General features: G+C 63.8%; 113 protein-coding genes, 1 tRNA gene and 3 pseudogenes (2 of these 117 running past the window's edge). 75 read left to right on the top strand and 42 right to left on the bottom strand.

What is annotated here, in order from left to right:
- Positions 1-465: the beginning of a DUF2865 domain-containing protein gene (locus FJ417_RS06440; RefSeq protein WP_246687403.1), read on the bottom strand. The gene continues 729 nt to the left of window position 1, outside the view; the window shows 465 of its 1,194 coding nt (coding positions 1-465); its start codon is at positions 463-465; its stop codon lies off the left edge, out of view.
- Positions 466-716: 251 nt separating this feature from the next.
- On the opposite strand from FJ417_RS06440, the gene FJ417_RS06435 reads away from it, so the two are divergent.
- On the top strand, positions 717-1,358 hold the full coding sequence (locus FJ417_RS06435; protein WP_226891792.1) for a DUF1287 domain-containing protein: 642 nt from the start codon (positions 717-719) through the stop codon (positions 1,356-1,358).
- A 17-nt stretch (positions 1,359-1,375) separates the two neighbouring features.
- Here FJ417_RS06435 and FJ417_RS06430 read toward each other — a convergent pair whose 3' ends face one another.
- Both FJ417_RS06430 and FJ417_RS06425 read right to left on the bottom strand, forming a co-directional pair.
- Positions 1,376-3,700, bottom strand: a complete 2,325-nt coding sequence (locus FJ417_RS06430) for an NADP-dependent malic enzyme (RefSeq protein ID WP_140648085.1) — start codon at positions 3,698-3,700, stop codon at positions 1,376-1,378.
- Positions 3,701-3,862: 162 nt separating this feature from the next.
- Positions 3,863-4,642 carry an SDR family oxidoreductase gene (locus FJ417_RS06425; protein ID WP_140782880.1) on the bottom strand — a complete coding sequence of 260 codons (780 nt, stop codon included), beginning with the start codon at positions 4,640-4,642 and terminating at the stop codon, positions 3,863-3,865.
- A 121-nt stretch (positions 4,643-4,763) separates the two neighbouring features.
- Between FJ417_RS06425 and FJ417_RS06420 the strand changes: the two genes are divergently transcribed.
- Complete coding sequence (locus FJ417_RS06420) at positions 4,764-5,594, top strand: UDP-2,3-diacylglucosamine diphosphatase (protein WP_140648087.1); 831 nt, start codon at positions 4,764-4,766, stop codon at positions 5,592-5,594.
- Positions 5,595-5,792: 198 nt separating this feature from the next.
- A complete protein-coding gene (locus tag FJ417_RS06415; protein ID WP_140782879.1) occupies positions 5,793-7,007 on the top strand; it encodes an MFS transporter in 1,215 nt (404 codons plus the stop codon).
- Here the strand turns inward: FJ417_RS06415 and dgcA are convergent.
- Complete coding sequence (dgcA, locus tag FJ417_RS06410) at positions 6,978-7,961, bottom strand: N-acetyl-D-Glu racemase DgcA (RefSeq protein ID WP_140782878.1); 984 nt, start codon at positions 7,959-7,961, stop codon at positions 6,978-6,980. The two genes, FJ417_RS06415 and dgcA, sit on opposite strands and share 30 nt — an antisense overlap.
- A gap of 77 nt (positions 7,962-8,038) precedes the next feature.
- On the opposite strand from dgcA, the gene FJ417_RS06405 reads away from it, so the two are divergent.
- The 4 genes from FJ417_RS06405 to FJ417_RS06390 are packed head-to-tail and all read left to right on the top strand — an operon-like array spanning position 8,039 to position 12,116.
- Positions 8,039-9,223: an ABC transporter permease gene (locus FJ417_RS06405; protein ID WP_140648090.1), complete on the top strand. Its 1,185-nt coding sequence runs from the start codon at positions 8,039-8,041 to the stop codon at positions 9,221-9,223.
- A gap of 1 nt (position 9,224) precedes the next feature.
- Positions 9,225-10,037 carry an ABC transporter ATP-binding protein gene (locus FJ417_RS06400; protein ID WP_140782877.1) on the top strand — a complete coding sequence of 271 codons (813 nt, stop codon included), beginning with the start codon at positions 9,225-9,227 and terminating at the stop codon, positions 10,035-10,037.
- 14 nt (positions 10,038-10,051) lie between these two features.
- Positions 10,052-11,425 carry an MlaD family protein gene (locus FJ417_RS06395; protein ID WP_140782876.1) on the top strand — a complete coding sequence of 458 codons (1,374 nt, stop codon included), beginning with the start codon at positions 10,052-10,054 and terminating at the stop codon, positions 11,423-11,425.
- Positions 11,406-12,116: an ABC-type transport auxiliary lipoprotein family protein gene (locus tag FJ417_RS06390; protein WP_140782875.1), complete on the top strand. Its 711-nt coding sequence runs from the start codon at positions 11,406-11,408 to the stop codon at positions 12,114-12,116. The genes FJ417_RS06395 and FJ417_RS06390 overlap by 20 nt, the downstream gene beginning before the upstream one ends.
- Before the next feature lie 78 nt (positions 12,117-12,194).
- On the opposite strand, the gene FJ417_RS06385 is transcribed toward FJ417_RS06390, so the two are convergent.
- Positions 12,195-18,497, bottom strand: coding sequence for a kinesin (locus tag FJ417_RS06385; RefSeq protein WP_140782874.1), 6,303 nt, complete (start codon positions 18,495-18,497; stop codon positions 12,195-12,197).
- Positions 18,498-18,798: 301 nt separating this feature from the next.
- Here FJ417_RS06385 and FJ417_RS06380 point away from each other — a divergent pair, with 301 nt between their 5' ends.
- From FJ417_RS06380 to FJ417_RS06370, 3 genes are all read left to right on the top strand, one after another.
- Complete coding sequence (locus tag FJ417_RS06380; protein ID WP_140708649.1) at positions 18,799-19,167, top strand: Hpt domain-containing protein; 369 nt, start codon at positions 18,799-18,801, stop codon at positions 19,165-19,167.
- A gap of 213 nt (positions 19,168-19,380) precedes the next feature.
- Positions 19,381-19,701, top strand: coding sequence for a 2Fe-2S iron-sulfur cluster-binding protein (locus tag FJ417_RS06375; protein ID WP_140642970.1), 321 nt, complete (start codon positions 19,381-19,383; stop codon positions 19,699-19,701).
- 89 nt (positions 19,702-19,790) lie between these two features.
- Positions 19,791-20,822, top strand: a complete 1,032-nt coding sequence (locus tag FJ417_RS06370; protein ID WP_140782873.1) for an NAD(P)/FAD-dependent oxidoreductase — start codon at positions 19,791-19,793, stop codon at positions 20,820-20,822.
- A 59-nt stretch (positions 20,823-20,881) separates the two neighbouring features.
- On the opposite strand, the gene FJ417_RS06365 is transcribed toward FJ417_RS06370, so the two are convergent.
- Positions 20,882-22,366 (bottom strand): MDR family MFS transporter, encoded by a 1,485-nt coding sequence (locus tag FJ417_RS06365; RefSeq protein WP_181183160.1) that lies wholly within the window; start codon positions 22,364-22,366, stop codon positions 20,882-20,884.
- Positions 22,367-22,591: 225 nt separating this feature from the next.
- Positions 22,592-23,212, bottom strand: coding sequence for a DUF922 domain-containing protein (locus FJ417_RS06360; protein ID WP_140782872.1), 621 nt, complete (start codon positions 23,210-23,212; stop codon positions 22,592-22,594).
- Between the two features lie 84 nt (positions 23,213-23,296).
- Between FJ417_RS06360 and folP the strand changes: the two genes are divergently transcribed.
- Genes folP through folK form a run of 3 tightly spaced genes read left to right on the top strand, consistent with a single transcriptional unit; the run spans position 23,297 to position 25,009 of the window.
- Positions 23,297-24,151, top strand: a complete 855-nt coding sequence (gene folP, locus FJ417_RS06355) for a dihydropteroate synthase (RefSeq protein WP_140782871.1) — start codon at positions 23,297-23,299, stop codon at positions 24,149-24,151.
- A 2-nt stretch (positions 24,152-24,153) separates the two neighbouring features.
- A complete protein-coding gene (gene folB / locus FJ417_RS06350; protein ID WP_140642958.1) occupies positions 24,154-24,513 on the top strand; it encodes a dihydroneopterin aldolase in 360 nt (119 codons plus the stop codon).
- Positions 24,497-25,009 carry a 2-amino-4-hydroxy-6-hydroxymethyldihydropteridine diphosphokinase gene (gene folK, locus FJ417_RS06345; protein ID WP_140782870.1) on the top strand — a complete coding sequence of 171 codons (513 nt, stop codon included), beginning with the start codon at positions 24,497-24,499 and terminating at the stop codon, positions 25,007-25,009. Before folB ends, folK begins: the two co-directional genes overlap by 17 nt.
- A 10-nt stretch (positions 25,010-25,019) precedes the next feature.
- Here folK and FJ417_RS06340 read toward each other — a convergent pair whose 3' ends face one another.
- On the bottom strand, positions 25,020-25,568 hold the full coding sequence (locus FJ417_RS06340; RefSeq protein WP_140782869.1) for a DUF924 family protein: 549 nt from the start codon (positions 25,566-25,568) through the stop codon (positions 25,020-25,022).
- Positions 25,569-25,578: 10 nt separating this feature from the next.
- On the bottom strand, positions 25,579-27,414 hold the full coding sequence (locus FJ417_RS06335; protein ID WP_140782868.1) for a monovalent cation:proton antiporter-2 (CPA2) family protein: 1,836 nt from the start codon (positions 27,412-27,414) through the stop codon (positions 25,579-25,581).
- 367 nt (positions 27,415-27,781) lie between these two features.
- Here FJ417_RS06335 and FJ417_RS06330 point away from each other — a divergent pair, with 367 nt between their 5' ends.
- Positions 27,782-28,048: a hypothetical protein gene (locus FJ417_RS06330; protein WP_140782867.1), complete on the top strand. Its 267-nt coding sequence runs from the start codon at positions 27,782-27,784 to the stop codon at positions 28,046-28,048.
- Positions 28,049-28,124: 76 nt separating this feature from the next.
- Here FJ417_RS06330 and FJ417_RS06325 read toward each other — a convergent pair whose 3' ends face one another.
- From FJ417_RS06325 to FJ417_RS06310, 4 genes are all read right to left on the bottom strand, one after another.
- Entirely contained in the window at positions 28,125-28,679 is a 555-nt protein-coding gene (locus FJ417_RS06325) for a hypothetical protein (RefSeq protein WP_181175520.1), read from the bottom strand.
- Between the two features lie 86 nt (positions 28,680-28,765).
- Positions 28,766-29,860 carry a TIGR01620 family protein gene (locus FJ417_RS06320; protein ID WP_140782866.1) on the bottom strand — a complete coding sequence of 365 codons (1,095 nt, stop codon included), beginning with the start codon at positions 29,858-29,860 and terminating at the stop codon, positions 28,766-28,768.
- The gene (locus tag FJ417_RS06315) at positions 29,857-31,329 is read right to left on the bottom strand and encodes a YcjX family protein (RefSeq protein ID WP_140782865.1); all 1,473 of its coding nucleotides are present in this window, start codon (positions 31,327-31,329) and stop codon (positions 29,857-29,859) included. Before FJ417_RS06315 ends, FJ417_RS06320 begins: the two co-directional genes overlap by 4 nt.
- Positions 31,330-31,392: 63 nt before the next feature.
- Positions 31,393-31,896 carry a histidine phosphatase family protein gene (locus FJ417_RS06310; RefSeq protein ID WP_140652968.1) on the bottom strand — a complete coding sequence of 168 codons (504 nt, stop codon included), beginning with the start codon at positions 31,894-31,896 and terminating at the stop codon, positions 31,393-31,395.
- Positions 31,897-32,144: 248 nt separating this feature from the next.
- Between FJ417_RS06310 and dksA the strand changes: the two genes are divergently transcribed.
- Positions 32,145-32,561: an RNA polymerase-binding protein DksA gene (dksA, locus tag FJ417_RS06305; RefSeq protein WP_095765270.1), complete on the top strand. Its 417-nt coding sequence runs from the start codon at positions 32,145-32,147 to the stop codon at positions 32,559-32,561.
- 120 nt (positions 32,562-32,681) lie between these two features.
- On the opposite strand, the gene FJ417_RS06300 is transcribed toward dksA, so the two are convergent.
- The gene (locus tag FJ417_RS06300) at positions 32,682-33,392 is read right to left on the bottom strand and encodes a flagellar biosynthetic protein FliO (protein ID WP_140782864.1); all 711 of its coding nucleotides are present in this window, start codon (positions 33,390-33,392) and stop codon (positions 32,682-32,684) included.
- A 211-nt stretch (positions 33,393-33,603) separates the two neighbouring features.
- Between FJ417_RS06300 and FJ417_RS06295 the strand changes: the two genes are divergently transcribed.
- Together FJ417_RS06295 and FJ417_RS06290 are read left to right on the top strand one after the other, a co-directional pair.
- Positions 33,604-36,186: an ATP-binding protein gene (locus FJ417_RS06295; protein WP_140782863.1), complete on the top strand. Its 2,583-nt coding sequence runs from the start codon at positions 33,604-33,606 to the stop codon at positions 36,184-36,186.
- Positions 36,187-36,263: 77 nt separating this feature from the next.
- Positions 36,264-36,971, top strand: a complete 708-nt coding sequence (locus tag FJ417_RS06290) for a DeoD-type purine-nucleoside phosphorylase (protein WP_140782862.1) — start codon at positions 36,264-36,266, stop codon at positions 36,969-36,971.
- Here FJ417_RS06290 and FJ417_RS06285 read toward each other — a convergent pair.
- Positions 36,968-37,273, bottom strand: a complete 306-nt coding sequence (locus FJ417_RS06285; RefSeq protein ID WP_140652977.1) for a ribbon-helix-helix domain-containing protein — start codon at positions 37,271-37,273, stop codon at positions 36,968-36,970. The genes FJ417_RS06290 and FJ417_RS06285 overlap by 4 nt on opposite strands.
- A 340-nt stretch (positions 37,274-37,613) precedes the next feature.
- Here FJ417_RS06285 and FJ417_RS06280 point away from each other — a divergent pair, with 340 nt between their 5' ends.
- From FJ417_RS06280 to FJ417_RS06270, 3 genes are all read left to right on the top strand, one after another.
- Entirely contained in the window at positions 37,614-38,009 is a 396-nt protein-coding gene (locus tag FJ417_RS06280; RefSeq protein WP_140642927.1) for a VOC family protein, read from the top strand.
- A 78-nt stretch (positions 38,010-38,087) separates the two neighbouring features.
- Positions 38,088-38,636 (top strand): gluconate 2-dehydrogenase subunit 3 family protein, encoded by a 549-nt coding sequence (locus FJ417_RS06275; protein ID WP_140708673.1) that lies wholly within the window; start codon positions 38,088-38,090, stop codon positions 38,634-38,636.
- A gap of 48 nt (positions 38,637-38,684) precedes the next feature.
- Complete coding sequence (locus FJ417_RS06270; RefSeq protein WP_140642922.1) at positions 38,685-40,256, top strand: GMC family oxidoreductase; 1,572 nt, start codon at positions 38,685-38,687, stop codon at positions 40,254-40,256.
- 58 nt (positions 40,257-40,314) lie between these two features.
- Here FJ417_RS06270 and FJ417_RS06265 read toward each other — a convergent pair whose 3' ends face one another.
- Positions 40,315-40,698 (bottom strand): hypothetical protein, encoded by a 384-nt coding sequence (locus FJ417_RS06265; RefSeq protein WP_140642919.1) that lies wholly within the window; start codon positions 40,696-40,698, stop codon positions 40,315-40,317.
- A gap of 307 nt (positions 40,699-41,005) precedes the next feature.
- On the opposite strand from FJ417_RS06265, the gene urtA reads away from it, so the two are divergent.
- The 6 genes from urtA (at position 41,006) to FJ417_RS06235 (ending at position 47,384) form a co-directional block, all read left to right on the top strand.
- Positions 41,006-42,316, top strand: coding sequence for an urea ABC transporter substrate-binding protein (gene urtA, locus FJ417_RS06260; RefSeq protein WP_140782861.1), 1,311 nt, complete (start codon positions 41,006-41,008; stop codon positions 42,314-42,316).
- Between the two features lie 137 nt (positions 42,317-42,453).
- On the top strand, positions 42,454-44,070 hold the full coding sequence (urtB, locus tag FJ417_RS06255; protein WP_140782860.1) for an urea ABC transporter permease subunit UrtB: 1,617 nt from the start codon (positions 42,454-42,456) through the stop codon (positions 44,068-44,070).
- On the top strand, positions 44,067-45,290 hold the full coding sequence (gene urtC / locus FJ417_RS06250) for an urea ABC transporter permease subunit UrtC (RefSeq protein WP_140782859.1): 1,224 nt from the start codon (positions 44,067-44,069) through the stop codon (positions 45,288-45,290). The genes urtB and urtC overlap by 4 nt, the downstream gene beginning before the upstream one ends.
- Before the next feature lie 7 nt (positions 45,291-45,297).
- A complete protein-coding gene (gene urtD / locus FJ417_RS06245; RefSeq protein ID WP_140642910.1) occupies positions 45,298-46,044 on the top strand; it encodes an urea ABC transporter ATP-binding protein UrtD in 747 nt (248 codons plus the stop codon).
- Between the two features lie 71 nt (positions 46,045-46,115).
- Positions 46,116-46,811, top strand: coding sequence for an urea ABC transporter ATP-binding subunit UrtE (urtE, locus tag FJ417_RS06240; protein ID WP_140642909.1), 696 nt, complete (start codon positions 46,116-46,118; stop codon positions 46,809-46,811).
- A gap of 396 nt (positions 46,812-47,207) precedes the next feature.
- Positions 47,208-47,384: a hypothetical protein gene (locus FJ417_RS06235; protein WP_095765283.1), complete on the top strand. Its 177-nt coding sequence runs from the start codon at positions 47,208-47,210 to the stop codon at positions 47,382-47,384.
- Positions 47,385-47,428: 44 nt separating this feature from the next.
- Here the strand turns inward: FJ417_RS06235 and FJ417_RS06230 are convergent, their stop codons facing one another.
- Positions 47,429-48,466, bottom strand: a complete 1,038-nt coding sequence (locus FJ417_RS06230; RefSeq protein WP_140782858.1) for a DUF1254 domain-containing protein — start codon at positions 48,464-48,466, stop codon at positions 47,429-47,431.
- A 110-nt stretch (positions 48,467-48,576) separates the two neighbouring features.
- Between FJ417_RS06230 and FJ417_RS06225 the strand changes: the two genes are divergently transcribed.
- Positions 48,577-49,476, top strand: coding sequence for a LysR family transcriptional regulator (locus FJ417_RS06225; RefSeq protein WP_140782857.1), 900 nt, complete (start codon positions 48,577-48,579; stop codon positions 49,474-49,476).
- Positions 49,477-49,496: 20 nt separating this feature from the next.
- Here FJ417_RS06225 and FJ417_RS06220 read toward each other — a convergent pair whose 3' ends face one another.
- The 11 genes and pseudogenes from FJ417_RS06220 to FJ417_RS06175 form a co-directional block, all read right to left on the bottom strand.
- On the bottom strand, positions 49,497-50,648 hold the full coding sequence (locus FJ417_RS06220) for a GGDEF domain-containing protein (RefSeq protein WP_140642902.1): 1,152 nt from the start codon (positions 50,646-50,648) through the stop codon (positions 49,497-49,499).
- A gap of 104 nt (positions 50,649-50,752) precedes the next feature.
- A complete protein-coding gene (locus tag FJ417_RS06215; RefSeq protein WP_140642900.1) occupies positions 50,753-51,010 on the bottom strand; it encodes a hypothetical protein in 258 nt (85 codons plus the stop codon).
- A gap of 216 nt (positions 51,011-51,226) precedes the next feature.
- Positions 51,227-52,030 carry a DUF72 domain-containing protein gene (locus FJ417_RS06210; RefSeq protein ID WP_140642898.1) on the bottom strand — a complete coding sequence of 268 codons (804 nt, stop codon included), beginning with the start codon at positions 52,028-52,030 and terminating at the stop codon, positions 51,227-51,229.
- Between the two features lie 26 nt (positions 52,031-52,056).
- On the bottom strand, positions 52,057-52,515 hold the full coding sequence (locus tag FJ417_RS06205) for a GNAT family N-acetyltransferase (RefSeq protein ID WP_140642895.1): 459 nt from the start codon (positions 52,513-52,515) through the stop codon (positions 52,057-52,059).
- On the bottom strand, positions 52,512-52,922 hold the full coding sequence (locus tag FJ417_RS06200) for a DUF302 domain-containing protein (RefSeq protein WP_140642892.1): 411 nt from the start codon (positions 52,920-52,922) through the stop codon (positions 52,512-52,514). Before FJ417_RS06200 ends, FJ417_RS06205 begins: the two co-directional genes overlap by 4 nt.
- Entirely contained in the window at positions 52,922-55,843 is a 2,922-nt protein-coding gene (uvrA, locus tag FJ417_RS06195) for an excinuclease ABC subunit UvrA (RefSeq protein WP_140782856.1), read from the bottom strand. Before uvrA ends, FJ417_RS06200 begins: the two co-directional genes overlap by 1 nt.
- A 794-nt stretch (positions 55,844-56,637) precedes the next feature.
- On the bottom strand, positions 56,638-56,919 hold the full coding sequence (locus FJ417_RS06190) for a hypothetical protein (protein ID WP_140782890.1): 282 nt from the start codon (positions 56,917-56,919) through the stop codon (positions 56,638-56,640).
- A 76-nt stretch (positions 56,920-56,995) separates the two neighbouring features.
- Positions 56,996-57,598: an ATP-dependent Clp protease proteolytic subunit gene (locus FJ417_RS33470; RefSeq protein ID WP_140642887.1), complete on the bottom strand. Its 603-nt coding sequence runs from the start codon at positions 57,596-57,598 to the stop codon at positions 56,996-56,998.
- Positions 57,599-57,721: 123 nt separating this feature from the next.
- Positions 57,722-58,090, bottom strand: a pseudogene (locus FJ417_RS33780) (SRPBCC domain-containing protein); the annotation flags it as partial.
- Positions 58,087-58,401, bottom strand: coding sequence for a metalloregulator ArsR/SmtB family transcription factor (locus FJ417_RS06180; RefSeq protein WP_140782854.1), 315 nt, complete (start codon positions 58,399-58,401; stop codon positions 58,087-58,089). The pseudogene FJ417_RS33780 and the gene FJ417_RS06180, both read right to left, overlap by 4 nt.
- A 44-nt stretch (positions 58,402-58,445) precedes the next feature.
- The gene (locus FJ417_RS06175) at positions 58,446-58,826 is read right to left on the bottom strand and encodes a cupin domain-containing protein (protein ID WP_246677190.1); all 381 of its coding nucleotides are present in this window, start codon (positions 58,824-58,826) and stop codon (positions 58,446-58,448) included.
- A 194-nt stretch (positions 58,827-59,020) separates the two neighbouring features.
- On the opposite strand from FJ417_RS06175, the gene FJ417_RS06170 reads away from it, so the two are divergent.
- Genes FJ417_RS06170 through FJ417_RS06160 form a run of 3 tightly spaced genes read left to right on the top strand, consistent with a single transcriptional unit; the run spans position 59,021 to position 60,434 of the window.
- Positions 59,021-59,539, top strand: coding sequence for a single-stranded DNA-binding protein (locus FJ417_RS06170; RefSeq protein WP_140642880.1), 519 nt, complete (start codon positions 59,021-59,023; stop codon positions 59,537-59,539).
- 34 nt (positions 59,540-59,573) lie between these two features.
- A complete protein-coding gene (locus tag FJ417_RS06165) occupies positions 59,574-59,972 on the top strand; it encodes a DUF2306 domain-containing protein (protein WP_140782853.1) in 399 nt (132 codons plus the stop codon).
- A gap of 30 nt (positions 59,973-60,002) precedes the next feature.
- Positions 60,003-60,434 (top strand): OsmC family protein, encoded by a 432-nt coding sequence (locus FJ417_RS06160; protein WP_140782852.1) that lies wholly within the window; start codon positions 60,003-60,005, stop codon positions 60,432-60,434.
- A 64-nt stretch (positions 60,435-60,498) separates the two neighbouring features.
- Here FJ417_RS06160 and FJ417_RS06155 read toward each other — a convergent pair whose 3' ends face one another.
- From FJ417_RS06155 to FJ417_RS06145, 3 genes are all read right to left on the bottom strand, one after another.
- Positions 60,499-61,128, bottom strand: coding sequence for a MarC family protein (locus FJ417_RS06155; protein ID WP_140642873.1), 630 nt, complete (start codon positions 61,126-61,128; stop codon positions 60,499-60,501).
- 94 nt (positions 61,129-61,222) lie between these two features.
- Complete coding sequence (locus FJ417_RS06150) at positions 61,223-61,600, bottom strand: VOC family protein (RefSeq protein ID WP_140782851.1); 378 nt, start codon at positions 61,598-61,600, stop codon at positions 61,223-61,225.
- Positions 61,601-61,632: 32 nt separating this feature from the next.
- Positions 61,633-62,163 carry a hypothetical protein gene (locus FJ417_RS06145; protein ID WP_140782850.1) on the bottom strand — a complete coding sequence of 177 codons (531 nt, stop codon included), beginning with the start codon at positions 62,161-62,163 and terminating at the stop codon, positions 61,633-61,635.
- 85 nt (positions 62,164-62,248) lie between these two features.
- Here FJ417_RS06145 and FJ417_RS06140 point away from each other — a divergent pair, with 85 nt between their 5' ends.
- Positions 62,249-63,076, top strand: coding sequence for an AraC family transcriptional regulator (locus FJ417_RS06140; RefSeq protein ID WP_140782849.1), 828 nt, complete (start codon positions 62,249-62,251; stop codon positions 63,074-63,076).
- A 28-nt stretch (positions 63,077-63,104) separates the two neighbouring features.
- On the opposite strand, the pseudogene FJ417_RS06135 reads toward FJ417_RS06140, so the two are convergent.
- Positions 63,105-63,293, bottom strand: a pseudogene (locus FJ417_RS06135) (chromosome partitioning protein ParB); the annotation flags it as partial.
- A gap of 325 nt (positions 63,294-63,618) precedes the next feature.
- On the opposite strand from FJ417_RS06135, the gene gyrA reads away from it, so the two are divergent.
- On the top strand, positions 63,619-66,408 hold the full coding sequence (gene gyrA, locus FJ417_RS06130; RefSeq protein WP_140782848.1) for a DNA gyrase subunit A: 2,790 nt from the start codon (positions 63,619-63,621) through the stop codon (positions 66,406-66,408).
- A 51-nt stretch (positions 66,409-66,459) separates the two neighbouring features.
- On the opposite strand, the gene FJ417_RS06125 is transcribed toward gyrA, so the two are convergent.
- Positions 66,460-66,612 carry a hypothetical protein gene (locus FJ417_RS06125; protein WP_095765297.1) on the bottom strand — a complete coding sequence of 51 codons (153 nt, stop codon included), beginning with the start codon at positions 66,610-66,612 and terminating at the stop codon, positions 66,460-66,462.
- Positions 66,613-66,803: 191 nt separating this feature from the next.
- Between FJ417_RS06125 and coaD the strand changes: the two genes are divergently transcribed.
- The 7 genes from coaD (at position 66,804) to tgt (ending at position 71,385) form a co-directional block, all read left to right on the top strand.
- Positions 66,804-67,304 (top strand): pantetheine-phosphate adenylyltransferase, encoded by a 501-nt coding sequence (coaD, locus tag FJ417_RS06120; protein WP_140642862.1) that lies wholly within the window; start codon positions 66,804-66,806, stop codon positions 67,302-67,304.
- Between the two features lie 77 nt (positions 67,305-67,381).
- Positions 67,382-67,912 carry a peptidylprolyl isomerase gene (locus FJ417_RS06115; RefSeq protein ID WP_246687402.1) on the top strand — a complete coding sequence of 177 codons (531 nt, stop codon included), beginning with the start codon at positions 67,382-67,384 and terminating at the stop codon, positions 67,910-67,912.
- A gap of 30 nt (positions 67,913-67,942) precedes the next feature.
- Positions 67,943-68,455: a peptidylprolyl isomerase gene (locus FJ417_RS06110; RefSeq protein WP_140642858.1), complete on the top strand. Its 513-nt coding sequence runs from the start codon at positions 67,943-67,945 to the stop codon at positions 68,453-68,455.
- Positions 68,456-68,465: 10 nt separating this feature from the next.
- Positions 68,466-68,915, top strand: a complete 450-nt coding sequence (locus FJ417_RS06105; RefSeq protein ID WP_140782846.1) for a DMT family transporter — start codon at positions 68,466-68,468, stop codon at positions 68,913-68,915.
- Positions 68,915-70,003 carry a tRNA preQ1(34) S-adenosylmethionine ribosyltransferase-isomerase QueA gene (gene queA, locus FJ417_RS06100; protein ID WP_140782845.1) on the top strand — a complete coding sequence of 363 codons (1,089 nt, stop codon included), beginning with the start codon at positions 68,915-68,917 and terminating at the stop codon, positions 70,001-70,003. The genes FJ417_RS06105 and queA overlap by 1 nt, the downstream gene beginning before the upstream one ends.
- On the top strand, positions 69,993-70,262 hold the full coding sequence (locus tag FJ417_RS06095) for a hypothetical protein (protein ID WP_140782844.1): 270 nt from the start codon (positions 69,993-69,995) through the stop codon (positions 70,260-70,262). Before queA ends, FJ417_RS06095 begins: the two co-directional genes overlap by 11 nt.
- A complete protein-coding gene (tgt, locus tag FJ417_RS06090; RefSeq protein WP_140782843.1) occupies positions 70,255-71,385 on the top strand; it encodes a tRNA guanosine(34) transglycosylase Tgt in 1,131 nt (376 codons plus the stop codon). Before FJ417_RS06095 ends, tgt begins: the two co-directional genes overlap by 8 nt.
- An 84-nt stretch (positions 71,386-71,469) precedes the next feature.
- Here tgt and FJ417_RS06085 read toward each other — a convergent pair whose 3' ends face one another.
- On the bottom strand, positions 71,470-71,889 hold the full coding sequence (locus FJ417_RS06085) for a DUF4864 domain-containing protein (protein ID WP_140642844.1): 420 nt from the start codon (positions 71,887-71,889) through the stop codon (positions 71,470-71,472).
- Between the two features lie 216 nt (positions 71,890-72,105).
- Here FJ417_RS06085 and FJ417_RS06080 point away from each other — a divergent pair, with 216 nt between their 5' ends.
- The 17 genes from FJ417_RS06080 to FJ417_RS33905 all read left to right on the top strand — a co-directional run bounded on the left by FJ417_RS06080 (position 72,106) and on the right by FJ417_RS33905 (position 88,785).
- Entirely contained in the window at positions 72,106-72,342 is a 237-nt protein-coding gene (locus FJ417_RS06080; protein ID WP_040995065.1) for an Lrp/AsnC family transcriptional regulator, read from the top strand.
- Between the two features lie 167 nt (positions 72,343-72,509).
- Positions 72,510-73,922 carry a circularly permuted type 2 ATP-grasp protein gene (locus FJ417_RS06075; protein ID WP_181177361.1) on the top strand — a complete coding sequence of 471 codons (1,413 nt, stop codon included), beginning with the start codon at positions 72,510-72,512 and terminating at the stop codon, positions 73,920-73,922.
- 123 nt (positions 73,923-74,045) lie between these two features.
- A complete protein-coding gene (locus tag FJ417_RS06070; RefSeq protein WP_140782842.1) occupies positions 74,046-74,987 on the top strand; it encodes an alpha-E domain-containing protein in 942 nt (313 codons plus the stop codon).
- Between the two features lie 21 nt (positions 74,988-75,008).
- Positions 75,009-75,803, top strand: coding sequence for a transglutaminase family protein (locus FJ417_RS06065; protein ID WP_140782841.1), 795 nt, complete (start codon positions 75,009-75,011; stop codon positions 75,801-75,803).
- A 32-nt stretch (positions 75,804-75,835) separates the two neighbouring features.
- Entirely contained in the window at positions 75,836-76,567 is a 732-nt protein-coding gene (locus FJ417_RS06060; RefSeq protein WP_140782840.1) for a peptidase, read from the top strand.
- A gap of 99 nt (positions 76,568-76,666) precedes the next feature.
- The gene (locus tag FJ417_RS06055) at positions 76,667-78,079 is read left to right on the top strand and encodes a pyridoxal-dependent decarboxylase (protein WP_140782839.1); all 1,413 of its coding nucleotides are present in this window, start codon (positions 76,667-76,669) and stop codon (positions 78,077-78,079) included.
- Between the two features lie 125 nt (positions 78,080-78,204).
- The gene (locus FJ417_RS06050) at positions 78,205-78,972 is read left to right on the top strand and encodes a DeoR/GlpR family DNA-binding transcription regulator (protein ID WP_140642832.1); all 768 of its coding nucleotides are present in this window, start codon (positions 78,205-78,207) and stop codon (positions 78,970-78,972) included.
- A gap of 126 nt (positions 78,973-79,098) precedes the next feature.
- Complete coding sequence (gene glpD / locus FJ417_RS06045; RefSeq protein WP_140782838.1) at positions 79,099-80,625, top strand: glycerol-3-phosphate dehydrogenase; 1,527 nt, start codon at positions 79,099-79,101, stop codon at positions 80,623-80,625.
- A 39-nt stretch (positions 80,626-80,664) separates the two neighbouring features.
- Positions 80,665-81,744: an ABC transporter ATP-binding protein gene (locus FJ417_RS06040; protein WP_140782837.1), complete on the top strand. Its 1,080-nt coding sequence runs from the start codon at positions 80,665-80,667 to the stop codon at positions 81,742-81,744.
- A gap of 10 nt (positions 81,745-81,754) precedes the next feature.
- Positions 81,755-82,822, top strand: a complete 1,068-nt coding sequence (locus FJ417_RS06035) for an ABC transporter ATP-binding protein (RefSeq protein ID WP_140782836.1) — start codon at positions 81,755-81,757, stop codon at positions 82,820-82,822.
- Complete coding sequence (locus FJ417_RS06030) at positions 82,823-83,689, top strand: sugar ABC transporter permease (RefSeq protein WP_140653038.1); 867 nt, start codon at positions 82,823-82,825, stop codon at positions 83,687-83,689.
- Between the two features lies 1 nt (position 83,690).
- Positions 83,691-84,599: a carbohydrate ABC transporter permease gene (locus tag FJ417_RS06025; protein ID WP_140782835.1), complete on the top strand. Its 909-nt coding sequence runs from the start codon at positions 83,691-83,693 to the stop codon at positions 84,597-84,599.
- 3 nt (positions 84,600-84,602) lie between these two features.
- A complete protein-coding gene (locus FJ417_RS06020) occupies positions 84,603-84,890 on the top strand; it encodes a DUF2160 domain-containing protein (protein ID WP_140782834.1) in 288 nt (95 codons plus the stop codon).
- 76 nt (positions 84,891-84,966) lie between these two features.
- Entirely contained in the window at positions 84,967-86,697 is a 1,731-nt protein-coding gene (locus FJ417_RS06015; RefSeq protein ID WP_140642813.1) for an ABC transporter substrate-binding protein, read from the top strand.
- A gap of 92 nt (positions 86,698-86,789) precedes the next feature.
- Entirely contained in the window at positions 86,790-88,283 is a 1,494-nt protein-coding gene (glpK, locus tag FJ417_RS06010) for a glycerol kinase GlpK (protein WP_140782833.1), read from the top strand.
- Positions 88,244-88,573 carry a DUF6882 domain-containing protein gene (locus FJ417_RS33910; RefSeq protein WP_348639920.1) on the top strand — a complete coding sequence of 110 codons (330 nt, stop codon included), beginning with the start codon at positions 88,244-88,246 and terminating at the stop codon, positions 88,571-88,573. The genes glpK and FJ417_RS33910 overlap by 40 nt, the downstream gene beginning before the upstream one ends.
- Positions 88,489-88,785 (top strand): DUF6882 domain-containing protein, encoded by a 297-nt coding sequence (locus FJ417_RS33905; RefSeq protein ID WP_348639921.1) that lies wholly within the window; start codon positions 88,489-88,491, stop codon positions 88,783-88,785. Before FJ417_RS33910 ends, FJ417_RS33905 begins: the two co-directional genes overlap by 85 nt.
- Positions 88,786-88,892: 107 nt before the next feature.
- Here FJ417_RS33905 and FJ417_RS06000 read toward each other — a convergent pair whose 3' ends face one another.
- A complete protein-coding gene (locus tag FJ417_RS06000) occupies positions 88,893-89,357 on the bottom strand; it encodes a BA14K family protein (RefSeq protein ID WP_140782832.1) in 465 nt (154 codons plus the stop codon).
- 290 nt (positions 89,358-89,647) lie between these two features.
- On the opposite strand from FJ417_RS06000, the gene FJ417_RS05995 reads away from it, so the two are divergent.
- Both FJ417_RS05995 and FJ417_RS05985 read left to right on the top strand, forming a co-directional pair.
- A tRNA-Lys gene (locus FJ417_RS05995) sits at positions 89,648-89,723 on the top strand.
- Positions 89,724-90,124: 401 nt separating this feature from the next.
- Complete coding sequence (locus FJ417_RS05985; protein WP_140782830.1) at positions 90,125-91,270, top strand: hypothetical protein; 1,146 nt, start codon at positions 90,125-90,127, stop codon at positions 91,268-91,270.
- 19 nt (positions 91,271-91,289) lie between these two features.
- Here the strand turns inward: FJ417_RS05985 and dprA are convergent, their stop codons facing one another.
- The 4 genes from dprA to FJ417_RS05965 form a co-directional block, all read right to left on the bottom strand.
- Positions 91,290-92,417, bottom strand: a complete 1,128-nt coding sequence (dprA, locus tag FJ417_RS05980; protein WP_140782829.1) for a DNA-processing protein DprA — start codon at positions 92,415-92,417, stop codon at positions 91,290-91,292.
- Positions 92,414-92,995, bottom strand: a complete 582-nt coding sequence (plsY, locus tag FJ417_RS05975) for a glycerol-3-phosphate 1-O-acyltransferase PlsY (RefSeq protein WP_140782828.1) — start codon at positions 92,993-92,995, stop codon at positions 92,414-92,416. Before plsY ends, dprA begins: the two co-directional genes overlap by 4 nt.
- A 187-nt stretch (positions 92,996-93,182) precedes the next feature.
- On the bottom strand, positions 93,183-94,469 hold the full coding sequence (locus FJ417_RS05970) for a dihydroorotase (protein WP_140782827.1): 1,287 nt from the start codon (positions 94,467-94,469) through the stop codon (positions 93,183-93,185).
- Positions 94,466-95,431, bottom strand: coding sequence for an aspartate carbamoyltransferase catalytic subunit (locus tag FJ417_RS05965; RefSeq protein ID WP_140782826.1), 966 nt, complete (start codon positions 95,429-95,431; stop codon positions 94,466-94,468). Before FJ417_RS05965 ends, FJ417_RS05970 begins: the two co-directional genes overlap by 4 nt.
- 183 nt (positions 95,432-95,614) lie before the next feature.
- Between FJ417_RS05965 and FJ417_RS05960 the strand changes: the two genes are divergently transcribed.
- The 3 genes from FJ417_RS05960 to FJ417_RS05950 all read left to right on the top strand — a co-directional run bounded on the left by FJ417_RS05960 (position 95,615) and on the right by FJ417_RS05950 (position 98,308).
- Positions 95,615-97,243, top strand: a complete 1,629-nt coding sequence (locus tag FJ417_RS05960; RefSeq protein ID WP_140782825.1) for a DNA alkylation response protein — start codon at positions 95,615-95,617, stop codon at positions 97,241-97,243.
- Between the two features lie 166 nt (positions 97,244-97,409).
- Positions 97,410-97,967 (top strand): hypothetical protein, encoded by a 558-nt coding sequence (locus tag FJ417_RS05955; protein ID WP_140642775.1) that lies wholly within the window; start codon positions 97,410-97,412, stop codon positions 97,965-97,967.
- On the top strand, positions 97,967-98,308 hold the full coding sequence (locus FJ417_RS05950) for a DUF6105 family protein (RefSeq protein ID WP_140782824.1): 342 nt from the start codon (positions 97,967-97,969) through the stop codon (positions 98,306-98,308). The genes FJ417_RS05955 and FJ417_RS05950 overlap by 1 nt, the downstream gene beginning before the upstream one ends.
- Here FJ417_RS05950 and ruvX read toward each other — a convergent pair.
- Positions 98,250-98,732 carry a Holliday junction resolvase RuvX gene (gene ruvX, locus FJ417_RS05945; RefSeq protein ID WP_140782823.1) on the bottom strand — a complete coding sequence of 161 codons (483 nt, stop codon included), beginning with the start codon at positions 98,730-98,732 and terminating at the stop codon, positions 98,250-98,252. The genes FJ417_RS05950 and ruvX overlap by 59 nt on opposite strands.
- Positions 98,733-98,849: 117 nt before the next feature.
- Between ruvX and FJ417_RS05940 the strand changes: the two genes are divergently transcribed.
- From FJ417_RS05940 to FJ417_RS05910, 7 genes are all read left to right on the top strand, one after another.
- Positions 98,850-99,557: a metal-dependent hydrolase gene (locus tag FJ417_RS05940; RefSeq protein ID WP_140782822.1), complete on the top strand. Its 708-nt coding sequence runs from the start codon at positions 98,850-98,852 to the stop codon at positions 99,555-99,557.
- 309 nt (positions 99,558-99,866) lie between these two features.
- Positions 99,867-100,052 (top strand): hypothetical protein, encoded by a 186-nt coding sequence (locus tag FJ417_RS33460; RefSeq protein ID WP_246687401.1) that lies wholly within the window; start codon positions 99,867-99,869, stop codon positions 100,050-100,052.
- Positions 100,053-100,100: 48 nt separating this feature from the next.
- Positions 100,101-100,388, top strand: coding sequence for an Asp-tRNA(Asn)/Glu-tRNA(Gln) amidotransferase subunit GatC (gene gatC, locus FJ417_RS05930; RefSeq protein WP_140782821.1), 288 nt, complete (start codon positions 100,101-100,103; stop codon positions 100,386-100,388).
- A 3-nt stretch (positions 100,389-100,391) separates the two neighbouring features.
- Complete coding sequence (locus FJ417_RS05925) at positions 100,392-100,850, top strand: GNAT family N-acetyltransferase (RefSeq protein WP_140782820.1); 459 nt, start codon at positions 100,392-100,394, stop codon at positions 100,848-100,850.
- Positions 100,850-102,415 (top strand): amidase family protein, encoded by a 1,566-nt coding sequence (locus FJ417_RS05920; protein ID WP_140782819.1) that lies wholly within the window; start codon positions 100,850-100,852, stop codon positions 102,413-102,415. The genes FJ417_RS05925 and FJ417_RS05920 overlap by 1 nt, the downstream gene beginning before the upstream one ends.
- Before the next feature lies 1 nt (position 102,416).
- Positions 102,417-102,950, top strand: coding sequence for a hypothetical protein (locus FJ417_RS05915; protein WP_140782818.1), 534 nt, complete (start codon positions 102,417-102,419; stop codon positions 102,948-102,950).
- A gap of 9 nt (positions 102,951-102,959) precedes the next feature.
- A complete protein-coding gene (locus tag FJ417_RS05910; protein ID WP_140782817.1) occupies positions 102,960-103,757 on the top strand; it encodes a YdcF family protein in 798 nt (265 codons plus the stop codon).
- Here FJ417_RS05910 and FJ417_RS05905 read toward each other — a convergent pair.
- Positions 103,730-103,910 (bottom strand): annotated as a pseudogene (locus tag FJ417_RS05905) (DUF599 family protein); the annotation flags it as partial. The gene FJ417_RS05910 and the pseudogene FJ417_RS05905 overlap by 28 nt on opposite strands.
- A gap of 119 nt (positions 103,911-104,029) precedes the next feature.
- On the opposite strand from FJ417_RS05905, the gene FJ417_RS05900 reads away from it, so the two are divergent.
- From FJ417_RS05900 to FJ417_RS05890, 3 genes are all read left to right on the top strand, one after another.
- The gene (locus FJ417_RS05900) at positions 104,030-105,433 is read left to right on the top strand and encodes an L-serine ammonia-lyase (protein WP_140782816.1); all 1,404 of its coding nucleotides are present in this window, start codon (positions 104,030-104,032) and stop codon (positions 105,431-105,433) included.
- 84 nt (positions 105,434-105,517) lie between these two features.
- Positions 105,518-105,955 (top strand): DUF1489 family protein, encoded by a 438-nt coding sequence (locus FJ417_RS05895; RefSeq protein WP_140782815.1) that lies wholly within the window; start codon positions 105,518-105,520, stop codon positions 105,953-105,955.
- A gap of 122 nt (positions 105,956-106,077) precedes the next feature.
- A complete protein-coding gene (locus tag FJ417_RS05890) occupies positions 106,078-106,776 on the top strand; it encodes a molecular chaperone DnaJ (RefSeq protein ID WP_140708778.1) in 699 nt (232 codons plus the stop codon).
- A 42-nt stretch (positions 106,777-106,818) separates the two neighbouring features.
- On the opposite strand, the gene FJ417_RS05885 is transcribed toward FJ417_RS05890, so the two are convergent.
- Positions 106,819-108,246 carry a D-alanyl-D-alanine carboxypeptidase gene (locus tag FJ417_RS05885; RefSeq protein ID WP_140782814.1) on the bottom strand — a complete coding sequence of 476 codons (1,428 nt, stop codon included), beginning with the start codon at positions 108,244-108,246 and terminating at the stop codon, positions 106,819-106,821.
- 288 nt (positions 108,247-108,534) lie between these two features.
- On the opposite strand from FJ417_RS05885, the gene FJ417_RS05880 reads away from it, so the two are divergent.
- The 4 genes from FJ417_RS05880 to FJ417_RS05865 form a co-directional block, all read left to right on the top strand.
- Entirely contained in the window at positions 108,535-108,864 is a 330-nt protein-coding gene (locus tag FJ417_RS05880) for a phasin family protein (RefSeq protein WP_140642744.1), read from the top strand.
- Between the two features lie 278 nt (positions 108,865-109,142).
- Entirely contained in the window at positions 109,143-109,469 is a 327-nt protein-coding gene (clpS, locus tag FJ417_RS05875) for an ATP-dependent Clp protease adapter ClpS (RefSeq protein ID WP_041000825.1), read from the top strand.
- A 6-nt stretch (positions 109,470-109,475) separates the two neighbouring features.
- Complete coding sequence (clpA, locus tag FJ417_RS05870; RefSeq protein ID WP_140653080.1) at positions 109,476-111,941, top strand: ATP-dependent Clp protease ATP-binding subunit ClpA; 2,466 nt, start codon at positions 109,476-109,478, stop codon at positions 111,939-111,941.
- Between the two features lie 67 nt (positions 111,942-112,008).
- Positions 112,009-112,181, top strand: partial view of a chloramphenicol phosphotransferase gene (locus tag FJ417_RS05865; protein ID WP_140782813.1) — the beginning only. 454 nt of this gene lie beyond the right edge of the window; only the first 173 of its 627 coding nucleotides appear in the window; it begins with the start codon at positions 112,009-112,011; its stop codon lies off the right edge, out of view.

The following is a 112,181-nucleotide window of genomic DNA, read 5'->3' as shown; positions in this document are numbered from 1 at the left end:
AAGCTGCTCGAACAGATTGCCGCCGCCATTGTCGCGGGCCGCCTCCCGAAGCGGGGCGCGGCGCGGCGCGATCTCTTCATCGCGGCAGCCATTGGCGTCGAGCGCCGCCAGGATGCGGCTGCGGTCGCGCCGCGTGCCGCCGTCGGCGAGCCGCTCGCGCTTGGCCTGCAATGTGTCGAGGTTGGCGTTCATGCGCTGGATCGAGGCATTGATCGCCGCGCATTGGCTGACATTGCGCGAAAACAGCGTGAAGCCGCAATTGGCGTCGCCCGCCCGACTGCGGGCCTTGGCAAGCTGCTCGCGCTGGCGCTGGATGGCATCATCATATTTGCGCACGATGCCCGGCCCTCCGCCGCCACCGCGTGTCGCGGCGAGTTCGGCTTCGAGCTGCCTGCAAGCGCGCGAGGCCCCCTCGGACTCGGTCACGGCGACGACCGAGCCTGCAAGCGCTGCAAGCAGCGCCATCAGGTGGGTCAGCTTCAACCCCGCGCCTTTCATCCGAAACCCCAAATCGCCTGTTCGACCCGAAGCTACGCTGCCGTGGTTAATCGACTATGCCAGAGTCGGAGCCACCGAGCTCAAGGACAATTCGGCGTGAAACGTTTTCAACCGGAAACACAACCTCCGTTGCCAGCCGCAAAACGCCGAGAGCCTAAAAAAGACGCTTTCGCGCGGGACCAATTGCGCGAATTCGGCTTGCAAGAGAGGGGCGATGCATGATCCCGATTACCCGTCGAAGCGCGCTGCAGCTCGGCCTTCTGTTCCTGGCCGTGCCGTACGCGATGGCCAGAAAAGCCACGCCTGAGGCGATGGCGAAGATCGCCACGCCTGAATGGACCTTCAGGCTGGTCGATGCCGCGCGCAGGCAGATCGGCGTCACCACGCTCTACGATCCGACTTACACCCGCATCCCCTATCCCGGCGGCGATGTCGCGCAGGACCGGGGCGTGTGCACGGATGTCGTGATCCGAGCCTATCGCCACGCCTTCCGGCTCGACCTACAAAAGCTGGTGCATGAGGACATGCTGGCCGATTTCTCCGCCTATCCCAAGGCCTGGGGTTTGAAATCGACCGATCCGAACATTGACCACCGCAGAGTGCCTAATCTCGCCGTGTTCTTCGAACGGCGGGGGGCTTCGCTCGCCGTCAGCGACGATCCTGCCGACTATCAGCCGGGCGATCTCGTCACCCAGATGCTGCCCGGCAACCTGACGCATATCGCCATCGTCTCCACCAACCGCTCGACCGAGGCACCGGAACGGCCACTGGTCATCCACAATATCGGCCGGGGCGCCCGCGAGGAGGACACGCTCTTTGTCTTCAGGCGGACGGGGCATTTCCGCTTCGCGCCTGCCTAGGCAGGCCTCAACACACACTAACCCAGATCGACCACCGCCTGCGCCTTGTGCGCCGCCTCGACCACGGCTAGCGCGGTCATGTTGACGACGCCGCGCGAGGTCACCGACGGCGTCAATATATGCGCGGGCTTGTCCGTGCCGAGCAGGATCGGCCCGACATGCAGCGCGTCCATCATGGCGCGCAGCGCCGTCAGCGTGATGTTGGCCGAATCGAGGTTCGGGAAGACCAGCAGATTGGCTTCGCCCTTCAGCCTGGAATGCGGATAGACGCGCTGGCGCAGATGCTCCGAAAGTGCTGTATCGGCATGCATTTCGCCGTCGCACTGCAAGCCGGGCGCGATGCGGCCGAGGATTTCCGCCGCGCGGCGCATCTTCAGCGCGCTCGGGGAATCGCGCGAGCCGAAATCCGAATGCGACAGAAGCGCTGCCTTCGGCTCGATGCCGAAGCGCTGGATTTCCTCCGCCGCCAGCACCGTCATTTCGGCGATCTCCTCCGCGGTCGGGTCGACCGAGACATGTGTGTCGGTGAGGAAGATGATGCCGCGCTGCGAGATCAGCATCGACAGCGTCGACAGGTCATGATCCTTGATGCCGGCGCGCGGCCCGATGATCAGCGTGACATTGCGCAGATGCCGCTCGAAGCGGCCTTCGAGGCCGCAGACCATGGCGTCCGCGTCGCCGCGCTTCAGCGCTAGGGCCGCGATCACCGTGTTGTCGGTACGCACCATGGTGCGGGCGGCTTCCGTCGTCACGCCGCGCCGGCCGGCCAGCTCGATCAGGAGGTCGACATAGTGGCGATAGCGCGGATCGTCCTCCGGGTTGATCAGCGCGAAATCGACGCCCGGCCGGATGCGCAGACCGTAGCGTTTCAGCCTGACCTCCACCACATGCGGGCGACCGATCAAGGTCGGTTCGGCGATGCCTTCCTCCAGCACCACCTGCGCGGCGCGCAGCACGCGCTCGTCCTCGCCGTCGGCATAGATGACACGCTTGGCGCTTGAAGCCTTGGCGGAGGAGAACACCGGCTTCATCACCAGGCCGGAGCGGAAGACGAAGCGGTTGAGCTTGTCGATATAGGCGGCGAAGTCGGCGATCGGCCGCGTCGCGACGCCGGTGTCGCAGGCAGCCTTGGCCACCGCCGGCGCGATGCGCAGGATGAGGCGCGGATCGAAGGGCGAGGGAATCAGGAAATCGGGGCCGAACATCGGCGTCTCGCCGGAATAGGCGCGCGCCGCGACATCCGATGGCTCCTCGCGCGCAAGGGCGGCGATGGCGCGGACCGCCGCCATCTTCATCTCCTCGTTGATGGCGCTGGCGCCGCAATCGAGCGCGCCGCGGAAGATGTAAGGAAAGCAGAGCACGTTGTTGACTTGATTGGGAAAATCCGAGCGCCCGGTGCAGATCATGGCGTCCGGCCGCGCGGCTCTTGCCGCTTCCGGCATGATCTCGGGATTAGGGTTGGCCAAAGCCAGGATCAGCGGCTTCGGCGCCATATGCTGCAGCAGTTCCGGCTTCAGCACGCCTGCGGCGGAAAGGCCGAGGAAGACGTCGGCACCGGGAATGACGTCGGCCAGCGTGCGCGCCTCGGTATCCTTCACATACGGGTCTTTCCAGCGATCCATCTCCTCGACGCGGCCCTTGTGGGCGACGCCGAAACGGTCGGTGACCCAGATGTTTTCGACCCTGGCGCCGAGCGAGACCAAAAGGTTGAGACAGGCGAGCGCCGCGGCACCCGCTCCGGACGTGACGATCTTGATGTCGGAGATTGCCTTGCCGGCCAATTCCAGCCCGTTGAGCACCGCGGCTGCAACGATGATCGCGGTGCCGTGCTGGTCGTCGTGGAAGACCGGGATGCCCATGCGGGCTTTCAGCCGCTCCTCGACCTCGAAACATTCAGGCGCCTTGATGTCCTCGAGGTTGATGCCGCCGAAGGTCGGTTCGAGCGCCGCGACGGTCTCGACCATGCGGTCGATCTCCGGCGCATCGATCTCGATGTCGAAGACGTCGATGCCGGCGAATTTCTTGAACAGCACCGCCTTGCCTTCCATCACCGGCTTGGAGGCGAGCGGACCGATATTGCCGAGCCCAAGCACGGCGGAGCCATTGGAAACGACGCCGACGAGGTTGGCGCGGGCGGTATAGTCGGCGGCGGTTGCCGGGTCGTCGCGGATTTCGAGGCAGGGCGCGGCGACGCCCGGCGAATAGGCAAGCGCCAGATCCCGCTGGTTGCCGAGCGGCTTCGTCGCCTGGATTTCGAGCTTTCCCGGTGTCGGATGCTTGTGGAAGAAGAGGGCGGCCTCGTCGAGGTCCGACCGGGCCGTTTTCTTGCTCTCGCCGTCCATCCGGCCCTCCCTCTGTTCCTGATTTGGAGCCTTTTAGCATGCGCCGGCGAGTCTTCGCGACGGCAAATCGCGGATCCCGGCCTTCACAATGCCGGAGCGAAAATAATCAACCGATTCCAGACGGTTGGCTCGGAAGCCTCAGGCGTATTGGATTGGCGGCGGTCAAAACGCGCTGACGTAGAGACCGCCGTCGACCGGGATGTTCTGGCCGGTGAGGTAGCCGGCATGGACGGAGCAGAGGAAGGCGCAGATCTGACCGAATTCCTCCGGCGTGCCGAGACGTTTTGCCGGCACGTCGGCGCTGATGCGGGCCTTGCGCGCGGCGGCCGCGGCCGGATCTTCCTCGGTGCCGGCCTCATGCGGGCCGCGCAGCCGGTCGGTATCGAGCTTGCCGGGCAAGAGGCTGTTGATGGTGACGTTGCGGTCGATCACCGTGCGCGCCACGCCGGCGAGGAACGAGGTCAGGCCGGCGCGCGCGCCGGAAGACAGGTCGAGGCCGGGGATCGGCACATAGACTGACAGCGAGGTGATGTTGACGATGCGGCCGAAGCCGCGCTTGGCCATGCCGTCGATCACCGCCTGGACGAGTTCGATCGGCGTGACCATGTTCTGCGTAACGCCCTCGAGGATCTTTGTGCGGTCGAGCTCGCGAAAATCGCGCAGCGGCGGGCCGCCATTGTTGTTGACGAGGATGTCGGGATCGGGGCAGGCGGCGAGTATCGCTTTCTGCACGTCCGGCTTCGACACGTCGCCGGCAACTTCGATGACCTTGACGCCGAACCGGTCGCGGATGTCCTTGGCGGTCTTGGCCACGAGTTCGGCGTTGCGGCCATTGACGACGAGATCGACGCCGGCTTCGGCAAGCGCAATGGCGCAGCCGCGCCCCAGTCCCTTGCTCGAGGCGCAGACGATGGCCTTCTTCCCGCGAATGCCGAGATCCATGACGGTTTTCTCCTGATTGACTTGCGCGCAAGCTAGCGCCTCGGCTGGACCAACCGCAACCGTCATACGGTTGTTGCATGAATCGGGGCATAGGCACGCGAAAGCAAAGGGTAAAATCGTCATGTCAGACCCAGAGCCCCGCACTTTCCGCGCCCTGTTCATTTCCGACGTGCATCTCGGCTCGAAAGCGGCCAAGGCCGATTTCCTGATCGACTTCCTGCGTTATCACGACGCCGAAATCATCTATCTGGTCGGCGATATCGTCGACGGCTGGCGGCTGCGGCGCAGCTGGCACTGGCCGCAGAGCCACAACGACGTGGTGCAGAAGCTGCTGCGCAAGGCGCGCAAGGGCGCCTCGATCACCTATATCGCCGGCAATCACGACGAATTCGCCCGCCAGTTCCAGGGTGTGCATTTCGGCGGAATCGTCGTCGCCGACCGCGCCATCCATGAGACCGCCGACGGCCGGCGCCTGCTGGTTATCCACGGCGACCAGTTCGACACGGTGGTGCACAACCAGCGCTGGCTCGCCTATCTCGGCGACTATGCCTATGACACGGCGATGGTGATCAATCGGGTGGTGACCAAGCTGCGCCACCTGCTCGGCCTGCCTTACTGGTCGTTCTCGTCATGGGCGAAGGTCAAGGTCAAGAAGGCGGTGAACTTCATCGGCTCGTTCCAGACCGTGCTTTCAGAAGAGGCACGGCGCTCGCATGTCGACGGCGTGATCTGCGGCCACATCCATCACGCGGCGATCGAAAGCTATGGCGACGTGCAATACATCAACACCGGCGACTGGGTGGAAAGCTGCACGGCGGTGGTCGAGCATTTCGATGGCCGCATGGAGATCCTGACTTGGGCGCATGTCCTACCTGAGACCACGGCAGGCAGCGACGTGCTGGTGCCGGTCGACATCATCGACCTGAAAGGCAGGGCGGCTCAGGCGGCTTGAATGCAGCTGCCTTTTCCGGTTCCGCCTGCTTTCCTGGTCGCGCTGACATGAGGCGCGAGCCGCGCTCGCTCCCAGGCCCCGTCCGTCGACAGCTTTGCTCTTGATCGATTGATCCAGCCAGTTCCGCCGCGCTTTGCCTCATGTTAGGGATCGAGACACGTTGCATGGGTGTCGTATGCAGCGAAATTGGATCGATTCATGTCGCTGCCGCCGCTATCGCCAGAACAACTTGTCAAGCCAAGCCATTTCGAACTGCGCATGAGCCTGATCTTCGCGACCTTGTTCGTGTCGCAAGGTACCCATCTGCCTTATTTTCCGCTCTGGCTGCAGGCGAAAGGTTTTCATGCCGAGCAGATCGCGGTCATCCTGGCGGCGCCAATGTTCCTGCGTGTCGTGACAACGCCGGTGCTGACCGCGTTCGCCGACCGCGCGAATGACCGAGCCAATGTCTATATCGCATTGGTCGCCGGCTCGATGGTCGTCTCCGCCGGCTATTTCCTGCCGGCCACCTACGCCATAGTGCTCGCCGTCTCGCTTTTGCTGACGATCGTCTGGACGCCGCATTCGCCGATGGCCGATTCGCTGGCGTTGTCAGGCGTGCGGCGCTTCGGCTCGAATTACACGGCGATGCGCAAATGGGGCTCGATCTCGTATCTCGGCGCCAATGTCGTGGGTGGCTTCATCCTGGCGGCCACGGGTCCGCAGGCGGTTCCGGTCATCATCTTCTTTGCGCTCGGCGCGGCCCTGGTCGCGGCGCTGCTGTCGCCACGCATGGGGCGGCCGCGCAAGGCCTCGCCGCTTTCGGCGACCGAGATCCAGCATAAGGCGCCGAGCCTGTTCAGCGCCTATTTCCTCTATTTCACGCTCGGCGTCGGCATCATCACGGCCAGCCACGCCTTCCTCTACGGCTTCGTCTCAATCTATTGGAAATCGATCGGCATCGGCGATTCCGTCGTTGGCCTGCTATGGGCTTGGGGCGTGGTCTCCGAAGTCTGCATGTTCCTGTTTTTCAACCGTATTTTTGCGTCCATCTCGGTCGTCAGGGTGATGGTGATCGCCGGTATCGGTTCGATCGTGCGCTGGATCGCCTTTCCGCTGGTCTGGCCGCTCGGCCTGGGCGTCGCCGGCTTCTTCCTTGTCCAGACGCTGCATTCGGTGTCGGTGGCGATGGTGCTGATCGGCCTGCAGAAGATGATCGGCGAGACGGTCTCCGAAGAGCGGACGGGCGCTGCGCAAGGCATCGCCTATTTCTTCAACGGCTTCTTCATGGCGGCGGTGACGCTCGCTTCCGGCCCCCTTTATGAGCGGCTTGGCGTCGACGGTTTCCTGGCGATGATCCCGATCGCGATCATCGGCATGGTGCTGATAGGCCTCGCTTCCCGCTCAGCCCCAAAGCACCCGCTCAGGGGGTGAAACCAGCGATCCCCGGTAGACAAGGCCGGGCTCGCGATCGCGCGCAAGCAGCAGCGGGCCGTCGAGGTCGACGAAGTCCGCGTCCTGCGCCAGGAGCACTGCCGGCGCCATGGCGAGCGAGGTGCCGACCATGCAACCCACCATGATGCCGAAGCCAAGGTCGCGCGCGCGGTCGCGCAGCTTCAACGCCTCCGTCAGGCCGCCGGATTTGTCGAGTTTGATGTTGACGGCGTCGTAGAGGCCGACCAGCGCATCGAGGTCTTTCGCCGCATGAACGCTTTCGTCGGCGCAAACCGGCACCGGATGCGCGATCCGGCGCAGGATGTCGTCCTTGCCCGCCGGCAGCGGCTGCTCGACCAGCGCTATGCCGTGCTGCGCGGCGAAAGCGAGGTTCGCCTCGACATTTTCGTCGGTCCAACCCTCATTGGCATCCAGGATGATGCGGCTTTCGGGAGCGGCTTCCGTCACCGCACGGATTCTGGCCATATCATTGTCGCCGCCGATCTTGACCTTGAGCAAGGGCCGCGTGGCGTTGGCGCGCGCCTGCGCGGCCATGGCCTCCGGTGTGGCGAGCGACAGGGTGTAGGCGGTTTCCAGCGGCTCGGCAGGAAGGGCCCCGATCGCCGCCGCCACGGACGTGCCGGTCAGCTTGGCTTCCAGGTCCCATAGGGCGCAGTCGATGGCGTTCCGCGCCGCGCCCGCGGGCATGGCCGCAAGCAGGGCGGTCCGGTCGATGCCAGCGACGATCGGATCGTGCATCGCCTCGATGGCCGCGCGCACCCCCTCCATGGTCTCGCCGTAGCGCTTGTAGGGCACGCATTCGCCACGGCCGGAACGTCCCCCGTCAGCGATCGTTACGGTGATGACTTCGGCCTCGGTTTTGGATCCGCGCGAGATGGTGAAGGTGCCGGCGATCGGAAATCGCTCCATTTCGACCGAAATGACACGCGCCATAATTTTCTTCTCCGGCTATGCGACACCAGTCTGCAGGCAAATCGACACGCCAGTCCGGTCACGCTAAACAGGACGCCATGTTGACCATCCGCAAACGCGACGCAAGCGGCGAGGCCAAGGACGCCGAGCATCGGCCACGCGTTGCCGTGGGCGAGGAAGGAGGTGTGCTGGGCTGCGCCTTTTCCGGTGTGTGGACGACGCGCACCGTGGCTCTGGTCGATGCCGACATGCGCAAGATCGAGGGGAAAAGCGGCGCAAAGCAGCTGATGCTCGACCTTTCCCACATCGAAAAGATGGACACAGCCGGCGCCTGGCTTATCGACCGACTGGCGAGCGCCTTCGAGAAGAAAGGCGTCGAGGTCCATTTGCAGGGGCAGAGCGAGATCGCCTCGATCCTGCTCGGCGCTGTCGGCGATGCGGTTCGCCGTGAGCCCGAATCGGGCCCGTCCGGGCCGCCCAACATCATCCTGCGCGCGCTGGAGCTGGTTGGCCGGCGGGTCTATGAGATGCGCGACGATTTCCTCGCTTCGATGAACATCCTCGGCGCCACGATCCGCGGCGCGCAGATGAAGCTTGGCCGCGGCCACGCGGTCAACCTGGCCGCGATCTTCAACCAGATCGATCGCATGGGCGTCGGCGCGATACCGGTGGTGGTGCTGATGTCGGCCATTGTCGGCGCCATCGTCGCCCAGCAGGGCGCCTACCAGCTCAGCTATTTCGGCGCCAACATCTTCGTCGTCGACCTGGTCGGGGTGCTGATCCTGCGCGAGCTCGGCGTGCTGATGACGGCGATCATGCTCGCGGGACGTTCGGGCAGCGCCATCACCGCCGAGATCGGCTCGATGAAGATGCGCGAGGAAGTCGACGCGCTGAAGGTGATCGGCCTCAATCCGATCGGCGTGCTGGTCTTTCCGCGGCTCGTCGCGTTGGTGATCGGGCTGCCGTGCCTCACCATCATCGCCAATTTCGCCGCGCTTGCCGGCGGCATCGTCGCCGCCTGGCTCTATTCCGATATTCCACCGGCCGCGTTCATCGACAGGCTGCGCGTCGCCATCGATCTCAGCACCATCTTTGCCGGCCTGATCAAGGCGCCGTTCATGGCCCTGATCATCGGCATCATTGCCTCGGTCGAGGGCATGAAGGTCGGCGGCAGCGCCGAATCGCTCGGCCTGCACGTGACCGCATCGGTGGTGAAGTCGATCTTCGTCGTCATCATCCTCGACGGGCTTTTCGCCATGTTCTACGCAGCGATCGGGTTCTGAGATGGCGAACGGCAACGGCGCAGCGGCAGCGCAGGATATCAACGACGACGAAATCGTGCTTTCGGTGCGCAACGTCACCGTGGCCATCGACGACAAGCTGATCCTCGACAAGCTCTCGCTCGACATCAAGCGCGGGGAGATCCTTGGCTTTGTCGGCGCTTCGGGCGCCGGCAAATCGGTGCTGTTGCGCACCATATTGGGGCTGATGCCGAAGCAATCGGGGACGATCAGCCTGTTCGGCGTCGATGTCGACAAGGCGAGCGACGCCGACCGCCTGCGCATCGACATGCGGCTCGGCGTCCTTTTCCAGCATGGCGCCCTGTTTTCGGCGCTGACGGTGCTGGAAAACGTCCAGGTGCCGATGCGTGAATATCTCGACCTGCCCAGGGCGCTTATGGATGAGCTCGCCTTGCTCAAGATCGAGCTGGTCGGGTTGCCGGCCGACGCCGCACAGAAGTTTCCGTCCGAGTTGTCCGGCGGCATGATCAAGCGCGCGGCGCTCGCGCGCGCGTTGGCGCTCGACCCTGACATCGTCTTTCTCGACGAGCCGACCTCCGGCCTCGATCCGATCAGCGCGGCCGAATTCGACGAGTTGGTCGTCAAGCTTCGCGACACCATGGACCTGACCGTCTACATGGTCACGCACGATCTCGACACGCTGTTCACCGCTTGCGACCACGTGGCGGTGCTCGGCAAGAAGCGGGTGCTGGTCGAAGGCACGATCGACGATATGCTGAAGAGCGAGGAGCCGTGGGTGAAGTCCTATTTCCGCGGAAAACGCGCCCGGCAACTTGATCTTGCGGCGCGCGCATAGCCATAAGTGAGGCGATGGAAACAAGAGCCAACTACATTATTGTCGGCATCTTCACGCTGGGTGCGATCCTGGCGGCCTTTGCCTTCGTCTATTGGACCGCGGCGATCGGCGACAGAGGCGAAACGACAATGCTGCGCGTGCGCATTCCGGGTTCGGCCTCGGGCCTCGGCCGCGGCAGCTTCGTGCTGTTCAACGGCGTCAAGGTCGGTGACGTCAAACGTGTGTATATCGACGTCGACAATCCGACGGTAGCCATTGCCGACACCGAGATCGACCGCATGACGCCGATCACCAAGTCGACACAGGCCGATATTGGCCTTGCCGGCTTGACCGGCCAGGCCAATATCGAACTCCGGGGCGCCGACCCCAAGGAAGCGAAGCTGCTCGACGAGGCGGAAAAAGAGGGTAGGATCCCCGAGATAACCGCCAATCCGTCGGCGGTCACCAACCTTCTGCAGACGGCGCAGAACATCTTCACCCGCGCCGACAAGGTGCTGAGCGAGCTCGAAGGCTTCACCAAGGACGTTCGCGGCCCGCTGACGCAGACGGTCAAGAACGTCGAGACCTTCTCGGATGCGCTGGCCAAGAACTCCGACGGGATCGACAAGTTCCTGTCGGCGGTGAGCTCGCTTTCGGATCAACTGAAGAATGTTTCGGGCCGGCTCAACAGCACGCTGAAGGCCGCCGAAGGCCTGCTCAATTCCGTCGACAAGGACCAGATCAAGAGTATCGTGGCCAATGTCGATACGGTAACGGCGAATCTGAAGGAGACCTCGAAGCAGTTCGATACAGTCATCGGCAACGTCAACACGGCGGTCGGCTCGATCAACGATTTCGCCAAGCAGACGCAAGGGACGTTGGCCAAGGTCAACGGCGTGCTCGACGGCATCGATCCGGCCGACGTCAAGGCCGCTTTGGCCAACATCCAGAAGGCCAGCGCCAGCGCCGACAAGGCGGCCTCGGACATCGCCAAGGTGACCGACAAGATCGCCAACCGCTCCGACGATATCGACCAGACCATCAAGGACGCCCGCCAGCTCGCGCAGCGGCTCAATGATGCCTCGGTGCGCGTCGACGGCATCCTGGCCAAGGTCGACAAGATCCTCGGCTCCGGCGAGGCCGACGGCGTGATGGCCGATGCCAGGGCGACGCTGAAATCCTTCAAGCAGGTGGCCGACACGCTGAATGCGCGGCTCGGCACCATCACCGACAATCTGGCGCGTTTCTCCGGCCAGGGCCTGCAGAACGTCGAGGCGCTCGTGCAGGACAGCCGGCGCTCGATCAACCGCATCGAGGAAGCGGTGACCGACCTCAGCCGCAATCCGCAGCGCATTCTGTCCGGTGGCGACGGCGAGGTCCGGCAGTTCGATGGAAGGACACGGCGTTGACTTCGGCTGCCGCGACCGCCAAGAAAATGAACCGCGAATGCGGGTTGATCGTAAGATCCGGGGACAACGGGGATCACGCGTGAAGTCGGTCAGGGTGGGAGCGGGTCGTCTGAGATTGTCCGCGGCAGCGTTGCTGGTGCTTTCGGTTGCAGGTTGCGCGGCCCTGGGCGGCAAGCCGGCGCCGCTCGACACGTTCGAATTGTCGGCGCCGTCGGTCGACATGCATGCCCACAGCCGCCGCCAGATCCTGATAGCCCAGCCGTCGGCGCTCAAGGCGCTGGACAGCCAGAACATCGTCATCAGGCCTTCCGACCGGTCGATCCAGTTCCTCAAGGGCGCGCAATGGGCGGACCGGCTGCCATTGATCGTGCAGGCGAGGCTGGCCGAAACCTTCCAGCGCTCCGGCAGCTTTGCCGGTGTCGGCAAGCCGGGTGAGGGGCTGGCGATCGACTACCAGATCATCGTCGAGGTACGCTCCTTCGAGGTGCGCGTCGATGGCGGCGAGCATGCCGATGTCGACCTGTTCGTACGCATCCTCAACGACCGCGATGGTGAGGTGCGCGCCTCGAAGAACTTCACCGCGAGCGCGCCGGTCTCCGGCAGCGGCAACGCTGCCTATGTCGGCGCGCTGGACAACGCCTTCGGCCAGGCGGCGACCGACATCGTCCGCTGGACGGATTCGGCGATCTGAGCGCCGGACAGGCAATCAAACTCCAACATGAAAAAGGCGGGCCTCGGCCCGCCTTTTTGTTTCAGTCGCCGATCGGCTTCAGTGCAGGCGGCCGCTGGCATGGGCCAGCATGGTGTAGACCTTGCCGGTGTCGGACGTCAGATAGGTCTGCGCCATGATGTTGTCGCGGTCGTTGCGCGAGACATCCTTGAGCAGCTTCTCGAAATCCTCGCAGTAGCGATCGACCGCGGCGCGGAATTCCGCCTCTGCCTGGTACTTGCGACGGATCTCGTCAAAAGTCTGCTGGCCCTTCAGCGTGTAGAGGCGGCGCGTGAAGACGTCGCGCTCGCCGCGCCGGTAGCGGTTCCAGAGCTCGATCGAAGCGTCATGGTCGATGGCGCGGGCGATGTCGACGGAGAGCGAATTGAGCGACTCCATGACATGCAGCGGCGAGCGCTGGGCAGGGGCCGCGCGCGGCGCTTCCGCCGGCGCTGCCGGCCGCAGCTCCTCCTCGCGCGAAGCGTTGGTCAGGAGGTCGCGCACCCAGCCGCCCTGCGGCGGCTTGCTGTTCGGGTCGCGGCGCGGCGCCTCGGCAGGACGTTCGAGGTCGAGCGTGCCGCGCAGCGTGGTCTCGGCGAGCGGCGCCTGAGGGGCGCGAGCCGTGGGCTGCGGCTGAGGCTGAGGGGCCGGCGGACGGCGCAGCGGCGGCTCGGCGGCGCGGGCCGGCGCCTGCGGAGCAGGCCGCAGACCGCGCGGTTCGCCCTGTTCGCTGCTGCCGCTACGGCCGGATTTCGCAACGATATCCGACAGTTCCTTGAGCGCATTGATCTGCTCGGCGACGGCGCGACGGATGGCCGAGGTCGATTCCTTGGCCTCTTCCGGCATCTCGATGACGCCCTTCTTCAGCTCGGCGCGGGTCAGGTCGAGCTCGCTCTTGATCGAGCCCGCGGTGCGGCGCATCTCCTCGGTCGCGTCGGCAAAGCGACGCGTCGCCGAATCGACGACCTCGGCGATGGCGGTGCGGATCTTTTCCGCCGATTCCATCGTGCGGCCCTCCGCGGTCTGCATCGTCTGGCCGACGAGGCTTTCGAAGGAACGCATCACCTTCTCGAGGTCTTCCGACTTCTTGACCAAGCCGACGGCGAGGTCTTCCAGCGAGGACTGACGCTCCAGCGTGTGCTCGAGATTGCTCTGCGCGGAGCTGAGCAGGTTAGAGGCGCTGGAGAGCAGGCGGCTGTGCTCGTCGAACTTGGTCGCGATCGAGGCCACCTCACGCAGTGTCGCCGAGGACAGATCGGTGAGCCGCGTCGTGTTGGAATCGACGAGACGCGCGGAGCTGGCGAAGGTCTGGGCGGCCTTCTCCGTGGTCGTAGCGAAGCTCTGCGTGCTGCCGGAGAGCCGCTCCTCGACCTGGCCGAGGTTGACGGCAGCCTGCTCGATCAGCTGGCCGAGCTGCGCGCTGGAGGTCGTCATGCGGCCGATGAGATCGGCCACGCTGTCGGCAAGCGAGGAACGCGCGCCTTCGACGGCCGACAGGGTCTCGGCCGTGCGGTTGGCCAGCGCGTTGACGAGGTTCGTGTTCTCGCTGCGCAGCTTCTCGGCCGCCCGTTCGGTGACCTCTTCCATGTTGCGCTGCAGTTCGGAGCCGCCCTGGGCGAAGCGCTCGACCAGCGGCTTGGCCGTCTCGTCGAGGATTTTCGCCATCTCGGCCGAACGCGCCGCCAGCATTGTGTTGAGCTCGCGGGTGTTGGCGCCGATCGTGCGCGCGGCCTCGTTGGTGCTCTGGCCGATATGCTGGCCGACCGCCGTGAAGGTCTCGGCGATGACATTGGCGCGCGAGATGAGCTGGGCCTCGGCGCTGGAGACCTGCTCGTTGAGCTTCTGGCCCATGGTCTCGGCGGTGTAGGCGAGGCGGTTTTCCACGCTCGCGACCTGGTCCTCGACACGGGCGGCCGCGGCAGAGGCGCTTGCGGCCAGCCGCTCGTCGGCGCCGGCCAGCGCCTGCTCGATCTCGCGGGCATGCACGGCAAGCTCCTGGCCGGTCTGGCGGGCGCGGTCTGCGACACGCTGCTCGGTGGCGGCGAAGGCGCCGACGATCGTGTCGGCATGCTCGCCGATGGTCGAGCTGCTCGAGGCAATGCGCGACACCAGGCGGTTGTCGGCGTCGTCGAAGATGCGGCCGATCTCGCCGGCACGAGCGGAAAGCGCTTCCGAACCCTCGGCAATGCGCGACATGAGCTGCTGGTCGGCGCTGTCGAAGATGCGGCCGAGATCGGAGGCGCGGGCGGCCAGCGCTTCGGCCGATTCCGTGATGCGCATCGACAGCCGCTCGTCGGCGCCCTCGAAGTTGCGCAGGATGTCGCCGGCGCGGGCGGCCAGCGACTGCGCCGTTTCGACGGCGCGGGCAACCAGCTTCTGGTCGGCCGTGTCGAAGGTGTTGGCGATCTCGCCGGCGCGCGTCGCCAGCTTGTCCGCGGTTTCCTCGGCGCGGGCCATCATCGCGCTCGACGCATCGTCGGCGCGCGCCATCAGCATGTTGGACGTATCCTGGGCGCGCTCATGCAGGCGGCGGTCCGCCGCCTCGAAGGCCTGGGCGATGTCCTCGGCCCTGGAAAGCAGCGCGGCGGACGTCTGCTCGGCGCGTTCGGCGATCTTGCGGTCCGCGTCGCTGAAGGCAGCACCTGCCTGTTCATGCAGGGCACTGGTGACTTCCATGACCTTGTCGCGCAGCGCGCCCGCCACGAACACTGCGGTCTTTTCCAGCACGCCGCGGACATTGTCGACGCCGGTCGACAGCGCGCGCTCCATGGTGCCGGCGCGTTCTTCGATCACACCGGTCTGCCGGCTGAAGGCCTGCTCGATCTTCTCGACGTCGGCGGCAATCGCCGCCGAGATGTCGCTGCTCCTGGCGGCGATCTGGTCGATATGCCCGGAAACCGAACGATCGACGTCCTTGCGCGCGTCGGCGAGCTTGACGAGATCGTCCTCCAGGGCCCTGGCAAGCATGTCGCGGCCCTCGGACAGCTTGCCGACATGGCCCGCGATGACGTCGTCGATCTCCGAGCGGCTCTCGGTCAGCTTCTGGAGATCGGCTTCGAGGGCGCGCCTGAGGATATCGCGGCCTTCGGCGAGCTTCTCGACCTGGCCGGCGACAAGGCCGTCGATGCCGGAACGGCTCTCGGCGAGCTTGGCGAGGTCGGCTTCAAGCGCGCGTGTGAGGATGTCGCGGCCTTCCGAAAGCTTCTCGACCTGGCCAGCGACGAGGCCGTCGATCGAGGCGCGGCTTTCGGCCAGCTTGGCAAGGTCGGCTTCCAGCGCACGCTTGAGGATGTCACGGCCCTCGGCGAGCTTCTCGACCTGGCCGGACACCAGGCCGTCGATGCCGGCGCGGCTCTCGGCGAGCTTGGCAAGATCGTCCTCAAGCGCCTTGGACAACGACGTGCGGTTCTGCGACAGCTGGCCGGCATGGGTCTGCATGAGGCCGCTGGCATTGGCCATATCGGCTTCGAGCGCACGCGAAAGCTCGGCGCGGTGGTCGGTGATCTTCTGCGAATGATCGACGATCGCGCCCTGGATGGTGTTGAGGTCGGCTTCCAGCGCGCGCTTGAGTATATCGCGGCCCTCGGCGAGCTTCTCGACCTGGCCGGCGACCAGCCCATCGATGCTGGAGCGGCTTTCGGCCAGCTTGGCGAGATCGTCCTCCAGCGACTTCGACAGCACCGAACGGTCCTGGATGAGCCTGTTCTGGTGGTCGGCGATGGCGCCGCTTACATTCTGGAGGTCGTCCTGCAGAGCCCTCGATAAGGTCGAGCGATCCTGCGCGAGCCTGTCCTGGTGATCGGCGATGGCGCCGCTGACGGCTTGCAGGTCGGCTTCGAGCGCTTTCGACAGCTGCGAGCGATCTTCCAGCACCTTGTCCGAATGTCCCGCAATGGCACCCTTGATGGTGTTGAGGTCGGCCTCCAGGGCGCGCTTTAGGATATCGCGGCCTTCGGCGAGCTTCTCGACCTGGCCGGCGACAAGACCGTCGATCGAGGCGCGGCTTTCGGCCAGCTTGGCGAGGTCGGCTTCCAGCGTCAGCGAAAGCAGGCCGCGGTCGTCGGCGAGCTTGCCGGCGTGGCTGTCGATGAGGCCGCGGATGCCGCTTAGATCGTTTTCAAGCGCGCGGCTGAGTTCGCCGCGGTCCTCGGCGAGCTTGCTCGAGTGCGTCTCGATCAGGTTCCTGATGCCGATGATGTCGGTTTCGAGCGCTTTGGCGAGCACGGCGCGGCCTTCGGCGATCTTCTCGACCTGACCGGCGACAATGCCGTCGATCGAGGCGCGGCTGTCCTGCAGCTTGCCGAGATCGGCCTCCAGGGCGCGTGCCAGGATGTTGCGGCCCTCGGCCAGCTTCCCGACATGGCCGGCGACCATTTCGTCAATCATTGTACGGGCTTGGACGAGCCTGCCGGAGTCTTCGTTCAAGGCCTGAGACAGGCGATTGCGGCCTTCCTCGAGCTGCTCCAGATGGCCGCCCAGCGACGCATCGATAGCTGCGCGCGACTCGTTGACCTTGCGCAGATCTTCTTCGAGCGCGCGCGAGATCAGGCCGCGGCCTTCCGCCAGCTTCTGCACCTGGTTGGTGACGGCGGAATCGATCGCCGCGCGGCTTTCGGCGAATTTCGCCAGGTCCGCCTGCATGGCGGTGGCCATGCGTTCGCGGCTCTCCGAGAGCGCGCGGCTGTGGTTCTCGACCGCTTCCTCGATGCCGACACGGGCATTGGCCAGCCGCTGGATGTCGGAATCGAAGGAGCGCGACACCACATGCCGGGCCGCTTCCATGCGCCCGGCGAAGTCGGTGGCGCGGGCTTCGAGCATGGAGGAGGTCGACGAGATGATGTCGGCCATATCGGCGCCGATCTGGGTCTTGCCCTGATCGATCATCGCCGACAGCGTGTCCTTGCTCTCCGCGAAGGCGTGGGCGATTTCCTTCGCGCGCTCCACCATCGTCTCGTTGATCTGGCGGGCGCGGGCCTCGAGGGCGGCATTGAGCTTCTGCGTGCCGGTGTCGAGCGCCTCGGCGCGGGTCTGGAATTCGCTGATCAGCGCCTGGCCGCGCTCGGCCAGCGTCCGTTCGATACCGCTGAGGCTCGTCTCGAACTCCGAGCTCAAGGTGCGCGCCGCGCCGCCGAGCAGCGAGACCATGCCATTGGTGCGGTCATCGAGCAGGTCGGTCAGCGAGCGGGTGAGGCCGTCCGTGGTGTCGGTCAACTTGGCGATACGGGTGTCGAGGAGGCTCGCGAAAGCCTCGCCGGAGGTCGAAAGCCGGTCGGTGATGTTGTCCAGGCGCGATTCGACGGAATCGAAGATCGACGTCGAGCTTTCATTGATGCGATCGATCAGCGTGTCGCCGGAATTGTTGATCGTCATCGACAGCTTGGTCGATGCGTTAAGGATGGAGTCGCGGATGATATCGCTGGCCGAGCCGATCTCGTCGCGCAGCGTCTCGTGAGCGCTGGCAATGGAGGCGCGCACGCGCTCGGCATGGGTGACGACCGCCTCGCGTTCGCTGCCGAGACCATCGACCAGCGAACGGATGCGGGCCTCGTTCTCGGAATAGGAGCGCTCGATCTGGCTGACTTCGCCGTGGACAAGCGTTTCGAGCTCGACCGCGCGGGCAAGGGTGCGCTCGATGCCTTCGCCCATGGCCGCCACCTCGCGGCGAACGGCCTGGCCGATCATCATGACACGGTCCTGGGCGAGGTTTTCGGGCTCCGCCAGGCGGAAGGCGACCTCGGTCATGGATTGCGCGGCGATGCGCATTTCCTGCGCGCGCCGGATCATGGCGGCGAACGCCCAAAACAGAATGACCGGAACGATCGCGGCAACCGCCAGGCCAATCAGCTCGGGACGGGCGAAGAACTGGTCGAAGGTGCGGATCTTCCAGATGCCGGGGCCGAACAACAGGTTGGCCAGGCCGCCGGCGCCGGCGATCCAGGCCAGCGAGATAAAGGCGATCACCCAGTAGACGGTGCTCGACGCACGGCGGTTGAGGCTGTGCAGCAGCGTCTTGTAGTCTTTCTGGCGGTCGTCATTGGCGGGCGTGAAGCCGGCGGGAGGCGTAAGGCCGGACGGGTGCCCATTACGCGGCTCGACCGGGCGCAACTCGGCCGGCTTGGCCGCGGGCGCCCTGGGAGACTGGGGGTTGGCAGGCTGGGGATTGTTTGCCGGCTCCGTCCTCTGGCTGCGGCCTTCGCGCGCCAGTTCATCGGCCGCCGCCGAAATCTGCGCTTCGAGATCCTCCATCGACGCCGCCATATCGAGGCCGCCGTCGTCGCCGTTAAGGTCAAGGTCAAGCGCCTTTTCCAGTTCCGCGGCTACGTCATTCTCGAGAGACTTGGTCGTCGTTGGTTTCTTAGCCATGCCTTCGCTACCCTGTACTAGCTGCCGCGGGACTTATGATTTTGGCCTGATTCTGGCCCGATTCTGGCTTGTCTATCCCGAGCAGGAGGCTGAAAAATGGACCTTCGTATCGTAATGACACACAGGGGTAAAGAAAACATGCATTCCGGGCGATACGTAAAACTTTAAATATAAGGTTAACGGAGACGTGATCCGGCTGCCTCCGTGACAACATTTTTCCCCTGCAATCGTTAACCCGTTGGCGACCGGAAGGGCCTATTTTTGTGGGCTCGTCTGCCCGCTTGATGGAGTTGCAGTGCGTATGCGTGGCGAAAGTGGTATTGCGTTTTCCATGCCGGGGGGAGATGCCTCCGGAACGGCCGGAGCCCGACCGGTCGACCTCGGCCATCTGGCGCGCCAGACGATGGGCGACCGTGACCTCGAACGGGAAGTGTTGGCGCTGTTCGTGCACCAATCGCTGTCCGTCCGCGACCAGATCGCGGATGCCGACGCTAGGCAAAGGGTGCTTCTGGCGCATGGCCTGAAAGGCTCGGCGCGCGGCATCGGCGCCTTTGCGGTGGCCGATTGCGCGGCGATCATCGAAAGGCAGCCGGAAGACGTCCGGGCGCTCAAGCGGCTAGGCACGCTGATCGAGGAAGTGCGCGACTTCATCGCCGGCATCAGCCGCTAGAGCCGGACGATTTCAGGTCGAATCGACCTGAAATCTGAATCCGTCCCTAGATCAAAGAGATAGAGCATGATGTCGCCCGAAAACCGCTTCACACTTTTCGGCATCATGCTCTAGCGCTATCTTTCTGAAAAACGTCATTTCGTGGCGCTTTCGCGCCGCAGTTGACTTGTCCGGTAGAGTGATTATCTCGGCTGCGACTCCTCAGGTGACTTAATGACCAAGCTGACTTACATCGCCCATGACGGGACCCGATTTGACGTGGAAGCCGAAAACGGCTCGACGGTCATGGAAAACGCGATCCGCAACGCGGTTCCGGGCATCGAAGCCGAATGCGGCGGCGCCTGTGCCTGCGCGACCTGCCATGTCTATGTCGACGAAGCATGGACGGCAGAGGTCGGCGAGCCGGAGGCGATGGAGGAGGACATGCTGGACTTCGCCTATGAGGTCCAGCCAAACTCGCGCCTCTCCTGCCAGATCAAGGTGCGCGACGCGCTGGACGGGCTGATCGTTCGGGTCCCCGAACGCCAGGGTTAAGCCGATTTTCCAATTTTCTTTCGCGCTGGCTGCTTGGCAGCAGGCGATAGGTCATGCAGTCTCGCGGCATTCCCAAAAGGGCGCAGCGCATGAGCGATACCATCAAGACGGACGTTCTTATTGTCGGGGCAGGGCCGGTCGGCCTGTTTGCGGTGTTCGAGCTCGGCCTGCTCGACATGAAATGCCACCTGATCGACATTCTCGACCGTCCCGGCGGGCAATGCGCGGAGCTCTATCCGGAGAAGCCGATCTACGACATTCCCGGTTGGCCGACGATCTCCGCGCAAGGCCTGGTCGACAAGCTCATGGAGCAGATCCATCCGTTCAAGCCGGACTTCACCTTCAACCGCATGGTGTCGAGCCTGGAAAAGCTCGAGGACGGAACCTTTCGCGTCGCGACCGACGAAGGCGAGATGTTCGAAGCCAAGGTGGTGGTGGTCGCCGCCGGCGGCGGCTCGTTCCAGCCCAAGCGTCCGCCCATTCCAGGCATCGAGGCCTATGAAGGCAGGAGCGTCTTCTATTCCGTCCGGCGCATGGAGGAATTTCGCGGCCATGACCTCGTCATCGTCGGCGGCGGCGATTCGGCGCTCGACTGGACGCTCAACCTGCAGCCGATCGCCAAAAGCGTGACGCTGGTGCATCGCCGTCCGGAATTCCGGGCCGCGCCCGACAGCGTCAACAAGATGTATGCCATGCAGGAGATGAAGCAGCTCGAATTCCTGGTCGGCCAGGTCAGCGGCCTTGCCGGCGCCGACGGCCAGCTTGCGTCGGCGACCGTCAAGGGCGGCCCGGACGGCGACGTCGAGGTGCCGTGCACCCGCATGCTGCCATTCTTCGGCCTCACCATGAAGCTCGGGCCGATCGCCGAATGGGGCCTTAACCTGCACGAGAACCTGATCCCGGTGGACACCGAGAAGTTTCAGACGTCGATCCCGGGTATCTTCGCCGTCGGCGACATCAACTGGTATCCCGGCAAGCTGAAGCTGATCCTGTCAGGCTTCCATGAGGTGGCGCTGATGGCGCAGGCCGCCAAGCGCATCGTCAGCCCGGGCGAGCGGATCGTTTTCCAGTATACGACCTCGTCGACCAGTTTGCAGAAGAAGCTCGGCGTCCACGACTAAGCGCGTATTGATATTCTGGTGACGCCGGCCTGCGAACGGCAGCACTTGAATCTCAACACCTATTCCGCAAGCACGGGCGCGGCGTGCTCGTCGCGGCCGCGCAGTTCCTTTTCCGGCATCAGGAAGAGCACGGCAAGCGCCAGAACGAGCATGATGCCGGCGGCGACGAAAATCATCACGAACGGCAACGCCGATGCCAGCTGGATATGCGTCTGCGAGCCTTCGGCGGAGAGCGGCAGGCCGTAGCCGAGCGCAACGGCGCCAAGCAAGGCGACACCGAGCGCGCCGCCCAGCGTGCGCAGGAAGGTCAGCACGCCTGTCGCGACCCCCAGATGCGCGCGATCGACGGCATTCTGGACCGAGACGGTGGCAACCGGGAATGTCGTTCCGCTGCCCAGGCCGATCAGAGTGGTCAGGATTTCCACCTCGAGCAGCGAGGCGTGTTCCGCAATGGCACTGAGCACGCCAATGCAGACGATGGCCAGGCTGACGCCGATCATGGCGATGCGCTTGTAGTGGACGAAGCGCGGGATGGTGCGGCCGCTGAAGGTCGCGCCGGCGACCGTGCCCAGCAAGAGGCCGAGCATCGCGGTGCCGGATTCGCTGACCGAAAGCCCGACGACCGATTGCAGATAGACCGGCAGGTATACCGACGCGCCGATGTTGGCGGCTTGTAGCAGGAACATCGATATTGTGCCGGCGAGCACGATCGGGTTGCTCAGGACTTCGAGCGAGATCAAAGGCTCGGCCGCCTTGAGCACCCTCAACGCGAAGAAGGCCCAGAATACGACCGAGCAGGCGACCAGCCCAAGGATTTCGCGGGAGAACCAGGGATAAGCGCTGCCGCCCCAATTGAGCGCCAGGAGCAGCAGCGACGTGGCGATAACCAGCAGCACAGCGCCGAGGCCGTCGATGCGGTGGTTCTTGGCCGCGATCGGCAGCTTCCTCAGCGGGTTGTTGATGATGGCCATGGCCAGGAAGCCGATCGGCAGGTTGATCCAGAAGATCAGCGACCAGTGCAAATGTTCGGCAAATACGCCGCCGAGCAGCGGGCCGGCGACGCTGGCGACCGCCCAGGTTCCGGAGATCCAGGCCGCATAGCGCGCTCGCTCGCGCGGCGGCACGAGATCGCCGATGACCGTCTGGGCGAGAGCGAAGAGACCGCCGCCGCCGGCGCCCTGGATAGCGCGGCCGATGACCAGCACCAGCATGTTGGGCGCGAGCGCGCTGACCAGCGACCCGAGCAGGAAGACGAGGATGGCAGCGTAGATGACAGGGCGGCGTCCGTAGACGTCGGAAATCTTGCCGTAGAGCGGCGCCATCGCGGTCGCGGTCAAGAGATAGCCGGTGACGATCCAAGGCAGATACTCGGCATGGCCGAGCGCGCGCGCGATCGTCGGCAGGGCAGGGGCTACGATGGTCTGATCAAGGGCCGCCAGCAACATCGACAACAGCACGCCGCCGATGATGGCATTTTTCTCGCTCTCGCTCATAATCTGCGCGGCTTTCGACGCCATCGCCTGGTTCTCGACGGTCTGGTCCATGCGTCATTCTTTCAAAGGTTGATGCTCAGTGCGCCAAAACGGCTGCGGCCGACCCGTCGTGCCTGGCGTCTGTCATTTCTCTTCACTGTTCGAGGCCCTGGGGGCTGCTTCGAACCCGCTATATGTCGTTCGATATAGGCCGATTTCGACCGCCGCTCGAAAGTTTTTCCAGTCTGGCACCATGCTTGGACGAAATTGGCCCGGGATAGGGGCTTGGCTCTCAAGTCAAGGCGGCGGCAGTTGGCCGGCTTCGACGCGTTCCATGCGGTAGCGCATCAGCCGAAGGATACGGCTTTCGAAATTGACGCTCTCGACGCGGTCGAAGCGCAACTGGTCCTGATCGTGCCTGGCGAGCTCGGCCGCCTGGATCGCGGCGGCCTTCGCCTTCGCCTGTTCGCAAGTCTTCTGCACGGAGGCGGCCTTCAGCGCATCCTCGAGCGCGCGCGCATGATTCTTGGCGATCTCGACATGGCGCTCCTCATGCCGCTTGATGTCGGCCGACAGCGTGTCCCAGAACAGCCTGACGTCGGGATCGGCTTTGCGCGGGCGCCGCCATTCGGGAAGGATGACCTTGACCTTCACGGTGACGGCGGCATCGGTGATGCGGCAAGAGTCCGCGCCCTGCGCGTAGCTGATGCGGGTGGTGAAGGCCATCTGCGTGGCGCCTGGATGCCGCGAGCCGGTGCTCTTCACCTTGGGGCCGTTTCTCGACAGCTGGTTCTGGATATCGTCGAGCGTGCGGCCGCCGACGCTGAAATAGCTGTAAGTCTTGACCAGGTTGGCCGCGCCCACCGGCGTGGCGGTCAAAGCGAGCATCAGGGCGCAGAGAAGGGATCGGTTCATCATATTGCCTCTTCACGCACCTTGCTTTAGGGCCGTCACCAGCGCAACGGAATTGATTTCGCGCGGATCACGCATGGTTGATGGATGATGACGACAAGGCGATGGCAGCTGGCGCATGGGCGCTATCTCGACCTCGGTCCGAAGGCGGTCGTCGTCGGCATCCTGAACGTCACGCCCGACAGTTTTTCGGACGGCGGCCTGTTCATCGCGCCTGAAAAGGCGCTGGAGCAGGCGCGCCGTATGGTGAAGGAGGGCGCGGCCGTCATAGATGTCGGCGGAGAGTCGACGCGGCCGGGTTTCGCCCCGATCACGGCCGAGGAAGAGCAGGCGCGCGTGCTGCCCATCATCTCGGCGCTCGCCGCTTCCGGCGAGGCGCTGATTTCGGTCGACACCTATCGCGAGGAAACCGCGCGGCTTGGCATCGCCGCCGGCTCCCATATCGTCAACGACGTCTGGGGGCTGCAGCGCGAGCCGGGCATCGCGCGTGTCGCTGCCGAGACCGGGGCCGGGCTCGTCATCATGCATACCGGGCGCGAACGGCACAAATTGCCCGACGTGATCGAGGACCAGTTGCTTTTCCTGCGCAGATCGCTGGAGATCGCGCGCGCCGGCAATGTCGTCGACAGCCAGATCGTGCTCGATGCCGGCTTCGGCTTCGCCAAGGAAACGGCGGAGGAAAACCTCGACCTGATGGCGCGATTTTCCGAGCTCCGGGCGCTCGGCTACCCGTTGATGGCCGGAACCTCGCGCAAGCGCTTCATCGGCGCCGCGACCGGGCGCGAGCCCGCCGAACGGGCAGCCGGCACGGCTGCCACCAGCGTCATCCTGCGCTTGAAGGGAGCCGACCTGTTTCGCGTCCACGATGTCGCAATCAACGTGGATGCGCTGGCGGTGACCGATGCTATGCTTCAACGCGAAACCGAGCTTCCTCCCGGACACTGATCATGTACGTCATCCGTATGAAGAACTGCGCCTTCTTCGCCCGCCACGGCGTGCTGGACGAGGAGGAGACGCTTGGCCAGCGTTTCTATGTCGATGCCGAGCTGACGGTCGAGCCCAGCCGTCCGCTGACGGAGGATTCCATCGAGGATACCGTCAATTACGGCGTCGCCTTCGCGGTCATCGAGAAGATCGTGACCGGACACCGCCGCTTCCTGATCGAGGCGCTGGCGCTGGAGGTCGCGAAGGCGCTGACGGCCAGGTTTTCGCAGATCAGGAAGGCCGAGATCACCGTGCGCAAACCAAACGCGCCGGTGCCCGGCGTGCTCGATTATGTCGAGGTGACCGTTGTCTGGCCAGAATAGCGCTGTCTACCTCAGTCTCGGCGGCAACCTCGGCGAGCCGGCGAAGTCCATGGGCGCGGCATTGCGCATACTGGACGGCGACGACGCGACGCGCGTCACCGCCGTCTCCTCGCTTTATCGCACGCCGCCGTGGGGCAAGCTCGACCAGCCGGATTTCCTCAATGCCGCCGCCGCGATCGAGACGGCTCTCTCGCCGCGCGCGCTGCTCGACCTTTGCCTCGACGTCGAGAGGCGGTTGAAGCGCGTGCGCGAGGAGCGCTGGGGCCCCCGCCTGATCGATATCGACATATTGGTTTTCGGCGACCGGGTGATCCATGAGACCGGGCTCGAAGTGCCGCATCCGCGCATGCTGGAGCGCGCCTTCGTGCTGGCGCCGCTGGCGGAGATCGCGCCAAGGCTTTCGGTCGGCGGCAGGAGCGTGTCGGAGCGGCTCGGCGCCGTCGATATTTCCGGTATCGAGCGGCTGCCGTCCGGCCGCGAATGGTGGCTTGGGTAAAACCGGCTGGTTAGCCGGAAAAACCGCCGCCGTCCAAAAATGCCTGCTCCTCGGCGGTCGTCGCGCGGCCAAGCATCCGGTTGCGGTGCGGAAAACGGCCGAAGCGCCGGATGATCTGCAGATGCTCCTCGGCGTATTTGAGGTATTCGGGCGCTTTGGCGGTTGTGAGTTGCATTGACCGTTCCTGGTCGGCCAGCAATTCGGAATGCTCGAAGGGCAAATAGAGGAAGACGCGAACCAGTTCTTCCAGTTCCAGGTCCTGACCGGCGGCGATTGCCTTGTCGGCGAAGTATCTCGCCAGCGGATCGGTCGCGAACATGTGGCCGGTGCCACGGAAGCAGTTGCGCGGGAATTGGTCGAGCAGGATCATCAGCGCTAGCGACCCTTCGGCATGCGCATTCCAATGGTCGCATTCGCGCCGCGCGGCGGCGTAATGCAGCTCCAAAAAGCGATTGCGGAAATTCGTGTCGAAGGCGTCGTTCTTCTCGAACCAGGCGTCCTCGCCGCCATCGCGCCAGAATTTGGTGACCGAAAGCGCCCACGGATCGAATTCTGCCATGCGTTGCCCCTCAGTTCTTGGTCTCTGCCTGGTTCAGCACGACGGCGGTTTCCTGGTTCAACGCTCGGCCGGCGCGGCGCGGCTGGGTGAGCGGCGTCGGGATCGGCGTGCCGATATTGCCCTTGAGGAAACGCTGGCCAGCGCGCACGCCCTCGGCCAGTTGCGTCTCGAAGCGCGCTTCGTCGCGGCGCCGCACATCCTCGATGACCTCGGCGACTTCTTCCGGATCGACGCCCAGCGCCTCCAGCGCGGAACCGCCGAAGACCAGCGCCGATTCGAAGGTTTCGCGCAGCTGATAGTCGACGCCGGCCCGCACGAGTTGCAGCGCCGTGCCTCGATCGAAGGCGCGCGCCAGGATCGTGACCAGAGGGAATTCGGCCTTGATCAGCTGGGCGATGCGCACGGCGGCGTCCGGCTTGTCGACGCAGATCAGCACCGCGCGGGCGCGCCCGACGCCGGCCGCATGCAGGATGTCCAGCCGCGTGCCGTCGCCGTAATAGACCTTGAAACCGAAATCGGCCGCGGCCTGGATCATCTCCACTTCGTTGTCGATGATCGAGACGTCCATCCCGCGCAGCAGAAGCGGCTGGCTGGCGATCTGGCCGAAGCGGCCGAAGCCGATGATCAGCACGCTGCCGGTGAGGCCGTCGGCGATGTCGACGCCGTCGAGGGACTGCTGGTCGCGCGGGGTAAGGTAGCGCAGCGCTACGATCGCCAAAGGCGTCAGCACCATGGAGATGATGACGATGGCGGTCAGCGTGGCGTTGGCCTGGCCGTCGATGATGCCGACCGCGGCGGCGGACGAGTAAAGCACGAAGGCGAACTCGCCGCCCTGCGCCATGAAGACGGCGCGTTCGAGCGCCTCGCGGTGGCTGCTCTTCAGAATGCGCGCGACGGCGTAGATGCCGACCGCCTTCATGACCATGTAGGCGACGACATAGACGGCGACGAGCCGCCAGTTCTGGGCGACGACGCCGAGGTCGAGCGACATGCCGACGGCGAGGAAGAACAGGCCGAGCAGGATGCCGCGGAACGGCTCGATATCGGCTTCGAGCTGGTGGCGGAAGGTCGATTCCGACAGAAGCACGCCGGCAAGGAAGGCGCCCATCGCCATCGACAGGCCGGAGAGCTGCATGGCCAGGGCCGATCCCAGCACCACCAGAAGCGCGGCGGCGGTCATGACTTCGCGGGCGCGGGCGTCGGCCAGGATGCGGAAGAGCGGATTGAGCAGGTAACGGCCGGCCACGACCAGTCCAACGATCGCGGCGATGCCGATGCCGACTTCGGTCAGTCGCTCCGAAAGGCTGGTTTCGGCGCCGCCGGGCGCGAGGAACGCGACCAGCGCCAGCAGCGGCACGATCATCAGGTCTTCGAGCAGCAGGATCGAGACGATGCGCTGGCCTTTCGGCGTGGCGATCTCACCGCGCTCCTCGAGCAGCTGCATGACGATCGCCGTCGAGGTCAGCACGAAGCCGGCGCCGGCGACGAAGGACTGCGCGATGGGAAAGCCTCCGGCCAATCCGACCAGGGTCAGAAGCACGGCGCAGACGCCGACCTGGAGCGCGCCCAGTCCAAAGATCTCGCGGCGCAGGCCCCAAAGGCGCGACGGCTGCATCTCCAGGCCGATGATGAACAGGAACATGACGACGCCGAGCTCGGCGACATGGAGGATCGCTTCCGATTCGGAAAAGATTCGCAGGCCGAAGGGGCCGATGACCACGCCGGCGGCGAGGTAGCCGAGGATCGAGCCCAACCCCATGCGCTTGAAGATCGGCACGGCGACGACGCCCGCGGCAAGCAGCGCCACCACCTGCACCAGATCGCTGCTCGACGCTTCAGCTGCCATGCCTGTCATCCCGTTCTCTAAGGCGCGTCCCTCCGAAACGGATTCAGGCGACGCGCTTTAGGTTTTTGATTTGATGCATGTCGTTGTCCCAGAACCGCTGCACACTTCTGGGCGACATGCATCACAAGCACTCCTTGCATGCCCCGGGAGCGAGAGGCAAGGGCGCGGAAACTGGCTGGAAGAGCAGGGGCGCGCCGTAGGATACGAAGCAGCAGGTTCCGCGGCGAACGCCTGTTGCAACCGCGTTACACAAGTTGACACGGCCCGGTCGTTGCGTAACGCCACAATCAGAGGTTATGGCACGTTCGGCTTCGGCCATCGGAGGCAGCGGCGATGGGCGGCTGCCTTTTTTGAGGAGATGATTGATATGAAGAAGTTTTTGCTCATTGCCGTCGGGGTTGCGGCGTTGGCCGGTTCGGCTTGCTCCAAGGGGCCGGAATGCACGCAGGAAATAGCTGCCAAGAAGGCGCAGGACATGGCCGCCGCGCTCCAGGAGGCCATCACCAAGGATCCGAGCAAGGCTGCCGATCTGACCGCCAAGGTGCAGGCCGTAACGACCAAATATCAGGGCGCGACGACGCTCGACGAAGCCTGCAAGGCCTATGACGAGCTGACCGCCACCATCAAGGGTTGAGCTCAACCATCGACAATGCGAAGGCGGTGGTCACACGCGGCCGCCGCCCTTTTCTTGCAGATGTTGGCGCGCCGGATCAGTTCTTGGCGATGGCGCCGACTTCGACCGGATCGATGCGCTTCAGGCTCATGCCGATCACCGGCACCAACTGATTGTTGACGCGCACGGCCACCGTCACGGTCATCGAATTGCCGTCGGGGACACGCGCCTGCATGACGCCGTTCAACTGCTTGCGGTTGATGGTGAAGACGACTTTCTGGGCGTCGACGACATTGCCGCCGACAATGTCCATGCCGCTTTCGGTCGAGCCGCCCATGAAGGTGCCCCTGTAACCATCGCGCCCCTTGCGTTCGACGCTGGCCGACATCTTTTGCGTGAACACGCCGACCCTGCAGCCGCCGTCAAGCGTCATGCCGAGCTTGCTGGCGGGCGTCGAGCCATTGAAATCGCAGGTGAATTTGGTGCCTTTGTACTTGCCGGCGATGATCTCGCCAGGGCCGACCCATCTGCCTTCGACGGAGCGGAAAAACTGCTTGTCCGGCTCTGCGCCAAAGGCCTTTTCCACGAGGCCGAGCGGCGCGGCAATCGCAATGGTGGCAGGCAGGACGCAGGACAGGATTACGCTTCTCATCGACGACACCCGGCACGAAAGAGTCTATTCTTGGGACCGGATTGACCATGCAGAAGATTGGTTAATGCTTCGTCACCCGCAGCGGGTCACGCGTTTACCTTATCGGTCGTCTGGCTGTTCTTTCGCGCCGCGAACGAGGTCAGCGCCGAGAGGAAATCGCCGAGGCCGGGGCGCTTGACGGCGATGAACGGCAAGGGGCGGGCGGTTTCCATCGCGGCGATGCCGATGCGCGCCGTCATCATGCCGTTGACCACGCCTTCGCCGAGCTTTGCCGAGAGTTTTGCGGCCAGGCCATGGCCGACGATCTGCTGCACGAAACTGTCGCCCACCGCGATCGAGCCGGTCACCGCCAGATGCGCGAGCACGCCGCGCGCCAGCCGGAAGAAGCCGAGCGTGCCTGGGCGGCCGCCGTAGAGTTCGGAGAGCCGCCGGATCAGGCGGCCGGCCTCGAACACGACATAGGCGATGTCGACCAGAGCGCGCGGGCTGACGGCCGTGATCAGGGATACGCGCTTCGCGGCCTCGAGGATCATGATTTTCGCGCGGGCATCGAGAGGCGACAGGATCTCGGTCTCGGCAAGCCGCACCAGATTGGCGCCGTCGATGATCTCGCCGCGCAATTCGGCAAGAGAACGGCGCCCAGCGGCGGTCTCGGGTTTTGCCGCGACGAAGGCCGAGAGTTCGTCGACCAAGGCACGGGCCGCCTTGGGATCGTCGCGCGCCACGGCATCCAGGGCCCGCTTCTGCATCTTTTCGACTTCGGCCAGGCGGGCGATGGCGAGGAATTCGCGGACCAGGATGACGAGCAGCGAGAGCAGCGCAATCGCCGCCATGCCGGCCGCCAGCCAGCCAAGCCATTCGGCGCGCGCGAACAGGTCGCGGATCAGCTGGTCGGCCCAAAGACCGACCGCCAGCGAGACGAGCACGCTCAGAGCACCGAGGAACAGCCGGGCAAGCAGCGAGCGCTTTCTCGGCGCCGTCGCCGGTGGCGGAACCGCAGCCTCGATGTCCGGTTCGTCGAAGACATCGACCTCCGAGGGGATCACGACCGCCACATCAGCCCGCGCGGCACGTGGCCTGCGCGCCGGCTGCTCCTCGGCGACGCGGTTTCGCTGTGGTTGCGGCGGCGCCTCGGTCTCGGGCTCGATGCGGAAGGCCGCCGGTTTGCGGGGCGCGGTCATGCCAGATGATCTCCGATCAGGAACTGCAGCGCGCGGTCGAGCCGGATATGCGGCAAGGACAGCGTGACGCCTTCGGCGGTGCGTTCGAGTTTCGGCGGGCGGAAACGCACGAAGCGGATCGCCGGTTCGGTGCTGTCGGGCGGCGATCCGGAATTGTCGAACACCGCATCGATCTTTTCCGGCAAATCGCCCGGGAATATGGCGGTTTCGGTCTTTCCGTCGAATGTCTCGCCATTGATCTTCTCGCCCTTCAGCGGGGCGCCGATGATGACGGGCAGCGTCTCGCGGCCCTGCTTCACCGTGCCTTCGCGGGTCGAGCGAACCGCGGCCATGGCGACGACGTCGACGGCGGCGCCGCTGAAATTCGCGCGCGCCACGGCGCGGTCGGTCAGCCGGCGCACGATCGCCTGCAGCCGGTCATGGCTTTCGTGGTGCAGATGGTCCGCCTTGGTCGCGGCGACCAGGATGCGGTCGATACGGCGCGAGAAGAAGTCGGTGAGGAAATTGCCCCGCCCGGGCCGGAAGCAGGACAGGATCTCGGTGACGGCGCGCTCCAGATCGGCCATGGCGGCCGGTCCGGCGTTGAGCGCCTGCATGGCGTCGATCAGCACGATCTGCCGGTCGAGGCGGGCGATGTGCTCGCGAAAGAACGGTTTGACGACATGCGTCTTATAGGCCTCGTAGCGGCGTTCCATCATGGCCTGCAGCGATCCGGAGCGCGGCCGGCCTTGCGACAGCGTCATCAGCGGCGCGAAGGTCAGCGCCGGCGAGCCTTCGAGATCGCCCGGCATCAGGAAACGGCCGGGCGGCAGCGTCGACAGCGCGCGTTCGTCGAGCTTGCAGGCCTTGAGATAGGCGGCGAAGCTTTCGGCCAATCGCCGCGCCGTCATCTCGTCGGCGTCGGCATCGGGATCGATGGCGGAGGCCAGTTCGCGCCAGGCCTGCGACAGGTCCGAGCGGACGGGCAGGGCGGCCAGTTCGACCGCCTCACGCGAAAAGTCGGCAAAGGATTTGCCAAGCAGCGGCAGGTCGAGCAGCCATTCGCCGGGATAGTCGACGATATCGATGGATAGCTTTCCGGTTGAAAACAACCGGTTCCAGCCCGAAGCCGACTCATATTCGATGGTGAGCCGCAGTTCTGAGATGGCGCGCGTGGAGTCCGGCCAGGCGCGGTCGTTCACCAAAGCCGCGACATGATCCTCATACTGGAAGCGCGGAACGGCATCGTCCGGCTGCTCCTCGAGGAAGGCACGGGCGATGCGGCCGGATTTCTGCGCTTCGAAGAGCGGCAGGCGTCCGCCATGGATGAGATTGTGGACGAGGGCCGAAATGAACACCGTCTTGCCGGAGCGGGAAAGGCCGGTGACGCCAAGACGCAATGACGGAGAGAAGAGCCCGGCGGCGCGGCCCGACAACGTGTCGAGCGCAATCCTCGCCTCGTCGGTGAAATTGGTCAGCGATGATGCCAAATCGGGCCTCTGGTTGCGCGTCAGCGCCCGATATAGGCCCTGGACCGCGCGTTTGAAATGGCCTCAGAGGTCGGCGGGCGTGAGAAAGGCTTCGAGATAGCCGTTGCCCTGCGCCGCTTCGGCAAGGTTGCCGGGAAAGCGCACCACGGCAAGGCCGGAGGTCGGAAAACCGTGATTCATCATGCCGCGCGCCGCCTGCTCGCCATCTCCGGACACCGCCATGGCCAGATCTTCGGTCATGGGGTTGTGACCGATCACCAGCAGCGAGTTGGCGCCGCCATTCTTGCGGATGATGTCGAGGTAGCCGGCCGCGTCCTCGCTGTAGAGCGTGTCGAAGAACAGGACCCGGCCGGTGTCGGTGCGCCCCGCCAGGCCTTCCAGCGTTTGCCTCGCCCGCTTGGCGTTGGAGCAAAGGGTGACGTCCGGCACGTAGGTGCGGGCCCGCATGGCCTCTCCGATCGCTTCGGCATCGGCCATGCCCGATTCGTCGAGCGGGCGGTCGAAATCGCGCACGCCGGGCAGCGCCCAGCCGGCTTTGGCATGCCGCAACAGATAAAGTCTGCTCAACCGGACCCCCGTGACGCCGCCTTCTTGGCAAAGCGCGATTAGTCACCAGAACCAAGTCATGCACAATGGCCGGCGCCAGCAACTGCAACGAATCATGTGCGAATTCGTTTTGTGCCGTTGAAACAAAGTCATCGCGCGGGCCGCCGATGCGTGACTAACAATTGCGTGAAACTGTCGCCGATAGCGCTTGTGCAGGCTCTTGTCCCCGAATATATAGGCGCCAAATTTGGGGTTGTTGGGTGAGTCGAATGAACGATATCGTTACCGCCAATTACGTACCCTCCGAAGACGAGCCGTTCATGAACGAACGGCAAAAATCGTACTTCCGTCAAAAGCTTATCACCTGGAAGAACGACATTCTCCGCGAAGCGCGCGAAACCCTCGAAATCCTGCAGCAGGAAAACGCCAACCACCCCGACCTAGCCGATCGCGCCTCCTCCGAAACCGACCGCGCCATCGAATTGCGCGCCCGCGATCGCCAACGCAAGCTCATCTCGAAAATCGACTCCGCGCTCCAGCGCATCGACGAAGGCACCTACGGCTATTGCGAGGAGACCGGGGAGCCGATCGCGCTGAAGCGGCTCGACGCGCGTCCGATCGCGACACTGTCGATCGAGGCGCAGGAGCGCCACGAGCGTCGCGAGAAGGTCTATCGCGACGACTGACGCGATCTAGCTGGGCAAGAACATCGAAAATGGCCGGGATTTCCGGCCATTTTGTTTTTCAGCGCCCCATTTGTCTTTGCCGACAGGGGCGTGAAGAGGCTCGCTTGCGCCGGTGGCCGGTCAGCGCTTGTGGCTGCCCAACTCGCCAAGGAGCTTGGTCATCTCGTCATCGAGCGAAGGCTTGGCCGCGGGCTTGGCGATTGCCGGCTGGGAATGCTGGTCGTCGAGAGAGGTTTCGAGTTCGTGCATCAGCGTGTCGTCGATGGAGTCGTTTGAGGGCGGTGGCGCATATCTGGTGCTGCCGTTCGTCGTCCCGTAGCTCGGCAGCGGCATGACCTTGGCCGTCGGCTGGCTCGGCGCCGCCGGCTTGATGGGCGCGGGCGCCGGCGCGCGCGGATGTGTGGCGGCTGCTGGCTGGGCGGCAGGCGGCGCCGGCGGCCTGGCGGGGGCGGGCGCCGGTTGCGGCGCGCGCGGGCGTTGCGCAGCTCCTGTCTGCTGCTGACCGCCGTCGCCCGTCAATGCCGGGCGGCGCGGCGCCGCCAGCCTGATGTCGCGCTCGACCACGACATCGGTCGGCCCACCGATCAGGATCAGGTGCTCGATGTCGTCGCGGCGCACCAGGACAAGCCGGCGATGGCTGTCGACAGCGGTGGCATCCATCACGGCAAGCCGCGTCTTGCGGTTCCTGCCGCCGGCAACGAAGGTGCCGAAGGTCAGGTTGCGGACCACCTTGATGGCGAGCAGGACGACAACCAGCAGGATGAGGGCCGCTACCGTCCACAGGATTGCAGCGACGTAACCCGGGCCCGCTACATTATCCAGCCACTGCATCAGTGCACCCCAATCGCCATCTTTGAAGTGAGGGGACACTAGACCGTTGGGACCAGCGACCGCAAGTTCACATCACCTATCGTGAACAGTTTGAAACATGAATCGTTGATTTTATCGGACATTTGCCCCCGGGGCCTTTTCCGTTACAGGAGAATGTGATTCAACCGGCCGTCCGCGCCCGTCGGACACCGGAATCACGAGCAGGGGGAACATGGCCAAGGAAGCGCGCGGCGATTTCTATCCGGTACCGATCGTCGACCAGAACACGCGTCCGGGCGCCGTCACCAGGCTCATCGTCTTCATCGTCGTCTTGACCGGCGCCGCGATCGTCTTCGGACTGTTCCGCGAGCGTCTCGGCGATCCTTTCCTGCTCGGCATGCTCGGCGTGCTCGCCATGATCGGCGTCGGCTTCCTGTTCGCGACCGCGATCGGCTTCGTGCAGATCGCGCCGCGCTCGACTGGCGACGAATTGTCGAAAGCCTTCGTCGATTCGATGTCGCAGGGCCTTGTGGTCACCGACACCAAGGGCCGCGTCGTCTACGCCAACCGCGCCTATGCCGATATGACGGGTGCCGCCTCGGCCGCCGATCTCAAGACCGTCGAAGGGCTGCTTTCGGATGTTCCCGAGGCCTCGATGACGATCTACCGGCTGGCGTCGGGACTGCGCGACGGCCAGGCCGGCGACGGCGAGTTCCGGCTGGCGCAGTCGATCAAGCCGGGTGCCGAGCCCGGCGCGCGCTGGTACCGCGCCCGCGCCCGCGCCTTCAGCATGCCCGGGCAAAGGCTGCCGATGCTGGCCTGGCAGCTCGCCGACATCTCGCAGGAACGGGCGGAGCAGGAGCGTTTCTTCCTCGACCTGCAGAAAGCCATCGACCATCTCGACCATGCGCCGGCCGGGTTCTTCTCGGCCGACCAGGAGGGCCGCGTCACCTATATCAACGCCACGCTCGCCGAGTGGCTGGGCATCGACCTTGCCTCCTTCACGCCGGGCGCCATCACGCTGCCGGAAATCATCGCCGGCGACGGCATGGCGCTGGTCCGCTCGGTCAAAGCCGACCCCGGTACCACCCGCAACGCCGTCATCGACCTCGACCTCACCACCATGAGCGGCCAGGCGCTGCCGGTGCGCTTCATGCACCGCGTTTCGGCGAGCCGCGAAGGCGTGAACGGCCCGACCCGCACGATCGTGCTCAACCGCACCCAGGGCGAGGATGCTTCCGCGGAACTCAGAGCCTCCGAGGTTCGCTTCACCCGCTTCTTCAACTCGACGCCGATGGCCATTGCTGGCGTCGATGCGAACGGACGCATCCTGCGCACCAACGCGCCCTTCCTGCAGCTGTTTTCGTCCGTGGTCGACCGCGACGCGGTCGACCGGCGGGTGCGGTTCGAGACCATCGTTCACGAGCGCGACCGGCCGGCTTTCGCCACAGCCTTCGAGAAGGCCCGGCAGCGGCAGGCCAATATCGAGCCGATCGACTCCGTGCTGCCCGGCAACGAGGAGCGCCACATCCGCTTCTACGTCAACGCCGTCGCCGACAGCGCGGGCAGCGAAGGCGCCGAGGAATCGGCGATCGTCTACGCGGTCGAGACCACCGAGCAGAAGGCGCTCGAGGGGCAGATGGCGCAGAGCCAGAAGATGCAGGCGGTCGGTCAGCTCGCCGGCGGCATCGCGCACGACTTCAACAACGTGCTGACCGCCATCATCATGGCGTCCGATCTTCTCTTGACCAACCACCGGCCGTCGGACCCGTCCTTCCCCGACATCATGAACATCAAGCAGAACGCCAACCGGGCGGCCTCGCTCGTGCGGCAATTGCTGGCCTTCTCGCGCAAGCAGACGCTGCGGCCGGAAGTGCTCAACCTGACCGATGTTCTGGCCGATCTCAGGATGCTGCTCGCCCGGCTGGTCGGCAACGACATCAAGCTGAAGATCGACCACGGCCGCGACCTGTGGCCGGTCAAGGTCGATATCGGCCAGTTCGAGCAGGTGGTGGTCAATCTCGCCGTCAATGCGCGCGACGCCATGCCGAGCGGCGGCGATCTCACCGTGCGCACCCGCAACGTCACCGCCGACGAGTGCAAGTCCTTCGCCTATCGCGAACTGGCGCCGGCCGACTATGTGCTCGTCGACGTCGAGGACACCGGCAGCGGCATCGCGCCCGACGTGCTGAAGAAGATCTTCGAGCCGTTCTTCACGACCAAGGAAGTGGGCAAGGGCACCGGCCTCGGCCTGTCGATGGTCTACGGCATCATCAAGCAGACCGGCGGCTTCATCTTCTGCGATTCCGAGGTCGGCAAGGGCACGGTGTTCCGTATCTTCCTGCCGCGCCACATCGCCGAGGTGAAGAAGCAGGCAGAGCCCGGCGAGGCGCCGGCCGCGGCGGCGGCCCCGACCAAGCCGGCCGATACGGCCAAGGATCTTTCCGGCTCGGCCACCGTGCTTCTGGTCGAGGACGAGGACGCCGTGCGCATGGGCGGCGTCAGGGCGCTGATCTCGCGCGGCTACACCGTGCATGAGGCGTCTTCCGGTGTCGAGGCGCTGGAAGTGTTCGAGGCGCTCGGCGGCAAGGTCGACATCGTCGTCTCCGACGTGGTGATGCCGGAGATGGACGGGCCGACATTGCTCGGCGAACTGCGCAAACGCCAACCGGACATCAAGTTCGTGTTCGTTTCGGGCTATGCCGAGGACGCGTTTGCGAAGAACCTGCCGGCCGACGCGCATTTCGGCTTCCTGCCGAAACCGTTCTCGCTCAAGCAACTGGCGACGATCGTCAAGGACGTGCTGGAGTCCTAAAGAAGCTAGCGCTTGCACATTGCGGCAGCCCTGCCCATGATGGTCGTCGGATGGGTCTATCATGGGGATGGTAGCGCGTGACGCCGCATATCGAGGCGGGCCGGGGGGACTATGCCGAAACGGTGCTGTTGCCGGGCGATCCCGAGCGCGCCCAATGGATGGCGGAAACTTTTCTGGACGCGCCGCGCTGCGTGAACCGTCGAAGAGGCGCGCTGGGCTTCACCGGCCGGTTCCGCGGCAAGCCGGTCAGCATCCAGGCAACCGGCATCGGGGTGTCGTCTTTCCTGATCTATGCCTTCGAGCTGCTGGATTGTTACGGTGCCAAGACACTGATACGCACCGGCACCTGCGGCGGTTTGTCGGAAGATGTGCCCCTGCGCGGCGTCGTCATCTCCAGCGAGGTGCGGGCCGAGGGAGCAATCAGTGGGCAAGTCTTCGGGCTTTATCAGCCGGCCGGGCCGGATCGGGCGCTGCATGCGCTGGCGCTTCGACGCGCGGCCGATCTCGGCATCGCCTGCAGCGCGGGACTGACCGTTTGCAGCGACGTGTTCCACCATCCCGATGGCCGCGCCCGGTTCGACGAGCCGATCGCGCTGGGGGCGTTGGCCGTCGATATGGAAACCAGTGCGCTCTATCGGATTGCGGCGCAGTTCGGCGCGCGAGCGCTGTCACTACTCACCGTTGTCGATCATATCGCCACCGGCGAGTTGACCGATTATTCGGAGCGCCAGGCTCTCTTCACCGACATGACCCGGCTGGCGCTCGAAGTCGCGGCCGAAAGCTAGGCGGCTTCCTGCTTCAACGCAGCCTGCTCCTCGGCGTTGGGGCGATGGCCCCGCAGATAGAGCGCGCAGGTGGTGCGCAGCATGGAAGCGAAGTTCGGAATCTGGCCGTTGATCTCGATCGCCTCGTCATAGAGCTTCGAGATGAATTTCGGCGTCGTCAGTCCCTGGCTGTCGGCGATCTCGTCAAGAAGACCCCAGAATGTCGCCTCGAGCTGGATGCTGGTCGAATGGCCGTCGATGCGGATCGACCTGTTGATCTGCCGGTAGCCTTCCGGATCCTGTCCGGCAAAGACTCTGCACATCGGTACCTCCCGTTCTTGTTTGTCTTGGGCGCCGATTGAGTTGCTGGCGCCTTTTTGAACACTGCCTGCGTTTGTCATTTTCGATCCGATGGCCGGCAACGGCAATCGGACTTTCGTCCTTGAAGCGCGCCGCTTGAAACCGTTTCGGCGAGCCCCGCTTCAAGCGTTTGTTTGCTGCATGCCGGTCCCCAAAACCGCGGCAGCCTTTGAACAGCATGCAGCTAAAACTGGAGCGACACTAGCCGTTTTCCAGTTCCGTGCGTGGTAATCGGCTGCCACCACCTTTTTTCGCCGGCGCGCATAATCGTTTGCGTAAGCACCAGAAGCTGCGGAGACCGATTTGGCGAAGGCGATCCATTCCATGATCCGGGTTCTCGACGAGGCGCGGTCCGTCGATTTCTACAACAAGGCCTTCGGCCTCGAGATCGCGCAGCGGCTCGATTTCGAGACCTTCACGCTCATCTATCTCAGCAATGGCAGTTCGCTGTTCGAGGTGGAGCTGACGGTGAACAAGGGGCGCACCGAACCCTATGCGCTCGGCGACGGCTACGGCCATCTCGCTGTCTCGGTCGCCGATCTCGACAGCGAGCACGACCGGATCGGCGCGCTCGGTCTCAATCCGAAGAAGATCGTCGAGTTCAACCGCGACGGAGCGTTGATCGCCCGCTTCTTCTTCATCGAGGATCCCGACGGTTATAAGATCGAGGTCCTGCAGCGGGGAGGGCGCTTCCAATAGGGGATATTCGCCGCGGAGGGGCGCGGCGCCAGCAACGGCACTCCCTCAGGGGTGCGAACAGCAAGCAGGGAGGAAATCATGGTTACAGTCTACGAGAAGAAGCCGGGCTACGAGAAGAAAGCCGGGCTTTCGCGGCGCGAGCTTTTGAAGCGCGGCGGCGCTGGTGCGCTGCTCATCATCTCCGGCAGCGCCGTCATCAGCCCCGAACACGCCTGGGGTCTCGAAACCTCGGCGCTGAAGCCCGAGACGATGGCGACGCTGATCCAGGTGGCGCGCGACATCTATCCGCACGACCAGGTGCCGGACAAATACTACGCCATTGCCGTCAAGGGCCACGACGAGACTGCTGCCAAGGACCCGGCCCACAAGGAACTGATCGAGAAGGGCATCGCCGAGCTCGACAAGAAGGCCGGCAAGGGCGGCTATCGCGGGCTTGGCTGGGAAGAGGAGCGGGTTGCGCTGCTGACCGGCATCGAGAAGACGCCCTTCTTCCAGGCGGTGCGCGGCGGCCTTGTCGTCAGCCTCTACAACCAGAAGGAGGTGTGGCCGATCTTCGGTTACGAGGGCGAGTCCTACTCCAAGGGCGGCTACATCGCGCGCGGCTTCAACGACATCGAGTGGCTCTGAGCCGCTCTGTCCCGAACCGCATTTCGACAGATTTCATGGGAGGAAACCATGGCAGCATCATTTGATCTCAAGAACGACGGCGTGGTCGTCATCATCGGCTCCGGCGCCGGCGGCGGCACGCTCGGCAACGAACTTGCGCAGAAAGGCATCGACGTCGTCATCCTCGAGGCGGGCGCCCGCCACGAATATGAGGACTTCATCAATGACGAGTGGGATTCCTTTGCCCAGCTTGCCTGGAAGGACAAGCGCACCACCTCTGGCGACTGGCGGGTCGCCAAGGATTTCCCGAACCTGCCGGCCTGGATCGTCAAGTCGGTTGGCGGCTCGACGACGCACTGGGCGGGCGCCTCGCTGCGCTTCCAGGAACATGAGTTCAAAACGGCCTCGACCTACGGCAAGGTCAAGGGCGCGAACCTGCTGGACTGGCCGGTGACGCTGGCCGAGATGGAGCCTTATTACGCCAAGGCCGAAGCCAAGATGGGCGTGACAGGCACCAACAACTGGCCGCGGCTGCCCGGCAACAACAACTTCAAGGTGCTCAAGGCCGGCGCCGACAAGCTCGGCTACAAGGAGTGCCACACCGGCAACATGGCCATCAATTCGGTGGAGCGCGACGACCGCAACTCCTGCCAGCAGACCGGCTTCTGCTTCCAGGGCTGCAAATGGGGCGCCAAATGGTCGACGCTCTACACCGAAATCCCGAAGGGCGAGGCGACCGGGCATCTGGAGGTCCGGCCGAACTCGATGGCGATCAAAATCAACCACGACGCTTCAGGCAAGGTGACCGGCGTCGTCTATGCCGACAAGGACGGCAAGCTGCAGGAGCAGAAGGCCCGAATCGTCGCGGTCGCCGGCAATTCGATCGAGAGCCCGCGCCTGCTGCTCAATTCGGAATCGTCCAAATTCCCGCATGGGCTTGCCAACTCATCCGGGCAGGTGGGCAAGAACTACATGCGCCACACCACCGGCTCGGTCTATGCCATCTTCGACAAGCCGGTGCACATGTATCGCGGTACAACCATGGCCGGCATCATCCGCGACGAGGCGCGCCACGATCCCTCGCGCGGCTTCGTCGGCGGCTATGAGATGGAGACCTTGTCGCTTGGCCTGCCATTCATGGCGGCCTTCCTCAACCCCGGCGGCTGGGGTCGATCCTTCACCACCGCGCTCGACCATTACGACCATATGGCGGGCCTGTGGATCGTCGGCGAGGACATGCCGCGCGAGGAGAACCGCATCACGCTGCACAAGGATGAGAAGGACGAGCACGGCATGCCGATCGCCGACGTCCATTTCGACGACCATCCGAACGACGAGGCAATGCGTGACCATGCCTACAAGCAAGGCCAGGCGCTCTACGCCGCGGTCGGCGCAACGCGGACCTTCCCGACACCGCCTTATCCGTCGACCCACAATCTCGGCACCAACCGAATGAGCGAGAAGCCGGAGGATGGCGTCGTCAACAAGCACGGCCAGTCGCACGATATCAAGAATCTGTTCGTTTCCGACGGCAGCCAGTTCACCAGCGGTGCCGCGGAGAACCCGACGCTGACCATCGTGACGCTGGCGATCCGCCAGGCCGACTACATCGCAGCCCAGATGTCGGCAAAGACCATCTGACCTCCCGACTGCCTGCTGGCGCGGGACCCGTGAGGGTTCCGCGCCTTTTTTATGCGGGCTATCTTCTGGTGCAGGTCGAGGCCGTGAAGGCACCGTCCTGCTGCTTCATGATGATGTCGAAGGAGGGACCGCTTGGGTCGTCCAGCGTCGCCTGGGTCATGGAGATCGAATTGCCGCCGCTGGTGTAGCCGCCGAGCGGACCAAGCCAGGTGATCTCGCCATTGGGATTCATCTGGTAGTTATAGGTTCCCGAAGCGCCAAAGGTCACTGGGCCACTATAGACATTGCCCTTGATGGTGATGTCGCCGAGATTGAGGAACAGGCCGAGCAGGTAGACCTCGCAGTGATAGGCGCCGTCCGGCAACTTGCCATCGGTGAAATCGGCGCGAGCGCCGCCGGCGGCGGAGACAAGAAGCAGGAAACTCAGGATCGTTCGGGCCATGACGTCGCTCGTTTGCGCGGCGACCTTGCCCCATTTTGCCATAGGCCCGCAACAGGGCTGATCAGCCTGGCTTTGCCTTCATGGTGAAAGTTTAGGCATTTTTTACATTTGGGCAAAATCTAGGCAGCATTGCGTAAACTTTTCTCAAGCCGCTGCATTGCAGCGGATGCGAAAAGTTTCCCGGCTACCCGATAACCGCCTGTAATCTCTTCGTTATCCTGAAATTCCGTCGAGCGCATTCCTGTCTGGCACGTCGCTTGCACGGTGTATGTTGCGATGCAAACAATCACGCTTGGGAGTGTGTCATATGAGGGGTAACTTCGCGAAAATTACAAAAATCTTGTCGGCGGGCGTCGTCGCTGCCGGCCTGCTGGCCTCGGCTTCCGCCAAGGCGGCTGAAGACACGATCAAGGTCGGCATTCTCCACTCGCTGTCGGGGACCATGGCGATCTCGGAAACGACGCTGAAGGACGTCATGCTGATGCTCATCGACGAGCAGAATGCAAAGGGCGGCCTGCTCGGCAAGAAGCTCGAGGCTGTCGTCGTCGATCCGGCGTCCAACTGGCCGCTCTTCGCCGAAAAGGCGCGCGAGCTGATTTCCAAGGACAAGGTCGCGGCCGTGTTCGGCTGCTGGACCTCGGTGTCGCGCAAATCGGTGCTGCCGGTGTTCTCGGAACTCGACAACATCCTGTTCTACCCGGTCCAGTATGAGGGCGAGGAGAGCGAGCGCAACGTCTTCTACACGGGTGCGGCGCCGAACCAGCAGGCCATCCCGGCTGTCGATTACCTGATGAGCGCCGATGGCGGTTCGGTGAAGCGCTGGGTGCTCGAAGGCACCGACTACGTCTATCCACGCACCACCAACAAGATCCTCGAAGCCTATCTGAAAGCGAAGGGCGTGCCGGCCGAGGACATCATGGTCAACTACACGCCGTTCGGCTTCTCCGACTGGCAGACCGAGGTTTCGGCGATCAAGAAATTCGGCTCGGCCGGCAAGAAGACCGCCGTCGTCTCGACCGTCAACGGCGATGCCAACGTGCCGTTCTACAAGGAGCTCGGCAACCAGGGCATCAAGGCCGAGGACATTCCGGTCATGGCCTTCTCCGTCGGCGAGGAAGAACTGGCCGGTCTCGACACCGCGCCGCTCGTCGGCCATCTCGCCGCCTGGAACTATTTCGAAAGCGTCGACACGCCCGAGAACAAGAAGTTCATCGACGACTGGCACAAGTTCATCAAGAACGACAAGCGCACCACGAACGACCCGATGGAAGCCCACTACATCGGCTTCAACATGTGGGTGAAGGCGGTCGAGAAGGCCGGCACCACCGATCCGGACAAGGTCATCGACGCCATGGTCGGCGTGTCGGTGCCGAACCTGACCGGCGGCTATTCGACGATGATGCCCAACCACCACATCACCAAGCCGGTGCTGATCGGCGAAATCCAGGCCGACGGCCAGTTCGAGACCGTCTCGCAAACGCCTGGCCTGGTGATGGGTGACGAGTGGTCCGACTACCTGCCGGACTCCAAGGACCTGATCTCCGATTGGCGTGCGCCGCTCAGCTGCGGCAACTTCAACGTCAAGACCGGCAAGTGCGGCGGCAAGGGTACCAACTGATCCCGGTTCGGACCTAGGTCCGTGTCCTCCCGGACCGGGTCGCGGAGTGGCCCCGCGACCCGAGACCGCAGCCCGGGCGGGCCAGTCTCTCCGGCCCGCCCGGGCAGAACTTTCAACCATGCGAGACTGCTGAGGCGATGATCCTGTTGCGCTTACTTGGCCTGACGTTGCTGCTGGCGGTGGCAAGCCTGCTGCCGTCAAGCGCGGCCGAGACCGATCTTCGCGCCGTGATCGCCAAATTCGCGACTGCCACCAATTTCTCCGCCACCGAAGCGGTTGTGCACGAGCTTGCCGCCAGCGGCGATCCCGCCGTCGAACGCGCGCTCTCGGCGCTTGCCGACGGCAATCTCTACATCCGCAAAACCGACTCCCAGATCTTCGTCGGCAAAGAGACAGGCGACGCCGTCGAGTTGATCGATCCGCTAAGCGGCGAAAAGGCGACCGAAGCCGCCAAGGCCGACCTCACCAAGATCAAGGTCAACAATGGCTTGCGCCGGGTCATCCGCGATGCGCTGGGCACGCTGACGCTGCGCGCCAGGGACGCGAGCGTGCGCCTCGCCGCGGCGATGACGATGTTCAAGACGCCAGACGCGGCGAACATCGAGCCGCTCGATGCCGCGATCGCCGCCGAAACCAATCCCGCCGTTAAGACGATGTTCGATGAAGCGCACGCCGCGTCCATCCTGGTCTCGGATAAGCCGGAGGCGGACAAGCTCGCGGCGATCTCGGTGATCGCGACCCGCGGCGACCGCGACGCGCTCTCGCTGCTCACCTCCGTCGAGGCCAATGCGCAAGGTGCGGTCAAGGACGCGGCAACGGCTGCCATCGGCCGCATCAATTCGACGCTGGCGCTGTGGGATGCCGGGCAGAACATCTGGTACGGCATCTCGCTCGGGTCGGTGCTGCTGCTCGCCGCGATCGGGCTCGCCATCACCTTCGGCGTCATGGGCGTCATCAACATGGCGCATGGCGAGATGGTGATGCTCGGCGCCTACACCACTTTCGTCGTCCAGCAGGTGATCCGCACCTCCTTCCCCGACCTGTTCGACTGGTCGCTGGTGATCGCGCTGCCGCTCGCCTTTCTCGTCGCCGCGCTGGTCGGCCTCGCCATCGAGCGCGGCATCATCCGCTTCCTCTACGGCCGGCCGCTGGAAACGCTTTTGGCCACCTGGGGCGTCTCGCTGATCCTGCAGCAGGCGGTGCGAACCATCTTCGGCCCGACCAACCAGGAGGTCGGCAATCCGTCCTGGATGTCGGGTTCGTTCGATATCGGCCAACTGGCGATCACCTGGAACCGGCTGTGGATCCTGGTGTTCGCGCTGCTGGTGTTCGGCGTGCTGCTCTATGTCATGAAGCGCACGTCCTGGGGGCTGCAGATGCGCGCCGTCACCGCCAACCGGCGCATGGCCGCCTCGATGGGCATCAAGACGCCATGGGTCGACGCGCTGACCTTCGCGCTGGGCTCGGGCATCGCGGGCATTGCCGGCGTGGCGCTCAGCCAGATCGACAATGTCTCGCCCAATCTCGGCCGCGGCTACATCATCGACAGTTTCATGGTCGTGGTCTTCGGCGGCGTCGGCAATCTGTGGGGCACGCTGGTCGGCGCCTTCTCGCTCGGCATCGTCAACAAGTTCCTCGAGCCCTATGCCGGCGCGGTGCTCGGCAAGATCGTCGTCCTGGTGCTGATCATCCTGTTCATCCAAAAACGTCCGCGCGGCCTGTTCGCGCTGAAGGGCAGGGCGGTGGAAGCATGATCGTGAAGCGCTTCTTTTCGGCCGACCGCCGCATCGCCGTCACGATCCTGGCGCTGCTCGCCGCAGCCATCGTCGTGCCGCTGCTCAACCTGGCGGTCTCGCCGCAAAGCGCCTTCTACATCCCGCCCTACATCGTGGCGCTGGTCGGCAAATACCTCTGCTACGCGCTGCTTGCGCTCGCGCTCGACCTGGTCTGGGGCTATTGCGGCATTCTTTCGCTCGGCCACGGCGCCTTCTTCGCGCTCGGCGGCTATGCGATGGGCATGTATCTGATGCGACAGATCGGTTCGCGCGGCGTTTACGGCAATCCGATCCTGCCGGATTTCATGGTGTTCCTGAACTACAAGGAGCTGCCCTGGTTCTGGCACGGCTTCGATCATTTCTGGTTTGCGGCGCTCATGGTGCTGGCGGTACCGGGCCTGCTTGCCTTCGTCTTCGGCTGGTTCGCCTTCCGCAGCCGCGTCACCGGCGTCTATCTGTCGATCATCACCCAGGCGATGACCTATGCGCTGCTGCTCGCCTTCTTCCGCAACGACATGGGCTTCGGCGGCAACAACGGCCTGACCGATTTCAAGGACATGCTCGGCTTCAGCGTGCAGGCCGACGCGACGCGCTCGGCGCTGTTTGCGGCGAGCGCCGTCACGCTTGCGCTCGCCGTCTTCGTGACGGCGACGATCGTTCGCTCCAAATACGGCAAGCTGCTGATGGCCGTGCGTGACGCCGAGAGCCGCACCCGCTTCCTCGGCTGGCGGGCCGAGAACGTCAAGCTCTTCGCCTTCATCGTCTCGGCCATCATGGCCGGCATCGCCGGCGCGCTCTACGTGCCGCAGGTCGGCATCATCAATCCCGGCGAGTTCGAGCCGTCCAACTCGATCGAGGTGGTGATCTGGACCGCCGTCGGCGGGCGCGGCACCATCGTCGGCCCGATCATCGGCGCGCTGTTGGTCAACGCCGGCAAATCCTGGTTCACCGGCGTGATGCCGGAATTCTGGCTGTTCGCCCTGGGCGGGCTGTTCGTCGCCGTCACGCTGCTTTTGCCCAAGGGCATCGTCGGCATGTGGGACGGCTGGCGCGGCAGAGCGAAGGCGCTGCGCGCGGCTTCGCTTGCGGCGGAAGCCGGCGCCGATCCGCAGGCGCCCGAACCGAAGATCGTGCGCTCGGCGGCGACGACACCGGGCGCCTGGTCGGCCACCGGCCCCGAGCCGCAGCCGGCGGAGTGAGCGATCCATGAGCAAGTCCAACACCATCCTTTATCTCGACGGCGTGTCGGTCTCCTTCGACGGTTTTCGCGCCATCAACAATCTGTCGCTGGTGCTCGACAAGGGCGAGATGCGAGCGATCATCGGGCCCAATGGTGCCGGCAAGACGACGATGATGGACATCGTCACCGGCAAGACACGGCCCGACGAAGGCGAAGTGTTCTTCGACGGTCAGGTCGATCTCACCCGGCATGACGAGGCCGAGATCGCCATGATGGGCATCGGCCGTAAATTCCAGAAGCCGACCGTCTTCGAAAGCCACAGCGTCGAGGACAATCTCATGCTGGCGCTGAAGGGGCCGCGTTCGATCTTCCCGGCGCTGTTCCACCGCCGCTCGACAGCCGAGACACGGCGCGTCGACGACATACTCGGCATCATCCGTCTCGGCGACAAGCGCGACGAGTTCGCCGCCAATCTGAGCCACGGCCAGAAGCAATGGCTGGAGATCGGCATGCTCTTGGCGCAGGACCCGAAGCTTCTCCTCGTCGATGAACCGGTCGCCGGCATGACCGATGCCGAGACCGAGGAGACCGCTCGCCTGCTCAAGGATATCGCCCGCGACCATTCGGTGGTGGTCGTCGAGCACGACATGCATTTCGTGCGCGAGCTCGGCGTCAAGGTGACCTGCCTGCACGAAGGCTCGGTGCTGTCGGAAGGCACGCTCGATTTCGTTTCGGCGGACGAGCGCGTCGTCGAAGTCTATCTGGGGCGGTGAAGGATGATCTGGCGGGTTCCGTTCCATCGTTTCGATTTCGCTTTTTTGAAGCGCTGGACAAGGGGCTGACCATGCTCGAAGTCTCCAATGCCACGCTGCATTACGGCGCCGCCCAGGCGCTGCGCGGCGTTTCGCTGAAGGCAGGTGCCGGCAAGATCACTTGCGTGCTCGGCCGCAACGGCGTCGGCAAGACCAGTTTGATGAGATCGATCGTCGGCCATCACCGGCTGACGAGCGGAAGCGTTGCCTTCGAGGGGAAGGCGCTCGACCGGAGCGCGGCGTATGATCGCGCCCGGTCGGGCATCGCATTCGTGCCGCAGGGCAGGGAGGTTTTTCCGCTGCTGACGGTGCGCGAGAACCTGGAATCCGGTTTCGCGCCGCTCAGGCGTGCAGACCGTAGTGTTCCGGCACATGTCTTCGAGCTGTTCCCGGTCTTGAAGCAGATGCTGTCGCGCCGCGGCGGCGACCTTTCCGGCGGGCAGCAGCAGCAACTCGCCATAGGCCGGGCGCTGGTGATGCGGCCCAAGCTCTTGGTGCTCGATGAGCCCACCGAAGGCATCCAGCCTTCGATCATAAAGGATATCGGCCGCGCCATCCGGTATCTCCGCGACCAGGCGGGGATCGCCGTGCTTCTGGTCGAGCAATATCTCGACTTCTGCCGGGAGCTTGCCGACGAGGTCAACATCATGGATCGCGGCCAGATCGTGCATACCGGTCCGGCCGAGGACCTCGACCGGGCGGATGTGCGGAAGTTCCTGACAGTGTAGCGCCGGTCGTCATCCTTTAGCGAAGCAGCGACGCCGCGCACCGATGCCGGATGATGCGGTGGTGCAGAATAATAGCCGTTCAACCTCGCTCCCACCGTCCTACGTTTTTGCACCGTTGGTGACGCTTCGAAGTAACGGAATGGATCCTCAGGTCTTCGCTCCGCTTCGCGTCACTATGCCCAAGGATGACGAAGTGTTCGACGGCTTTGGTGCGTCGAATACCGCATGCTAATCTTTTCTTGGCCTTGGTGAGTCGGCCGCTTTCCGTATCAGTCGCGAATGAGGGGGAAGGCGCGCGGACACCGCCCGCAAGTTCCACGCAAGCAAGCCTGCTTAGCTTTCCCCGCAGTGATTGTCGGTCAACGCGTCCAAAAAGAATCTTGCCAGGGGACGGCGATGGAACGTTTTGTCGAGGACTACCAAAAGCGGCGTCTCACCGAGCGCGTCGATATCATGACCGCGATCAACATCCTGATGTCGCAAGGCTATGACGAGGATCATCTCCTGGATGAGATCACCAAGGTTTTCTACGTCGATCTCGACGCCTTCAACGAAGTGATCTCACACCATTGACGGCTTGCGTTCAATCTCGACTGCAGATGCAACGAGTGCCAACCTCAACTCTCAGGTCGCGCCAACGGAAATAACCACCTGCCATCGATGATTTCTGCCCGCGGTCGAAAGAGGCGCACCGTGTAGTTCCAACCGGGTGTGATCGGCAGACAATTCAGGACCTGGCCGTCGCACCCGCCGAACTGGATGCTGACGGCACCGTCAGCCCCTTTTTTCGCGGTGAGGCTGTTCACCGAATAGGCGTTATCCTTGTTGGGCTGGAGATAGCCTTCCTTGTTGTAGACGGTGAGTGACCAGAAGCCGTCGACAGGCACTTCCCCAACCGTCAATTTGTGGATCGTGGCGCCGTCGTTCCGCGCAGGCGTCGTCGGAAGATAGAGAGAGTCCTTCTCGGGAGCTCCGCCCCAAAGCATGGCGCTTCCGATCAGATGCTTGACGGGGTCGACCTGATCTTCACTGGCGCCAAACATGCGGCGCGTGTCGGAAACTGTCGTTCCCAACTGCAAGAGCGCCGCCTGCACTTTCTTGAGGCTTGCCTCGTCCCAGTTGGGGACGTCGAACGTGCCTGTCCCCTCCTGAGAGAATTGCACCGCATCCTGCAGCGCGTGAACCTGTTCGATATCCGCCTTGTTCGTGTAGTTGACAAGGAAACGCACGACGGCAATCGCATAGCGAGTGCCGATCGTATCCCGGGTTAGCTTGTAACTGCCGGCATCGTAGAAAGTGGCCCGGGTGTATTGATCTTCATTGACGACCTGTAGCCCCATGAAGCGCCTGCCTGGGTCCGGCAGCGTAATGGTCGCCGGCCCGGCGTCGAGATCGACAATCACAAACGAGTACAGCGTGTCGCGGTTGGGGCGAACGATGCCTTGCTGCACGGGAGGGGCGAGCTCGCGGCCATGCCGGAATTTCCCGAAGCCGCCGCTCTTGACCACCCCGGCGAAATAAACATCGGTCTGCGCGCGGTTGTAGTTTTCGAATGTGACGGCTTGGGCTGTCGAAGGACTTGCCTGTGCCGACGTGACGGAACTCGCTAGCAACAATGACATGCCTATCAAAATCCTGATGCCGGCCTTCTTCATAGTGCCCTCCGGGTCGGAATCTTACGATCCCGGGTTTGCTACGCCGGCCAGATGTGGAAGTGAACAGTCAGCCTTGACAGCCATCCTATCAAATATGGTAGGCCTGCCGCATGGATTTGAACGCTACGCGGATGTTTGTTGCGGTCGTCCAGGCGGGCAGCCTGTCGGCGGCAGCGACTCGTCTCGGAATGCCCCTTCCAACACTGAGCCGCCGTGTCCGGGAACTGGAGCGGCAGCTCAACGTGCAGTTGTTGGCCCGCTCGGCACGCGGCACCAGACTGACTGACGCTGGCATGAGGCTGTACGAGCACGCCGCTCGCGGTGTCGAGGCATTGCTGGAGGCAGAGCAGGCTGTGGTGAGCGACCAGGCCCAGTTGAGAGGACGTTTGCGGCTGTCTTTTCCGCCGACGGTCCAGCCATGGTGGGATTTGCTCACCGCCTTCCAGCATCGCTATCCGGACATACAGATCTATGTCTACTCAACCGAACGTCGGCTGGACCTGATCGAGGACGGTATCGATATTTCCCTACGGGTCGGCGCGATCGTTCACGAGGGCATGGTGGCGCGACAGATGATGTCCGTCCGCAATATTCTCGTCGCCAGCCCAAAGTTGGTCGAGCGTTTCGGTATGCCGGCCGATCCCGATGCGCTTCATCGCTTGCCGTGCGCGGTGTGGGCCTCGCGCGTCGATACTCCTGTCCGCTGGCAATTGGGCGACCATGTCATTGAACCGAACGCGATTCTGTCCACCAATGACTATCACCACCTGTTTAGTCGTGCGCTCGGCGGCGATGTTGTGACAGAGTTGCCGCCGTTCCTGGCGGCCGCGCCCATTCGCGAGAAGCGCCTGGTGAGGCTGCTACAGCAGTATCCCTTGCCTGAGTGGTCAATCAATCTGCTGTATCCGCCACAGCGCCACCGATCGACTATCGTCAGGGCATATCTCGACTTCTGCCAGAGCTACCTCCCGAAGATCGTGCAAGCCTGCGAGATCGATGCCGACGAATAGGTAACGGTTGCGAGCGACAGCTAGCCCGCGCGGCGCAGTGCTGCTGCGAGCACGCGGTTGCGGCCGTCTCGCTTGGCGGCATAGAGCGCCTTGTCGGCGGCCCTGAGCACTTTGTCGAAGTTCATGCCGTCCGTACTGCCGAAGGCGAAGCCGGCGCTGACCGTGCAGCGCAATGGGCCGGTCTCTGTCTCCACCGTGCGCGCGGCGAAGGCGGCCCTGACACGTTCGGCCGTCGCCTCGGCTGTCTCGGGCAAGGTGCGCCTCAACACCATGGCGAATTCCTCGCCGCCCATGCGGGCAACCGAGTCGCTCGGGCGCAGATCGGCGGAGAGCACTTCGGCAAAGACCTTCAGCACCTCGTCTCCCGCAGCGTGACCGAACTGGTCGTTGACCGCCTTGAAGCCGTCGAGGTCAAACACCACCACAGCCGTGAAAGCGCCGACGGGTGTCTTGCCGTGAAGGTCGAACAACGCGCGGCGGTTGAGCAGCCCGGTCAAGGCATCGGTCTGCGCCTCGCGCTGATGATGGCGGGCTAGCCGCCCCTGGTTGAGCGCCAGAGACAATGCGCCGATGCCGGTCATGGAGGCGATGACGATGACAAGGCTCAGATCCTCCGCCCAATTGCTCGGCGCATGGCCGAGGACGAGCTTGCCGTCCCATGCCAGCACGGCCGCGCACAGCACGAAGGATGCGGCCGTCAGCGAATAGAGCAGCGCCACGCCGATGAGGTGGACGGGGGCCTCCGCGCGACTCCGCCAATATTGATACGCGGTGCCGAACAGCAGCAGCGCGGCCAGGGCGTTTTCCAGCATGAAGCCCAGCCCGTCATAGCCGATCGCCATGGGCGGCAAGGCGAGAGCATAGGAAATGCCGACGCCAAGCGCGATAAACGGCAAGGGCGAGCGTCTTGTCCTGAATTGATGGGCAGCGCCAAGCATCACGGAGAAGCAGAGCAGCAGCAGCGCCAGCGTCAGCACGCCAAGGGCCGTTCCGGGTCTCTCAATATAAGCCTCGTAGGCAAAGACCTCGGCCACGACGACCAGCACGCTGATCGCCCAAGTCAGCAGGAATTTGTCGGAACGGGCGGTCAGCCATGTTCCGAACAGTGTGAGGCTGAGGCAGGCTGCGGAGAAGCCGACGGCCAGCAGCAATGAATTGTAGTCGAGAAGCATGCACTCGCCCTTGCCGCCGCCGGGTCTCTGCAACCTGTCGTGCGTGCATTAGTGCGGCAAGGAAGTATCGATTACGTTACGATAGCGGTGAAGATGCCATTAATTCAGAAGACCGCCACCAACAATAGCAGGATGATGCCGACCCCCATCATCAGCAGACCCGGCCAGTTCTGTGAGAGGCCGAGGAAACCGAGGCCGCGCCGGCGTGGCTCAAGCGTCGGGCCAGGCGTTGTGAGGTTTGGCATCGGGCGATCCGAGGCTGCAGGTGCCGGATCGCTAAGTTTCCCGCGCCTCAGGACCGCACCCGCCATGTACACAATGCCGGCGACAATGAGCAATGCCCCGATGAGGATGACAGCCATATCACCTCGCTTTCTTCGGGCTCTCCCGATGCCGGAGCCCGGGCCATTGTTCCGCGACGCTCAACCGCTATGGAAACCTGCTCCCGGCGAGAAAGGCAAAACGGTCAAGACGCCCCGTAAGTTCCGACGAAGCTGCCGGAGGCAAGGCGCAGCCGACGCCAGGCAGGCAGGATCCGATGCTCAAACAAAAGGATATGGCCGCAGTGAAGGCTCGCCTCAATCGGTGATCCGCTTCATCAGAGCCATGGCGCCGAATGGCGCGCGCACCTTGCCCTCGGTGATGAAGTAGGCGAACACGTCGCGCGGCTTGACCGGAGCATCGGTCTTGGGATCGGCGCGCGGCAGGTCGGCGGGTTGCTTGCCTTGTGCCCATGTCTTCACCCGTCCCGCCCATTCGTCCAGGCCTTTCGGCGTGTAGCAGTCGGGGTTGTCGTCGCTGCCGGTCTGCAGCCGCGCATAGACGAAGTCGCCGGTGACATCGGCGATCGCCGGATATTTCGCGTGGTCGGCATAGACGATCGCGGCGTTGTACTTGCGCGCCAGCGCCGGGAACTCGGGCACGATGAAGCTGTCGTTGCGCACTTCGAGCGCATGGCGAAGCACCACGCCGTCCTGCTTTTCCGGCAGAAGCTTGAGAAAGGCCTCGAAGTCATCGGCGTCGAATTTCTTGGTCGGCGCGAACTGCCACAGGATTGGGCCGAGCTTGTCGCCGAGCGCGGCGACGCCGGAGCCGAGGAAGCGCATCATCGACTCTCCCGCCTCGCCAAGCACGCGGCGGTTGGTGACGAAGCGGTTGCCCTTGAGCGAGAAGACGAAGCCGTCCGGCGCGTCGTTGGCCCACTTGACGAAAGTCGGTTCCTTGAAGCTGGAATAGTAGGTGCCGTTGACCTCGATGCTCGGCACTTGGCGGCTGGCATAGTGCAACTGCTTGGCCTTGGCGAGCTTCTCCGGATAGAAGGAGGTATCCCAGGGCTCAAAAGTCCAGCCGCCCATGCCGGAGCGGATCTTTCCTTGGCTCATCGTCTTCCTCCTCCGTTGAAATGCGATCAGGCCGCTCGGTCGACCGGCTTCACCATATCGACCAGGATCCATCCTGATCGGTACGGGTTGGCCCGGCGACCCGTTTCGCGATAGCCGTAGGCCGCATAGAGCGCGATGTTCCGCTCCATGCGCGAATTGGTGTAGAGCCGCACCTCCGGCACGCCCCATGACCGCGCCTGCTCGTCGGCGAAAGCCAGCAGTGCAATGCCGAGCTTCCGGCCCTGGAAAGCTGACGCGACGGCGACGCTGAAGATCATGGCGTGGTCGGGATGACGCTCGATGACGATCAATCCGGCGAGCTGTGAGCCTTCTTCCAGCAGCCAGACCTCGCCGCGCTCGATGCGCGGCGCATAATCCTCGGTGACCGGGACCGGCGGTCCGCCGAAGATGGGCGTGTAAGGCGCATAGGCCTCGGCGGTTAGCGCGACGACGGCGGCGAGATCGTCGGGGCGGGCCAGTCTCATGATTGGTCCACTCCGGCAGCGGCCGCGACAACCTTTTTCATGCTTGCCGCAATCGTCGCAACGGCGTCGCGGCTGGCGTCGCCGAGGCCATGGCGCTCCGCCAGCCACTGCGCGTCGTTGTAGGACAGCCAGACCTTGCCCTGCTCGTCCTCCCAGGCCAGCGCCTTGATCGGCAGGTCGATGCCGGCTGTTTGCTTGTCCTGCATCAACGGCGTGCCGCCTTTGGGATGGCCGAAAATCAGCAATTCGGTTGGACGCAGCGGCGCACCGATCTCATGCGCGCCGGCGGCATGGTCGATCCGTGCGAAGACGCGCAATCCGGCGCGCGTGATGGTTTCAACGAGCCTATCGATCGTCTCTGTGACGCCGAAGCGGCTTTCGACGGAGACGAGACCGTTGTTCGTCATCACTCGGCCGCTTCGCGCTTGCCTCCGGGACGGCGCTCCAGAAGCTCCTTCAGGAACTGCCCGGTGTAGCTGCGCTTTTCGCGCACGATCGCTTCCGGGGTGCCCGACGCCACCAGCTCGCCGCCCCCGTCGCCGCCCTCGGGGCCGAGATCGAGCACCCAGTCGGCGGTCTTGATCACCTCGAGATTGTGCTCGATCACCACCACCGTGTTGCCCTGGTCGACCAGTTCGTGCAGCACTTCGAGCAGCTTCGCGACGTCGTGGAAGTGCAGGCCGGTGGTCGGCTCGTCGAGGATGTAGAGCGTCTTGCCGGTCGCCTTGCGCGACAATTCCTTGGCGAGCTTGATGCGCTGCGCCTCGCCGCCCGACAAAGTCGTCGCCTGCTGGCCGATATGGATGTAGCCGAGGCCGACCTGCTTCAGCGTCTCCAGCTTGTCGCGCACGCCCGGCACCGCCGAGAAGAAATCGACGCCTTCCTCGACCGTCATGTCGAGCACGTCGGCGATCGACTTGCCCTTGAACAGGACGTCGAGCGTCTCGCGGTTGTAGCGCTTGCCGTGGCAGACGTCGCAGGTGACATAGACATCGGGCAGGAAGTGCATCTCGATCTTGATGACGCCGTCGCCCTGGCAGGCCTCGCAGCGGCCGCCCTTGACGTTGAAGGAGAAGCGGCCCGGCTGGTAGCCGCGCGCCTTGGCTTCGGGCAGGCCCGCGAACCAGTCGCGGATCGGCGTGAAGGCGCCGGTATAGGTCGCCGGGTTGGAACGCGGCGTGCGGCCGATCGGCGACTGGTCGATGTCGATGACCTTGTCGAGGAATTCTAGCCCCTCGATGCGGTCATGCTCGGCCGGATGCTCGCGCGAGCCCATGATGCGGCGCGAGGCCGCCTTGAACAGGGTCTCGATCAGGAAGGTCGACTTGCCGCCGCCCGACACGCCGGTGACCGCGGTGAAGGTGCCGAGCGGGATTTCCGCCGTCACATTCTTCAGATTGTTGCCGCGCGCGCCGACAACCTTGATGCGCCGGTTTTTCTTCGCTTCGCGCCGCACGCCAGGCGTCGCCACTTCGAGCGCACCCGACAGATATTTGCCGGTGATCGAATTGGGATTGGCCATCACCTGCTGCGGCGTTCCCTGAGCAATGATCTCGCCGCCATGGATGCCGGCGGCGGGGCCCATGTCCACGACGTAGTCGGCATGCAGGATGGCGTCCTCGTCATGCTCGACCACGATCACCGTATTGCCGATATCGCGCAGATGCTTCAGCGTTTCGAGCAAGCGTGAATTGTCGCGCTGGTGCAGGCCGATCGACGGCTCGTCCAGCACATAGAGCACGCCTGTCAGGCCGGAGCCGATCTGGGAGGCCAGCCGGATGCGCTGGCTCTCGCCGCCCGACAGCGTGCCGGAATTGCGCGACAGCGTCAGATAGTCGAGGCCGACATCATTGAGGAAACGCAGCCGCTCGCGGATTTCCTTGAGCACGCGGACCGCGATCTCGTTCTGCTTGTCGTTGAGCTCACCCGGCAGATCGGTGAACCATTGATCGGCCTTGCGGATCGACTGCTCCGTGACCTCGCCGATATGTTTGCCGCCGATCTTCACCGCCAGCGCTTCAGGCTTCAGCCGGTAGCCGTTGCAGGCCGGGCAGGGGGTGGCCGACATGAAGCGCTCGATCTCCTCGCGCATCCAGGCCGATTCCGTTTCCTTCCAGCGCCGGTCGAGATTGGGGATGACGCCCTCGAAAGTCTTGGTCGTCTTATAGGAGCGCAACCCGTCGTCATACTGGAAGGTGATCTCGCGCTCGCCCGTGCCGCGCAGCACGGCTTCCTGCGCCTCCGTGCTCAGGTCCTTGAACTTGTCGCCGAGCTTGAAGCCATAAGCCTTGCCCAGCGCTTCCAGCGTCTGCGCGTAATAGGGCGAGGTCGACTTCGCCCACGGGCTGATGGCGCCGTCGCGCAGCGAAATGTTCTCGTCCGGCACCACGAGGTTGGGATCGATGGCGCGCTGGCTGCCGAGGCCATCGCAGGTCGGGCAGGCGCCGAACGGGTTGTTGAAGGAGAACAGCCTCGGCTCGATCTCCGGAATGGTGAAGCCGGATACCGGACAGGCAAACTTCTCCGAGAACAGGATGCGCTCATGCGTCTCGTTCTTCGACTTGTTGACGGAATCCTCGCCGGTCAAGCTGGCGTCGAGCGGCCGGTCGGCGAACTCGGCCACGGCAAGGCCCTCGGCAAGCTTCAGCGCGGTCTCCATCGAATCCGCAAGCCGGGTTGCCAGATCGCCGCGCACGACGATGCGGTCAACGACGACGTCGATGTCGTGCTTGTACTTCTTGTCCAGCGCCGGCACGTCGGCGATCTCGTAGAAGACGCCGTCGACCTTGACGCGCTGGAAGCCCTTCTTCTGCAGCTCAAGCAGTTCCTTGCGGTACTCGCCCTTGCGGCCGCGCACGATCGGCGCCAGCAGGAACAGGCGCGTGCCTTCGTCGAGCGCGAGCACGCGGTCGACCATCTGGCTGACCGTCTGGCTCTCGATCGGCAGGCCGGTGGCCGGCGAATAGGGAATGCCGACACGCGCGAACAGCAGGCGCATGTAGTCATAGATTTCGGTGACCGTGCCGACCGTCGAGCGAGGGTTCTTCGAGGTGGTCTTCTGCTCGATCGAGATGGCCGGCGACAGGCCGTCGATCTGGTCGACGTCCGGCTTCTGCATCATCTCCAGGAACTGGCGGGCATAGGCCGACAGGCTCTCGACATAGCGGCGCTGGCCCTCGGCATAGATGGTGTCGAAGGCGAGCGACGACTTGCCGGAGCCCGACAGTCCGGTCATCACGATCAGGCTGTCGCGCGGCAGGTCGAGATCGACGTTCTTGAGATTGTGTTCGCGCGCCCCGCGAATGGAAAGGTATTTATGGTCGGCCATCGCCGGTCGCCGCCTCAAGTCTGGAATGTGGTGGATTGGCGGGTTTTCCCCGGCCATCCCTTATGTAGGTGGTTTCGCCGCCAAGTCGAGTGACGCCACACATCTCGACAACAAGCGTTTAACCGCCTTTCGCGCGAGCGGGCAAGCGGAAAGAACAAAGGCCGAACACGCTCCTGACAAAACTGTGGAAACAGAGCGCGCCTGCGCCGCGTCCGAACCGGTTCACGAAGGCGCTCGACTTACCTGGACGTAACCTCCGCGATCACATTTTTCGGTAACCGGCTATTCAACGGTTGACGTGTCGGACTGGGGGGAGCAGTCTCGAAAGCGTCAACGAAGCCGGCCGTCTTTCGATGGCCTCGCCGCCCAACTGGCGGCCTGCGAGACGCCGCAGGCGATAGCGATTAGCGCTTCGAACGACATTGTCGCAACGGACCCAGGAGCGGAGCATGACGCCACCGGACAGTCCTTTGAGGCTCCACACGGAGATGGAGCCGCGGCGGGCATAAGTGCCAGGGCAGACTTGAAACGCCAGCCCGACAAACCGTGACTTGCCGATTCCCTACAATTAGAGACGATAGTCGGATCGTCGGTTGAAGCCGCGTTGCATCCGAAACAGAACGCCGGCAGTCCACTCCCGGCTAAAGTTGGATTTCAGATCCATGAAGCCCCATCCATCTGCGCAGCAGGGATGGGGCTTACATTTTTGCGCTCTTGCGTTCTTTGGCCTGCGCCACAGGCGCCGACTGTGCTGAGGGCACCACCCAATCCGACAAATTTCCGGGGCAGGACGCTCAGTGGTTCGGCAGCTTCATGCCGCCCGTGGCCATATCGATGGTTATGCTGCCGCCGATCCTGACATCGGTGTTGCCGATCCTGAACGAGCCGTCGTTGCCGGCCGGCAGGGCGTCGTCGGGTTCCGGTTGCTGCGCCGGCTTGGCGATACGGTAGTCGCCGCTGACGCCGGGCAGCTTCTGCGATGAGCTGTAGTCGGCAACCGCGGCACCGGCCGTCAGCGCGCCGGCAAGCGCGGCGGCGGCAACGCACAAATGTCTGGTTTGCAACAGCTTGGGCATGCCCGAACTATAGAGGCGCGGCTGGAGCGAAGCCAGACGCAGGGCGATCAATTTGCCGCGCGTCCGCCCCGCGATATCAGGCAGCTTTCTTGCGCGTGTCGTAGACGTGGTCGACGAGACCCCAGTCCTTGGCTTCCGCGGCGCTCATGAAATAGTCGCGGTCGAGGGTGCGCTCGACCTCCTCATAGGTCCTGCCGCAATGCTTGGCGTAGAGCTCGGTCATATGCTGCTTGGTGCGCACGATGTCCTCGGCATGGCGCTGGATGTCGGAAGCCTGGCCCTGGAAGCCGCCAAGCGGCTGATGCAGCACGATGCGGGTGTTGGGCAGCGCGATGCGCCGTCCCGGGTTGCCGGCCATCAAAAGGAAGGAGCCCATCGAGGCGGCAAAACCCATGCACACCGTCGACACCGGGCAGGAGATGTATTGCATGGTGTCGTAGATGGCGAAGCCGCTGGTCACCATGCCGCCGGGCGAGTTGATGTAGATCGAGATCTCCTTGTCGGGATGATCGGATTCCAGCGACAGGAGCTGCGCGCAGACCAGCGCCGAGACGCTGTCATTGATCTCGCCATTGATGAAGACGATGCGCTCGCGCAGCAGCCGCGAAAATATGTCGAAGGCGCGTTCGCCGCGGCTCGACTGCTCGATCACCATCGGCACCAGATTGGCAATGCTCATCGCTTTTCTCCTCGATCTGATCAGGCCGCGCAGCATCATGCAGGGCGCATTGGCGGCGATTGGATTTTTGCGCGCATCGAGCGAAAGCCCGCAGCCGGCCCCCGAGATGGCGACGAGAGGCTGCGCTGCCCGTGCGAAGCCGTCATGGACGATGCTGAGATGCGTGCCGCCGGAAGCGGTGCGCGCCAGCGTGAAGGTGACGATGCTGTCGAAGGCCGGGAGTTCGCCATCGTCCACGCCAGGCCGCTCGCGCCACGAATAGCGCAGCAGCCTGCCGGGCTCGGCCTCGAGCACCTCGCATTCGATCGGCGCATCCGGGCCGGCAAAGGCGAAGCGGCTGCCGGCTTCCGCCTTCATGTCGTTCGGCATCATCCAGGCGGCGAGCAGCTCCGGCTCGGTCAGTGCCCGCCAGACTTTTTCCGGCGGCTCGGGGAGGTCGCATTCGAAGCTGAGCGGCGCCTCGGCCGCTGTCGGGTTCCCTGCTTTGGTCATTGGTCCATTCCCTTCAGAACGGTCTTCAACTTCTCGATGCGTTCCGGCCAGAAGGCGCGGTAGCGTTCGATCCAGCCGAGCAGCGGGTCGAGCCCTTGCGGATCGGCGCGGTAATAGGCGTTGCGGCCGGCGCGCCGCTCGACCACCAGGCCGGCGACGCGCAGCACGGCAAGATGCTGCGAGACCGCCGGCTGCGACACGCTCATGCCGGCGCGCAGTTCGCTCACGCTCATCTCGCCGGCGGTCAGCCGCTCGTAGACGGCGCGTCGCGTCGGGTCGGCCAGGGCGCGGAAAATCTCTGCTTCGATCATGATAGAAGCATAAGTCGATACTTATTGATTTGGCAAGTGTTGTTTTAAGATGTCCAGCGTCTCACCGGCGCCGCGGCTCCGTCGAAGCTTGCCTCGAACACCGGCGATGCGAGCACGGCTTGGATGTGAAGCGTGCCGGAACCGACGTTTCGAAAGCCATGTTTGCAGTGCGCGGGAATGATCAGCGAGTGCCCGGCCGTGAGCACGGCGCGTCGGTCGTCGATCCACATTTCGGCTTCGCCGGCAATCACCGTCAGCACTTCCTCGACCGTGTGCGCGTGCGTCGGCGCGCCGGTACCTGATCCGACCCACTGCTCGAATATACAAAGGCCGGTCGCGCCATTGACGGCGGCAACATGCATGCGGGTTTCGACTCCGGCTCGCCACGTTTCGCGCGGCTGATCCTCATGCGAAACAATGTTCATTCCGATGTCCCCCTTGTTTCCTGCGCAGGAATACTACCTGTTGCTGACATTCCTTGACAGAGGCTGCGGCCAGGACTAGAACGAAAAGAGAACAAAAACCTTGTGGGAAAAGCCAGCCGGTGCGGGCGGCGGCGACCCACAGGCTGTAAGGTGAGCGACTTAAAATTTGTTTCGGATGAGCGCGGAGAAGTAAGATGGCGGGTAGCGTCAACAAGGTCATTCTGGTCGGCAATCTCGGAGCGGATCCTGAAATCCGCCGCCTGAATTCCGGTGATCCGGTCGTCAACATTCGCATCGCCACGTCGGAAAGCTGGCGCGACAAGAACTCGGGCGAGCGTAAGGAAAAGACAGAGTGGCATAACGTCGTCATTTTCAACGACCAGCTCGCCAAGGTGGCCGAGCAGTATCTGAAGAAGGGCATGAAGGTCTATGTCGAGGGCCAACTGCAAACCCGCAAATGGCAAGACCAGACCGGTGCCGACAAATACACGACCGAGGTCGTGCTGCAGAAATTCCGGGGCGAGTTGCAAATGCTCGACGCGCGCGGCGAGGGCGGCGGCGGCCAGGTCGGCAACTATTCCGGCGGCGGCAGCAGCCGTGGCTCGGATTTCGGCCAGTCCGGTCCGAATGAAGGTCGTGGCGGCGGTGGCGGTTCCAGGGGCGGCGGTGGCGGCGGCTCGTCGCGCGAGCTGGACGACGAGATCCCGTTCTAAGCGTCTCGAAACGGTCGTCTGAAGGGAAGGCGCGATGTCGCTCGGACCGCTTCTGTCGGCGCCTCCTCCCATTCCATGGCATGCATTCGCGGCCTTCGCCGCGCTCGCCGTGGGCGGCGCCCAGCTGGCGCTGCCCAAGGGCAATACGCGGCACCGGGTGATGGGTTATGCCTGGGTGGCGCTGATGCTGGTCATCGCCATATCCAGTTTCTGGATCCAGCAAATCCGGCTCATCGGCCCGTTCAGTCCGATCCATCTGTTGTCGATCCTGGTGCTGGTCACCGTGCCGCTGGCGGCTTGGTATGCGCACACGCATAAGGTGACCGCACATCGCGGCGCCATGATCAAGCTCTATCTGTTCGCGCTGGTCGGCGCCGGCATCTTCACGCTGCTGCCTGGCCGGATCATGCACGCCGTCGTGTTCGGCCAGTAGGGCGGCAGGAACCTCGTAAGGAAGATCAACGTGAAAGCACGCGTCAAATGGGTCGAGGAACGGACCTTCGTCGGCGAATCCGGCAGCGGCCATAAGGTCGTGCTGGGCACCGCGCACGGGCCTGATGGCAAGACGCCGGGACCGAGCCCGATGGAGCTGGTGCTGATCGGTACCGGCGGCTGCTCGGCCTATGACGTCGTGCACATCCTCGAGAAAGGACGCGAGGCGGTCGAGGATTGCGTGGTCGAGCTCGCCGCCGACCGGGCCGAGGCCGATCCAAAAGTGTTCACGCGCATCCACATGCATTTCATCGTCAAGGGCCGCGCCCTGTCGCACGACAAGGTGAAACGCGCGATCGACCTGTCGATCGAGAAATACTGCTCGGCCAGCGCCATGATGGCGAAGACGGCGACCATCACGCATGATTTTGAAGTGGTCGAAACGGCGGCAGTAGGGCAGTAGGCAGTAGGCAGTAGGCAGTAGGCAGTAGGCAGTAGGCAGTAGGCAGTAGGCAGTAGGGTACTGCTCAAGCGGCCATCAGCGCCCTGACGCCGTCGGCCACGAACTGCACCGCCAAGGCCGCCAGGATGACACCCAGAAGCCTGGTCAGGATCGAGCGGCCGGTCTGGCCGAGGATGCGGTCGATGCGTTCCGACAGCACGAACACCAGATAGGTGATGACGAGACAGAGGAAGATGATGCTGACCAGCGCTGCCTGGGCGGCAAAGCCCTCGAAATGTCCCGATAAGAGCACGGTTGCCGAAATGGCGCCGGGGCCGGCGATCAGCGGGATCGCCAGCGGGAAGGCGGCGATGTTGTGGATCATGTCCTTGGTGATGGCGACGTCGCCGATCTTTTCCTTGCGGTCCTGGCGGCGCTCGAAAACCATCTCGAAGGCGATGAAGAACAAGAGAAAACCGCCGGCGACGCGGAAGGCCGGCAGCGTGATGCCGAACACCGACAGGATCGAGGCGCCGGCGATCGCAAACAGCGCCATGACCAGGAAGCCAATCACCGAAGCGCGCACCGAGACCTGCTGACGCTCCTCGCGGTTCATGCCGCGCGTCACGGCGAGGAAGAGCGGCGCCAGCCCCGGCGGGTCGATGGTCACCAGGATGGTGACGAAGGCGTTGAACAGGCTGTCGAAACTCGGCATCGCTGGTCCCCTCCCGCCGGGCGAAGCCCAGACTCTGCAATTGGTAGAGCAAAGCCCAGGCGCTGGAAACAGCGCGGAAGGGGAAAACAGCCGGCTATTCGGGCCTGCCGCAAAAGGCTTCCAGGCGGTAGCCGTCCGGGTCGATAACGAAGGCGGCGTAGTAGTTGTCCCCATAGGCCGCCCGGAGTCCGGGCGCGCCGTTGTCCTTGCCGCCTTCATGCAATGCCGCGGCGTGAAAGGCGTCGACGCTGGCGCGCGTCGACGCCGAGAAACAGAAATGCAAGCCAGACTCCGCTTCGGCCGGAACCGGCCGTTCGGCGTCGTTCACCCAAAGCTGGACTGTTTGGGCGCCATAACCGAGGGAGCCGGGCGACTGGCTGAGACAGGAATAACCGAGCGGCTCGAGCGCGGCATCGTAGAAGCGTTTCGAAGCGCCGGCGTCGCGGACACCGATCGAGACATGGTCAAGCATTGTTTCCTCCATGATTACAATTGGTTGATCGCTCAGGCTGGAGTCTTGCGGCGGGCCAGGAATTCGACCTCCATGCGCCAGGTCGCGCCGCGGTCTTGCGAGCGTTCGCCGAGCCAGCGGAACGAGTTCCCGGTGATGCGCGAAAAGCTCCAGCGCACCGACGCGCCGGTGCCGTCGGCGCCGACCTGGACGATGGTGTCGTCCTCGGCGCGGCCGAGCTGCCGGCTGTAATACTGGTTGCGCGGATCGCTCCAGAAGATGTGCCAGGCGTCGGCACCGGGATCGTAGACGCGCAACGTCGTGCCGTAGAAGGTCCATGGTCCGAGCGACGGAGAGGGGCCGGCGTCGCGCGCAGGCAGGATCCAGACGTCCTGCACGGCCCTGCCTTCGAGAACCCAGCCGAAATGCACCTCGCCGCGCCCGGTGAGCCTGGTGCCATCCTCGAGGATGCGTGTGGCGTCGAAGGTCCAGGCGCCGATGAAGCGGCCATAGAGCTTCAGCTTTTCAGCGAGATCCGGGGTGGGGCCGTCGCTGTGCAGGGCCTCGGCAAAGGGATCGGTCATTGTTGCTGCCTCGTTTGTCAGGAGAGGGCGAGCAATAGCGGCATGCCTGGGTTCTTCGCTTGGGAAAAATTGCTATCCTTCAGCCATGACCACCGCGCAGAAAACTCTGGCTTGCGGACATGGCTGGCAGGTGTCCGACGTGATCTGCACGGCAGTCGCCGGCGACAGGCCGTTCGAGGAAGAGCATCGGAGCTTCTGCGTCGCCGCGGTGACCAGGGGCACGTTCCGCTATCGCACGAGCCAGGGCACGGCGATGCTGGCGCCGGGCGCCATCCTGCTCGGCAATCCCGGCGCCTGCTACGAATGCGGGCATGAGCACGGCGCCGGCGACCGCTGCCTCTCCTTCCATTTCTCGCCGGCCTATCTGGAGCGCGTCGTGGCCGAACTGCCGGGCGCGAAGCGACTGGGCTTCGCCGATCCGCGCCTGCCGCCCTTGCCGGCGCTGGCGCCGCTACTGGCCGAGGCGGAGGCGGCGCGAGAAACCGGTGACGACGGAGCGTTCGAGGAACTCGGCCTGCGCATGGCCGGCGCGGTTGCCGCGGCTGCGACAGACTCCTCCGGACCTACCCGGATACCCAGCCGTCGCGACCAGAAACGCGTTGCCGAGGCGGTGCGGCTGATCGAGCTCAATGCCGAACGGCCGCTGTCGCTGACCGAGCTTGCCGACGGCACGGCGACCAGCCCGTTTCATTTCTTGCGCATTTTCCGGCACGTTGCCGGCATGACGCCCTACCAGTTCCTGCTGAGGACGAGGTTGCACCGCGCCGCGGTGCAACTGCGCACGTCAAATGCCGCGATCTCGACGATCGCTTTCGGCGCCGGTTTCAACGATCTGTCGACCTTCAACCGCCGGTTCCGGCGCGAGATGGGGGAAGCTCCCGGCGCCTATCGCGCCCGCCGCGCGGGCCGATGAGGTCTGTCGCTGTCAGCCGGATTTATTGTCAGTCCGATGTCGGGCCGCGCCAGCCCGGCAGGTAATCCGCGTCCTTACCTTTGGCCAGAACGAGCGCTTGCTTCATCGCCTTGTCGAAGTTCTTGGCAACCGCGTTGCGGTCGATGCGCCGACGCAGGAAATCCGCCCCGATGAATTCGCTGAAAGGCGTCGTGTCCTTGGCAAAGCCGCCGAGGCGTGCCGTCACCATCTGCTCGGGAATGGCGATCGCGGCCAGCGTGATGCCGGCCGCCAGATCGCCGTTGAGGTCCCTGACACTCCAGCCGCTCAGCGCCCCGCAAAGGCAACCAGGAGGCCAGGTTCATTGCGCTTGCGGTTTTTGCGATCCATCGCCGACCTTGCCGCACGACGGCGAAAACGACTGTGGCCATATCGTCGCAATCAGCGGTATCCATTTGAAATTACCATCAAAATTGTCTCTGGAAAAGTCCGGCCGACATTGGAGTTTCGGCGAGGCTTCCTATATAAGCATGCAGTGATTCCCGACTGGATTGTGACCTGATTTGACCGACCAGAAGACACCGCGCGGGCCTGATGGTGGCCCCACCGGCATCGAGCCGATTTCGATCATCGAGGAGATGCAGCGCTCCTATCTCGATTACGCCATGAGCGTGATCGTCAGCCGCGCGCTGCCCGACGTGCGCGACGGCCTCAAGCCCGTGCATCGCCGCATCCTCTACGCCTCGCATGAGAGCGGCTACCACTGGAACCGCAAATATGTGAAGTCGGCCCGCCCGGTCGCCGACGTGATGGGTAAATACCATCCGCATGGCGACGCTTCCATCTATGATGCTTTGGTGCGCATGGCGCAGGACTGGTCGCTGCGCGTGCCGCTGATCGACGGTCAGGGCAATTTCGGCTCGATCGACGGCGATCCGCCGGCGGCGATGCGCTACACCGAGTCCAGGCTCACCAAGGTCGCGCATGAGCTCTTGGAGGACATCGACAAGGAAACTGTCGATTTCCAGGATACTTACGATGCGTCCGGCAGCGAGCCCAAGGTGCTGCCGGCCCGTTTCCCGAACCTTCTGGTCAACGGTTCCGGCGGTATCGCCGTCGGCATGGCCACCAACATTCCACCGCACAATCTCGTCGAGGTCTGCAACGGCGCCATCGCTCTCATCGACAATCCGGCGATCGACCTGACGGCGCTGATGGAGATCGTGCCCGGTCCGGATTTCCCGACCGGCGGCATCGTGCTTGGCCGTTCGGGCATCTACAACGCCTACTCGACGGGCCGCGGCTCGATCGTCATGCGCGGTCGCGTCGAGATCGAGCAGCGCGGCAATGACCGCGAATCCATCGTCGTCACCGAGATTCCTTATCAGGTGAACAAGGCCTCGATGATCGAGAAGATGGCCGAGTTGGTGCGCGACAAGCGCATCGAGGGCATTTCCGACATCCGCGACGAGAGTGACCGCCAGGGCTACCGCGTCGTCGTGGAGTTGAAGCGCGACGCCGTGGCCGACGTCGTCCTCAATCAGCTCTACCGCTTCACGCCGCTGCAGACCTCGTTCGGCGCCAATGTGGTGGCGCTCAACGGCGGCAAGCCGGAAGTGCTGACGCTGATCGACATGCTGAAGGCCTTTGTCGGCTTCCGCGAGGAAGTCGTCAGCCGCCGCACCAAATACCTGCTGCGGAAAGCGCGCGAGCGGGCGCATGTGTTGGTCGGCCTGGCGATCGCCGTGGCCAATATCGACGAGGTGATCAAGCTGATCCGCACCGCGCCGGATCCGCAGACGGCGCGTGAGCAGTTGATGGAGCGGCGCTGGCCGTCACACGACGTCGCTCCGCTGATCCAGCTAATCGACGATCCGCGCCACCGCATCAACGAGGATGGAACCTATAATCTGTCCGAGGAACAGGCGCGCGCCATCCTTGACCTGCGCCTGCAGCGCCTGACCGCGCTCGGCCGCGACGAGATCGCCGATGAGTTGAACCAGATCGGCGCTGAAATCGTTGATTTCCTTGATATTTTGTCGTCGCGCGCGCGCATACAGCAGATCGTCAAGGATGAGTTGATCGCGGTCCGTGACGAGTTCGGCACACCGCGCCGCACCGAGCTGACCGACGGCGGTTCGGATATGGAAGACGAGGACCTGATCCAGCGCGAGGACATGGTCGTGACCGTCAGCCATTCCGGCTACATCAAGCGCGTGCCGCTCTCGCTCTACCGAGCGCAGCGCCGCGGCGGCAAGGGCCGCTCCGGCATGTCGACCAAGGAAGAGGATTTCGTCACCCGCCTGTTCGTCGCCAACACGCACACGCCGGTGCTGTTCTTCTCATCGCGCGGCATCGTCTACAAGGAAAAGGTCTGGCGGCTGCCGATCGGCAACCCGCAATCGCGCGGCAAGGCGCTGATCAACATGCTGCCGCTCGAGCAGGGCGAGCGCATCACGACGATCATGCCGCTGCCGGAGGACGAAACCAGCTGGGGCGAGCTCGACGTGATGTTCGCGACCACGCGCGGCACCGTGCGCCGCAACAAGCTGTCCGACTTCGTCCAGGTCAACCGCAACGGCAAGATCGCCATGAAGCTGGAGGAAGAGGGCGACGAGATCCTCGGCGTCGAGACCTGCACCGACAATGACGATGTGCTTCTGACCGCGAATTCCGGCCAGTGCATCCGTTTCCCGGTCTCCGATGTGCGTGTCTTCCAGAGCCGCAATTCCGTCGGCGTGCGCGGCATAACCATGGCCGAAACCGACCGCATCATCTCGATGTCCATCATCGAGAATGTCGATGCGTCACCCGCCGAGCGCGCCGCCTATCTGAAGCGCGCCGCGGTCGAGCGCCGGCTTGCCGCCGGCGGCGCGGCCGAGGAGGAAGAAATTGCGCTCACCAATGAGGAAATCGGCGAGGAAGCCGAGCTTTCCGAGGAGCGCTACGAGTTCCTTAAGGCGCATGAAAAACTTGTGCTGACGGTGACCGAGTATGGCTACGGCAAGCGCTCGTCTTCCTACGATTTCCGGCTGACGGGCCGCGGCGGCAAAGGCATCCGCGCCACCGATGTGTCGAAGGTAGCTGAGATCGGCCGGCTGGTTGCGACCTTCCCGGTCGGCAATGACGATCAGATCATGCTGGTTTCGGATGGCGGCACGGTCATCCGCGTGCCGGTCTACGGCATACGCTTTGCCAGCCGGGCCACCAAGGGCGTGACGATCTTCAACACGGCCGAAGGCGAGAAGGTCGTGTCGGTGGAGCGGATTTCGGAGCCGCAGGCCGACGATGAGGTCGAGGAGGTGTCTTCGAGCGAGACTGGCGCGGACGACGATATGGGCGGGAGCGAATAGGCTTTCACCCGGCTTAACAGGCCCTTTGGGCCGGCTCGGTCATGGTGGAGATCAGTGGCGACGATAAACGTTGCGATGGGCGAAACCATCGAGCCGCTTGGTGTTGGCCTTGACGCGCACCCGCGCTGCTTCCTGATGCAACCCAAATGCGGTCGCGATCAGCATCACGATGGTCATTGCAGTGGCAAGCATGTAGATCAGCATTTGCGTGTTCTCCTGGACTTACAACGATGACATGGGGATTTGGTTTCACCCCTTGAAGCGGCAACTTAGTGAACGCTGCGTGAAATGTTCGTGATCGTCGCATTCATCTGTCGTTCATCGGCGCGAAAAGGTTCACGGCCGGGCAATCGATGGGATTTGCCTTTGTTCGAGAGGCTCGCTAGAAGCCTGCCATGACCGAACGCACCGCCCTTTATGCCGGCTCCTTCGACCCGCTGACCAACGGCCATCTCGACGTGCTCAAGGCCTCGCTGGCGGTGGCCGACACCGTCTATGCGGCGATCGGCACCCATCCGGGCAAGAAGCCGTTGTTTTCCTTCGAGGAACGCGTGGAGCTGATCGAGGCGGCAACCAAGGCCGAGTTCGGCCGCGACGGCGGTCGCATCAAGGTCGTTTCCTTTGACGGCCTTGTCATCGACGCGGCCCGCAAGCACGGCGCCTCGATCATGATCCGGGGGCTGCGCGACGGCACCGACCTCGATTACGAAATGCAGATGGCGGGCATGAACGAGACGATGGCGCCGGAGTTGCAGACGGTTTTTCTGCCCGCCAGCCCGTCCGTGCGCACCATTACCGCCACACTTGTGCGCCAGATTGCGTCGATGGGCGGCGACATCCGTCCTTTCGTGCCAGCGGCCGTCGCCGGCGCGCTCACCGCCAAGTTCACCAAATAGGCTTCCCGGAGATTCCTATGCAGCTGAAGAAGCTCGCTTCGTTCCTCGTCGTGCTTGCCGGCCTTTTCGCGGCATCCATGCCGGCCGTCGCCGCCGACAAGGAAAACACCATGATCATCACGCTGAAGGACGGCGACGTGACCATCGCGTTGCGTCCCGACCTGGCGCCCAAGCACGTCGCGCAGATCAAGAAGCTGGTGCGCGACGGCGCCTATGACAACGTCGCCTTCCATCGCGTCATCGACGGCTTCATGGCGCAGACCGGCGATGTCAAATTCGGCAATATGAAGAAGGGCTTCAACCCCGAAGCCGTCGGCACCGGCGGTTCCGATCTTCCCGACCTGCCGGCCGAATTCTCGCAGAGCGAGCAGTTCACGCGCGGCGTGATCGGTATGGCCCGCTCGCAGGATCCGAATTCGGCGAACTCGCAATTCTTCATCATGTTCGCGCCCGCGCCGAACCTCGACGGCCAGTACACCATCGTCGGCAAGGTCGTCGGCGGCATGGACCTCGTCGACAAGATCAAGAAGGGCGACGAGGCCGACAACGGAACGGTCACCGACCCCGACCGCATGATCAAGGTCCGCATCGCCGCCGACAGCAAGTAACTCCCTCAATTTTCAAAAGGATTTTGTGACATGGCTGAGATCAAGGACCGCGAGAACGCGCTCATCCTGGAAACGACCAAGGGACAGGTCGTCATCGAAATGTATCCTGACTTGGCGCCCGGCCACGTTGCCCGCATCAAGGAGCTGGCGCGCGAAGGCGCCTATGACGGCGTGGTGTTTCACCGCGTCATCGATGGCTTCATGGCGCAGACCGGCGACGTCAAGTTCGGCAATTCGAGCAAGCCCAGCTATGCGCCGTCGCGCGCGGGCATGGGCGGCTCCGACAAGCCGGACCTGAAGGCCGAATTCTCCAACGCCAATCACGGACGCGGCGCCTGCTCGATGGCTAGAGCCCAGAACCCGAATTCGGCGAATTCGCAGTTCTTCATCTGCTTCGACGATGCCGCCTTCCTCAACCGCCAGTACACGGTGTGGGGCCAGGTCATCGAAGGCATGGAGAATGTCGACAAGATCAAGCGCGGCGAGCCTGTGCAGGATCCCGACAAGATCGTCTCGCTGAAAGTCGCGGCAGACGTCAAGTAAAGGCGGAACGATGATGGGCGCTGTCTGGTCCCTGCTTGGCATCCTGTCCGGCGCCTTCATCGCCATCCAGGCGCCGATCAATTCGCAATTGGCGCGCGGCCTCGGCCTTCCGGTGGCCGCCGCGGCGTTCTCGTTCCTGTCCGGCGCCATCGTGCTTGGCATCATCTCCATCTCGGTGGTGAGGCTGCAGGGCATCGAGCTCGACTGGAAGGCGCCGGCGCCATGGCTGTTCGTCGCCGGCGGTATGCTCGGCGGCTTCTATGTGACGCTGTCGACGATCCTCACGCCACGTATCGGCGCCGCGGCGCTGATGGCCTTCCTGGTCGCCGGCCAGCTGATCGCCGGCATGCTGATCGACCGCGCCGGCTTCCTTGGCGTGGCGGTGCGCGAAATCTCGCTTGGCCGCGTCGCCGGCGCCGTGCTCTTGTTTGCCGGGGCGCTGCTCATCCGGCTCTACTGATGCGCGTCGACCTGTTCGACTTCGACCTGCCGGATGAGCGCATCGCGCTTCGCCCGGCTGAGCCGCGCGACAGCGCCAGGCTCCTGGTCATCAAACCGGGCGAGACGCCGCAAGACCGCCTTGTCGGCGAATTGCCGTCGCTGCTTCGCGAAGGCGACGTGCTGGTGTTCAACGACACCAAGGTCATCCCGGCACAGCTGAAGGGCATGCGCAGGCGCGGCGAGGCGGTGGCGCAGGTCGAGGCGACGCTGCACATGCGGGTGGCGCCGGACCGCTGGCAGGCCTTCATGCGGCCAGGCAAGCGCATCGCCGCCGGCGACCGCATCCATTTCGGCCATGACGGCAATTCCTGCTTCCTCGGCCAGCTCGACGCTACAGTGCTCGAAAAGGGCGAGGCGGGCGAGGCGCTGCTCGGTTTCGACCTTTCCGGGCCGTTCCTCGACGAGGCGCTGCACGCCGTCGGCCATATTCCGCTGCCGCCTTATATCGCCTCGAAGCGCGACGACGACGAGCGCGACCGCGCTGACTACCAGACCATCTATGCCCGGGAAGAGGGCGCGGTCGCTGCCCCCACCGCCGGCCTGCATTTCACGCCGGAGCTGTTTGCGGCGCTGGACGCCAAGGGCATCGAGCGCCGCTTCGTCACGCTTCATGTCGGCGCCGGCACTTTTTTACCGGTGAAGGCCGACGACACGGCCGACCACAAGATGCATGCCGAGACCGGCTCGGTGAGCCCGGAAACGGCGGCGGCGCTCAACGCGGCCAAGACGCGGGGAGGGCGGATCGTCTGCGTCGGCACGACGTCGCTGCGCTTGCTTGAGAGCGCAGCGCGCGATGACGGCAGGATCGAGCCCTGGTCCGGTCCGACCGACATCTTCATCACGCCCGGCTATCGCTTCCGCACGGCCGACATGCTGATGACCAATTTCCATCTGCCGCGCTCGACGCTGTTCATGCTGGTCTCGGCCTTCAGCGGGCTGGAGACGATGCGCTCGGCCTATGCGCATGCCATCGAGAACCGTTACAGGTTCTATTCCTATGGCGACGCCAGCCTGCTTTACCGGGCGGAGACGAGCGATGGACGATGATCTCGACGGCATGGACCGCGATAGGCTGATCGCGGAGGTGAAGAAGCTGCGCCCCGGCATCCGCGCGCATCGCGACACGACCGGGCATGATCTGTGCTGGCATCACCCCGACCTCTGGGACCTTTTGCCGGAAAAGACCGAACCTGCGATCGCCGTGCCGCCATGGCCGAAATTCATGCGCGGCTGCATCCGCTACCGGCAGTCGCTCGACGAGCAGGCGCCGGCCGCGCCGGTGCACGACAAGGAATTCAATGGCTGAGACTTTTTCCTTCAAGGTGCTTGCCACGGACGGCAAGGCCAGGCGTGGCCTTGTCTCGATGCCGCGCGGCGAAATCCGCACGCCGGCCTTCATGCCGGTCGGCACCGGCGGCACGGTCAAGGCCATGTATATGGACCAGGTGCGCGGCGTCGGCGCCGACATCATCCTCGGCAACACCTACCATCTGATGCTGCGGCCCGGCGCCGAGCGCGTGGCCCGACTCGGCGGCCTGCATGAGTTCGCCCGCTGGCCATATCCGATCCTGACCGACAGCGGCGGCTTCCAGGTGATGTCGCTGTCGAAGCTGAGGAAGCTGACCGAACAGGGCGTCACCTTCCGCTCGCATATCGACGGCGCGCCCTATGAAATGTCGCCGGAACGGTCGATCGGGATCCAGGGCCTGCTCGATTCCGACATCCAGATGCAGCTCGACGAATGCACCGCACTTCCGGCCAAGCCCAAGGAGATCGAGCGCGCCATGGAATTGTCGCTGCGCTGGGCCGAACGCTGCAAGACCGCGTTCGGCGACCAGCCGGGCAAGGCGATGTTCGGCATCGTCCAGGGCGGCGACAGCGCGGCCTTGCGTGTGCGCTCCGCTCAAGCCCTGAAGGAGATGGACCTCAAAGGCTATGCCGTCGGCGGGCTGGCGGTCGGCGAGCCGCAGTCAGTGATGCTGGAGATGCTCGACATCACCTGCCCGGAACTGCCGGCTGACAAGCCGCGCTACCTGATGGGCGTCGGCACGCCGGACGATATCCTGAAATCGGTGGTGCGCGGCATCGACATGTTCGACTGCGTGATGCCGACGCGGGCCGGCCGCCATGGCCTTGCCTACACGCGGCGCGGCAAGGTCAATCTCAGGAACGCCCGCCATGCCGACGATCCGCGGCCGCTCGACGAAGAAAGCGACTGCCCGGCCGCGCGCGACTATTCGCGCGCCTACCTGCATCACCTCGTGCGCTCGCAGGAAGCGCTCGGCGCCATGCTGCTGACCTGGAACAACCTGTCCTATTATCAGAGGCTGATGCAGGACATCCGGGCGGCCATCGAGGCGCAGGCTTTTGAGACGCGGGCGGCGGAGATCACCGAGGGCTGGGCGAGGGGCGATATCCGGGCGCTATGACGCCGCATTGTTCTGGCGCAATTCCGGACGGAAGGCCACGGCGAAGACGCCGAGCCCAACCGCTCACACTTTTCCTGGAATTGCTCAGGTGCTGACCGAAGTCGAAGCGCGCAGGCTGCAGCCGGTGATCTTGAAACTGCCGTCCGCCTGCTGCTGCAGCGTGTAGACCGCCTCATAGTCCTTGCCGTCGGGTCCGACGATCAGCACCTGCTGGACGATCGAACCCGGCCCGGTCTGCTCGACCTTGCCGAAGGAATAGGACTGGGGCTTGCGCACCGGCGCGTAGCCGTTCGTCACCATGTTCATGAAGGTATCCACGGTCGGAAAGATCTGCTTCACGTTCGGCGCGGCGAAGCTGTAGGCGGTGGCGCCGTCATCGGCGATGAAGGCTTTCAACTGGCTGTCGATGACTGCCTGCGCGGTCTTGATCTCGGCATCGCCGGCAAAGGCAAGCGAGGCTATCCACATCGGAACAAGAGCTAGTGCGAACAATACGCGACGCATGGCCTGCCTCCCGGAACTCGCTTGGCGAATGCAATCTAACATACGCGCTTCGATGCCCGGCGGTTTCATCCCTTCGCAAGATTTCGCCGTTTCGACGCCGGAGCGCCCTGCTTAGGCGGTCGTCAAGAACGGCGCGCGCCGGCTGATGCTTGAAAGCCGGGCGGCAGTCTGCCACAAGGGCCGCTTGATCTTGAAGCAGGCTGGCAGGACCGGGCAATGAAGGCATTTTTCGTGCAGATCAAGTGCGACCTGGGCAAGTCCTATGAGGTCGCCAGCGCGCTTGCCGATGCCGAGATTGCCTCCGAGATCTACTCGACCGCCGGCAATTACGACCTGCTCGCCAAATTCTATATCGACGACGAGGAAGACGTTGGCCACTTCGTCAACGAGCGGGTGCAGATTCTGCCTGGAATCAAGGACACCTTCACGATCGTGACCTTCCGGGCGTTTTGACGGACCTGGCGATGCCCCGCCGGGAAGCAGCAACTGACCCGGCCTGGCCGCTCATGCCTTAAATTTAGGCAATTCGCATAGAGCGGCCACCATCGCGTGCTAAATCACCGATTGCGCTTGATTTTCTCCGGCGAGGCCAGTGAAATGGTCCAGAGGGGAGTACGCGATTGGCAGCGTTCGACGAAATGCTTCCGGAAGTCTCCGGATTGAGAAGACCTTATGAGGCTTACGATCGCTGGCTGAAGGAGCAGGACCCGGCCAGGCTTACCCAGAAAATGCAGGACGCCGAGCGCGTCTTCCGCAAGACCGGCATCACCTTTGCCGTCTATGGCGAGCAGGAGGCGTCCGAGCGGCTGATCCCCTTCGACATCGTCCCGCGCATCCTCTCCGGCCAGGAATGGCGCCGGCTGACGCAAGGCATCGAACAGCGCGTGCAGGCGCTGAACGCCTTTCTCGACGACATCTACCATCGCCAGGAGATTTTGCGCGCCGGGCGCGTGCCGAGGGAGCTTGTCGCGAAGAATGAGGCCTTCCTGCCTGAGATGATCGGGGTGAGGCCGCCTGCCGGCGTCTATACCCACATCATCGGCGTCGATATCGTCCGCATCTCGGAGAACGAGTTCTATGTGCTGGAGGACAATGCCCGCACGCCGTCCGGCGTCTCCTACATGCTGGAGAACCGCGAGACGATGATGCAGCTCTTTCCGGAGCTGTTCCAGAAGATCAAGGTCCGGCCGGTCGAGAACTACCCGCAGCTTTTGCGCCAGTCGCTCGCCGCGGTGCGGCCGCAAAGCAGCAAGGGCGCGCCGACCATCGCGGTGCTGACGCCTGGCTCCTACAACTCGGCCTATTTCGAACACGCCTTCCTCGCCGACCAGATGGGCGTGCAACTCGTCGAAGGGCAGGATCTGCGCGTCGTCGACGGCCATGTGGCGATGCGCACGACCGAGGGCTACAAGCAGATCGACGTGCTCTACCGGCGTGTCGACGACAACTTCCTCGATCCGCTGACCTTCCGGCCGGATTCCGCGCTCGGCGTGCCCGGCATCATGGATGTCTACCGCGCCGGCAACATCACCATCGCCAACGCGCCGGGAACCGGCATCGCCGACGACAAGGCGATCTATTCCTACATGCCGGAGATCGTCGAGTTCTACACCGGCCGCAAGGCGATCCTCGGCAACATCCCGACCTGGCGCTGTTCGGAGCCGGACAGCCTCAAATATGTGCTCGAGCGCATCGGCGAGCTCGTCATCAAGGAAGTGCACGGCTCCGGCGGCTACGGCATGCTGGTCGGCCCGGCGGCGACCAAGAAGGAATGCCAGGAGTTTGCCAAGAAGCTGCAGGCGAAGCCCTCGAACTACATCGCCCAGCCGACCTTGGCGCTGTCGACCTGCCCGATCCTGACCGAGAAGGGCCTTTCGCCGCGCCATGTCGATCTCAGGCCTTATGTGCTGGTGTCCGACCGCATCCAGATCGTGCCGGGCGGCTTGACGCGTGTCGCGCTGAAGCAAGGCTCATTGGTGGTGAACTCTTCGCAAGGCGGCGGCACGAAAGACACCTGGGTGCTGGATGATTGAGATGAGTGAATAGTGAATAGTCAGTAGTCAGTAGAGGAAAGAGCAATGCCACATTCGGTCGAAGTTCGAAAATTCACTACTCACTATTCCCTATTCCCTATTCGCTAACCCGAAGGGCCTGACATGCTTCTCGGCCGCACCGCAAACGGTCTCTACTGGATGAACCGCTATATCGAGCGGGCCGAAAACATGGCGCGCCTGGTCGACGCGGGATTGCGCATGGCGCTGACGCGCACGCAGAGCGCTTCGGAGGAATGGAACTCGGTGCTGCTCAGCGCCGGCTCGGACATCGCCTTCAGCCGGAAGTACCAGGACTACACCGCGGCCAACGTCTCCGACTTCCTGCTGCGCGACACGTCGAACCCGTCGAGCACGATGTCGTCGATCCAGACGGCGCGCAACAATGCCCGCATGGTGCGCACGGCGCTGACGCGCGAGACCTGGGAAAGCATCAACGAAGCCTGGATGTCGCTGAAGCGCATGCTGGCGAGGCCGATCGACGAACGCGACCTGCCGACGGTGCTCGATGCCATCAAGCGCGAGACGGCGCTGATCCGCGGTTCGTTCTACGGCACGATGCTGCGCAACGAGATTTTCGATTTCTCGCAACTCGGCACCTATGTCGAGCGCGCCGACAACACGGCGCGCATCCTCGACGTGAAATATTATGTGCTGTTGCCTTCGCTGTCCTGGGTCGGCTCGACGCTGGACAACTACCAATGGGAGTCGATCCTGCGCTCGGTGTCGGCGCACCGCTCCTATCGCTGGGTTTACGAAGCCGATTACAAGCCGACGAACATCGCCGACTATCTGATCCTCAACGTGCGCATGCCGCGCTCGTTGACCTTCTGCTACCGCTTCCTCGGCGAGCATCTGAAATTCCTCGCCGACGACTATGGTGAGCACCATGCCTGCCATGCCACGGCCGAGAAGATCCAGGCATTGCTCAAGAGAGGGTCGATCAAGGACATATTCGACCACGGCTTGCACGAGTTCCTGGCAGAGTTCATTCGCGACAACACCAGGCTGGGCGACGAGATCGCCCAGGACTACCGGTTCTATTGAGCACAGCCGAGGGCGAGCGCTATGCGGCTCAAGATCACCCATCGCACCGAGTACCGCTACGATCAGCCGGTGCAGTATCTGCTGCAGCGGCTGCGCCTGCTGCCTTCCAGCGGGCGTACGCAGACCGTCGACTCTTGGGCGATCAAGGTCGAGGGCGCTCGCGAGGAGGTGCGCTTCACCGACCATTTCGGCAACGACACGCGGCTGGTGAGCGCCGAGAGCGGCCAGAACTCGATCACCGTCGAGGCCGCCGGAGACGTGACCACACATGATACGGCGGGCGTGACGGGCCCACATCAGGGCTTTGCGCCGCTCTGGCTGTTCGCACAGCAGACGCAGCTCACCACTGCCGGCGAGCGCATCCGCGAATTGGCCGGCGCGGTCGGACAGGGCACCGAGATCGAGCGACTGCACCGGCTGATGGGCGCTATCGGCGAACGCGTCGCCTACAGGCCGGGCACCACCAGCGTCGTGACGCCGGCGGAGGAGGCGCTGGCGTTGAAATCGGGCGTCTGCCAGGACCATAGCCATATCTTCATCGCCGCGGCGGGCGCGCTTGGTTTTCCCGCCCGCTATATCAGCGGCTACCTGATGATGGATGCTGCCGTCGAGCAGGCGGCAAGCCATGCCTGGGCCGAGGCCTATGTCGTCGGGCTCGGATGGGTTGCCTTCGACCCGGCGAACGGTATCTCTCCCGACGAACGCTATGTGCGGGTGGCGACGGGACGCGACTATCGCGATGCCTCGCCGGTGTCGGGGATATTGCTGGGGCAGGCGCAAGAGAAGCTTGCCGTGACCGTCACGGTAGAGCAGTAATCTGCGCCGGAATCGTTAGCAGAAGAGCGACCATGACCTATTGCGTCGGCCTCAAGATCGATCGCGGCCTCGTGTTCATGTCGGACACGCGCACCAATGCCGGCATGGATTCGATATCGACCTTCAAGAAGATGCATGTGTGGGAAAAACCCGGCGAGCGCGTCATCGTGCTGATGTCGGCGGGCAACCTTGCCACGACGCAGGCCGTCGTCAGCCTGCTCGACGAGCGCAACAAGGCGGTCGGCGACCGCCATGGGAAGCTGCTCGAGACGCCGTCCATGTACCAGACGGTGCGGCTGGTCGGCGATACGGTCAAGGAAGCGATCGCGCATGCGTCGCCCGACGGCGAGAAGGCGGACTCCTATTTCAATGCTTCCTTCATCCTCGGCGGCCAGATCAAGGGCAGCCCACCCAGGCTGTTCATGATCTATCCGGAAGGTAATTTCATCGAATCGACCGACGACACGCCCTTCTTCCAGATCGGCGAGACGAAATACGGCAAGCCGATCATCATCCGTGCCTATGACCGGACAATGAGCCTGGCGGAGACGGTGAAGCTGCTGCTGGTATCCTTCGACTCGACGCTGAAATCCAACCTTTCGGTCGGGCTGCCGCTCGATCTTCTGTTCATGGAACAGGATGCGTTCAAGGTGGGGCTGAACCGGCGGATCGGCCATGACGATCCTTACTACCGCACCATTTCGGATGGCTGGTCCAACGCGCTGAAATTGGCCTTTTCAAACCTGCCGGATTTTCCGGGGTAGGGCCCTGCGATCCAGCCGTTGCCTCAATATATTTAACATGTTAATCAAAAGTTGAGAGCGGTTCGGTTGGCCGACATGGGCGGCTGCTGGGAGGAAATTATGGACAATGAGGAATTCCGCGACTGGTCGAGGCGGGCAGCCGATTGGGGCGCCGATTACCGCGCCGGCCTGCGCGAGCGTCCGGTGCGGCCGGCGATCGCGCCGGGCGAGATTTTCAGGAGCATCGAGGTTTCGCCGCCCGAAATGCCCGAACCGATGGACAAGATCTTCGCCGACTTCGAAGAAAAGATCGTGCCGGGCATGACGCATTGGCAGCACCCGCGTTTCTTCGCCTATTTCCCGGCCAATGCGGCGCCGGTGTCGGTCGTGGCGGAATATCTGGTCTCGGCGATGGCCGCGCAATGCATGCTGTGGCAGACCTCGCCGGCGGCGACCGAGCTCGAGACGCGCGTCGTCGACTGGATGCGCCAGGCGCTCGGCCTGCCCGAGGGCTTTTCCGGCGTGATCCAGGATTCGGCCTCGTCGGCGACGCTTGCCGCGGTGCTCACCATGCGCGAGCGGGCGCTTGACTGGCAGGGAAACAAAAAAGGGTTGGCCGGGCAGGCAAAGCTTCGCGTCTACTCCTCCGACCAGGTCCATACCTCGATCGACCGCGCCATCTGGGTTTCCGGCATCGGCGAGGAAAACCTCATCCGCATCCCGGTCGGCGGACGTTTTCGCGCCATGGACACGGCGGCGCTCGAGGCTGCGATCGTTGCCGATCGCAAGGCCGGCCTTCTGCCGGCCGGCATCATCGCCTGCGTCGGCGGCACCAGCACCGGCGGCACAGACGACATCGCGGCGGTAGCCGCCGTCGCGAATCGGCATGGGCTCTACCTGCACGTCGACGCCGCCTGGGCCGGATCGGCGATGATCTGCCCGGAATACCGGCAATTCTGGACCGGCGTCGAAGGCGCCGATTCCATCGTCTTCAATCCGCATAAGTGGCTGGGTGCGCAGTTCGACTGCTCGATCCAGTTCGTGCGTCAGCCGGAAGACCTGGTGCGCACGCTGGCGATCAAGCCGGACTATCTGAAAACTCGAGGCCATGACGGCATCATCAACTATTCGGAATGGTCGGTGCCGCTCGGGCGCCGCTTCCGGGCGCTCAAGCTCTGGTTCCTGCTGCGTGCCCACGGTCTCGAAGGGTTGCGCAACATGATCCGCAACCATGTCGCCTGGAGCGAAGGGCTTGCCGCGCGGCTGGCCAGGGAGGCGGATTTCGAGCTCAGCAGCGAGCCGATGCTGTCGCTTTTCTCGTTCCGGCATCGCGCGGCACCCGGCATCGATGCTGACGAGCACAATCTACGTCTGGTCGACGCCATCAACACCGATGGCCGCATCTATCTCACGCAGACGCGGGTCGACGGGCGCGTGGCGATCCGCTTTCAGGCGGGGCAGTTCGAGGCGACGGCAGCCGATGTCGACGCGGCGTTCGACGTCATAACCGAGATTGCGCGGCGTCTATCCTGAAGCAGCAGGCGTGTTCCGCACTGGTTTGCCTTTTGCAATCAGGTGATTTTCGTTAGCCGGCTTATGCCTTTTCTTCGCTTTCGTTTTCCGATATAGACGGAAAAAACGAAAATGGAGGACGCGCGATGTTTCTTTCGCCACGCCATGCCGAGATCATCCAGATGGCGAAAGACCATGGCCGGGTGCTGGTCGACGACCTGGCGACGCATTTCAATGTGACGCCGCAGACCATCCGCAAGGACCTCAACGATCTGTGCGATCAGCGGCTGCTGACCCGCATCCATGGCGGTGCGCTGTTCCCGTCCGGCATCGAGAACATGGAGTACGAGGCAAGGCGCAAGATTGCCGCCGACGAGAAGGAGGCGATCGGCAGCGCGGCGGCGCGGCTGATCCCTGACAATGCCTCGCTGTTCATCAATATCGGCACCACCACCGAGGCCGTCAGCAAGGCGCTGCTCGACCATAACGGGCTTATGGTCATCACCAATAACATCAACGTTGCCAATAGGATGCGCATCTACCCGACGATCGAGGTGGTGATCGCCGGCGGCGTGGTGCGCGGTTCCGACGGCGGCATCGTAGGCGAGGCGGCCGTCGATTTCATCCGCCAGTTCAAGGTCGATTACGCCGTCATCGGCGCCTCGGCGATCGATCATGACGGCGCGCTGCTCGACTTCGATTTCCGCGAGGTGAAGGTGGCGCAGGCCATCATCGCGAATGCGCGCCACGTCATCCTGGTCTCCGACCGGACGAAATTCGAGCGCACGGCGCCGGTTCGGATTGGCCATCTTTCGCAGGTGAATACCTTCATCACCGATCGTTGCGAGATCCCGTCGATCCGCAAGATTTGCGAGGAAACCGAGGTCCGGCTGCTTGAGACAGCGCTCGAATAGGCGCGCATCGCGGCTTGCTCACGCAGCTGTGATATTTCGTTTGACATTCGGTTTGAGTTCGAAATAATTCCGCCACGGTTTCGTAAAACACAAAAATGGTGCAATGCGAAATCGTTGGAGGATTCTTTGGACGCATCTCCGATCCATGACATTTTCGTCATCGGCGGCGGCATCAATGGCTGCGGCATAGCCCGAGACGCCGTTGGTCGTGGGTTTTCGGTATACCTCGCCGAGATGAACGATCTCGCCAGCGGAACCTCGTCGGGCTCGACCAAGCTCATCCATGGCGGCCTTCGCTACCTCGAATTCTACGAGTTCCGGCTGGTGCGTGAGGCGCTGATGGAGCGCGAGGTTCTGTGGAAGAACGCGCCGCATATCATCTGGCCGATGCGCTTCGTTCTGCCTTATGCCAAAGGCCTCAGGCCCGCCTGGCTGATCCGGCTGGGATTGTTCCTTTACGATCATATCGGCGGGCGAAAGCTGCTGCCGGCGACGAAGACGCTGGATATGGCCCGCGATCCGGCAGGCAAGCCGCTCAAGCCATTGTTCCGCAAGGCTTTCGAATATTCGGACGGTTGGGTCAACGACGCGCGCCTGGTGGCGCTGAACGCTCGTGACGCGGCAGATCGGGGCGCCGTTGTCCGCACCCGCACCAAGGTTGTCGGCGCGCGGCGCGACGGTGCGCTTTGGACCGTAAAAGTGCAGAATGTGCTTACCGGTGAAATCGAGGAGGTTCGCGCGCGGCTTCTCGTCAACGCCGCCGGCCCCTGGGTCGACCACGTGCTCTCGACCGCCGTCGGCCAGAACGACGTCCACAATGTCCGCCTCGTGCAAGGCAGCCACATCGTCATCCATAGGAAGTTCGACGATCCGCGCGCCTATTTCTTCCAGAACAAGGATGGCCGCATCATCTTCGCCATTCCTTACGAGGAAGAATTCACGCTGATCGGCACCACCGACCGCGACTATCCGGGCGATCCGCACGACGTGAAGATCTCCGACACCGAGATCGACTATCTGTGCGCCGCGGCAAGCGAATATTTCGCGCAGCCGGTGAAGCGCTCCGACATCGTCTGGACCTATTCGGCGGTGCGCCCGCTCTATGACGACGGCGCCTCCAAAGCGCAGGAGGCGACGCGCGACTATGTGCTGAAGGCCGATGGCGGGGAGGGCGCAGCCCCCTTGCTCAACGCTTTCGGCGGCAAGATCACGACCTTCCGCCGACTGGCGGAATCGATGCTTGAGAAGATCGAAGGTTTTCTCGGCAAGCGCGGCAGGCCGTGGACGCATGATGCGCCGCTGCCCGGCGGCGATTTCGCCGCGACCGGCTTCGATGCCCAGGTCTCCAGGCTGAAGAACGCCTATCCGTTCCTCGACCAGCGGCTGGCGCGCCGGTTTACGCGGCTCTACGGCACGCGGGCGGAGAAATTGCTCGGGCTCGCCAAGTCGAATGCCGATCTCGGCCGCAATTTCGGCGCCGACCTTTTCGAGGCGGAAGTTCGCTATCTGGCCGAAAACGAATGGGCGGTCACCGCCGAGGACGTGCTGTGGCGCCGCACCAAGCGCGGCCTGCATTTCAGCCGCGAGCAGACGGCGGCGCTGGAAGAATTCATGCGCGGACTGAGCAGCCGCCATGTCGCTGCGGCGGAATGAGGATCGACCGCTGATGCGCAAGGCCTGGGAGGAGGCGTGATGCTGGAACTGAGGAACGTGACGAAGACCGTCGGCGCGCAGGAGCATATCCGCGAGGTGTCGCTGACGCTTCAGCACGGCTCGCTGAACGTGCTCCTCGGGCCGACGCTTTCCGGCAAGACCAGCCTGATGCGGCTGATGGCAGGTCTCGACGCGCCGACTTCCGGCTCGGTCTGGTTCGATGGCAAGGACGTCACCGGACAGAAGGTGCAGAAGCGCAATGTCGCCATGGTCTACCAGCAGTTCATCAATTACCCGGCGATGACCGTCTACGAGAACATCGCCTCGCCGCTGCGGGTGGCCGGGCTCGATCAGGCGAAGATCGACAAGGAGGTGCGCAACGCGGCGGCGCTTTTGAAGCTCACGCCCTATCTCGACCGCACGCCGCTCAACCTGTCCGGCGGCCAGCAACAACGCACCGCGCTTGCCCGCGCCATCGTCAAGAATGCCAGCCTGGTGCTGCTCGACGAGCCTTTGGCCAATCTCGACTACAAGCTTCGCGAGGAATTGCGCGCCGAACTGCCCAAGATCTTCGCCGCCGCCGGCACCATCTTCGTCTATGCGACGACCGAGCCGCACGAGGCGCTTTTGCTCGGCGGCAACACGGCGACGCTTTCGGAAGGCCGCGTCACGCAATTCGGCCCGACGGTCGAAGTGTTCCGCAAGCCGGTCGACCTGATGACGGCGCGGACCTTCGCCGATCCGCCGCTCAATACCATCGTGCTCTCCAAGAAGGGGGCGGATTTCCTGCTCGAAGGCGGCGTCAAGCTGCCGGTGCCGCCGGAGCTCACCGGCATTCCTGACGCTAGCTACACGATCGGCTTCCAGCCGCATCATTTGTCGCTGGAGCGGCCGAACGCTTCCGCTGTGCCGGTGCGGGCGAAGGTCACCATCACGGAGATCACCGGCTCGGAAAGCTTCGTCCATCTCGATTTCGCCGATGCGCGCTGGGTCATGCTTGCGCATGGCATTCTCGATTTCGAGACGGACGACGAGGTCGAGGTGTTCATCGATCCGCGCCACATCATGGTGTTCGACCAGAACGGCCGCGCCGTGACGGCGTCGAAGCTGGCGGCGTGAGGAGCAAACGATGGCGCGCATCGAGGTCAACCATATTCGTCATTCCTACCTGCCCAACCCGCAGAAGGATTCCGATTTCGCGCTGAAGGAAGTGCACCACACCTTCGAGGATGGCGGCGCCTACGCGCTGCTCGGGCCGTCGGGCTGCGGCAAGACCACTCTGCTCAACATCATTTCCGGCCTGCTGCATCCCTCGCACGGCAAGCTTTTGTTCAACGGCCGTGACGTCACCAATCTGTCGACGCAGGAACGCAACATCGCGCAGGTGTTCCAGTTCCCGGTCATCTACGACACCATGACCGTCTACGACAATCTGGCTTTCCCGCTGCGCAACCGCCGCGTGCCGGAGACGGACGTCGACCGCAAGGTGCGCGAGACGCTCGACATGATCGATCTCGCTTCGCTGGCGAAAAAGAAAGCGCGCGGGCTCACCGCCGACCAGAAGCAGAAGATCTCGCTTGGGCGCGGCCTAGTGCGCTCGGACGTCAACGCCATCCTGTTCGACGAGCCACTGACGGTGATCGACCCGCATATGAAATGGGTGCTGCGCTCGCAGTTGAAGCAGCTGCATCGGCGCTTCGGCTACACAATGGTCTATGTCACGCACGATCAGACCGAAGCGCTGACTTTCGCCGACCGCGTCGTGGTCATGTATGACGGCGAGATCGTGCAGATCGGCTCGCCGGCCGAGCTCTTCGAGCGCCCGCGACACACTTTCGTCGGCTATTTCATCGGCTCGCCGGGCATGAACGTGCTGCCGGTTGCGCTGGAAGGCAGAACGGCGATGCTCGGCGCGCAGCGCATCGAATTGCCCGGCGTGCCCAAGGCCGAAGCCGGCGCCGTCGAGCTCGGCATCCGCCCCGAATATGTGCGGCTCGGCCGCGAGGGCATGGCGGTGCAGGTCTCCAAGGTCGAGGACGTCGGCCGCCACAAGGTCGTGCGCGCCAACCTGGAAGGCAGGGAGATTGCCGCGGTGATCGGCGAGGACGACGAAGTCCCGGCCGAGCCGAAAGTCCGCTTCGATCCGGCCGGCATCAACATCTATGCCGATTCCTGGCGCGTCGAGATGGGGGCGTAGATGGACAAGACCTGGAACAACAAGGCCTGGTTCCTTGTGCTGCCGGTGCTGGTGCTGGTGGCGTTCTCGGCTGTCATCCCGCTGATGACCGTCGTCAACTATTCGGTGCAGGACACGTTCGGCAACAACGTCTTCTTCTGGGCCGGCACCGAGTGGTTCGAGGAACTGCTGCACTCCGACCGCTTCTGGGAAGCGATGGTGCGCAACCTGATCTTCTCCTTCATCATCCTGGCGATCGAGGTGCCGCTCGGCATCTTCATCGCGCTCAACATGCCGAAGAAGGGCTGGGGGGTACCGGTCTGCCTGGTGCTGATGGCGCTGCCGCTGCTCGTACCGTGGAACGTCGTCGGCACGATCTGGCAGGTCTTCGGCCGCAACGACATCGGCCTGCTCGGCTATTACGTCAATGCGCTTGGCATCGACTACAACTACGTCCAGGATCCGATCGACGCCTGGGTCACCGTCATCATCATGGATGTCTGGCACTGGACCAGCCTGGTCGTGCTGCTTTGCTATGCCGGCCTGGTCTCGATTCCCGATGCCTTCTACCAGGCGGCCAAGATCGACGGCGCATCGCGCTGGGCGGTGTTCCGCTACATCCAGCTGCCCAAGATGCAGCGTGTGTTGCTGATCGCCGTGCTGTTGCGCTTCATGGATAGCTTCATGATCTATACCGAGCCCTTCGTCGTCACCGGCGGCGGCCCCGGCAATTCGACCACCTTCCTGTCGATCGACCTTGTCAAGACTGCTCTCGGCCAGTTCGACCTCGGTCCGGCGGCGGCAATGTCGCTGGTCTACTTCCTGATCATCCTGTTGTTGTCGTGGGTGTTCTACACCGTGATGACCAATTACGACGCGGAGCGCTGAGATGGCGGGCGCCAACGAGACGACGCGCGTGAGCGAGACGGCGGTCACCGAAGTGGGCAGCGCGCTGTCGCAGGACGAGGTGGCGAAGCTGATGCGCCGCCGCGGCGAGGAATCGCGCTGGTGGTGGATCGTGCCGACGGTCTACATCATCGTTATCCTGCTGCCGATCTACTGGCTCATCAATATGAGCTTCAAGACCAACGCGGAGATCGTGTCGTCGCTGACGCTGTTCCCGCATAATCCGACACTGGCGAACTATCGCACCATCTTCACCGACCCGTCCTGGTATTCGGGCTATATCAACTCGATCACCTATGTGGTGATGAACATGGTGATATCGGTGGCGGTGGCGCTGCCGGCGGCCTACGCCTTCTCGCGCTACCGCTTCCTTGGCGACAAGCATTTGTTCTTCTGGCTTTTGACCAACCGCATGGCGCCGCCGGCGGTGTTCGCGCTGCCGTTCTTCCAGCTCTATTCGGCGTTCGGCCTGATCGACACCCATATCGCCGTGGCGCTGGCGCACTGCCTGTTCAACGTGCCGCTGGCGGTGTGGATCCTCGAGGGTTTCATGTCCGGCGTGCCGAAGGAGATCGACGAAACAGCCTATATCGACGGCTATTCCTTCCCGCGCTTTTTCGTGAAGATCTTCATGCCGCTGATCGCGAGCGGTATCGGCGTCGCCTGCTTCTTCTGCTTCATGTTCTCGTGGGTGGAGCTCCTGATCGCGCGTACGCTGACCACGACCGACGCCAAGCCCATCGCCGCCACCATGACCCGCACCGTCTCTGCCGCCGGCATGGATTGGGGCCTGCTCGCCGCCGCTGGCGTGCTGACACTGATCCCCGGTGCTTTGGTGATCTGGTTCGTGCGAAATTATATCGCCAAGGGCTTTGCCCTGGGGAGGGTCTAAGCCATGAACCTCGACTTCTCCTGGATGGCGTGGACATGGCCGACGGCTGCTTTCTTCATCGTCATCGCGCTGATGCTCTGCGGCATGGGCGTTTGGGAATATGTCTCGCCCGGCGGCAATCCGCGCGTCGGCGTGCTGCGCTTCGAGACGACGCGCGGCGATCGTTTGTTCCTGTCGCTGCTTGGCAGCGCCTTCATCCATCTCGCTTGGCTGGGTCTGGTAGGACCCAACCTGTGGTGGGCTCTCGCTCTCTCCGTGGTCTACGCCGTTGGCGTGGTCCGATACGTATAGAGGGGGAATAGCCGGAGCGGCCGCGTGCTGGCGGCCGCCCCGGAATGCACTTGAAACCTAAGACTGGAGGAGACACATGCGACGGCAATTTCTAACATCGACGACCGCCCTAGCCCTATTGCTCGGCGTGGGCAACGCCTATGCCGGTATGGACGAGGCAAAAGCCTTTCTCGACAAGGAGATAGGCGACCTGTCGACGCTTTCACGCGCCGACCAGGAAAAGGAAATGCAGTGGTTCATCGACGCAGCCAAGCCGTTCGCCGGCATGGACATCAAGGTCGTCTCGGAAACCATCGCCACCCACCAATACGAGTCACAGGTGCTGGCGCCGGCCTTCTCCGCCATCACCGGCATCAAGGTCACGCATGACGTCATCCAGGAAGGCGACGTCGTCGAAAAGATCCAGACCCAGATGCAGACGGGACAGAACCTCTATGACGGCTGGGTCAACGATTCCGACCTGATCGGCACGCACTGGCGCTACCAGCAGGTGCGCAACCTGACCGACTGGATGGCGAATGAGGGCAAGGACGTCACCAATCCGAACCTCGACCTGAAGGACTTCATCGGCACCTCGTTCACGACGGCGCCCGACAAGAAGCTCTATCAGCTCCCCGACCAGCAGTTCGCCAACCTCTACTGGTTCCGCTACGACTGGTTCAACGACGAGAAGAACAAGGCCGACTTCAAGGCCAAATACGGCTACGACCTAGGCGTTCCCGTCAACTGGTCGGCTTATGAGGACATCGCCGAATTCTTCACCGGCCGCGAGATCGACGGCAAGAAGGTCTACGGCCATATGGACTACGGCAAGAAGGACCCGTCGCTCGGCTGGCGGTTCACCGACGCCTGGCTGTCCATGGCCGGCAATGGCGACAAGGGCATTCCGAACGGCCTGCCCGTCGACGAATGGGGCATCAAGGTCGACGAGAATTCGCGCCCTGTCGGCTCCTGCACGGCGCGTGGCGGCGACACCAACGGCCCGGCGGCGGTCTACTCGATCCAGAAATATCTCGACTGGCTGAAGGCCTACGCTCCGGCGGAAGCCCAGGGCATGACCTTCTCCGAATCCGGCCCGGTGCCGGCGCAGGGCGCGGTCGCGCAGCAGATCTTCTGGTACACCGCCTTCACCGCTTCGATGGTCGACGCCGGCGCCAAGGCGGTGCTGAACGACGACGGCACGCCGAAGTGGCGCATGGCGCCGTCGCCGCATGGCGTCTACTGGAAGGACGGCATGAAGCTCGGCTATCAGGACGTGGGTTCCTGGACGCTGATGAAATCGACGCCGGACGATCGCGCCAAGGCGGCTTGGCTTTATGCGCAGTTCGTCACCTCGAAAACGGTCGACGTGAAGAAGAGCCATGTCGGCCTGACCTTCATCCGCGAGAGCACGATCCACGACAAGAGCTTCACCGAGCGCGCTCCGAAGCTCGGCGGCCTGATCGAGTTCTATCGTTCGCCGGCACGCGTCCAGTGGTCGCCGACGGGTACCAACGTGCCTGACTATCCGAAGCTGGCGCAGCTCTGGTGGCAGGCGATCGGCGATGCCTCGTCCGGCGCCAAGTCGGCTCAGGAAGCGATGGACTCGCTCTGCGCCGAGCAGGAAAAGGTCATGAGCCGCATCGAGAAGTCGGGCGTCCAGGGCGATATCGGCCCGAAGATGGCCGAAGAGCATGACCTCGCCTACTGGAACGCCGACGCGGTCAAGAAAGGCAATCTCGCGCCTCAGTTGAAGATCGAGAACGAGAAGGAAAAGCCAATCACCATCAACTACGACGAACTGGTGAAGAGCTGGCAGCAGCAGTAACCGCATGACGCGGGCGTGCTTGCCCATGTAGGAAGTGCGGGGGAGGCGGCTTTGCCGTCTCCCCTGTTGCATGAGAAGTGGGAGGATGCGGAATGAGCGGTTTTGTGCTGGCCATCGATCAGGGGACGACGTCGACCCGGGCCATCCTGTTCGACGACAAGATGAAGGTCGCCGGCGCCGGTCAGCAGGAATTCACGCAGCATTATCCGGCTTCCGGCTGGGTCGAACATGACCCGGAAGACATCTGGGCGAGTGTTCTCGCCACGGTGAAATCGGCGTTGAAGGCCGCCGGCCGCACGGCATCGGATGTCGCCGCGATCGGCATCACCAACCAGCGTGAGACCGTCGTCATCTGGGACAAGGCGACTGGCAAGCCGATCCATAACGCGATCGTCTGGCAGGACAGGCGCACCGCGCCGCTCTGTCAGAAGCTGAAGAAGCAGGGATTGGAGAAGACATTCACGAAGAAGACCGGCCTGCTGCTCGATCCCTATTTCTCCGGCACCAAGATCGCCTGGATGCTGGACAAGGTGAAGGGCGCCAGGAAGCGCGCCGAGAAGGGTGAGCTGCTCGCCGGCACCATCGACAGTTTCCTGATCTGGCGGCTGACCGGCAGCCAGGTGCACGCCACCGACGCGACCAACGCCTCGCGCACTTTGGTCTACAACATCGAAAAGAATGTCTGGGACGACGAGCTGCTTTCCATTCTCAACATACCGGCCGCGATCCTGCCGCGGGTGAAGGATTGCGCCGACGATTTCGGCGTCACCGAGAAGAGCCTCTTCGGGGCCGAGATGCGGATCCTCGGCGTGGCCGGCGACCAGCATGCGGCGACGATCGGCCAGGCCTGCTTCGAACCCGGCATGATGAAATCGACCTACGGCACCGGCTGCTTCGCGCTGCTCAACACGGGTGCCGACCTGGTGCGCTCGAGGAATCGCCTGCTCACCACTATCGCCTATCGGCTCAACGGCAAGACAACCTACGCGCTGGAAGGTTCGATCTTCATCGCGGGCGCCGCCGTGCAGTGGCTGCGCGACGGCATCAAGGTGATCGGCAAGGCCGAGCAAAGCGGCGCCTTGGCGGCGGCCGCGGACCCGGCGCAACAAGTCTATCTGGTGCCGGCCTTTGTCGGCCTCGGCGCGCCGCATTGGGATGCGGACGCGCGCGGCGCTATCTTCGGCCTGACGCGCAACTCCGGCCCGGCCGAGTTCGCGCGCGCCGCACTTGAATCGGTCGCCTTCCAGACCCGCGACCTGCTCGACGCCATGCGCAAGGACTGGAAAGGCGCCTCGGCCAAGACGGTGCTTCGTGTCGACGGCGGCATGGTGGCGTCCGACTGGACCATGCAGCGGCTCGCCGACATTCTCGACGCGCCGGTCGACCGTCCGACGATCCTGGAGACGACGGCGCTTGGCGCCGCCTGGCTCGCCGGTTCGAGGGCTGGCGTGTGGCCGAAGGCAAGGGAATTTGCTAAGAGCTGGGCGCTTGAACGGCGCTTCATGCCGCAGATGGATGCGGCCGCGCGCGGGGCGAAGCTGGCCGGATGGCGCGATGCGGTGTGCAGGACGTTGAGTGGGCAATAAGGAGCTGTCAGTCAGCGTGCAGGGTGAGGGGAATGGACCCAGACTGGTATGCTGCCTGGCGTGACGAGGCTTTCGAACAACTTCGAGCGAAAAATAGGCGCTTGCAGGATGACTTCCGCCTTGGCAGTTGGTCTCGCTATAATTACGACCTGAAGGCTGGAAAGCTCCTTTTCTCAGAACAAGGGTCGTCACGGTCGTCTCGGAGATCCAAATTGCTGGGTCAACGAGCGTTGAAGCTGGCAATTGGCTCTGGGCTTGGGCCAATTCGAATTGGCCTTCGGAATTCATAACTGACGCCCAGTCAGCCCGATCTTTCGGTAAGAAGCACGGCATCGGCGATTTAACTCAAGACTATGTGACGGACGAAGATCTTGATGCACTCGGCTGGAAACTGACCTCAGCAGTGACTCGGATTTGCAACGCTTGCGGAGCCTATCGCTGTCCTCCAGATGACGGCGTAGGTCTTTATCTGATTCTCAAAAGCATTAGGTGGGCAAGCTGACCTGTGGGCGCGCTCAACTGTTGAAATCCGGCTGAATAACAACGAGAGAGCCCGTGCCTCTCGAGGCACGGGCTCAGTCAACGACCCTGGGTACTGACTGGAGGCCGTCAGTAGGGCGAAACGCACTGCTGACGCGGGCCGTTGTAAGGCTGGAAGGTGTTGTCCGAAGCGCGATACGAGCGATAACGGTCGTAGCACCACTGCACGTGCGAGTTGCCGCGATAGACGCGGTTGTTCTCGCTGTTGACGATGGCGCCGGTGATCAGCGCGCCGGTGGCGAAAGCGGCAAGCGGGAACCAGTAGTCGCCATGACGGCGATAGCCGCGGCGATATTCACGATAGCCGCGATGGCCGTTCCAGTACATGCCGTCATTGCGCGAGAAACGCTGACCGCCGCGCCAATGGCGGCCATGCCTCCATCGGAAATCGCGTTCTGCGACCGTCTGGACGTCGGACGAAGCCGGCGAAGCCTGCGGGACGAACACCTGGGCGGCGTTGGCCGGCACCGCCGCCGCGGCGGCGAACGAAACCGACAAGGTGGCGGCAAGCAAGCCCGACACGATCTTTTTCATGGGTCTTCTCCTTGAGAGGATGGTTTGACGTCCCTGTGCCGCAGAAACGGAAAATGACCCCGATGGTTCCCGTTTGAATCTCAAACCATTGTTATTTCAGGAGCTTCTGAGATACCCGGGCAGATCGAAGCGGGCATCGGAGCCGGCACCGCGGATGCTTGATCGCCAGTCGCCAAAATTCGCCAGACCCGTTGATAACTCCAACTGGCGGCCGTCTTTTTCCGGTTGACCGGCCGCGGCACTCTCCCTATGTTCCGCGCAATTTCGAGGGCGGCGTTTCGAGCCCGCGGGAGCGCGTAGCTCAGCCGGTAGAGCAACTGACTTTTAATCAGTAGGTCATGGGTTCGAATCCCATCGCGCTCACCAAAATTCATGATCCGAAACCGTCCGTGTCCCCGGCAATCGGAACAAAAACTTATGCGCGGCTGTTTCCCACCCGAAGGGACTGCAATTCGGGATGCGGATACGGTGGACGTACTGAACTTGGAACTGGCCAGGGCCAGGCAGCGCGTCAAGCGCGCAGAGATTTCGCTCAATCACGCAAAAGAACTGCTAGACGAGGAATGCGGCGTCGGGATCAATCTTGCCCTATGCGACCGCATAAGGTCGGAACAGCAGCGGGTCGCGGAGGCCAGAAAGCGGCTGATGAATATCGCTTCGACCGCCTGATGGGGTGACTTTCCCCAAGACAAGCGTGATCCTGCCGCGTTGCCTTGTCGCTGGATAAGGTCGTGGTTAAACTCGGCGCCTCCGAGGGAGGCTCCAGGATGACACTCGACCTTTCGGTAGACGCTGAGGCCCCCAAGGCGACGACACCGCCTGGCAAATATCTTTTTGGTCCGGTCGCCGACTTCCTCATGCTGGGCGGCAGCGCGTTTCTGATCCTGCCGGTGCTGTTCTTCGTGCCGCGCGCATATGAAGGCCCGCTGGCCGCGACGATGGTCGTCGTGGCCTATCTGGTGAACTATCCGCACTTCGCTCACTCCTACCAGATTTTCTACCGCAATTTCGGCCGCAAGGCGCGCGGCGACGGCTACGACAGGAGCCTGCAGCTTCGCTATATTTTCGCCGGCGTCATCGTTCCGGCGATCATGGCGCTGTTCTTTGCCTATGGCGCGGCGACGTCGAGCACGCGGCTGCTAGGCTTCGCGGCCAACGCGATGTTCTTCTTCGTCGGCTGGCACTACGTCAAGCAAGGCTACGGCATGCTGATGGTCGACGCCGTCCTGAAACGCAAATTCTTCGATGACCGGGACAAGAAGGTGCTGCTCGTCAACAGCTACGCGGTGTGGATCCTGGCCTGGCTGCAGACGAATACGGCTGTGACGCAGGGGCAGTATTATGGCCTTCAATATTACACCTTCGCGGCGCCGTCCTGGATTACCGACATTGCCGTGCTGGCGGCCGTCGGATCGACGGCGGCCACGCTTTTGATGCTGGTCAACCGCTGGCGAAGGAATGGCGGCGGACTGCCTTACAACGGGATCGTGGCCTATGTCGCGTCACTCTATCTCTGGATCCTGATCGCCAGGATTAACCCGCTCTGGCTGCTCGTGGTGCCGGCGCTTCACTCGCTCCAATATCTGGCCGTGGTGTGGCGCTATCAGACCAATGTCGAGCGTGACGTCTCGGACGCCGCGCGGGATCCGGAGTCGAGAATACTATCCGCGTTTGGGCCCCGCTATAGATTGCGGGTGCTGGGATTCATCATTGGCGGCGGCGCGCTCGGCTATCTCGGCTTCTGGCTGATTCCCTTCGTGCTGACCGCCCTGATCCCGTACGACAGCCAGGTCCTCGGTTCCTCGCTGTTCTTCTTCATCGTGCTGATCTTCATCAACGTGCACCATTACTTCCTCGACAACGTGATGTGGCGCCGCGGCAATCCGGAAGTGTCTAAATATCTGTTCCGGTAAAGTTGCGGCAGTCCGCGGATCACGCGATCAGCGACACATTTCCGCCGGCGTGGCGCTCGAGCCGTCCCGCCAGGTCGAGTTCAAGAAGCACCATCGCAATCTGCGCGGCGCTTAATCCCGTGTGGCGGATGATCTCGTCTATGCCTGTCGGCGTGGGCCCAAGCGCTTCCAGGACATCGGCGCGGTCGTTTTCGCCGGGCGGCGGCATGGCGGATATGTCGGGCGCCTCGGCAATTGGCGCGGTTCTTGGAGCCCGGGTGCCGGCAAGCGGCGCCAGCGCGCCGAGCACATCGGCGGCCTCGGTGACGAGCGTGACGCCGTCCTTGAGCAGCGCGTTGCAGCCGGCGGCGCGCGGATCGAGCGGCGAGCCCGGCACGGCGAAGACCAGCCGGCCCATTTCATTGGCGAGGCGGGCGCTGATCAGCGAGCCGGAGCGCTGTGCGGCCTCGACCACCACCAGTCCAAGCGCCATGCCGGCGACCAGGCGGTTGCGGCGCGGGAAATCCTGGGCGCGCGGCTGCCAGGCGAAGGGCATTTCCGAAACGATGGCGCCGCCATAATCGGCGATCTCGTCGCACAGGCCGGCATTCTCGGACGGGTAGGGGACATCGAGCCCGCCGGCCAGCACGCCGATGGTGCCGGTCGAAACGCTGCCCTTGTGCGCGGCCGTGTCGATGCCGCGCGCCAGACCGGAAACGATGACGTAGCCTTCGCGGCCGAGATCGGCTGCCAGCATGCGCGCCATCTTGATGCCGGCCAGCGAGGCATTTCGGGCGCCGACGATCGCCACTGCCGGCAGGCGGAAGACGGCGCCTTCGCCTTTCACCGCCAGCAGCGGCGGCGGATTGTCGAGGGTCTTCAGCAAGGGCGGATAATCGGCCTCGCCAATGCCGACGAAGCGGGCGCCGGCGCGCCGGGCGGCGTCCAGCTCGGCTTCGGCCTCGGCGACGGAAGGGATGCGGACGATACGATTGGCGCCGCCGGAGATCATCAGCTCGGGCAGCATTTCAAGCGCGGCTTCGGCCGAGCCGAAGCGGTTGATCAACTCGCGAAACGAGGCCGGGCCGACATTGGGCGTGCGGATCAGGCGAAGCCAGGCAAGCCGCTGCCGGTCGCTGAGGCGCGGGCCGGCGGTCGGCGCGCTCATCCCTTCGCCCCGATCTTGCCTTCGGTGCCGGCCAGCAGCCTCGAGATGTTGGCATGATGCTTGACGATGACGATCAGGCTCATCACGGCGAACAGGCCGGCGATCTGCGGCGTGCTTATGAAATAGAGCGCGACCGGCACAATGACCGCCGCCGCCAGCGCCGCCAGCGAGGAATAGCGAAACAGGAAGGCCATTGCGAGCCAGACGACGGCGAAGACGAGCATGCCTTGCCAGGCAAGGCCGAGCAGCACGCCCAGATAGGTGGCGACGCCCTTGCCGCCCTTGAAGCCGAGCCAGACCGGGAAGAGATGCCCGAGGAAAGCGCCGAAGCCGGCCAACAGGCCGAAGTCCGGCGAAAAATGCCCGGCGACCAGCACCGCGGCTGTGCCTTTCAGCGCATCGAGCAGCAGCGTGGCGGCAGCGAGCCCTTTATTGCCCGTCCTCAGCACATTGGTCGCGCCGATATTGCCGGAGCCGATCTTACGAACGTCGCCGAGCCCGGCCGCGCGGGTGATCAGGAGCCCGAACGGGATCGAGCCGAGCAGATAGCCGAAGACGAGCGCGATCGCGTAACCCATTGTTTCCCCCTTATTTCCTGTGCTCCGGCTGCTCGCTCCAGGATTGAGATACTGTGCGTTATGCAACCATGGTTTGCAAGAGCTAGCTCTGCTCAGGCATCAGTTGGTCATAATGGTAGAGTCGGGAGGGTTCGCCAAGCAACTCTGTGCAGGGGCAGGCCAGGCAGGGCTCAAAGCGGTGGGTGGTCTATGCGGAAAACACCGTGCGTCCCGCAACCATCGTCTGCAAGACCTTGCCCTGCAGGCGGGCGCCTTCGAAACAGGTGTTCTTCGAGCGCGAGCGCAGACCGCTTTCGCTGACGATCCACGGCTCGTCGACGTCGACAAGTACGAGATCGGCCGGCGCGCCCGGCTTCAGCGTGCCGCCCGGCAGGCCGAACAGTCTTGCCGGCGCCGTGGACAGCGTCTCGATCAGCCTCAGCAACGGCACGTCGGCATTGTGGTAGAGCCGAAGTGCTGCGCCAAGCAGCGTCTCCAGCCCGATGGCGCCGGCGGCGGCATCGGCAAAGGGCAGGCGCTTGGTGTCGACGTCCTGAGGGTCGTGCGAGGAGACGATGATGTCGATCGTGCCGTCCTTGATCGCCTCGATCATCACCAGCCGGTCGTCCTCGGCGCGCAAGGGCGGGGTCAGCCGGAAGAAGGTGCGGTATTCGCCGACGTCGTTCTCGTTGAGCGACAGGTTGTGGATGGCGACGCCGGCCGTGACATTGGCGCCGTCGGTCTTGGCCCTGTTCACCGCGCCGGCCGCCATCGCCGACGAGATCTTGGCGGCGTGGTAGGCGCCACCGGTCAGCCGGGCCAGTGCCAGGTCGCGTTCAAGAGGAATAAGCTCGGCCTCGCGCGGGACGCCAGAGAGGCCAAGCCAGCTTGCGTAGAGCCCCTCGTTCATCACACCGGACGCGGCGAGGTCGGCATCCTGGGTTTCATGCGCGATCACACCGCCGAAATCGCGGGCGTAGGTGAGTGCGCGGCGCATCACCAGCGCATTGGCGATCGTGTGGCGGCCGTCGGTGTAGGCAACGGCGCCGGCTGCGCGCAGCAGGCCGAATTCGGTCATTTCGCGGCCTTCGAGGCCCTTGGTGATCGCGGCCGCCGGAAAGATGTTGACGCTTGCGGTGTCGCGTGCCGTGCGCAGCACGAATTCGACCAGCGCCACATTGTCGATCACCGGATCGGTGTCCGGCATCATGACGATGGAGGTGACGCCGCCCGCCGCCGCCGCCACGCTTGCCGAGGCGATGGTTTCGCGATGTTCGCCGCCTGGTTCGCCGATAAAGGCGCGCGCGTCGACAAGGCCCGGAATGATCGTCTTGCCGGCGCAGTCGACGACGGCGGCGCCTTCCGGCACGCCCTGGTTCAGTGCCGCCTTTCCGGCCGCGACGATTCTGCGGCCGTCAACGATAACGCTGCCGATCTCGTCGACGCCGCGCGACGGGTCGACAATGTGCGCCTTGCTGAAGACGGTCACGCTCATGCGCCGCGCCCCTCATGGTTGCGGCGCGGGTCGAGCAGAGCTTCCATGACCGCCATGCGTACGGCGACCCCCATCTCCACCTGTTCCTGGATGACGCTTTGCGGCCCATCGGCGATTTCGGAGGCGATTTCCACGCCACGGTTCATCGGACCGGGATGCATGACCAGCGCATCGTCCTTGGCGGCTTTCAGCTTTTCGGCATCAAGGCCGAAATAGTGGAAATATTCGCGGATCGACGGCACGAACGCGCCTTCCATGCGCTCGCGCTGCAGGCGCAGCATCATGATGACGTCGGCATCCTTCAGGCCCTCGGCCATCGAGCGCGCGACGATCACGCCCATCCTGTCGATGCCGGACGGCAGCAATGTCGAGGGCGCGACGACGCGCACCTGCGCGCCAAGCGCGTTCAAAAGCATGATGTTGGAGCGGGCGACGCGCGAATGCAGGATGTCGCCGCAGATCGCCACAATCAGCTTCGACAGCGGCCCCTTGGCGCGGCGGATGGTCAGCGCATCGAGCAGCGCCTGCGTCGGGTGCTCGTGCGCGCCGTCGCCGGCATTGACCACCGAGCAGCCGACCTTCTGCGCCAGGAGCGCCGCCGCGCCGGCCGACTGGTGGCGGATGATGAGGATGTCCGGGCGCATGGCGTTGAGGGTCATCGCCGTATCGATCAGCGTCTCGCCCTTCTTCACCGAAGAGCTTGCCACCGCCATGTTCATGACGTCGGCGCCAAGCCTTTTCCCGGCCAGTTCGAAGGACGATTGCGTGCGGGTCGACGCCTCATAGAACAGGTTGATCTGGGTTCGGCCGCGCAGCGTCGAGGTCTTCTTTTCCGATTGCCGCGAGATCGCCACGGCCTGGTCCGCCCGATCGAGCAGCAGCTCGATATCGGCGGGGGAAAGATCGCGGATGCCTAGAAGATGGCGGTGGGGAAAGAGCGGCAGGGACGAAGCGTCGGTCATCTCAAGGCGCTGCTATAGGGTGCGGTCCGGCCTACCGCAAGCGCCAGCTTTGGATTGCGAGCGTTCTCCCCGGTATTTTCGTCGCGCGCCTTGCATGGCTTGGGCTATAAGGCCCAGTGGCTTCGGATTCGCGACCGCGGCCTTGAAAATGATAGGACCTCCCTGCCAAACGAAGGATTGGGCTTGACCGACGAGGTGATCAACCAGCCGCCGCCGTTGACGGGCGGCAACGCATGGCGGGGCGATCCGTTGCTCATCCAGCTTGCCGAGCGTTTTTCCGACCCCGTGCGCAAGGATCTCGACGGGCTTGGCCGGTTCGTGATGACGCAGGAGGCGCAGGAGCTCGCCCGCCTCGCCAACACCGACACGCCGAAATTGCGGACGCATGACCGCCAGGGCCGCCGCCTCGACCTGGTCGAATACCATCCGGCCTATCACGCCTTGATGCGCCGCTCGGTCGCCGGCGGGCTGCATTCTTCCGTGTGGGAAAACGGCGATGCCGAGATCGGCCGTCGCCATCAGGTGAGGGCGGCGCGCTTTTATCTGACCGCCGAGCTCGAGACCGGGCATCTTTGTCCCATCACCATGACCAGCGCCTCGCTGGCGGCCTTGATGGCAAGTCCGAAGCTTTTCCGCGAATGGGCGCCGCGCGTGACGACGCGCAAATATGACCAGACACAGAAGCCTCCGGTGCAAAAGACCGGACTGACGCTCGGCATGGGCATGACCGAGAAGCAGGGCGGCACCGACGTGCGTGCCAACACCACCAGGGCGGAGCGCACGGGAAGCGGGTTCTACCGGTTGACCGGCCACAAATGGTTCATGTCGGCGCCGATGTCGGATGCCTTCCTGGTGCTCGGTCAGGCGCCGGAGGGACTGTCCTGCTTCCTCGTGCCGCGCGTCCTGGGCGACGGCTCCGGCAACGGCTTCCGCTTCCAGCGGCTGAAGGACAAGCTCGGCAACCGCTCGAACGCCTCGTCGGAGGTGGAGTTCGTCAATGCGATCGGCGAGATGGTTGGCGATCCGGGCGCCGGCGTGAAGACGATCATGGACATGGTGACGCTGACCAGGCTCGACTGCGCGGTCGCTTCGTCGGCGTTGATGCGGGTGGGCGTCGCCGAGGCCGTCCATCACACGCGTCATCGCCAGGTGTTCGGCTCCAACCTGATCGACCAGCCGCTGATGCAGCGGGTTCTGGCCGACATGGCGCTCGATGTCGCCGCGGCCACGGCGCTCTCGTTCCGGCTGGCGCGCTCTTTCGACGAGGCGGCAAGCGATCGCGGCGAGGCGGCCTTTGCCCGTGCCATGACGCCTGTCGTCAAATACTGGGTCTGCAAGATCGCGCCGCAGCTGCTTTACGAGGCGATGGAATGCCTTGGCGGCAATGGCTATGTCGAGGAAGCGCCGCTTGCCCGCTACTACCGGGAGGCGCCGGTCAACGCGATCTGGGAGGGCTCGGGCAATGTCATGGCGCTCGACGTGCTGCGCGTGCTTGGCCGCGCGCCCGGCCTGTTCGAGGAGGTGCTAACCAGCATCGACCGCGATCTCGGCACCGGCGGGCGCGGCACCATCGGCGTGCTGAAAGCCGCCATGCAGGTCGCCGCGACCGACCAAGGCTCGGCGCGGCTGCTCACCGAACAGCTGGCGCTTTCGGCCGCCGCGGCGGAGCTTCGCAGGCTGGGGGCAGGGCGGATCGCCGACGCCTTCGTCGAAACCCGACTCGGCGGCCAGTGGCGCACCACCTACGGCATGCTCGATTCGCGCCACGACGCGCGAATGATCATCGACACGCTCTATCCGCCGGTGACCTGATCCGGCTTTTCGGCATCATGCCCCAAAGGCGGATTGCCGATCTGTGGATAGCTGTTAACCTTAACAAATGGTTTCCGTTGCGGCGAACCGTTGCAAAGCCCAATCTCCGCTTGCTGGAGTAGGGAACGGTTAACCATGACCCCCGAGCTCCGCCAGCGGGAAGCGTATGCGGCACGTGTTGAGCTCAGTTCTGGCCTTGCATTGGGCGGTGGTTTTCGCCCTGCTTGCCTATATCTGCATAGACGGCAGCCGCGGCATAGCGGCGGCGCTTGGCGTGCTCGGCCTCTCAGTCCAGGGGAACCGCTTTCCGCAGTTTGAAAATGCCGTCGTGGTCGCGCCGCTTTCGGTCGCGCTTTTGACCGTCGCGGTGCTGTTCTGCTGGACCTTCGTCGAAACGCTGCTGAACGCGGCGGCAAGGCCGGACGCGGGCGAGAGCGTGGCGCGGATCGCCTTCATCTCGGCGTCCTTCCTGCTCTCGGTGATCCTCATCGGCGGCGTGGCGCAAGGCGTCGACGGCCTGTTCATGATCGTCGCCATCCAGATGACGGCGCTGCTTGCTTCCTACGTCGCCGTGCTGGCCGAACGGCGCTCCACCTTCGCCGCAATGAATTTGCCGGAGGGCGATGTTCGCGCCGCCTCGCGCATGGCGATGGGCGCCGCGCACAGTTCGCTCCTTTCCCGCATATCCGGCCGCCCGGAACGCAAGCCAGGAGGCAGCCGCTGATGCGCACGCTGTTCGCACTCTGGGCCGCTCCGATGGCCATCTTCTGGGGATGGTTCTTCCTGTCGCTCAACGACATGAATTTCGGCTATGTGATGCTGAGCCGCCAGCTGCATGATTTCGTCTTCGAGCTCTATGGCCAGATGCTGGGCATCGATCCGGCCATTATCCCCGGCATGGTGGCGCGGACCTGCATTTTCGACTTTTTCCTGCTGATGGGGCTTTGGGCCTTCCGCCGCCGGCGCAACATCACCGAATGGATCAGGCAGCGCCGGCAGGGCGATATCAGCTCCGATCGGCTCGGCCGAGCGACTGAAGCCGGTCCAACGCTCCCTGCAGAATAAAGGCGGCGGCCGCCGAATCGATCTTGCCGGCGCGCTTCTTGCGCGAGAAATCCATCTCGATCAGTGTGCGTTCTGCAGCGACCGTCGACAGCCGCTCGTCCCACAGCACGAAGGGCAGGTCCGACAGCGGCGCCATGTTGCGGACGAAGGCGCGCGATTTCTGGGCCCGCGGTCCTTCCGAGCCGTCCATGTTGACCGGCAGGCCGAGCACGACGGCGCCGACATTGTCCTTCTCGAACTGAGCGAGCAACTGGGCGGCATCGAGCGAAAACTTCTTGCGCAGGATGACCGGGCGCGGATGGGCAAAGGACAGCCCGCGATCGGAAACCGCCACGCCGATCGTCTTGTCGCCGAGATCGAGCCCGGCGAGCGTCCTGCCGCCGGCAAGCCGTTCCGGCAGTTCCTCGATTGCAATAATGCCCAACGGCTTTTCCTGACATCCGGGCGTCACACATTCTTTTGACGGTGAGAAGCGCCGCGCTACTTTCAATTTGCCGGGAGCGTTCTATCTTCCGGCAACGGAAAAATCGAGGAAGCATTCATGAAACTGACCTGGTACGGACATTCGGCATTCCGCGTCGAGACCAAGGACGCCACCATTCTCATCGACCCCTATCTGGTCGGCAACCCGTCCTGGACGGGCGGCTGGGAAGGGCCGGCTGAGGGCGTGACCCATGTGCTCCTGACCCACGGCCACAACGACCATGTCAGCGGCGCGGTCGAGGTGCTGAAGAAAAGCGGCGCCATGCTGGTCGCCAATTTCGAGATCTGCATGTATCTCGTCGGCCAGGGCGTCGGCGGCGACAAGATCAATCCGGGCAATATCGGCGGCACCGTCGATTGCGGACCCTTCACCACGACCTTCGTGCAGGCGTTGCATTCGTCCTCCTTCGGCGGCGAAGGCGGCACGAACACCTATCTCGGCAATCCGGGCGGGCTCGTCCTGCACTTTCCCGAGGACAAGACGCTCTACCACATGGGCGACACCGACATCTTCTCCGACATGGGGCTGATCAACGAACTGCACGAGCCGAAGATCGGCATCGTGCCGATCGGTGACCGCTTCACCATGGGCGGTGCGGTGGCGGCGCTTGCCTGCCGCCGCTTCTTCGGCTTCGACACAGTCGTTCCCTGCCATTTCGGCACTTTCTCGATGATCGACCAGACCGCCGACAAGTTCGTCACCGGCATGGAAGGGTCGGGCGTCAAGGTGGCGTTGCCGGAAATAGGCAAGGCGATCACGATCTAGGTTTCTCCGTCAGGAATCTGGAATAAAATCATGGCCTTGAGACAGACTCTTTGCGTTTCGATGCTGGTCGCGGCAACGCCGGCGCCGGCGGCCGACGATTCATCGAGGGCTGCAATCCGAGGAGCTCTGCGACAAGGCCAAGAACGAGACGCTGCAGACAGTGATCGGCGCCGGCAACATCGTGTTGACGGCTGAGGGATTGCAAGGGGTCGAGTACTATTGCGAGTTCCTTCAGGTCAGCAAGGCACAGAGCGCACCGAGTTGGGCCATGACCGCGATCTGCCGGGAACCCGACCATGTGTTTCCGGAATGCTTTCGGTCACCCAGGTAAGCGCAAAACAGATCGGCCTTGTCTCGGTCCGGCCGGTCGACGATGGGGGCGACCGGTCCGGCAACGGCGGCAGCTACTATCATTGCGAAGGCGTGGCGCTGCCTCAGGAGCCGAGCGGGCGGCCGCGTGCCGACCGCTCCGGCATCATCCATGTTGCGCGCTGAGCGCGGCACCGCTATAGCCCGCACTGGTTTTCCCGAGGCGAAAAGAACATGTCCGTTGATCTTCAGACCGTGAAGCGCGTCGCGCACCTTGCCCGTATCGCGGTGAGCGAGCAGGACGCCGAGCGCATGACCGGCGAATTGAACGCCATCCTCGGCTTCGTCGAGCAATTGAACGAGATCGATGTCTCAGGCGTCGAGCCGATGACCTCGGTCACGCCGATGGAGATGAAGAAGCGCCAGGATGCCGTGACCGACGGCAACAAGGCCGCCGACATCGTCGCCAACGCGCCGGCGACGGAAGAGAATTTCTTCCTCGTTCCGAAGGTGGTGGAGTAGGCTGTGGCTGTCGAGATCGCCATCGAGACGCCTTTGCAGGACGACGTGCGTGCGCTGGTCGCCGAACTCAACGCCGCGCTGCTCGAGCTGACGCCGCCCGAGCACTGCTATCATCTCACCGTCGAGCAGATGGCGGGCATGGATACGACGGTATTCATCGCCCGCGACAACGGCCTGGCCGTCGGCTGCGGCGCGCTCAAGCGCCATGACGATGCCACCGGCGAGGTCAAGCGCATGTATACGCGGCCTTCGCACCGCGGCCGCAAGATCGGCGCCGAGATCGTCGGACGTGTCGAGGCGCTTGCCCGGAAGGAAGGGCTGAAGCGCCTGGTTCTCGAAACCGGCGATCGGCACCCCGCTGCCTGGACCGTTTATGAGCGCGCCGGATTCTCGCGTTGCGGACCGGTGCTGGATTATCCCGACTCCGAATGGTCGGTGTTTTACGAAAAGAGCCTTGCCTGATGAGCGATCTCACACATCTCACCATTTCCGAGGCCCGCTCCAAGCTGCGCGGCAAGGAGATCACCGCGGCCGAGATCACCGAGGCCTATCTCGCCGCGATCGATCGCGCCAATCCCGTGCTCAACGCCTATGTGGCTGTCACCGCCGACAAGGCGCGCGACATGGCCAAGGCTTCCGATGCCAGGCTCGCCACGGGCGAGGGCGGCGCGCTGGAAGGCATTCCGCTCGGCATCAAGGACCTGTTCGCTACCCAAGGCATCCACACCCAGGCCTGCAGCCATGTGCTGGCCGGCTTCAAGCCGCGCTACGAATCGACCGTGACCAGCAACCTGTGGGCCGACGGCGCGGTGATGCTCGGCAAGCTCAACATGGACGAGTTCGCCATGGGCTCGTCGAACGAGACCTCCTATTACGGCCCGGTGATCAATCCGTGGCGGCGTTCGCGCCTCGACACGGTCGTCATGCCGACGACGCATCAGGGCGACGGTGGCTTTGTTTCCGCCAGCGGCACGAAGACGGCGCGGGCCTTGGACAATGCCCAGTTGGTGCCGGGCGGCTCGTCTGGCGGCTCGGCATCGTCCGTGGCCGCCTTCCTCTGCGCGGGTGCCACTGCCACCGACACCGGCGGCTCAATCCGCCAGCCAGCCGCCTTCACGGGCACGGTCGGCATCAAGCCGACTTACGGGCGCTGCTCGCGCTGGGGCGTCGTCGCCTTCGCTTCCTCGCTAGACCAGGCGGGGCCGATCGCGCGCGACGTGCGCGACGCCGCCATCCTGTTGAAGTCGATGGCTTCCGTCGATCCGAAGGACACGACCTCGGTCGACCGCCCGGTGCCGGACTATGAAGCGGCGGTCGGCAAGCCGGTCAGGGGCATGAAGGTCGGCATTCCGAAGGAGTACCGCGTCGACGGCATGCCGGAAGACATCGAGGCGCTCTGGCAGAAGGGCATCGCCTGGCTGAAGGATGCCGGCGCCGAGATCGTCGATATCTCCCTGCCGCACACCAAATATGCCTTGCCCGCCTACTATATCGTGGCACCCGCCGAGGCGTCGTCGAACCTCGCCCGCTATGACGGCGTGCGCTACGGCCTGCGCGTGCCCGGCAAGGACATCGTCGACATGTATGAGAAAACGCGTGCCGCCGGCTTCGGTCGCGAGGTCAAGCGTCGCATCATGATCGGCACCTATGTGCTGTCGGCCGGCTATTACGACGCCTACTATCTGCAGGCGCAGAAGGTGCGCACGCTGATCAAGCGCGACTTCGAGAACGTCTTTGCCGCCGGCGTCGACGTCATCCTGACGCCTGCGACACCGTCGGCCGCCTTCGGCGTCGCCGACGAGGACATGGCTTCCGATCCGGTCAAGATGTACCTCAACGACATCTTCACCGTGACCGTCAACATGGCGGGTCTTCCCGGCATTTCGGTGCCGGCCGGCCTCGACGGCAAGGGCCTGCCGCTCGGCCTGCAGCTGATCGGTCGCCCGTTCGACGAGGAAACGCTGTTCCAGACGGCGCATGTGATCGAAAAGGCCGCGGGCAGATTCCAACCGGAGAAATGGTGGTAGGATGTCGGCCCCGTCTCGCATATCCATTGTCGAGACGGCGGGCGAACTGATCATCGGCAACCCGCCTCGGCGTTCGGCCATAAGGACAGGCTTTGTCCTGCTCTCTGTCGGGATTGTCGCCGTCACCGCGTATTGGGGGTTCTTCGACAGGTCGCCGGCGACGATCGCGATGGGCCTCGTTGGTCTTGTTTCATTCCTGGCTGTCGTCGGGTTGTTCGCCTATTTCCTCGGCAGGGAATTGCTGTGGCTGGCTTGCGCCGGGGAAGAGCTGCGCGTCACCAAAACCACCGTGCTCCGCGAAACCAGGGGCAGCCCGCTTCCCGATCGCGCCTCCCTGACCTTCAGTGGGCCGCTCTCGGTCGAAATCCTGAACCATCCCTATCCGACCGACGAGGCCGGCCTGAAGGAAGTTGTCCGTTTGACCGGCGCAACAGGTTCAATCTCCTTTGGCCGGGAACTGAGCCGGCCCGAAGCTGAAGCGGTGGCGGAAGCCGTTAGGCGATTTACCGCCACCAACCATTCCTATGCGCGGTAGGTGCCAAGCGTGTTCTACTATCTTTCCAAGATTCTCTGGTTCTTCATCCAGCCGATCAATCTGGCCATCTTCCTGCTGCTCGCCGGCCTGCTTGCGGCGCTGTTCGGGCGCCAGCGGCTGGCTGCAACCGGCAGCGTGCTGGCTTTTCTGATCCTGATGCTTTCGGCCTGGACGTCGGTTGGCGCGATGATGTTGACCCCGCTCGAAGAACGCTTCCCCAAGCCGCCACTACCGGAAAAGGTCGATGGCATCGTCGTGCTTGGCGGCGGCTTCGAGGGCGCCATCAACCTGGCGCGCGGCGGCTATGAGTTGAACAGCAGCGGCGACCGCATGGTCGAGACCGCGATCCTGGCGAGGCACTTTCCCCAAGCGAAGATCGTGGTGTCCGGCGGCAACGGTTCGCTTTTCCTCGACGGCGAGGGCGACGCCGACACGGCACCGCGGCTGCTCGGGGCGCTCGGCGTTTCGGCCGATCGCATGATCCTCGAGGACAAATCCCGCAACACTTACGAGAATGCTGTCTTCTCGCGGAATCTCGTCGAGCCGAAACCGGGCGAGACCTGGCTGCTGGTCACCTCGGCTTTCCACATGCCGCGCGCCAAGGCGCTGTTCGACAAGGCGGGTTTTGCGACCATTCCGTGGCCGGTCGATTATCGCACCTCGGGCAGGGAAGGCGTCGGCTTCTACCGCGACAATCCGGTCGACTCGGTGCAAGCGACCACCATTGCGGTGCGCGAGTGGATCGGGCTTTTCGCCTACAGGATGTCCGGCAGGATCGATCAGTTCTTCCCCGGGCCGGGCGGCTGACCGAGCACCGCCTGCCGGGCCGCGGAGAAGAACTGACGGCGCACCAGCAGCGGCAAACAGCACCAGCGTCGACACCACGAACACCACCGGATCGACGAACCAGCCGAGATAGCCGATCGAGAAGAAGACGGCGCGTAGGCCCGAGTTGAAGTGATGTCGCTGACGGAGCAAACAAGGTCGGCAGCCGCCGCGCCGCGGCATGCAAAACAGCGGAAACATCCCGGGAATTCCTATATGTAGGTTTCAAGCGACCCTCAGGAGACAACGCCCCCGTGTTCCTTTCGGTTTTCGACCTGTTCAAGATCGGCATCGGCCCGTCGAGCTCGCACACGATGGGCCCGATGACGGCCGCGCGGCGATTCCTCGACGAGATCCTGGCCGGCGAATGGCCGCGTCCGGCAGGCGTCAAGGTCGACCGCATCGGCGCCAGCCTGCACGGCTCGCTTGCCTATACCGGCATCGGCCACGGCTCGGATCGGGCCGTTGTCCTCGGCCTGGCAGGCCAGACTCCGCAGACGGTCGATCCGGACGAGGCGGATAGCATCGTCGCCCGCATCGGCGCGCAGAAGCGCATTTCGCCGCCCGGGCATCCGGCATACCGCTTCGATCCCGCCAAGGACCTCGTGCTCGACCGCAAGACGCCGCTGACCGGTCATGCCAACGGCATGGCCTTCTATGCCTATGACGCATCCGACCGGCTGCTGCTCAAGCGCATCTATTATTCGATCGGCGGCGGTTTCGTCGTTTCGGAGGAAGAGCTGCAGCGCATGAAGGCAAAGGGCTCGGTGACGACCGAGGGCAAGAACGTGCCGTACCCCTTCAAGAACGCCGTCGAAATGCTGGCGATGGCGGCCAAGAGCGGGTTTTCGATCGCCGAGATGAAGCGCGCCAACGAGGAAAAGCATATGTCGCGCGAGGACCTCGACGAAGGCCTCGACGCGATCTGGGGCGCAATGAAGGGCTGTATCGATCGCGGTTTGTCGCAGGACGGCATCATGCCGGGCGGGCTGAAGGTGCGCCGCCGGGCGCGGCAGCTGCACGACAAGCTGCAGGAACAATGGCAGCAGAACCGGCCCAATCCCTTGCTCGCCAATGACTGGCTGTCGATCTATGCGATGGCGGTCAACGAGGAAAACGCCGCCGGCGGGCGCGTGGTGACCGCGCCGACCAATGGCGCCGCCGGCACGTTGCCGGCGGTGCTGCGCTACTGGCTGCATTTCCATCCCGAAGCCGACCAGCCGAGCATCCGCGACTTCCTGCTGACGGCGGCCGCCGTCGGCGGCATCATCAAGTCCAACGCCTCGATCTCGGGCGCCGAGGTCGGCTGCCAGGGCGAGGTGGGTTCGGCTTCGGCGATGGCCGCCGCCGGCCTGTGCGCCGTCATGGGCGGCACGCCGGAGCAGGTGGAGAACGCCGCCGAGATCGCGCTCGAGCATCATCTCGGCATGACGTGCGATCCCGTCGGCGGCCTGGTGCAGGTGCCCTGCATCGAACGCAACGCGCTGGGCGCGGTGAAGGCGGTGACGGCCGCTTCCTTGGCCATCAAGGGCGACGGCACGCATTTTGTGCCGCTCGATGCCGCGATCGAAACCATGCGCCAGACCGGCCTCGACATGAACGAGAAGTACAAGGAAACCAGCCTCGGCGGTCTGGCGGTCAACGTCGTCGAGTGCTGAGGTCCTACTAAGACTCCAGGCTGGCCCTGTGGAGAAGTCGCTCAAGGCGTTGACGCGTCAACCCTTGCGGCTAAATCTTGGGACATGTCACTTAATCTCCTAAAACTGTGCGTCGGCTGCGACAGCGTCGAGGACCTCGAAGAGTGGATTGCGTTCCGCCTCGACGAGCGGCGCCGTGCCGGCGAGCCGGCCGAGCACTGGCACACCACCCGCATGGTGCCGACGCGCGGCGGCGAGATCACCGATGGCGGCTCGCTCTATTGGGTGATCAAGGGCAATGTGCAGTGCCGGCAACTGATCACCGAGATCCGACCTTTCACCGACGGCGAGGGCATCGGCCGCTGCCATCTTATGCTCGATCCGAATGTGGTGCGCACCGACTGGCAGCCGCGCCGCGCCTTCCAGGGCTGGCGCTATCTGAAGCCCGCCGACGCGCCGGCCGATCTTGGCAAGGGCAGGGGGGCGCTCGCCGAAATGCCGCCCAAGCTGAGGCTCGAACTCGCCGAGCTCGGTCTGCTCTAGCGCGGCTTTGTTTACCGCCCGTGGCGCTGGCCCTTCGGCTCGTCAGATGTGGGACTTGCAAGCGCCGGACCTTGGTCCCATCCTATTTCTATGCTCGGTCATCCCTATGGCGGTGCTAATCGATGGGCGTGATCCTTGCTTTGGCAGCGGTGCTCGTGGTGCTTTTCGGCACCGCGATGCTCTTTGTGCGCGCGGATGCGGCAAGGATGGCCGACGGTCTGAGATCGCTTGGGCCGGCCTTCCTGGGGCTGGTTGGCGCGCCCATGCTGATCTTCGGCCGCAGCCTTATCGGCGGACTGCTTTTGCTCGCGGCGCTGGCCTGGGTCGGATGGATACGCACAAGGCGGCCTCCGGCGCGGGCGGCCGCCTCCAAGCATTCGACAGTGCGCACCGCCGCGCTCGAAATGGACCTCGACCATGACAGCGGCAGGCTCGAGGGGCTTGTCCTGGCCGGGCGTTATGAAGGCAAGATGCTGGGGGCTATGGGACTGACGGACCTGCGCCAACTTCATGGCGAGCTCAGTCCCGATCCGGAGAGCCGCCAGCTCCTAGAGACGTATCTTGACGGCCGTTTTCCCGTCTGGCGCAAGGACGCGCAGCCTCACGGTGGCGAAGGGCTGGGTGTTGCGCCAGGTGCGGGCGCCATGACTAAGGAGGAGGCCTACAAGGTCCTTGGTCTTGAAGCGGGGGCTGCCGCGGCGGATATCCGCAAGGCGCACCGCCGCCTGATGCAGCGCCTGAACGCCGATGTCGGCGGCACGTCCGTCCTGGCGGCGCGGATCAATGAAGCCAAGGACGTCTTGCTCTCCAATCACGATTAGTCTCCTTCGACGCCGGTACCTTCCGGGAGATTCAACAGCCGCCTATTGCTCGACGGCGTAGCACGAGATTTTCTTGCGCTTCAGGGCATCGCAGGCCTTCCAGGCGGCGCCCTTCGAGCCGAAGCCGCCGAAGCGGGCGCGGTAGTAGGTTGTGCCGTCCTTGTCGAATGCGACGGTGAAGCCCGATGCGTCGGCCAGGATCCTCGGCGCCTGCTTGGCGGTCTGATCGAGCAGCGCTTCGGCTCCCGTTTTCGTCGGCGAGGAGGCAACCTGAACCACCCAGCCGGACGGCACCGACGACGTCTTGACCGGATCGATCGCGGGCGCGGCCGGCGCGGGTTCGGCATAGGCGGTGACGACCTGGGGCGAAGTCTCTTGGGATTCAGGGGCAGGCGCCATGGCGGCGACGGCAACCGTCTTCACCTTCTTGACCTTGATGACGGGCTTCGTCTCCTCGGCGACCTGCTGGGCGTCGTCCTGGACGTCTTCGTCGGCTGAGGCAACGACAGTGTCATCCGTTGCCGGCTTGGCGTCCGGAGTGGGCGCGTCATGCTTGGGCAAGAAGACCTTGGCCAAGGTCTTGATCGTATTGTCGCCGCCTTTGGCGATGAGATCGCCACCGCCGCGCGTCGAAGCGCGCGGCAGATAGGTGTTGATCAGCGCGGCCATCTGGTTGTCGCGGCTGCGCCCGGAAGCGCCGCCCATCACCACCGCGACGAGGCGGCGATCGCCATCGGCCACGGAGGAGACGAGGTTGTAACCCGAGGCGCGGGTATAGCCGGTCTTGATGCCGTCGACGCCCTTGATGCGGCCAAGCAGGCGGTTGTGGCCGTTGATGCGCTGGCGGCCATACAGGAACGAGCGCTGCGAGAAATAGCCGTAATATTGCGGGTAGTGCTCACGCAGCGCGATGCCAAGCATGGCCATGTCGTGCGCCGTGGTGAACTGGCCGGGATCGGGCAAGCCGTTAGCGTTGCGGAAAACGGTGCCGTTCATGCCGAGCTGGCGCGCCTTGGCCGTCATCATGCGGGCGAAATTGTCTTCGCTGCCGCCGAGCATTTCGCCGAGCGCGGTTGCCGAGTCATTCGCCGATTTCGTTACGATCGACAGAATAGCGGTCTCGACCGGAACCGAGCCGCCGGGCCGAACGCCGAGCTTGGTCGGTGCCTCGGCGGAGGCATGCGCGGAAAACGGAACCGGCGTGTTCTTGCTGATCCTGCCTTTCGCCAACGCCTCGAAGGTCAAATAGAGCGTCATCATCTTGGTGAGCGAAGCCGGATAGCGTCGGCCATTGGCATCGGCCGAATAAAGCACCTTGCCGGTCTTGGCGTCGACGACGATGGCCGCGGACCTTGCCGCAAGAGCCGAAGCGACATCGGCGGCGACAATCGTCACCGCGAGCGCGGCAACCATGATTGCCTTGAAGGAGAGAGAAGATTTGGAGACGAAGCCCGACAACGCCTGACGCACCGTTACTTACCCTGAATTTTCGTTGCCCCGGAGGCGGCAAAGGGAGGCCTGCCTCGCTTCCGGCCAAGCTATCGCGCCCAGCGTTACCAATCCGTTTATGGTAACCGCAGCGTTCACCATTTTTCGGCAAATCGAGCTTCTCTTTAATCGAATTTTACCGGCCGCCGGCGCTGGGCCCCTGCTTACCCAAGGGATTCTTGACTTTTGTGCATCGCACAATATATTGAGGTGCATTGCACAAGGGCGCCTGGGGCCAAAAAGGGCGTTTCAACCAAAGGGAAGCATGAAATGACCCAGACCTATGAGGACTTCACGAAATACGGCAAGGAATTTGCCGACACCGGGCTGAAGAGCTTTGCCTCGCTCAGCAAGGGCGCGCAGGCGATCGCCACCGAAGCCGGCGAATACACCAAGAAGAGCTTCGAAGCCGGCAGCGCCGCCTTCGAGAAGCTGTTCGCGGCCAAGTCGATCGAGAAGGCCGTCGAGATCCAGACCGATTACGCCAAGCAGAGCTATGAGAGCTTCGTGGCCGAGGCCAGCAAGATCGGCAATCTCTATGCCGAACTCGCCAAGGAAGCTTACAAGCCCTTCGAATCGGTGGTCGCCAAGGCGAAGTAATTTCGCCCGATCACACCTGACAAGGCCAGCCGGCCAGTCGGAAAGGCCCGGTCGCGGAAACGCGGCCGGGTTTTTTCATGCGCGATCGCAACTCGATGCACATTAACCGCATTCACGATTGAGAAATTCGCAGAGGTTTGCCCACCTAGCCATATTGTCAGCTAAACAGAAGGGCTTAAAATCGTTCATCGAGAACCTACATGTTGAACTCGCATGAGGATTCGAAAAGGCTGGACTACGTGACGATCGGTTTGACTGCCACGGCAGGCGTGGTGCGAATGCAAGGTGACGGAGACCGCAACGATCCCGGTCGCGGCACCGCTGTCATCACGCGCACCAAAACCAAGACCAAGAAGCCCAGTCTCTACCGGGTCCTCATTCTGAACGACGATTACACGCCGATGGAGTTCGTCGTTCACGTCCTGGAGCGGTTTTTCCAAAAGGACCGCGAGGCCGCCACACGCATCATGCTTCATGTTCACAATCATGGAGTGGGCGAGTGCGGTGTCTACACATTCGAGGTGGCCGAGACCAAAGTGTCCCAGGTCATGGATTTCGCCCGACAGAATCAGCATCCGCTGCAATGCGTGATGGAGAAGAAGTGAGGTAACATGCCGGCTTTCTCCCAAGGCCTGGAAAAGGCGCTACATCAGGCGCTGACATTCGCCAACGAGCGGCATCATGAATATGCGACGCTCGAACATTTGCTGCTCGCCCTGATCGACGACACCGAGGCGGCCGCCGTCATGCGTGCCTGCAACGTCGATCTCGACGAGCTCAAGCATACGGTTCTCACCTATATCGACACCGAGCTCGACAACCTCGTCACCGGTTACGACGAGGATTCGAAGCCGACGGCAGGTTTCCAGCGCGTCATCCAGCGCGCCGTGATCCATGTGCAGTCGTCCGGCCGCGAGGAAGTGTCCGGCGCCAACGTGCTCGTCGCCATCTTCGCCGAGCGCGAGAGCCACGCCGCCTATTTCCTGCAGGAACAGCAGATGACCCGCTACGACGCGGTCAATTACATCTCGCATGGCATCGCCAAGCGTCCGGGCGCTTCGGAGTCGCGCACGCCGCGCGGCGCCGAGGACGAGCAGGGCGGCCAGAATGGCGCCGAGCCGCAGGAAGAGGGCGGCAAGAAGAAGCAGCAGGACGCGCTGACGGCCTACTGCGTCAATCTCAACAACAAGGCGCGGGCCGGCAAGATCGACCCGCTGATCGGCCGCGACAGCGAGATCAACCGCACCATCCAGGTGCTGTGCCGCCGTTCCAAGAACAACCCGCTCTATGTCGGCGACCCCGGCGTCGGCAAGACGGCGATCGCCGAAGGCCTCGCCAAGCGCATCGTCGAAGGCGACGTGCCTGAAGTGCTGCAGGACGCCACCATCTTCGCGCTCGACATGGGCACGCTCTTGGCCGGCACCCGCTATCGCGGCGACTTCGAGGAGCGGCTGAAGCAGGTCGTCAAGGAGCTCGAGGATTATCCGGGCGCTGTGCTGTTCATCGACGAGATCCACACGGTGATCGGGGCGGGCGCCACTTCGGGCGGCGCCATGGATGCATCGAACCTTCTGAAGCCGGCGCTGTCGTCCGGCGCCATTCGCTGCATCGGCTCGACCACCTACAAGGAGTTCCGCCAGTTCTTCGAGAAGGACCGCGCGCTGGTGCGGCGCTTCCAGAAGATCGACGTCAACGAGCCGACCATCGAGGACGCCATCGAGATCATGAAGGGCCTGAAGCCCTATTTCGAGGAGTTCCACAAGGTCCGCTACACCAGCGAAGCCATCAAGGCCTCGGTCGAGCTGTCGGCGCGCTACATCAACGACCGCAAGCTGCCGGACAAGGCGATCGACGTGATCGACGAGACCGGCGCCTCGCAGATGCTGGTGCCGGAAGCCAAGCGCAAGAAGACGATCGGCATCAGGGAGATCGAGGCGACGATCGCCACCATGGCGCGCATCCCGCCGAAGACCGTCTCGGCCGATGACGAGAAGGTGCTGCAGGGCCTCGATATCGAGCTGAAGCGCGTCGTCTACGGCCAGGACACCGCGATCACCGCGCTGACCTCGGCGATCAAGCTGGCGCGCGCCGGCCTGCGCGAACCGGAGAAGCCAATCGGCTCCTACCTGTTCTCAGGGCCAACCGGCGTCGGCAAGACGGAAGTGGCCAAGCAGCTTGCCGCCTCGCTTGGCGTCGAGCTGATCCGCTTCGACATGTCGGAATATATGGAACGCCACACCGTCTCGCGGCTGATCGGCGCGCCTCCCGGCTATGTCGGCTTCGACCAGGGCGGCTTGCTGACCGACGGCGTCGACCAGCATCCGCACTGCGTGCTGCTGCTTGACGAGGTCGAGAAGGCGCATCCGGACCTGTTCAACATCCTGCTGCAGGTGATGGACCACGGCAAGCTGACCGACCACAACGGCAAGCAGATCGACTTCCGCAATGTGATCCTGATCATGACCACCAATGCGGGCGCGTCGGATGCGCAGCGCGCGGCGATCGGCTTCGGCTCGACCAAGCGCGAAGGCGACGACGTCGAGGCGATCAACCGGCTGTTCACGCCGGAATTCCGCAACCGTCTGGACGCTATCATCCCGTTCGGCTCGTTGCCGGTGCCGGTCATCCATCAGGTGGTGCAGAAGTTCGTCATGCAGCTCGAGGCGCAGCTGTCCGAGCGTGGCGTTACCTTCGACCTGTCGCCGGACGCGATCGCCTGGCTGGCCGACAAGGGTTACGACGAGCGCATGGGCGCGCGTCCGCTCGGCCGCGTCATCCAGGAGCACATCAAGAAGCCCCTGGCCGACGAGGTGCTGTTCGGCAAGCTCAAGAAGGGCGGCACGGTGCGCGTCACCGTCGAGAAGAAGGAAACCGGCGAGTCCGGCCTGAAGCTCGAATCGCTCGCCGACGAGTCGCCCGTGCAGCCGAAGAAGGAAGAACCGGAAGACGCGCCGAAGCCGAAAAAGGCGGTCGCCAAGAAGCCTGCGCCCAAGAAGGCGGTGGCGCAGAAGCCGGAGCCGAAGGGCAAGGACGGCAACAAGCGCAGCCTTGTGCCGCAACTGCCGCGCAAGGGCTGACAAGCACTCGCTTGAAATACAGAAGGCCCCGGAAACGGGGCCTTTTTTCGTTGAACAGGAGCACCGCTTGGAAGCCGGACAGATCATCATCCTCAACGGCGCGCCGCGCTCGGGAAAATCGAGCATCGCCGCGGCGATCCAGGAGACATTCGAGGGTGTGTGGATCAATCTCGGCGTCGACGCCTGCGCCCAAGCCACGCCGCCGCGGCTGCGCCCGGGTATCGGCCTGCGTCCCGGTGG

The organism is Mesorhizobium sp. B3-1-7 (genome assembly GCF_006439385.1).
In the GTDB taxonomy this organism is placed as follows: Bacteria; Pseudomonadota; Alphaproteobacteria; order Rhizobiales; family Rhizobiaceae; genus Mesorhizobium.
The sequence above is the reverse complement of the archived record's forward strand: the minus strand, read 5'-3'. Positions and strand labels throughout refer to the sequence as shown.

Bases quoted from the DNA above. Each gene is read 5' to 3' on its own strand.
- folB (WP_140642958.1), top strand. From the start codon at position 24,154: ATGTACGTCATCCGTATGAAGAACTGCGCCTTCTTCGCCCGCCACGGC.
- FJ417_RS06300 (WP_140782864.1), bottom strand. From the start codon at position 33,392: ATGCAGTGGCTGGATAATGTAGCGGGCCCGGGTTACGTCGCTGCAATC.
- FJ417_RS06060 (WP_140782840.1), top strand. From the start codon at position 75,836: ATGACCTATTGCGTCGGCCTCAAGATCGATCGCGGCCTCGTGTTCATG.
- dgcA (WP_140782878.1), bottom strand. From the start codon at position 7,961: ATGGCGCGTGTCATTTCGGTCGAAATGGAGCGATTTCCGATCGCCGGC.
- FJ417_RS05955 (WP_140642775.1), top strand. From the start codon at position 97,410: ATGCGGCACGTGTTGAGCTCAGTTCTGGCCTTGCATTGGGCGGTGGTT.
- FJ417_RS06110 (WP_140642858.1), top strand. From the start codon at position 67,943: ATGGCTGAGATCAAGGACCGCGAGAACGCGCTCATCCTGGAAACGACC.
- FJ417_RS06165 (WP_140782853.1), top strand. From the start codon at position 59,574: ATGTCGCTCGGACCGCTTCTGTCGGCGCCTCCTCCCATTCCATGGCAT.
- FJ417_RS06015 (WP_140642813.1), top strand. From the start codon at position 84,967: ATGCGACGGCAATTTCTAACATCGACGACCGCCCTAGCCCTATTGCTC.
- FJ417_RS06190 (WP_140782890.1), bottom strand. From the start codon at position 56,919: ATGCCCAAGCTGTTGCAAACCAGACATTTGTGCGTTGCCGCCGCCGCG.
- FJ417_RS06125 (WP_095765297.1), bottom strand. From the start codon at position 66,612: ATGCTGATCTACATGCTTGCCACTGCAATGACCATCGTGATGCTGATC.
- FJ417_RS06375 (WP_140642970.1), top strand. From the start codon at position 19,381: ATGACCAAGCTGACTTACATCGCCCATGACGGGACCCGATTTGACGTG.
- folP (WP_140782871.1), top strand. From the start codon at position 23,297: ATGACGACAAGGCGATGGCAGCTGGCGCATGGGCGCTATCTCGACCTC.
- clpS (WP_041000825.1), top strand. From the start codon at position 109,143: ATGCAAGGTGACGGAGACCGCAACGATCCCGGTCGCGGCACCGCTGTC.
- plsY (WP_140782828.1), bottom strand. From the start codon at position 92,995: ATGGGTTACGCGATCGCGCTCGTCTTCGGCTATCTGCTCGGCTCGATC.
- urtB (WP_140782860.1), top strand. From the start codon at position 42,454: ATGATCCTGTTGCGCTTACTTGGCCTGACGTTGCTGCTGGCGGTGGCA.
- dksA (WP_095765270.1), top strand. From the start codon at position 32,145: ATGAACGATATCGTTACCGCCAATTACGTACCCTCCGAAGACGAGCCG.
- FJ417_RS06080 (WP_040995065.1), top strand. From the start codon at position 72,106: ATGAAGGCATTTTTCGTGCAGATCAAGTGCGACCTGGGCAAGTCCTAT.
- FJ417_RS06275 (WP_140708673.1), top strand. From the start codon at position 38,088: ATGGTTACAGTCTACGAGAAGAAGCCGGGCTACGAGAAGAAAGCCGGG.
- FJ417_RS06145 (WP_140782850.1), bottom strand. From the start codon at position 62,163: ATGACCGATCCCTTTGCCGAGGCCCTGCACAGCGACGGCCCCACCCCG.
- FJ417_RS06385 (WP_140782874.1), bottom strand. From the start codon at position 18,497: ATGGCTAAGAAACCAACGACGACCAAGTCTCTCGAGAATGACGTAGCC.
- FJ417_RS06360 (WP_140782872.1), bottom strand. From the start codon at position 23,212: ATGATGAACCGATCCCTTCTCTGCGCCCTGATGCTCGCTTTGACCGCC.
- FJ417_RS05970 (WP_140782827.1), bottom strand. From the start codon at position 94,469: ATGAGCGTGACCGTCTTCAGCAAGGCGCACATTGTCGACCCGTCGCGC.
- FJ417_RS06025 (WP_140782835.1), top strand. From the start codon at position 83,691: ATGGCGGGCGCCAACGAGACGACGCGCGTGAGCGAGACGGCGGTCACC.
- FJ417_RS05940 (WP_140782822.1), top strand. From the start codon at position 98,850: ATGAAACTGACCTGGTACGGACATTCGGCATTCCGCGTCGAGACCAAG.
- FJ417_RS06415 (WP_140782879.1), top strand. From the start codon at position 5,793: ATGTCGCTGCCGCCGCTATCGCCAGAACAACTTGTCAAGCCAAGCCAT.
- FJ417_RS06040 (WP_140782837.1), top strand. From the start codon at position 80,665: ATGCTGGAACTGAGGAACGTGACGAAGACCGTCGGCGCGCAGGAGCAT.
- uvrA (WP_140782856.1), bottom strand. From the start codon at position 55,843: ATGGCCGACCATAAATACCTTTCCATTCGCGGGGCGCGCGAACACAAT.
- FJ417_RS06170 (WP_140642880.1), top strand. From the start codon at position 59,021: ATGGCGGGTAGCGTCAACAAGGTCATTCTGGTCGGCAATCTCGGAGCG.
- FJ417_RS06370 (WP_140782873.1), top strand. From the start codon at position 19,791: ATGAGCGATACCATCAAGACGGACGTTCTTATTGTCGGGGCAGGGCCG.
- FJ417_RS06265 (WP_140642919.1), bottom strand. From the start codon at position 40,698: ATGGCCCGAACGATCCTGAGTTTCCTGCTTCTTGTCTCCGCCGCCGGC.
- FJ417_RS06180 (WP_140782854.1), bottom strand. From the start codon at position 58,401: ATGATCGAAGCAGAGATTTTCCGCGCCCTGGCCGACCCGACGCGACGC.
- FJ417_RS06205 (WP_140642895.1), bottom strand. From the start codon at position 52,515: ATGAGACTGGCCCGCCCCGACGATCTCGCCGCCGTCGTCGCGCTAACC.
- FJ417_RS06425 (WP_140782880.1), bottom strand. From the start codon at position 4,642: ATGGATCTCGGCATTCGCGGGAAGAAGGCCATCGTCTGCGCCTCGAGC.
- FJ417_RS05895 (WP_140782815.1), top strand. From the start codon at position 105,518: ATGTCACTTAATCTCCTAAAACTGTGCGTCGGCTGCGACAGCGTCGAG.
- FJ417_RS06200 (WP_140642892.1), bottom strand. From the start codon at position 52,922: ATGACGAACAACGGTCTCGTCTCCGTCGAAAGCCGCTTCGGCGTCACA.
- FJ417_RS06070 (WP_140782842.1), top strand. From the start codon at position 74,046: ATGCTTCTCGGCCGCACCGCAAACGGTCTCTACTGGATGAACCGCTAT.
- FJ417_RS06035 (WP_140782836.1), top strand. From the start codon at position 81,755: ATGGCGCGCATCGAGGTCAACCATATTCGTCATTCCTACCTGCCCAAC.
- glpK (WP_140782833.1), top strand. From the start codon at position 86,790: ATGAGCGGTTTTGTGCTGGCCATCGATCAGGGGACGACGTCGACCCGG.
- FJ417_RS06295 (WP_140782863.1), top strand. From the start codon at position 33,604: ATGGCCAAGGAAGCGCGCGGCGATTTCTATCCGGTACCGATCGTCGAC.
- FJ417_RS06390 (WP_140782875.1), top strand. From the start codon at position 11,406: ATGGAAGGACACGGCGTTGACTTCGGCTGCCGCGACCGCCAAGAAAAT.
- FJ417_RS06210 (WP_140642898.1), bottom strand. From the start codon at position 52,030: ATGAGCCAAGGAAAGATCCGCTCCGGCATGGGCGGCTGGACTTTTGAG.
- FJ417_RS06140 (WP_140782849.1), top strand. From the start codon at position 62,249: ATGACCACCGCGCAGAAAACTCTGGCTTGCGGACATGGCTGGCAGGTG.
- FJ417_RS06150 (WP_140782851.1), bottom strand. From the start codon at position 61,600: ATGCTTGACCATGTCTCGATCGGTGTCCGCGACGCCGGCGCTTCGAAA.
- FJ417_RS06000 (WP_140782832.1), bottom strand. From the start codon at position 89,357: ATGAAAAAGATCGTGTCGGGCTTGCTTGCCGCCACCTTGTCGGTTTCG.
- urtC (WP_140782859.1), top strand. From the start codon at position 44,067: ATGATCGTGAAGCGCTTCTTTTCGGCCGACCGCCGCATCGCCGTCACG.
- FJ417_RS06105 (WP_140782846.1), top strand. From the start codon at position 68,466: ATGATGGGCGCTGTCTGGTCCCTGCTTGGCATCCTGTCCGGCGCCTTC.
- dprA (WP_140782829.1), bottom strand. From the start codon at position 92,417: ATGAGCGCGCCGACCGCCGGCCCGCGCCTCAGCGACCGGCAGCGGCTT.
- FJ417_RS06050 (WP_140642832.1), top strand. From the start codon at position 78,205: ATGTTTCTTTCGCCACGCCATGCCGAGATCATCCAGATGGCGAAAGAC.
- FJ417_RS05920 (WP_140782819.1), top strand. From the start codon at position 100,850: ATGAGCGATCTCACACATCTCACCATTTCCGAGGCCCGCTCCAAGCTG.
- FJ417_RS06115 (WP_246687402.1), top strand. From the start codon at position 67,382: ATGCCGGCCGTCGCCGCCGACAAGGAAAACACCATGATCATCACGCTG.
- FJ417_RS06085 (WP_140642844.1), bottom strand. From the start codon at position 71,889: ATGCGTCGCGTATTGTTCGCACTAGCTCTTGTTCCGATGTGGATAGCC.
- FJ417_RS06320 (WP_140782866.1), bottom strand. From the start codon at position 29,860: ATGACCGCGCCCCGCAAACCGGCGGCCTTCCGCATCGAGCCCGAGACC.
- FJ417_RS06325 (WP_181175520.1), bottom strand. From the start codon at position 28,679: ATGAGAAGCGTAATCCTGTCCTGCGTCCTGCCTGCCACCATTGCGATT.
- FJ417_RS05880 (WP_140642744.1), top strand. From the start codon at position 108,535: ATGACCCAGACCTATGAGGACTTCACGAAATACGGCAAGGAATTTGCC.
- FJ417_RS06175 (WP_246677190.1), bottom strand. From the start codon at position 58,826: ATGAACATTGTTTCGCATGAGGATCAGCCGCGCGAAACGTGGCGAGCC.
- FJ417_RS06235 (WP_095765283.1), top strand. From the start codon at position 47,208: ATGGAACGTTTTGTCGAGGACTACCAAAAGCGGCGTCTCACCGAGCGC.
- FJ417_RS06395 (WP_140782876.1), top strand. From the start codon at position 10,052: ATGGAAACAAGAGCCAACTACATTATTGTCGGCATCTTCACGCTGGGT.
- FJ417_RS06400 (WP_140782877.1), top strand. From the start codon at position 9,225: ATGGCGAACGGCAACGGCGCAGCGGCAGCGCAGGATATCAACGACGAC.
- FJ417_RS06065 (WP_140782841.1), top strand. From the start codon at position 75,009: ATGCGGCTCAAGATCACCCATCGCACCGAGTACCGCTACGATCAGCCG.
- FJ417_RS06020 (WP_140782834.1), top strand. From the start codon at position 84,603: ATGAACCTCGACTTCTCCTGGATGGCGTGGACATGGCCGACGGCTGCT.
- FJ417_RS05915 (WP_140782818.1), top strand. From the start codon at position 102,417: ATGTCGGCCCCGTCTCGCATATCCATTGTCGAGACGGCGGGCGAACTG.
- tgt (WP_140782843.1), top strand. From the start codon at position 70,255: ATGGCTGAGACTTTTTCCTTCAAGGTGCTTGCCACGGACGGCAAGGCC.
- FJ417_RS06405 (WP_140648090.1), top strand. From the start codon at position 8,039: ATGTTGACCATCCGCAAACGCGACGCAAGCGGCGAGGCCAAGGACGCC.
- urtE (WP_140642909.1), top strand. From the start codon at position 46,116: ATGCTCGAAGTCTCCAATGCCACGCTGCATTACGGCGCCGCCCAGGCG.
- urtA (WP_140782861.1), top strand. From the start codon at position 41,006: ATGAGGGGTAACTTCGCGAAAATTACAAAAATCTTGTCGGCGGGCGTC.
- queA (WP_140782845.1), top strand. From the start codon at position 68,915: ATGCGCGTCGACCTGTTCGACTTCGACCTGCCGGATGAGCGCATCGCG.
- FJ417_RS06270 (WP_140642922.1), top strand. From the start codon at position 38,685: ATGGCAGCATCATTTGATCTCAAGAACGACGGCGTGGTCGTCATCATC.
- FJ417_RS06230 (WP_140782858.1), bottom strand. From the start codon at position 48,466: ATGAAGAAGGCCGGCATCAGGATTTTGATAGGCATGTCATTGTTGCTA.
- FJ417_RS06335 (WP_140782868.1), bottom strand. From the start codon at position 27,414: ATGGCAGCTGAAGCGTCGAGCAGCGATCTGGTGCAGGTGGTGGCGCTG.
- urtD (WP_140642910.1), top strand. From the start codon at position 45,298: ATGAGCAAGTCCAACACCATCCTTTATCTCGACGGCGTGTCGGTCTCC.
- FJ417_RS06340 (WP_140782869.1), bottom strand. From the start codon at position 25,568: ATGGCAGAATTCGATCCGTGGGCGCTTTCGGTCACCAAATTCTGGCGC.
- FJ417_RS05985 (WP_140782830.1), top strand. From the start codon at position 90,125: ATGACACTCGACCTTTCGGTAGACGCTGAGGCCCCCAAGGCGACGACA.
- FJ417_RS06435 (WP_226891792.1), top strand. From the start codon at position 717: ATGATCCCGATTACCCGTCGAAGCGCGCTGCAGCTCGGCCTTCTGTTC.
- FJ417_RS06155 (WP_140642873.1), bottom strand. From the start codon at position 61,128: ATGCCGAGTTTCGACAGCCTGTTCAACGCCTTCGTCACCATCCTGGTG.
- FJ417_RS06055 (WP_140782839.1), top strand. From the start codon at position 76,667: ATGGACAATGAGGAATTCCGCGACTGGTCGAGGCGGGCAGCCGATTGG.
- coaD (WP_140642862.1), top strand. From the start codon at position 66,804: ATGACCGAACGCACCGCCCTTTATGCCGGCTCCTTCGACCCGCTGACC.
- FJ417_RS06215 (WP_140642900.1), bottom strand. From the start codon at position 51,010: ATGGCTGTCATCCTCATCGGGGCATTGCTCATTGTCGCCGGCATTGTG.
- FJ417_RS33460 (WP_246687401.1), top strand. From the start codon at position 99,867: ATGCTTTCGGTCACCCAGGTAAGCGCAAAACAGATCGGCCTTGTCTCG.
- FJ417_RS05950 (WP_140782824.1), top strand. From the start codon at position 97,967: ATGCGCACGCTGTTCGCACTCTGGGCCGCTCCGATGGCCATCTTCTGG.
- FJ417_RS33470 (WP_140642887.1), bottom strand. From the start codon at position 57,598: ATGAGCATTGCCAATCTGGTGCCGATGGTGATCGAGCAGTCGAGCCGC.
- FJ417_RS06225 (WP_140782857.1), top strand. From the start codon at position 48,577: ATGGATTTGAACGCTACGCGGATGTTTGTTGCGGTCGTCCAGGCGGGC.
- FJ417_RS06285 (WP_140652977.1), bottom strand. From the start codon at position 37,273: ATGTGCAGAGTCTTTGCCGGACAGGATCCGGAAGGCTACCGGCAGATC.
- FJ417_RS06220 (WP_140642902.1), bottom strand. From the start codon at position 50,648: ATGCTTCTCGACTACAATTCATTGCTGCTGGCCGTCGGCTTCTCCGCA.
- FJ417_RS05890 (WP_140708778.1), top strand. From the start codon at position 106,078: ATGGGCGTGATCCTTGCTTTGGCAGCGGTGCTCGTGGTGCTTTTCGGC.
- clpA (WP_140653080.1), top strand. From the start codon at position 109,476: ATGCCGGCTTTCTCCCAAGGCCTGGAAAAGGCGCTACATCAGGCGCTG.
- FJ417_RS06095 (WP_140782844.1), top strand. From the start codon at position 69,993: ATGGACGATGATCTCGACGGCATGGACCGCGATAGGCTGATCGCGGAG.
- FJ417_RS06030 (WP_140653038.1), top strand. From the start codon at position 82,823: ATGGACAAGACCTGGAACAACAAGGCCTGGTTCCTTGTGCTGCCGGTG.
- FJ417_RS33910 (WP_348639920.1), top strand. From the start codon at position 88,244: ATGGCGCGATGCGGTGTGCAGGACGTTGAGTGGGCAATAAGGAGCTGT.
- FJ417_RS06380 (WP_140708649.1), top strand. From the start codon at position 18,799: ATGCGTGGCGAAAGTGGTATTGCGTTTTCCATGCCGGGGGGAGATGCC.
- FJ417_RS06365 (WP_181183160.1), bottom strand. From the start codon at position 22,366: ATGGACCAGACCGTCGAGAACCAGGCGATGGCGTCGAAAGCCGCGCAG.
- FJ417_RS06420 (WP_140648087.1), top strand. From the start codon at position 4,764: ATGTCAGACCCAGAGCCCCGCACTTTCCGCGCCCTGTTCATTTCCGAC.
- FJ417_RS06330 (WP_140782867.1), top strand. From the start codon at position 27,782: ATGAAGAAGTTTTTGCTCATTGCCGTCGGGGTTGCGGCGTTGGCCGGT.
- FJ417_RS06430 (WP_140648085.1), bottom strand. From the start codon at position 3,700: ATGGACGGCGAGAGCAAGAAAACGGCCCGGTCGGACCTCGACGAGGCC.
- FJ417_RS05965 (WP_140782826.1), bottom strand. From the start codon at position 95,431: ATGACCGACGCTTCGTCCCTGCCGCTCTTTCCCCACCGCCATCTTCTA.
- gatC (WP_140782821.1), top strand. From the start codon at position 100,101: ATGTCCGTTGATCTTCAGACCGTGAAGCGCGTCGCGCACCTTGCCCGT.